99 protein-coding genes and 15 pseudogenes are annotated in these 100,347 nt (G+C 62.0%); 50 read left to right on the top strand and 64 right to left on the bottom strand.

The features are described from left to right. Window positions 1–463 precede the first annotated feature (463 nt). The 3 genes and pseudogenes from AC07XB_RS26380 to AC07XB_RS26370 all read left to right on the top strand — a co-directional run. A pseudogene (locus tag AC07XB_RS26380) lies at window positions 464–1,189 on the top strand (helix-turn-helix transcriptional regulator); the annotation flags it as partial. Window positions 1,190–1,303: 114 nt separating this feature from the next. After that, window positions 1,304–1,543, top strand: a pseudogene (locus tag AC07XB_RS26375) (LuxR C-terminal-related transcriptional regulator); the annotation flags it as partial. Window positions 1,544–2,003: 460 nt separating this feature from the next. Beyond that, window positions 2,004–2,714: a GGDEF domain-containing protein gene (locus tag AC07XB_RS26370; protein ID WP_494752808.1), complete on the top strand. Its 711-nt coding sequence runs from the start codon at window positions 2,004–2,006 to the stop codon at window positions 2,712–2,714. 688 nt (window positions 2,715–3,402) lie between these two features. Here AC07XB_RS26370 and AC07XB_RS26365 read toward each other — a convergent pair. Beyond that, on the bottom strand, window positions 3,403–4,296 hold the full coding sequence (locus AC07XB_RS26365) for a LysR substrate-binding domain-containing protein (RefSeq protein ID WP_492830880.1): 894 nt from the start codon (window positions 4,294–4,296) through the stop codon (window positions 3,403–3,405). 178 nt (window positions 4,297–4,474) lie between these two features. Between AC07XB_RS26365 and AC07XB_RS26360 the strand changes: the two genes are divergently transcribed. The 7 genes from AC07XB_RS26360 (at window position 4,475) to AC07XB_RS26330 (ending at window position 11,298) form a co-directional block, all read left to right on the top strand. After that, window positions 4,475–5,326, top strand: a complete 852-nt coding sequence (locus AC07XB_RS26360) for an ABC transporter permease (protein WP_492830881.1) — start codon at window positions 4,475–4,477, stop codon at window positions 5,324–5,326. A gap of 8 nt (window positions 5,327–5,334) precedes the next feature. Continuing rightward, window positions 5,335–6,372, top strand: coding sequence for an ABC transporter ATP-binding protein (locus tag AC07XB_RS26355; RefSeq protein ID WP_492830882.1), 1,038 nt, complete (start codon window positions 5,335–5,337; stop codon window positions 6,370–6,372). A gap of 35 nt (window positions 6,373–6,407) precedes the next feature. Continuing rightward, window positions 6,408–7,514, top strand: a complete 1,107-nt coding sequence (locus AC07XB_RS26350; RefSeq protein WP_492830883.1) for an extracellular solute-binding protein — start codon at window positions 6,408–6,410, stop codon at window positions 7,512–7,514. Window positions 7,515–7,523: 9 nt separating this feature from the next. Further along, window positions 7,524–8,348: an ABC transporter permease gene (locus tag AC07XB_RS26345; RefSeq protein ID WP_492830884.1), complete on the top strand. Its 825-nt coding sequence runs from the start codon at window positions 7,524–7,526 to the stop codon at window positions 8,346–8,348. Window positions 8,349–8,388: 40 nt separating this feature from the next. Then, on the top strand, window positions 8,389–8,916 hold the full coding sequence (locus tag AC07XB_RS26340) for a TIGR00725 family protein (RefSeq protein ID WP_492830945.1): 528 nt from the start codon (window positions 8,389–8,391) through the stop codon (window positions 8,914–8,916). 204 nt (window positions 8,917–9,120) lie between these two features. After that, on the top strand, window positions 9,121–10,170 hold the full coding sequence (locus AC07XB_RS26335) for a porin (protein WP_492830885.1): 1,050 nt from the start codon (window positions 9,121–9,123) through the stop codon (window positions 10,168–10,170). 423 nt (window positions 10,171–10,593) lie between these two features. Continuing rightward, window positions 10,594–11,298: a response regulator gene (locus tag AC07XB_RS26330; RefSeq protein WP_492830886.1), complete on the top strand. Its 705-nt coding sequence runs from the start codon at window positions 10,594–10,596 to the stop codon at window positions 11,296–11,298. Here AC07XB_RS26330 and AC07XB_RS26325 read toward each other — a convergent pair. The 3 genes from AC07XB_RS26325 to AC07XB_RS26315 all read right to left on the bottom strand — a co-directional run bounded on the left by AC07XB_RS26325 (window position 11,295) and on the right by AC07XB_RS26315 (window position 14,584). Next, window positions 11,295–12,266, bottom strand: a complete 972-nt coding sequence (locus tag AC07XB_RS26325) for an AraC family transcriptional regulator (protein ID WP_492830887.1) — start codon at window positions 12,264–12,266, stop codon at window positions 11,295–11,297. The genes AC07XB_RS26330 and AC07XB_RS26325 overlap by 4 nt on opposite strands. A gap of 233 nt (window positions 12,267–12,499) precedes the next feature. Continuing rightward, on the bottom strand, window positions 12,500–13,486 hold the full coding sequence (locus AC07XB_RS26320; RefSeq protein WP_492830888.1) for a Bug family tripartite tricarboxylate transporter substrate binding protein: 987 nt from the start codon (window positions 13,484–13,486) through the stop codon (window positions 12,500–12,502). 27 nt (window positions 13,487–13,513) lie between these two features. Beyond that, window positions 13,514–14,584, bottom strand: coding sequence for an alpha/beta hydrolase (locus AC07XB_RS26315; RefSeq protein ID WP_493688113.1), 1,071 nt, complete (start codon window positions 14,582–14,584; stop codon window positions 13,514–13,516). On the opposite strand from AC07XB_RS26315, the gene AC07XB_RS26310 reads away from it, so the two are divergent. Both AC07XB_RS26310 and AC07XB_RS26305 read left to right on the top strand, forming a co-directional pair. After that, on the top strand, window positions 14,561–15,496 hold the full coding sequence (locus tag AC07XB_RS26310) for a LysR family transcriptional regulator (RefSeq protein ID WP_492830890.1): 936 nt from the start codon (window positions 14,561–14,563) through the stop codon (window positions 15,494–15,496). The genes AC07XB_RS26315 and AC07XB_RS26310 overlap by 24 nt on opposite strands. A gap of 552 nt (window positions 15,497–16,048) precedes the next feature. Further along, window positions 16,049–18,292 (top strand): PhoX family protein, encoded by a 2,244-nt coding sequence (locus AC07XB_RS26305; RefSeq protein ID WP_492830891.1) that lies wholly within the window; start codon window positions 16,049–16,051, stop codon window positions 18,290–18,292. Between the two features lie 123 nt (window positions 18,293–18,415). Here AC07XB_RS26305 and AC07XB_RS26300 read toward each other — a convergent pair whose 3' ends face one another. Continuing rightward, a complete protein-coding gene (locus AC07XB_RS26300; protein ID WP_493688114.1) occupies window positions 18,416–19,843 on the bottom strand; it encodes an FAD-binding oxidoreductase in 1,428 nt (475 codons plus the stop codon). A 91-nt stretch (window positions 19,844–19,934) separates the two neighbouring features. On the opposite strand from AC07XB_RS26300, the gene AC07XB_RS26295 reads away from it, so the two are divergent. Beyond that, window positions 19,935–20,843, top strand: a complete 909-nt coding sequence (locus AC07XB_RS26295) for a LysR substrate-binding domain-containing protein (RefSeq protein WP_492830893.1) — start codon at window positions 19,935–19,937, stop codon at window positions 20,841–20,843. A gap of 463 nt (window positions 20,844–21,306) precedes the next feature. Here AC07XB_RS26295 and AC07XB_RS26290 read toward each other — a convergent pair whose 3' ends face one another. Together AC07XB_RS26290 and AC07XB_RS26285 are read right to left on the bottom strand one after the other, a co-directional pair. After that, entirely contained in the window at window positions 21,307–21,456 is a 150-nt protein-coding gene (locus AC07XB_RS26290; protein ID WP_492830894.1) for a hypothetical protein, read from the bottom strand. Between the two features lie 301 nt (window positions 21,457–21,757). Further along, window positions 21,758–21,928 (bottom strand): hypothetical protein, encoded by a 171-nt coding sequence (locus AC07XB_RS26285; RefSeq protein WP_492830895.1) that lies wholly within the window; start codon window positions 21,926–21,928, stop codon window positions 21,758–21,760. A 256-nt stretch (window positions 21,929–22,184) separates the two neighbouring features. Between AC07XB_RS26285 and AC07XB_RS26280 the strand changes: the two genes are divergently transcribed. Continuing rightward, window positions 22,185–22,718, top strand: coding sequence for a methylated-DNA--[protein]-cysteine S-methyltransferase (locus AC07XB_RS26280; RefSeq protein ID WP_492830896.1), 534 nt, complete (start codon window positions 22,185–22,187; stop codon window positions 22,716–22,718). A gap of 252 nt (window positions 22,719–22,970) precedes the next feature. On the opposite strand, the gene AC07XB_RS26275 is transcribed toward AC07XB_RS26280, so the two are convergent. The 4 genes from AC07XB_RS26275 to ada are packed head-to-tail and all read right to left on the bottom strand — an operon-like array spanning window position 22,971 to window position 25,666. Then, on the bottom strand, window positions 22,971–23,714 hold the full coding sequence (locus AC07XB_RS26275; protein ID WP_492830897.1) for a 2OG-Fe(II) oxygenase: 744 nt from the start codon (window positions 23,712–23,714) through the stop codon (window positions 22,971–22,973). Next, window positions 23,711–24,019 carry an Ada metal-binding domain-containing protein gene (locus AC07XB_RS26270; protein WP_492830898.1) on the bottom strand — a complete coding sequence of 103 codons (309 nt, stop codon included), beginning with the start codon at window positions 24,017–24,019 and terminating at the stop codon, window positions 23,711–23,713. The genes AC07XB_RS26275 and AC07XB_RS26270 overlap by 4 nt, the downstream gene beginning before the upstream one ends. A 19-nt stretch (window positions 24,020–24,038) precedes the next feature. After that, entirely contained in the window at window positions 24,039–24,743 is a 705-nt protein-coding gene (locus tag AC07XB_RS26265; protein ID WP_492830899.1) for a 2OG-Fe(II) oxygenase, read from the bottom strand. 14 nt (window positions 24,744–24,757) lie between these two features. Beyond that, window positions 24,758–25,666 carry a bifunctional DNA-binding transcriptional regulator/O6-methylguanine-DNA methyltransferase Ada gene (gene ada, locus AC07XB_RS26260; protein WP_492830900.1) on the bottom strand — a complete coding sequence of 303 codons (909 nt, stop codon included), beginning with the start codon at window positions 25,664–25,666 and terminating at the stop codon, window positions 24,758–24,760. Here ada and AC07XB_RS26255 point away from each other — a divergent pair. Further along, a pseudogene (locus AC07XB_RS26255) lies at window positions 25,647–26,369 on the top strand (DUF3363 domain-containing protein); the annotation flags it as partial. The gene ada and the pseudogene AC07XB_RS26255 overlap by 20 nt on opposite strands. A 28-nt stretch (window positions 26,370–26,397) precedes the next feature. Further along, a pseudogene (locus AC07XB_RS26250) lies at window positions 26,398–26,636 on the top strand (LysR family transcriptional regulator); the annotation flags it as partial. A 124-nt stretch (window positions 26,637–26,760) separates the two neighbouring features. Here the strand turns inward: AC07XB_RS26250 and AC07XB_RS26245 are convergent. Continuing rightward, complete coding sequence (locus AC07XB_RS26245) at window positions 26,761–27,567, bottom strand: hypothetical protein (protein WP_492830901.1); 807 nt, start codon at window positions 27,565–27,567, stop codon at window positions 26,761–26,763. 188 nt (window positions 27,568–27,755) lie between these two features. Here AC07XB_RS26245 and AC07XB_RS26240 point away from each other — a divergent pair, with 188 nt between their 5' ends. From AC07XB_RS26240 to AC07XB_RS26215, 6 genes and pseudogenes are all read left to right on the top strand, one after another. Then, a complete protein-coding gene (locus AC07XB_RS26240; protein WP_492830902.1) occupies window positions 27,756–28,340 on the top strand; it encodes a TetR/AcrR family transcriptional regulator in 585 nt (194 codons plus the stop codon). 109 nt (window positions 28,341–28,449) lie between these two features. Next, entirely contained in the window at window positions 28,450–29,313 is an 864-nt protein-coding gene (locus tag AC07XB_RS26235) for an NAD(P)-dependent oxidoreductase (protein WP_492830903.1), read from the top strand. Window positions 29,314–29,334: 21 nt separating this feature from the next. Beyond that, a complete protein-coding gene (locus tag AC07XB_RS26230; RefSeq protein ID WP_492830904.1) occupies window positions 29,335–30,552 on the top strand; it encodes an MFS transporter in 1,218 nt (405 codons plus the stop codon). Between the two features lie 12 nt (window positions 30,553–30,564). Further along, a pseudogene (locus tag AC07XB_RS26225) lies at window positions 30,565–31,433 on the top strand (EamA family transporter). A 42-nt stretch (window positions 31,434–31,475) separates the two neighbouring features. Beyond that, window positions 31,476–32,093 carry a nitroreductase family protein gene (locus AC07XB_RS26220; RefSeq protein WP_492830905.1) on the top strand — a complete coding sequence of 206 codons (618 nt, stop codon included), beginning with the start codon at window positions 31,476–31,478 and terminating at the stop codon, window positions 32,091–32,093. Window positions 32,094–32,102: 9 nt separating this feature from the next. Then, window positions 32,103–32,195: pseudogene (locus AC07XB_RS26215) on the top strand (LysR family transcriptional regulator); the annotation flags it as partial. Window positions 32,196–32,323: 128 nt separating this feature from the next. On the opposite strand, the gene AC07XB_RS26210 reads toward AC07XB_RS26215, so the two are convergent. After that, on the bottom strand, window positions 32,324–33,235 hold the full coding sequence (locus AC07XB_RS26210; RefSeq protein WP_492830906.1) for a LysR family transcriptional regulator: 912 nt from the start codon (window positions 33,233–33,235) through the stop codon (window positions 32,324–32,326). 111 nt (window positions 33,236–33,346) lie between these two features. On the opposite strand from AC07XB_RS26210, the gene AC07XB_RS26205 reads away from it, so the two are divergent. From AC07XB_RS26205 to AC07XB_RS26180, 6 genes and pseudogenes are all read left to right on the top strand, one after another. Next, entirely contained in the window at window positions 33,347–34,708 is a 1,362-nt protein-coding gene (locus AC07XB_RS26205) for an SGNH/GDSL hydrolase family protein (RefSeq protein ID WP_492830907.1), read from the top strand. A 3-nt stretch (window positions 34,709–34,711) separates the two neighbouring features. Further along, window positions 34,712–35,830, top strand: a complete 1,119-nt coding sequence (locus AC07XB_RS26200) for an alkene reductase (protein ID WP_492830908.1) — start codon at window positions 34,712–34,714, stop codon at window positions 35,828–35,830. Next, entirely contained in the window at window positions 35,827–37,014 is a 1,188-nt protein-coding gene (locus AC07XB_RS26195) for an MFS transporter (RefSeq protein ID WP_492830909.1), read from the top strand. Before AC07XB_RS26200 ends, AC07XB_RS26195 begins: the two co-directional genes overlap by 4 nt. A gap of 15 nt (window positions 37,015–37,029) precedes the next feature. Then, window positions 37,030–37,956 (top strand): LysR family transcriptional regulator, encoded by a 927-nt coding sequence (locus AC07XB_RS26190; protein WP_492830910.1) that lies wholly within the window; start codon window positions 37,030–37,032, stop codon window positions 37,954–37,956. 10 nt (window positions 37,957–37,966) lie between these two features. Further along, window positions 37,967–38,515 (top strand): annotated as a pseudogene (locus AC07XB_RS26185) (P-loop NTPase family protein); the annotation flags it as partial. 4 nt (window positions 38,516–38,519) lie between these two features. Beyond that, a pseudogene (locus AC07XB_RS26180) lies at window positions 38,520–39,302 on the top strand (transposase); the annotation flags it as partial. Between the two features lie 581 nt (window positions 39,303–39,883). Here the strand turns inward: AC07XB_RS26180 and AC07XB_RS26175 are convergent. Further along, the gene (locus AC07XB_RS26175) at window positions 39,884–40,456 is read right to left on the bottom strand and encodes a gamma-glutamylcyclotransferase (protein ID WP_492830911.1); all 573 of its coding nucleotides are present in this window, start codon (window positions 40,454–40,456) and stop codon (window positions 39,884–39,886) included. Window positions 40,457–41,008: 552 nt separating this feature from the next. On the opposite strand from AC07XB_RS26175, the gene AC07XB_RS26170 reads away from it, so the two are divergent. From AC07XB_RS26170 to AC07XB_RS26150, 5 genes are all read left to right on the top strand, one after another. Further along, window positions 41,009–41,299 carry a hypothetical protein gene (locus tag AC07XB_RS26170; protein ID WP_493688115.1) on the top strand — a complete coding sequence of 97 codons (291 nt, stop codon included), beginning with the start codon at window positions 41,009–41,011 and terminating at the stop codon, window positions 41,297–41,299. A gap of 19 nt (window positions 41,300–41,318) precedes the next feature. Next, window positions 41,319–41,783, top strand: coding sequence for a hypothetical protein (locus AC07XB_RS26165; protein ID WP_492830913.1), 465 nt, complete (start codon window positions 41,319–41,321; stop codon window positions 41,781–41,783). A 21-nt stretch (window positions 41,784–41,804) separates the two neighbouring features. Next, window positions 41,805–42,221: a hypothetical protein gene (locus AC07XB_RS26160; RefSeq protein WP_492830914.1), complete on the top strand. Its 417-nt coding sequence runs from the start codon at window positions 41,805–41,807 to the stop codon at window positions 42,219–42,221. A 344-nt stretch (window positions 42,222–42,565) separates the two neighbouring features. Beyond that, window positions 42,566–42,994, top strand: coding sequence for a hypothetical protein (locus tag AC07XB_RS26155; protein ID WP_492830915.1), 429 nt, complete (start codon window positions 42,566–42,568; stop codon window positions 42,992–42,994). 46 nt (window positions 42,995–43,040) lie between these two features. Next, entirely contained in the window at window positions 43,041–43,199 is a 159-nt protein-coding gene (locus tag AC07XB_RS26150; RefSeq protein WP_492830951.1) for a hypothetical protein, read from the top strand. On the opposite strand, the pseudogene AC07XB_RS26145 reads toward AC07XB_RS26150, so the two are convergent. The 7 genes and pseudogenes from AC07XB_RS26145 to AC07XB_RS26115 all read right to left on the bottom strand — a co-directional run. After that, window positions 43,194–43,436 (bottom strand): annotated as a pseudogene (locus AC07XB_RS26145) (helix-turn-helix domain-containing protein); the annotation flags it as partial. The gene AC07XB_RS26150 and the pseudogene AC07XB_RS26145 sit on opposite strands and share 6 nt — an antisense overlap. Before the next feature lie 124 nt (window positions 43,437–43,560). Continuing rightward, window positions 43,561–44,004 carry a type II 3-dehydroquinate dehydratase gene (aroQ, locus tag AC07XB_RS26140; protein ID WP_492830916.1) on the bottom strand — a complete coding sequence of 148 codons (444 nt, stop codon included), beginning with the start codon at window positions 44,002–44,004 and terminating at the stop codon, window positions 43,561–43,563. Between the two features lie 19 nt (window positions 44,005–44,023). Beyond that, window positions 44,024–44,857, bottom strand: coding sequence for a shikimate dehydrogenase (aroE, locus tag AC07XB_RS26135; RefSeq protein ID WP_492830946.1), 834 nt, complete (start codon window positions 44,855–44,857; stop codon window positions 44,024–44,026). A gap of 7 nt (window positions 44,858–44,864) precedes the next feature. Beyond that, on the bottom strand, window positions 44,865–46,076 hold the full coding sequence (locus AC07XB_RS26130; RefSeq protein ID WP_492830917.1) for a CaiB/BaiF CoA transferase family protein: 1,212 nt from the start codon (window positions 46,074–46,076) through the stop codon (window positions 44,865–44,867). Further along, window positions 46,076–46,534 (bottom strand): MaoC family dehydratase, encoded by a 459-nt coding sequence (locus AC07XB_RS26125; RefSeq protein WP_183031192.1) that lies wholly within the window; start codon window positions 46,532–46,534, stop codon window positions 46,076–46,078. The genes AC07XB_RS26130 and AC07XB_RS26125 overlap by 1 nt, the downstream gene beginning before the upstream one ends. Before the next feature lies 1 nt (window position 46,535). Further along, window positions 46,536–46,940, bottom strand: coding sequence for a VOC family protein (locus tag AC07XB_RS26120; RefSeq protein ID WP_492830918.1), 405 nt, complete (start codon window positions 46,938–46,940; stop codon window positions 46,536–46,538). A 1-nt stretch (window position 46,941) separates the two neighbouring features. Then, window positions 46,942–47,889, bottom strand: a complete 948-nt coding sequence (locus tag AC07XB_RS26115) for a ketopantoate reductase family protein (protein WP_492830919.1) — start codon at window positions 47,887–47,889, stop codon at window positions 46,942–46,944. A gap of 168 nt (window positions 47,890–48,057) precedes the next feature. Between AC07XB_RS26115 and AC07XB_RS26110 the strand changes: the two genes are divergently transcribed. Then, entirely contained in the window at window positions 48,058–49,065 is a 1,008-nt protein-coding gene (locus AC07XB_RS26110; RefSeq protein WP_492830947.1) for a LysR family transcriptional regulator, read from the top strand. A 517-nt stretch (window positions 49,066–49,582) separates the two neighbouring features. Here the strand turns inward: AC07XB_RS26110 and AC07XB_RS26105 are convergent. From AC07XB_RS26105 to AC07XB_RS26030, 16 genes and pseudogenes are all read right to left on the bottom strand, one after another. Further along, window positions 49,583–49,732: pseudogene (locus AC07XB_RS26105) on the bottom strand (transposase domain-containing protein); the annotation flags it as partial. A 131-nt stretch (window positions 49,733–49,863) separates the two neighbouring features. Continuing rightward, window positions 49,864–51,138 carry a thioredoxin family protein gene (locus tag AC07XB_RS26100; RefSeq protein ID WP_492830920.1) on the bottom strand — a complete coding sequence of 425 codons (1,275 nt, stop codon included), beginning with the start codon at window positions 51,136–51,138 and terminating at the stop codon, window positions 49,864–49,866. Between the two features lie 87 nt (window positions 51,139–51,225). Then, on the bottom strand, window positions 51,226–51,531 hold the full coding sequence (locus tag AC07XB_RS26095) for a DUF2274 domain-containing protein (RefSeq protein ID WP_492830921.1): 306 nt from the start codon (window positions 51,529–51,531) through the stop codon (window positions 51,226–51,228). After that, complete coding sequence (locus AC07XB_RS26090; protein ID WP_492830922.1) at window positions 51,528–52,832, bottom strand: TraB/TrbI/VirB10 family type IV secretion system protein; 1,305 nt, start codon at window positions 52,830–52,832, stop codon at window positions 51,528–51,530. Before AC07XB_RS26090 ends, AC07XB_RS26095 begins: the two co-directional genes overlap by 4 nt. 2 nt (window positions 52,833–52,834) lie before the next feature. Further along, window positions 52,835–53,827, bottom strand: coding sequence for a P-type conjugative transfer protein TrbG (trbG, locus tag AC07XB_RS26085; protein ID WP_492830923.1), 993 nt, complete (start codon window positions 53,825–53,827; stop codon window positions 52,835–52,837). After that, a complete protein-coding gene (gene trbF, locus AC07XB_RS26080) occupies window positions 53,824–54,528 on the bottom strand; it encodes a conjugal transfer protein TrbF (protein ID WP_492830924.1) in 705 nt (234 codons plus the stop codon). Before trbF ends, trbG begins: the two co-directional genes overlap by 4 nt. Window positions 54,529–54,540: 12 nt before the next feature. Further along, window positions 54,541–55,923 (bottom strand): P-type conjugative transfer protein TrbL, encoded by a 1,383-nt coding sequence (trbL, locus tag AC07XB_RS26075; RefSeq protein ID WP_492830925.1) that lies wholly within the window; start codon window positions 55,921–55,923, stop codon window positions 54,541–54,543. A 21-nt stretch (window positions 55,924–55,944) separates the two neighbouring features. After that, the gene (trbJ, locus tag AC07XB_RS26070; protein WP_492830926.1) at window positions 55,945–56,682 is read right to left on the bottom strand and encodes a P-type conjugative transfer protein TrbJ; all 738 of its coding nucleotides are present in this window, start codon (window positions 56,680–56,682) and stop codon (window positions 55,945–55,947) included. Then, the gene (trbE, locus tag AC07XB_RS26065) at window positions 56,679–59,129 is read right to left on the bottom strand and encodes a conjugal transfer protein TrbE (protein ID WP_492830927.1); all 2,451 of its coding nucleotides are present in this window, start codon (window positions 59,127–59,129) and stop codon (window positions 56,679–56,681) included. The genes trbJ and trbE overlap by 4 nt, the downstream gene beginning before the upstream one ends. Before the next feature lie 16 nt (window positions 59,130–59,145). Further along, complete coding sequence (locus tag AC07XB_RS26060) at window positions 59,146–59,415, bottom strand: VirB3 family type IV secretion system protein (protein WP_492830928.1); 270 nt, start codon at window positions 59,413–59,415, stop codon at window positions 59,146–59,148. Next, window positions 59,412–59,789, bottom strand: a complete 378-nt coding sequence (locus AC07XB_RS26055) for a TrbC/VirB2 family type IV secretion system protein (RefSeq protein WP_492830929.1) — start codon at window positions 59,787–59,789, stop codon at window positions 59,412–59,414. The genes AC07XB_RS26060 and AC07XB_RS26055 overlap by 4 nt, the downstream gene beginning before the upstream one ends. Next, window positions 59,786–60,826: a P-type conjugative transfer ATPase TrbB gene (gene trbB / locus AC07XB_RS26050; RefSeq protein ID WP_492830930.1), complete on the bottom strand. Its 1,041-nt coding sequence runs from the start codon at window positions 60,824–60,826 to the stop codon at window positions 59,786–59,788. Before trbB ends, AC07XB_RS26055 begins: the two co-directional genes overlap by 4 nt. Further along, window positions 60,823–61,287, bottom strand: a complete 465-nt coding sequence (locus AC07XB_RS26045) for a CopG family transcriptional regulator (protein ID WP_492830931.1) — start codon at window positions 61,285–61,287, stop codon at window positions 60,823–60,825. The genes trbB and AC07XB_RS26045 overlap by 4 nt, the downstream gene beginning before the upstream one ends. Next, complete coding sequence (locus tag AC07XB_RS26040; protein WP_492830948.1) at window positions 61,284–63,284, bottom strand: conjugal transfer protein TraG; 2,001 nt, start codon at window positions 63,282–63,284, stop codon at window positions 61,284–61,286. Before AC07XB_RS26040 ends, AC07XB_RS26045 begins: the two co-directional genes overlap by 4 nt. 230 nt (window positions 63,285–63,514) lie before the next feature. Next, the gene (locus AC07XB_RS26035; RefSeq protein ID WP_492830932.1) at window positions 63,515–63,763 is read right to left on the bottom strand and encodes an EexN family lipoprotein; all 249 of its coding nucleotides are present in this window, start codon (window positions 63,761–63,763) and stop codon (window positions 63,515–63,517) included. Next, window positions 63,760–64,725 carry a LysR family transcriptional regulator gene (locus AC07XB_RS26030; RefSeq protein ID WP_492830933.1) on the bottom strand — a complete coding sequence of 322 codons (966 nt, stop codon included), beginning with the start codon at window positions 64,723–64,725 and terminating at the stop codon, window positions 63,760–63,762. Before AC07XB_RS26030 ends, AC07XB_RS26035 begins: the two co-directional genes overlap by 4 nt. Here AC07XB_RS26030 and AC07XB_RS26025 point away from each other — a divergent pair. The 6 genes from AC07XB_RS26025 (at window position 64,724) to AC07XB_RS26000 (ending at window position 68,904) form a co-directional block, all read left to right on the top strand. Beyond that, on the top strand, window positions 64,724–65,017 hold the full coding sequence (locus AC07XB_RS26025) for a hypothetical protein (protein ID WP_492830934.1): 294 nt from the start codon (window positions 64,724–64,726) through the stop codon (window positions 65,015–65,017). The two genes, AC07XB_RS26030 and AC07XB_RS26025, sit on opposite strands and share 2 nt — an antisense overlap. 302 nt (window positions 65,018–65,319) lie before the next feature. Next, complete coding sequence (locus tag AC07XB_RS26020) at window positions 65,320–65,724, top strand: hypothetical protein (RefSeq protein ID WP_492830935.1); 405 nt, start codon at window positions 65,320–65,322, stop codon at window positions 65,722–65,724. Between the two features lie 332 nt (window positions 65,725–66,056). Next, complete coding sequence (locus tag AC07XB_RS26015; protein ID WP_492830936.1) at window positions 66,057–66,830, top strand: phytanoyl-CoA dioxygenase family protein; 774 nt, start codon at window positions 66,057–66,059, stop codon at window positions 66,828–66,830. Between the two features lie 5 nt (window positions 66,831–66,835). Beyond that, window positions 66,836–67,243, top strand: coding sequence for an NUDIX hydrolase (locus tag AC07XB_RS26010; RefSeq protein WP_492830937.1), 408 nt, complete (start codon window positions 66,836–66,838; stop codon window positions 67,241–67,243). A 60-nt stretch (window positions 67,244–67,303) separates the two neighbouring features. Continuing rightward, window positions 67,304–68,065 (top strand): class I SAM-dependent methyltransferase, encoded by a 762-nt coding sequence (locus AC07XB_RS26005; RefSeq protein ID WP_492830938.1) that lies wholly within the window; start codon window positions 67,304–67,306, stop codon window positions 68,063–68,065. Continuing rightward, entirely contained in the window at window positions 68,062–68,904 is an 843-nt protein-coding gene (locus tag AC07XB_RS26000) for a hypothetical protein (RefSeq protein WP_492830939.1), read from the top strand. Before AC07XB_RS26005 ends, AC07XB_RS26000 begins: the two co-directional genes overlap by 4 nt. Before the next feature lie 484 nt (window positions 68,905–69,388). Here AC07XB_RS26000 and AC07XB_RS25995 read toward each other — a convergent pair whose 3' ends face one another. From AC07XB_RS25995 to AC07XB_RS25950, 10 genes and pseudogenes are all read right to left on the bottom strand, one after another. Next, window positions 69,389–70,696: a thioredoxin family protein gene (locus tag AC07XB_RS25995; protein ID WP_492830940.1), complete on the bottom strand. Its 1,308-nt coding sequence runs from the start codon at window positions 70,694–70,696 to the stop codon at window positions 69,389–69,391. Window positions 70,697–71,612: 916 nt separating this feature from the next. After that, window positions 71,613–73,558, bottom strand: a pseudogene (locus AC07XB_RS25990) (DUF3363 domain-containing protein). A gap of 427 nt (window positions 73,559–73,985) precedes the next feature. Beyond that, the gene (locus AC07XB_RS25985; protein ID WP_492830941.1) at window positions 73,986–74,573 is read right to left on the bottom strand and encodes a S26 family signal peptidase; all 588 of its coding nucleotides are present in this window, start codon (window positions 74,571–74,573) and stop codon (window positions 73,986–73,988) included. Next, window positions 74,570–75,106: a DUF2840 domain-containing protein gene (locus AC07XB_RS25980; RefSeq protein ID WP_492830942.1), complete on the bottom strand. Its 537-nt coding sequence runs from the start codon at window positions 75,104–75,106 to the stop codon at window positions 74,570–74,572. Before AC07XB_RS25980 ends, AC07XB_RS25985 begins: the two co-directional genes overlap by 4 nt. After that, on the bottom strand, window positions 75,103–75,363 hold the full coding sequence (locus AC07XB_RS25975) for a chromosome partitioning protein ParB (RefSeq protein ID WP_492830943.1): 261 nt from the start codon (window positions 75,361–75,363) through the stop codon (window positions 75,103–75,105). Before AC07XB_RS25975 ends, AC07XB_RS25980 begins: the two co-directional genes overlap by 4 nt. Beyond that, a complete protein-coding gene (gene parA, locus AC07XB_RS25970; protein ID WP_492830949.1) occupies window positions 75,351–75,989 on the bottom strand; it encodes a ParA family partition ATPase in 639 nt (212 codons plus the stop codon). Before parA ends, AC07XB_RS25975 begins: the two co-directional genes overlap by 13 nt. A gap of 265 nt (window positions 75,990–76,254) precedes the next feature. Next, the gene (locus AC07XB_RS25965; protein ID WP_492830944.1) at window positions 76,255–77,088 is read right to left on the bottom strand and encodes a replication initiator protein A; all 834 of its coding nucleotides are present in this window, start codon (window positions 77,086–77,088) and stop codon (window positions 76,255–76,257) included. 26 nt (window positions 77,089–77,114) lie between these two features. Then, window positions 77,115–77,396, bottom strand: coding sequence for a helix-turn-helix transcriptional regulator (locus AC07XB_RS25960; RefSeq protein WP_492830950.1), 282 nt, complete (start codon window positions 77,394–77,396; stop codon window positions 77,115–77,117). 125 nt (window positions 77,397–77,521) lie between these two features. Continuing rightward, window positions 77,522–78,277, bottom strand: coding sequence for a DUF2285 domain-containing protein (locus AC07XB_RS25955; RefSeq protein ID WP_493688118.1), 756 nt, complete (start codon window positions 78,275–78,277; stop codon window positions 77,522–77,524). 455 nt (window positions 78,278–78,732) lie between these two features. Further along, window positions 78,733–78,909 (bottom strand): hypothetical protein, encoded by a 177-nt coding sequence (locus AC07XB_RS25950; RefSeq protein ID WP_492832902.1) that lies wholly within the window; start codon window positions 78,907–78,909, stop codon window positions 78,733–78,735. Window positions 78,910–79,055: 146 nt separating this feature from the next. On the opposite strand from AC07XB_RS25950, the gene AC07XB_RS25945 reads away from it, so the two are divergent. Next, window positions 79,056–79,277, top strand: a complete 222-nt coding sequence (locus AC07XB_RS25945) for a hypothetical protein (protein ID WP_492832908.1) — start codon at window positions 79,056–79,058, stop codon at window positions 79,275–79,277. Beyond that, entirely contained in the window at window positions 79,183–79,485 is a 303-nt protein-coding gene (locus AC07XB_RS25940; RefSeq protein ID WP_492832906.1) for a DUF6988 family protein, read from the top strand. Before AC07XB_RS25945 ends, AC07XB_RS25940 begins: the two co-directional genes overlap by 95 nt. Here AC07XB_RS25940 and AC07XB_RS25935 read toward each other — a convergent pair. After that, window positions 79,369–79,652: pseudogene (locus tag AC07XB_RS25935) on the bottom strand (ISL3 family transposase); the annotation flags it as partial. The gene AC07XB_RS25940 and the pseudogene AC07XB_RS25935 overlap by 117 nt on opposite strands. Here AC07XB_RS25935 and AC07XB_RS25930 point away from each other — a divergent pair. Beyond that, complete coding sequence (locus AC07XB_RS25930; protein WP_492832900.1) at window positions 79,651–80,082, top strand: hypothetical protein; 432 nt, start codon at window positions 79,651–79,653, stop codon at window positions 80,080–80,082. The pseudogene AC07XB_RS25935 and the gene AC07XB_RS25930 overlap by 2 nt on opposite strands. Window positions 80,083–80,127: 45 nt before the next feature. Here the strand turns inward: AC07XB_RS25930 and AC07XB_RS25925 are convergent, their stop codons facing one another. The 4 genes from AC07XB_RS25925 to AC07XB_RS25910 are packed head-to-tail and all read right to left on the bottom strand — an operon-like array spanning window position 80,128 to window position 85,067. Beyond that, on the bottom strand, window positions 80,128–81,117 hold the full coding sequence (locus AC07XB_RS25925; protein WP_492832898.1) for a Bug family tripartite tricarboxylate transporter substrate binding protein: 990 nt from the start codon (window positions 81,115–81,117) through the stop codon (window positions 80,128–80,130). Window positions 81,118–81,154: 37 nt separating this feature from the next. Continuing rightward, window positions 81,155–82,762, bottom strand: coding sequence for a sulfatase family protein (locus AC07XB_RS25920; RefSeq protein ID WP_492832896.1), 1,608 nt, complete (start codon window positions 82,760–82,762; stop codon window positions 81,155–81,157). Between the two features lie 7 nt (window positions 82,763–82,769). Next, window positions 82,770–83,546: an SDR family NAD(P)-dependent oxidoreductase gene (locus tag AC07XB_RS25915; protein WP_492832894.1), complete on the bottom strand. Its 777-nt coding sequence runs from the start codon at window positions 83,544–83,546 to the stop codon at window positions 82,770–82,772. Window positions 83,547–83,564: 18 nt separating this feature from the next. Next, complete coding sequence (locus AC07XB_RS25910) at window positions 83,565–85,067, bottom strand: aldehyde dehydrogenase (protein WP_492832892.1); 1,503 nt, start codon at window positions 85,065–85,067, stop codon at window positions 83,565–83,567. Between the two features lie 152 nt (window positions 85,068–85,219). On the opposite strand from AC07XB_RS25910, the gene AC07XB_RS25905 reads away from it, so the two are divergent. From AC07XB_RS25905 to AC07XB_RS25895, 3 genes are all read left to right on the top strand, one after another. After that, complete coding sequence (locus tag AC07XB_RS25905) at window positions 85,220–86,179, top strand: LysR family transcriptional regulator (RefSeq protein ID WP_492832890.1); 960 nt, start codon at window positions 85,220–85,222, stop codon at window positions 86,177–86,179. A 438-nt stretch (window positions 86,180–86,617) separates the two neighbouring features. Beyond that, window positions 86,618–87,607 (top strand): Bug family tripartite tricarboxylate transporter substrate binding protein, encoded by a 990-nt coding sequence (locus AC07XB_RS25900; protein ID WP_492832888.1) that lies wholly within the window; start codon window positions 86,618–86,620, stop codon window positions 87,605–87,607. A 380-nt stretch (window positions 87,608–87,987) separates the two neighbouring features. After that, the gene (locus AC07XB_RS25895; RefSeq protein ID WP_492832886.1) at window positions 87,988–89,046 is read left to right on the top strand and encodes a porin; all 1,059 of its coding nucleotides are present in this window, start codon (window positions 87,988–87,990) and stop codon (window positions 89,044–89,046) included. 111 nt (window positions 89,047–89,157) lie between these two features. Here the strand turns inward: AC07XB_RS25895 and AC07XB_RS25890 are convergent. Continuing rightward, window positions 89,158–89,280 (bottom strand): annotated as a pseudogene (locus tag AC07XB_RS25890) (transposase domain-containing protein); the annotation flags it as partial. A gap of 178 nt (window positions 89,281–89,458) precedes the next feature. After that, entirely contained in the window at window positions 89,459–90,214 is a 756-nt protein-coding gene (locus tag AC07XB_RS25885; RefSeq protein WP_492832884.1) for a DNA -binding domain-containing protein, read from the bottom strand. Between the two features lie 32 nt (window positions 90,215–90,246). Between AC07XB_RS25885 and AC07XB_RS25880 the strand changes: the two genes are divergently transcribed. Continuing rightward, window positions 90,247–90,462, top strand: coding sequence for a hypothetical protein (locus AC07XB_RS25880; protein ID WP_492832882.1), 216 nt, complete (start codon window positions 90,247–90,249; stop codon window positions 90,460–90,462). Between the two features lie 188 nt (window positions 90,463–90,650). Here the strand turns inward: AC07XB_RS25880 and AC07XB_RS25875 are convergent, their stop codons facing one another. The 4 genes from AC07XB_RS25875 to AC07XB_RS25860 form a co-directional block, all read right to left on the bottom strand. Next, window positions 90,651–90,827: a hypothetical protein gene (locus AC07XB_RS25875; protein ID WP_492832880.1), complete on the bottom strand. Its 177-nt coding sequence runs from the start codon at window positions 90,825–90,827 to the stop codon at window positions 90,651–90,653. 284 nt (window positions 90,828–91,111) lie between these two features. Then, window positions 91,112–91,240 (bottom strand): hypothetical protein, encoded by a 129-nt coding sequence (locus tag AC07XB_RS25870; RefSeq protein WP_492832878.1) that lies wholly within the window; start codon window positions 91,238–91,240, stop codon window positions 91,112–91,114. Between the two features lie 121 nt (window positions 91,241–91,361). Beyond that, entirely contained in the window at window positions 91,362–92,708 is a 1,347-nt protein-coding gene (locus AC07XB_RS25865; protein WP_492832876.1) for an MFS transporter, read from the bottom strand. Between the two features lie 389 nt (window positions 92,709–93,097). Further along, complete coding sequence (locus tag AC07XB_RS25860) at window positions 93,098–93,448, bottom strand: DUF2958 domain-containing protein (protein ID WP_492832874.1); 351 nt, start codon at window positions 93,446–93,448, stop codon at window positions 93,098–93,100. 351 nt (window positions 93,449–93,799) lie between these two features. Here AC07XB_RS25860 and AC07XB_RS25855 point away from each other — a divergent pair, with 351 nt between their 5' ends. After that, window positions 93,800–94,114 carry a helix-turn-helix domain-containing protein gene (locus tag AC07XB_RS25855; RefSeq protein WP_492832872.1) on the top strand — a complete coding sequence of 105 codons (315 nt, stop codon included), beginning with the start codon at window positions 93,800–93,802 and terminating at the stop codon, window positions 94,112–94,114. Here the strand turns inward: AC07XB_RS25855 and AC07XB_RS25850 are convergent. Then, window positions 94,092–94,532, bottom strand: a complete 441-nt coding sequence (locus tag AC07XB_RS25850; protein WP_492832870.1) for a DUF2958 domain-containing protein — start codon at window positions 94,530–94,532, stop codon at window positions 94,092–94,094. The genes AC07XB_RS25855 and AC07XB_RS25850 overlap by 23 nt on opposite strands. Between AC07XB_RS25850 and AC07XB_RS25845 the strand changes: the two genes are divergently transcribed. Together AC07XB_RS25845 and AC07XB_RS25840 are read left to right on the top strand one after the other, a co-directional pair. After that, on the top strand, window positions 94,531–95,031 hold the full coding sequence (locus AC07XB_RS25845; protein WP_492832868.1) for a helix-turn-helix domain-containing protein: 501 nt from the start codon (window positions 94,531–94,533) through the stop codon (window positions 95,029–95,031). The two genes, AC07XB_RS25850 and AC07XB_RS25845, sit on opposite strands and share 2 nt — an antisense overlap. 344 nt (window positions 95,032–95,375) lie before the next feature. Then, complete coding sequence (locus AC07XB_RS25840) at window positions 95,376–95,558, top strand: XRE family transcriptional regulator (RefSeq protein ID WP_492832866.1); 183 nt, start codon at window positions 95,376–95,378, stop codon at window positions 95,556–95,558. Window positions 95,559–95,631: 73 nt separating this feature from the next. Here the strand turns inward: AC07XB_RS25840 and AC07XB_RS25835 are convergent, their stop codons facing one another. The 5 genes and pseudogenes from AC07XB_RS25835 to AC07XB_RS25815 all read right to left on the bottom strand — a co-directional run. After that, entirely contained in the window at window positions 95,632–95,943 is a 312-nt protein-coding gene (locus AC07XB_RS25835) for a DUF736 domain-containing protein (protein WP_492832864.1), read from the bottom strand. A 1,048-nt stretch (window positions 95,944–96,991) separates the two neighbouring features. Further along, window positions 96,992–97,120: pseudogene (locus AC07XB_RS25830) on the bottom strand (transposase domain-containing protein); the annotation flags it as partial. 172 nt (window positions 97,121–97,292) lie between these two features. Next, entirely contained in the window at window positions 97,293–98,048 is a 756-nt protein-coding gene (locus AC07XB_RS25825) for a DUF2285 domain-containing protein (protein WP_493688121.1), read from the bottom strand. A 185-nt stretch (window positions 98,049–98,233) separates the two neighbouring features. Beyond that, window positions 98,234–99,181 carry a helix-turn-helix domain-containing protein gene (locus tag AC07XB_RS25820; protein WP_493688122.1) on the bottom strand — a complete coding sequence of 316 codons (948 nt, stop codon included), beginning with the start codon at window positions 99,179–99,181 and terminating at the stop codon, window positions 98,234–98,236. 398 nt (window positions 99,182–99,579) lie between these two features. Then, a pseudogene (locus AC07XB_RS25815) lies at window positions 99,580–100,347 on the bottom strand (GABA permease); the annotation flags it as partial.

Here is a 100,347-nt window from a genome sequence, read left to right as displayed (position 1 = left end):
TAACCGTCTCGGCATGGATCTCTGCTCTCTCCGTCATCTTTGCTCGCCAATCGCTCGTGCTGCTGAGGCGAGTCGCAAAGGCACTGCGCATACTTGGACGATGCGCTTGATTCTCATCATTCCTTCCCCCTCTTCCTGAAACAGGATCCTGCAGGACTCTGCTTAAGACAAGCCATATGTTGTAAATTAAAGACATTCACATTGTATCTTGATTGTCCAAATAAGGGACGCAGAGGCCCCGGTCAACGAAACGTCGGAGCTTCCGCTAAAGGCCGCAAAAGGCTCAATATCCGATCCTCAGGAGCCTATTTACTCACTCCATTCGGAAAATGAGAAGCAATAACGCAGACAAATGCGGCATTCTGAAATTCGATTTATGCCCAGCCAACCACAGACATTCTGACGTGAGTCGTACAGGCCCTCAGCTCGATTCTTCTCCAGGGAGAGGCTCGCATGTAGACTGATGGCGACGTCAATGCCGACGCAAATTTGCGGTGAAGATCGCGATGCGACGTTGGCACGCAAGTCGCGTTTTGGGGAAATGCCGGCGGAGAGGTTGCATGCCGGAACAACAAACGGGAGAGGAGCTGTGACGTGGTGGCTTAGGGACATTCTTACGGCATTGCCACCGCTTTCGGTTTCTCAGATCCAGGAGCTCCATACAACGATCCATGCGATGCAGGCAGAAGGCAGCCGCCAGCAGCCCAGCGAGAGCACCCAACATGATCGTGGCGTGTGGCAGCAAGATTCTGGTCGCGCAGACCATGGCGTATCCGGCCTCACGTTCACGTGCGTCGAACGTTTGGAGACGGTCCGCATCTTTCACCCCGTCGCGCTGCCGCGCCTTGCGCCACGTCTCGGGACGCCTCGCGCCATCGTTGCCCAAACGACTGCCCAAGACGTTGCCTCGGCTGCGGGCGATACTGCCGCTTTCCATCGCGGCGCCAGCACCTCCCCTGCTGCGGCGCGGCCTGACTGCGAGACGTATAGCGCGCCTATCCCTCCAGCACAGCATCACGCTCCCATCACGGCCGACGTGCAACGCCTCACTGAACGCCAGCAGATCGTGCTCGACCTGGTGCTGGAAGGGTTGCCCAATAAGCTCATTGCTCGCCGCCTGGGATTGACAGTGAACACCATCAAGGAACATGTCTCCGCCATTCTGGCGCACCTAGGCGCGCGCACGCGCTCACAGCTTTTATCGAAGACAAAGCCATTCCGTGCAAGCGATGGCGGCCCATCTATCTGCCCAATGAGCCACATGCAAGATCAGCCCGCCGATCCAATGCAAAGCAGCAACACCATCGAACCGAAGGCCCTCGGCCTCACAGGCCGCCAAGGTACTGTGCTGCTCCAGCTGCTCGACGGATTTTCCAACAAGGTTATCGCGCGGCATCTCGGCTTATCGGAAAACACTGTCAAATAACATGTTTCTACCATTCTTTGGCAGCTTGGCGTACGCTCGCGACTACAAGTCATATCCCAAATTCGACAGCTCGGCGTAGCTCCGCCGACCTCGACCGATCACCCTAATATCATTTAAACGCACTCAATAACGAATTAACGCATCATTTCTTATCACCCCCTTCGTGAGCGGGGTAAAACCCCGCTGATCCGCCCCGCGCACTCTATTGCCTGGCAATTCATCCCTTCCCAACCGCGGCTTTCGGCGGAGTACGCTCTGGTCGTTGCATCCATGCACATCAAGATTGATCTGGCCACGACCCTCCTGCTTCACGACACATCGTTATTGGCGAACGCATTTGACATCCTGAACACGCGCCGGAAAGCCGAGGAGGTTGGCCATGTTTGCCATTGCGTCCAGTGCATTGGCAGTTGGCGCCACTCTGTCCTCCCTGGGTGAGCACGCCGCACAGCCTCCATGGCTGTGGGCGCATCTTGGTCTTCTGCTCGGCACCGCGGGCTACGTGCTGGTCTGTGGCGGCATGCGCTGCGTGAGTGGGCAGCGCAGAATCCATCGCTAGCTGATGTTCTCCGTTCCCATGGCATGGTTCATTGTCGGGATCATGACGCAGTTTCCACTCATCGACACCCTGCGATCCAGCGCGTACCATCTCACTGCCGTCTACTTCCTCACCGCCTCAGCCGTCGAGCTCTGGAGAGATCGGCGCAGTGATCCGCTCCCCTCGCAACTACCCCTGATTGTCTGCCTGGCAAGCAGTGCGGCAATCTCCGCGGCTCGCCTCATCGTCATCGTCGGCGACATCGCCACCTCGTTCGACGTGGCCACCGCCCTCCTCCTGCAGATCTTTTCCAATTTCCTGATCGCACTCCTCGTGATACCCCTGGTCAATGAACGCACCGAGGCAACGCTCCGGCTCGCTGCGCAGACCGACAGCCTGACCGGTGTCGGCAATCGGCGGGGGTTCCTCTCCCGCCAGCCGACCAAGGTACTCCCTGGCAGGGCTGTCGCCGTCCTCGACCTCGATCACTTCAAACTGATCAACGACCGTTTCGGCCATCCCGTGGGGGACCAGGTGTTGGCCGCCTTCGCCAGAACCGTCCATGGTAGCCTGTGCGCGAGTGATGCCTTCGCCCGATTCGGTGGCGAGGAGTTTGCGCTCTATCTGCCCAACGTCAGCGCGGACAAGGCTGTGGAGATTGCGGAGCGGTCGCGAAAACGCGTCGAGGCCATCGCCATCGAGACAGCCAACACGCAGGTCCGAGTCACAGTGAGCATCGGTGTCGTATAGGTCGATGCCGACGGCAAGACCTGGGACCAGTGAATTCAAGCGGCGGATAGTGCCTGCTATGCAGCTAGGCAAGCAGGCCGGATCGGGTCTCGCGGCACATTGGCGGCTCGGTTCACCGGTTGCGGCGCGAGGCCGCAAACCGAGCTTGGGACTATGCCGCGCAACCGTCGCCTTCGGGATCTCTGGAAACTGTCCCCTTCAGCCTGGCGTTGTCTGCGCGATAGGCTCGCTTCCGGGGCGCGCAGTTGGCCGTGATCGCCTCGATATCGACAACCGTCCTGCGGCCGGCATTGGACACGCCTCGCGAGATCACGCGTTTGACCGCGCGATCCGCAGCGTCGACTGCGTCGTGCACCGCGCGGGCATTCCCTGGATCCAGCAGGAGCGTTGCCTGCAGCGCGCGGGCGAGCTGCAGTGCAGCAAGACGCCGCGGCACCGAAACGCGTTGCCCGGCACTCCGGCATCAACATCATCGCGGATTCCGTTGCCGTCTGCATCCAGACCGTGTAGCTTTGCTCCGGCAACGCCAGCCCCGATAGGGGCTGCCATGGCAGCCGCCGCTACGATAGGTTGCCAGGTTCGGCTTTATTGCCTCCGCTGCCATGTCTTTCGTTCCGACCTCGCCACGGCAAACTACCCGTAATCGTAAATTCCCCGCATCCTCGCATACCCCCCCGGCACGCGCTGGTCAGCACCCGGCCGCCTGAGATAGCAACCAATCACGAAAGCGTTTCAAGTGCGGCCGCGTTTCGATACGTTCAGGGAAATAGCAAAGGTAGTGCCCATGTTCCACATCAATGGGCGCCGCTAGCGGCTCGATCAGCGTCCCGGCCGCCAGGTTGTCGCTTACCAGCAATGCGGGGATAAGCGCCAGCCCGAGGCCCGCCTGCGCTGCCTGGATCAAGACAGAGTATTGCTCGAAGCGTGGTCCCGCCAGCGCGCACATGTTCCGCACGCCATAGTGTTCGGCCCACTGACACCACACGTCCTCCGCCTGTCCATGCAGGAGACGGGGCAGACGTGCCGCATCCTGTGGCTGGCGCAGGAGATGCCGGTCCCGGAAGTCCGGCGCGCACACTACCACGAAGGTCCGTCCGTCGATGTAGTCGCTGACCACCCCCTCCCATTCGCCGTTTCCGTAGCGGATCGCCGCGTCCAGATCCAGCGGAAACGGATCGCCGTGCGCAAGGTGGCGACAGAAGCTGATGGTGACACCGGGCGTAGCGGCGAGAAAAGCAGGCAGGCGAGGAATCAAGCACTTCGTGGTAAAGGTCGGCACGCTTGCGATTGTCAGCAGATCGCTCTCCACCCGGGCCGCGAATAGTTCGAGTGATGCGCCGCCGATATCGCGCATTGGCTCGGCGATGCGCGCGAGGTACAGATTGCCGGAACGCGTGAGCGCGAGATGGCGGCCATCGCGAACGAAAAGCTGAACGCCCAGATAGGTCTCGAGATTAGCCATCTGCCGGCTGACCGCGCTGGGTGTGAGGCCTAGCTCACGTGCCGCCCGCGAGAAGCTCAGGTGCTTTGCTGAACTCGTGAAGGCAAGCAATTCGATCATGCTGGGATAAAGGTGTTTCATCTGTCTCTTCTGTCGAGATGTTCCAAATGCGCATAGACGCGTGCGCCATTTGTACGTCTTCTTCATGACCACGTCATGTCGTATTGGAACAATGCGTCAACTTCCAAATCTCGTGCCGCAGTCGATCAGGTGCCGTGCCCGCCGCGCCTGTTGCGGTTCTTCCATAAAGGAATGCTCCATGCATACTCCCGCCGCGCCGGCCATGCGGTCCGACGTTCCGCCTCGGCTCGATCGGGCTGGAAACGTATCCGTGTGGCGCCGTTCGCTCTTTCTCGTCTTCGCGCTCTTCTCAATTTATCTATGCTTGCCGATCGCGCTATTGCTGATCGGGGCCGTGGGAGAGATCTGGACCAACACCCTGCTGCCGAGCGGCATCACCGGCCGCTGGTTCATGGAGCTGGCCGCGGACACCAATTTCCGGCAAGCTTTTGGCGTGAGCCTGATCGTTGCGCTGGCCTGCTGCTGCGCCAACGCCGCCGTCGGACTGCCGCTCGCGTATGCGCTGCATCATCGCTCGTTGGCCGGTCGTGGCACGGCAACGCGGCTCATCACGCTGCTGCCGGTGGCGGTTCCCGGGCTGACGCTCGGTTTCGGCTACATCCTCGTATTCAGCAGCGACACGCTGCCCTGGCTCGGCACGCTGCCGCTGCTGATTGCGGCTCACGCGGTGCTGACGCTGCCATATCTGGTGCAGACGCTACTCAGCGATCTACGCCACCTCGATCTCGCCCGCCTTGAAGCCTGCGCGGCAACGCTGGGCGCAACGCCGGTGAAGCAGTTCTTCACGGTCGTTCTGCCCAATCTCAGGCATAGCCTCTTCTCGGGGCTGGTCATGGTCTCCGCGCTGTCGATCGGCGAGTTCCAGGTCTCCAACCTGATCGCCGGCTTTCGCTACCGCAACTATCCCGTGGTGCTGCTACAGGCCTTTTATGGCGCCACGGGCATGGCGTGCGCCGCCACCGTCGTACTGCTCGGCCTGGCGATCATGGCGACGCTGATATCGGTCAATACGGTTCAACGATTGAAATAGAGGTAACCATGAGTCTCGAATTCGCCAACGTGAGTTTTGCATACGCCGGCGCTCAGCGTGGCCTTGATGCCGTCACGCTGTCCGTCGCGCAAGGGGAGCTGCTAGCCGTGATGGGTCGAAGCGGTTCCGGTAAGTCGACCCTTCTGCGCCTGACCGCAGGGCTGCTGAATGGCTATCGCGGGCGCATTGCCATCAATGGCAATGATGTGCGGGGCGTTCCGATCTGGCGCCGCGAGGTCGGCATGGTGTTTCAGCAGTACGCCATCTTCCCGCACCTGAGTGTGGTCGACAACGTGGCCTACGGCCTGCGCATGCGCGGCATCGAGGCTGCCGTGGGCCGTGCGCGCGCGCTCCAGATGCTGGAGCGCGTCGGTCTGGCCGAACATGCCGACAGGCCTCCAACCTCGCTGTCGGGCGGGCAGCAGCAGCGCGTGGCGCTTGCCCGCGCGCTGGTCTTCGAACCACAGGTCTTGCTGCTGGACGAACCGCTTGCCGCGCTCGACGCGGGCATCCGCCAGCAACTGCGCGACCAGATCCGCGCCTTGCAGCGGGCCTGCAATGCGACCACGCTGCTGGTCACCCATGATCAGGACGAGGCCTTGAGCATCGCCGACCGCGTGGCGGTGGTTGATGATGGCCGCGTCCTGCAAGTGGACACGCCGCAGCGCCTGTACGAGCGGCCGGCTTCGGCGCAGGTGGCGCGCTTCGTCGGGCATTCCAGCGTGATGCCGGGGCGCGTCGTCGCGTCGGGCTCCGTGGATGTCTCCTTTGCCGTGCTGTTTGCCGATACCGGCGCTTTCCGTTCGGGCGACGAAGTCGACGTGCTGGTCCGCCCCGAGCATGTGCAACCGGATCCACCCGAAGGCACGCTGAACCGCTTGAGCGGCGATCGGGGCGAAGTGCGCTACTTCGGCGCGACATGCCGCTACGACTTCCTGCCCCATGCCGCATCGCAACCGTTGTTATGCGAAGGGCGACGGCTTGCCACGCATCGCATCGCCATCGCGCCGGAGCACCTGCGCGTACTGCCGGTGTCGCCCGCGTGATCCCTTTGACTCACCCTGCTTGCTGGAGTATCACAATGCTTACCATTGAAAACCACCGACCCCTGTCACGAATCCTCCAGGCTGTTGGACGTGCTTGCGCGCTGGCGACGCTGATCGCCGCGCCAGCCGTCCAAGCCGCCCCCGCGGAGGCGCTCTATCCGGGCGAGGAGGCGCTCTATGCGAAGGCCGCCGATGAAGGGCTGGTCGTATCCTTCGATACCGGGCCGGAGTGGGCCAACTGGAAGTCGCTCTTCGCCGAGTTCAAGAAGCGCTATCCCAAGGTCGAGCTGACCTACAACGACATCGGCTCGGCGGCCACCGTGGTGGCGCTAGACAAGGCCCGGCGCCGACCGCAGGCAGACACGGCGTATTACTTTGCCGCCTCCGCGCTCGACGCCGTGAACAAGGATGTCGTCGCGCCGTTCAAGCCGCACAATTTCGACAAGCTACCGCCCGTGTTCCGCGAACAGGAGGGCCGCTGGTTCACCGTGCATTCCTTGAACATCGCGTTCCTGGTCAACAAGAAGCTGGTGAAGGAGGTGCCGCGCGGATGGGCCGATCTACTCAAACCGGAGTACCGCAATGCGGTGGTGTATCTGGATCCGCGCTCGACCGGTCAGGGGCAGGTTGCCGTATTCGCCGCCGCCTATGCTTTCGGCGGCAATGTCGATAACCCGAAGCCCGGCGCCGACTTCTTCGGCAAGCTGCGCGAGGCGGGCAACGTGATGCGCATTGAAGGCACCACGCCCTACGCGAAGTTCGTCAAGGGCGAGATCCCGATCCTGATCGGATATGAGAACGACGGCCTCAAGGCCAAGCATGCCGACGGCATGGGCGACGCCGTCGAAGTGGTGATTCCCAAGGAAGCGAGCGTCTCGGCGCCGTATGCGATCAGCTTGGTAAAAAACGGGCCTAACCCGAATGCAGCCAAGCTCTGGCTGAATCTGATCATGAGCCATGTCGGCCAGACCTTGTTCGCGCAGGGATATGTCCGTCCAGCCGTACCCGGTGTACCACTCCCGGCCGATATCCGCGCGAAGATGCCCGATGCGCCGCAAGTGCATCCGCTCGACGTGGTGAAGGCTGCGGCGAAGAAGGCCGAGGTGGACCGCTTGTGGGCACAAGCGGCCCTCGCCAAGTAAGGTGAAGCGATGCATGCTTCTTCCATGAACGGCGGCCTCATACGCCGCTTTGGCGCGGTCCCCGCCGCCTTGCTGCTGGTGCTCTTCTTCCTCCTGCCGCTCGCCGCGCTGGTAGCGTCGAGCGGCACGGCCGGCGGCGCCGGCCTCATGGCGCTGCTGCAGGACCCGCTCGTCGCCAGTGCGTTCGGCAACTCGCTGCTGCTGGCGCTGGCAGCGGGCACCGTATCGGTCGCGGTGGGCTTGCCGCTGGCGGCGATGCTGGCAGGGCAGCCGCCGGCGCGGCGCCGCTGGCTGCTGGCATTGCTCGGCGTGCCGCTGGCCTTCTCCGGGCTGGTGATCGCCTATGGCTTCATCCTCGCCTTCGGACGCGCCGGCTTCGTGACGAACGTACTGGCGCTTGCGGGTGCCGATCCGGCCGCGGTCGGCACACTGATCTATACGACGGCAGGGCTGGTGGCGGCCTATGCCTATTACCTGATTCCGCGCGTCGCGCTCATGCTGTACCCGGCGATTGCCAATCTGGACCGGCGCCCGATCGAAGCCGCGCTCACCCTCGGCGCATCGCCGCAACGCGCCTTGATCGATATCGCGCTGCGGGAGCTTTGGCCATCGATCACTGCTGCCTGGTGCCTCGTTACCGCCATTGCTCTCGGCACCTATGGCACGGCACTCGCGCTGGCCGGAACGCAAATCAATATTCTGCCGTTGCTGATCTATCTGAAGCTCTCCGACGGACAGACCGACTTCCCGCAGGCCGCCGCCCTGTCGCTGCTGCTGACGGCGCTGTGCACCTGTGTGCTTGCACTTGGAGAATGCCTTGTCCGCCGACGCTAGTACCGAATTGACCGGCGCTGCCCTCCTGGCGCTGGAGCGCATGGCCAACCGGCAGACCGGGCCGGCGCGGCACACCATGCCGGTTGGCGTGATCGGGCCGCGTGAGGCCACGGCGCAGCAGCTCGATGCCGCGCGAGTCCTCGGATACGCGCTGGCCAAGAGTGGCATGCCGCTGCTCTGTGGCGGCAAGGGGGGGGTGATGGAGGCCGCTGCCCGCGGGTGTGTGGAAGCAGGCGGCATCGCCATCGGATTGCTGCCGGAGGACGATGCCACGGCCGCCAATGCGTTTCTCACCGTAGCCTTGCCGACGGGTATGGGTATCACGCGAAACGCCTTGATCGCGCGTGCATCCCTGTGCCTGGTCGCGGTCGGGGGCGGCCTCGGCACGCTGTCCGAGATCGCGCTTGGCCTGCAGTGGGGCAAGCGGGTCTTCACCATGCTCGACGCGCCGCGGGTGCACGGCGCGGAGCGATTCGACGACATCGGCTCCCTGCTTGTCTGCCTTGGGGACTACCTCGCCCCGGTACCTTTGACGGCCCCGTCCAAGATGGATTCCGGCGCTCGGTGAAACGTCGCGACCGGCCGACCTTACGCGAGGGGAAGGCATCTTCCGCCTGACTCCAGGCACTTAACAGTTTGCTTTTGAACCGACAGCCAGGTTCGAAAAAATCGGTGTGTTTATCAGAGCTGGGAAATGGAATTTCCATTACCCATGGCCAGACGCACGCCTTTGATTTGTGTTTTTCACATATTCTTGAGACGGAGGAAAATCTTGAACTACAAATTAGTAGCACTATTTGTAACGGGTAGCGTGACGGCAATACCGGCAATAGCGCAATCCAATCTCACGCTGTACGGGCTTCTCGATAATACGATTCGCTATACCACCAACGAGAACGCCGCTGGCGACAGCAAACTGCAAATGGGCGATGGCGTGCTGACGGGCAGTCGCTGGGGCATTCACGGCAGCGAAACCATCGGTAGCGGCACCAAGGCCCTCTTTGTCCTTGAATCCGGATTTGCCCCGGATACCGGGGTGAGCCAGCAAGGCGGCCGACTGTTCGGCCGCAAGGCCTACATCGGCTTGCAGGGCGACTTCGGCGCCGTCACCCTGGGCCGGCAGTTCACGGTCATCCACGAGGTCATGGCAAGCTACGACGCCATGGCGCTGGCCAGTCTCGCTATTGTAGGCTTCCAGGGTGGGCCGTATACAGGTGGCGTGCGCCAAGACAACATGCTCAAGTACACCGGGACCTTCGGCGGCCTGAGCGTAGCCGCGCAGCATGCCTTCGGCGAAGTTGCCGGCAGCATCGCCAAATCATCTTCCGACGGCGCCAGCCTGAGCTACGCGGCAGGCCCCTTCATGATCGCCGGCGGCTACCAGGTCATGCGGGATATCACCTCCTACTATGGCGTGGCGGTGCCGAACAGCAACCAGAAGGTTTGGACCGTCGGTGGCGCTTACAGCGCCGGCCCCGCCACGCTTTACCTCGGCTACACTAATAGCAAGGTCGGCACAGCGGACTATCGCAACAACGCGATCTATACCGGCATTAAGTATGCCTTTACGCCTGCCTGGTCGTTCATCGCCATGGGCACGTATGACCGCCTCAAGCATGGCGCAGATGCGGGCAACCGCTTCACCGGTGCCCTAATGCTCGACTACACGTTGAGCAAGCGTACCGATGTATATCTGGAAGCCGACTACACCACGCTCTCCGACGCGTGGCGCACCTTGGGTGGACAAACAGCTTTCGCCACCCCAATGTACGGCCACGGCAGCCGCCTTGGCGTCACTGCAGGCTTGCGGCATAAATTCTGACCGCTTTGCCCGCCGGAGCCCCTCTAGAACTTCGGCGGTTCCTGCGCCTTCCGTTCTCGCCCGATTGTGCAAGCGCGTTTCCAGCCTGGTCGGCATCGACGCGCGGCACGTAACATCCGATGACGTGGTGGCAGGATATGGCGACTTGCTTACTCGGCGCCGCCAGCCTGAGGAGCCTCGGCGCGTCCGCAACGCACACACCGGACCTCTTCCCCGAACCCGACATATAAGGGCACCCGGACAGGCTCTCGATATCTCAAACACGCATATATCATGAAGATGACGCAGAAATCATCGTCGATGCTTCCTCTGCATGGACTACCCAGATATGGTCGTCTGGTATGCGTTTCGTAACGCTAATTCCCCGCGATCCCTATCACTACTAGGACTCAATCCGGGCTCTCGCAAGAACCTTTCGGCGCCATGCGAATCCTGCTTGTAGAAGACAATGTTAGGCTCGCCAACGCCCTGGCCGAAGCCTTGACCCAGGCCGGCTTCGCTGTCGACTGCATGCATGACGGCCGCTCTGCCGATCAGCTGCTGTCTACCGAGGACTACGCGCTCGTCATTCTTGACCTTGGCCTACCCAAGCTCAGCGGACTGGAAGTGTTGCGCCGCCTGCGACACCGCCGCAACGCGCTGCCGGTTATGATCCTGACCGCGCGAGACTCGGTCGAAGACCGTGTGAAGGGACTCAGTCTGGGAGCTGACGACTATCTCGCCAAACCGTTTGACTTGTCGGAACTGGAAGCGCGCGCCCGCGCCCTCATTCGTCGCAGCTACGGTCATGTGAGCCCGCGGTTGCGCTGCGGCTCTCTCGGCTATGATAGCCTCAGCCGCGTTTTCACTCTCGATGGATCACCGGTGGCGCTGACCCCGCGCGAGCGCGCCGTGCTCGAAGTGCTGATCCTGCGCGACGGCCGCGCTGTCAACAAGGAGGCGTTGTCCGAAAAGATCTTCGGCATCGACGAGTCGGTCAACCCCGATGCCATAGAGATCCACGTGCACCGCCTGCGCAAGAAGCTGGAGGGAAAAGGCGTTGCCATCGTCACTGTGCGCGGCCTGGGCTACCTGCTCGAACCGTCGGAGCAGCCCGGCCCCTGCCGTGTGACACGATACAAAGACTAGCGTCTGGCAAAGCGACGCGTCTCCGAGGGAAGCACGCCGAATGCTTCGCGATAGGTCTTGGCAAACAGACCAAGGTGCTTGAAACCCCAGCGCACCGCCACTTCGGCGACGGACGTATGATCGCATTGAAGGAGTTCGTTACGCACCCCTTCCAGGCGCACTCGCTTCAAATACGCCATCGGCGTGGTCCCCTTGAACGTCGCAAATCCCGTCTGCAGTGCGCGTACGCTGACGCGGGCGGCACTCGAAATATCCTCAACGGATATGCTCTCCCGCGCGTGGGCATGAATGAACTCGACCGCCGATCTTATGTGCCGTGGCGATGGCCCCGGTCTCTTGATGTGCAGCCTGTCGGAGTAGTTGTGCGGCAAGGCCTCCAGGAAGGTCCCCACCGCGACGTCGCGCACGCTGGTTGCCGTGGCCATCGCAGTCAACCCGGAGCTGCCAGCGTCGAAGCACGATTGCATCAGCTCCATCACTGCACGGCCCAGTCTCACCCCATCCGACTCCGGCGAGACCTCTGCCTGGAACATCAAAGAGCGCGTCACCGGTGCGTCTAGCAAGGACGAAAGTCGCTGCGTGATATCGTCCGCCGCGACCAGCAGCAAGTCGTAGCTGCCTGCCTGCCATTGCCATTGGCTAACCTGCACCGCATCCAGAACTGCGCAAGCGCCGGCGGCCCAGTCGCGATCCTGTTGTCCTATCCGGGCCCGGAGGCTGCCTTCATGCAGAAGAACAAGCGCATAGCCATCGAACTGCCTGTCAAATCGGAATGTAACGCCCGTTGTCGTCTGGATTCGATGCGTCACCGCCCCCCCGGCGAGACTCGTCGCAAGACGCACGTCGAGGTGATCGCCCCTCCCCGAGTCGATCGCGACGTTGCCCCAGATAGGTCGAAGACGCGCCGCAAATTCGTCAGCGTCGTTCGCAATGAACATCTCCGCAAATGTCTCTGGCTTTTCATGCATAACTTTCTGCCAAATGGTTGCTCATCCGGGTCAATCGCAGCTGCGCTTGCACATAGGATCGATGAGTCCTCTGGCCGGCGCTTACGTGGCTGGTCGCAGCTTCGGCGCCAACTTTTCCGCCGGCTACCACAACCAACAAAGTGAATGAAACCCAAAACGCTGGATTGGATGGCCATCGGTAACCAGGGACCCAATCACCATGCCGCATGGCGCTTCCATCTGCCCACGCCCAGCTAACGCTCCTTGATTCCGCTTCTCTCATATGCCTCTCTGAGCTTTCGCTCTTCCGCAGCCACATACTGCGAAAACTGCTCAGGCGTAGCCGACGCGGCGATCTCAACCCCCATCTGCGTATACCTCTCGACAAGCTCCGGACGCCTGAGCGCAACAGCGACGCTAGCATTTAGCTTGTCGACAACGGGAGCTGGCGTTCCCTTCGGTGCAAAGATGCCCGTCCACAGGTTAAAGTCGAGCGCTTGAAGTGCAGGTATCTCGGCCGCCGCCGGAATATTCCTGTTACCCGCATCCCTCTGACGACTCAGGATGGCAAACGCCTTCACCTTGCCGCCCGCGATATGAGGCAACACGGCCGGCAGTCCAACGACGCCCAGATCGAGGTGGCCGCCGATCACGTCGGCGACCACCTGTGTTGCGCTCTTGTATGGTATGAACGGCATGTTGACGCCCGTTTTGAGCTTCAGCGTTTCCATTGCCAAATGCTGCAAGGAACCGGCTCCCGAAGTGCCATAGCGCAACGTCCCTGGCTGGCTTCGAGCGAGGCCGATCAACTCAGCCAGCGTATTCGCGGTGAGCCCAGGCCGTCCTATGATCACGATGCCACTCGTGCCGACCTTGGCGACTGCTTGCAGATCTCCCGCCTTGTACTTCACGGTCGGATTGGATGACGGCGCTAGCGCGACATCCGACGTCACCCCCATCAGAAGCGTGTATCCATCGGGCACCGCATCCACGACTCGCCTGACGCCCAGCGTGCCACCTGCACCAGCAATGTTCTCCACCACTACAGGCTGCTCAACAAGCTTCCCAAGCTCGGTGGCAAGCACGCGCGCCATTGCATCCAGAGAGCCTCCGGCACCATAGGAAACCACCAACTTGATCGTCCTGGATGGATAGGCGTCCTCAGCGAATCCGTTCTGTACCGCGAGCAGCGTCAAGGTACATGCCGCGGCAACTTGGGCAAACCGGCTTTTGTGGATCATGGTCTTTACTTAGATATCATGCGTGATTCAAACGGATTGCTTCCTGAGCCACTCGAGCAGCAGGTCGGCTATGGCATCGCTATTGCGATCGAGCATCGGGAAATGCGAGTTACCGCGATACCCCGCCAGCGGCAGAGTCAGGGTCTCGAAGCAATTGCCTGGCAATCGATTTCCATGGGCCACATAGTTGTCCGCCAACGCGCGGTAGCCCTGCCAGACAGGATCTGGTTGCCGGAAATGATCGCCCCACACGATCAGATGAGGCGGAAGACACCCCCCACGCGGCTCCGGCATGCCACCGGGTTCAATGGCGATGACGGCACGTACGATGTCGGGGTACCTCTGTGCTATCGCAACCGCGAAACCCGCACCCTGACTGTGTGCCACCACAATGCAGGGACCGGTCCTCTCCACCAAGGCACTGTATGCGCTCAGGGTCATGTCCTCGTGATCGGCCCAACGTGGCACCCACTGCTTGGCAAACTCGTCAAAAAAATCCGTCGGGAATTGCTGCCCCGGATACACCTGCCGATGCGCAGGATCGCTTTGGTACCCACCGGGAGGACCGATGCGAAACATCCGCCAGGCCTCCTCCTTGCTTCGGAACATCGGCGGCTCTGCATAGATTTGGGGATACATTGCCCAGGACGACCGCCCCCGCTCCACGGCGTCCGAAACGAGTACGTCATAGCCCGCGCTCAGGAAACGCCAGAGCCAGCCGCACCGCCCGTCCGGCGTGCTTTCCCAGTTACTTCCCGTCATGCCGCCGCCATGCCAAAGCAGAACCGGCAGCGGCGAACGGGGCAAGACAAGACGAAACGCCTGCACGTACATCTGACCTGCGACATGGTCACCATTCGGGTCAACATGGCGAGGCTCACCTCCGAGCACCATCCGTCGGCATTGCACAGGGAGCCCCTCCAGCCTGTGATTGCTACCGCCGACAAAGTAGCTGCCGATGGAACGAAGGGTCACGCAAGACGATGTCATACCCGGACCCGAGGTTGTGGTGGCGCCATCTTCCTGATCGGCCATAATGTAGTCAATTGCAAAATAATCGATGATTATTGCCTCATGAGAATCAATTACGACCTGCACGACCTGCGCGCATTGCACGAGTTGGCCCGCTTGGGAAGCTTCAATCGTGCAGCCGATGCCCTTTCCATCACACCCTCTGCGCTGAGCAGGCGGGTAGCGAAACTGGAAGCGGCCTTAGGGGGGCGGTTGGTTGAAAGAACCACACGAAGCATGACTCTGACGCCCTTGGGGGAGTTACTGCTGGAACGAGTGCGACCCTTACTTGAGTCGCTAGAGGAGAGCTTGCAGGAAGTTTTTCGGATCGCCCGGGGCCTAGCCGGGAAGGTCACAGTCGGGTGCATGGCGTCCGTGGCCCACTCCCTGTTCTCCGCCGCGGTCATGGAGTTTCACAGACACGCCCCGGATGTGCAGGTATGCCTGCGGGACGACGCCGGGTCACGTGTCAGGTCTATGGTGCTGGGGAGGGAGGTGGAATTTGGCATCACCACGCTGTGGGAACCCAACGGCGACCTCGTCACGCAACCAGTTGCCACAGATTCCTTCATGCTGGTATTGCCGGAGAATCATCCACTGGCGCGGCGCGCGACCTTGCGGTGGGACGAGTTGCCGGGGCATCGCGTGCTCGCATTCAAGCCAACAAGCTCTACCCGGCAGGAGGTCGATCCCATTCTTCACAAGGCTGGAATTGCGCTGCCCTGGTTTAATGAAGTCGATCATTTGTCCTCCATGATGGGATATCTAGATCATGGACACTTCATCGCCGTCCTGCCGGGCCTGCTCGCGTCTCAACTGAAAGGGCTGACTGCAATCTCGCTGACGGCACCGCGCATCGAGCGCGAGCTATTCCTCGTGCGTCGCCGCGATATGACTCTGAGCATGCCCGCACAGATGCTGTGGGACATTCTAGCTGCCGTCATCGGACGGGCCTCGCGCCGTAGCCGAAAGCCGCAAAAAAAGACGACGAGCGCCTGACGCCAACGACACGCAAAGGCAACCACCGATCATTTACGACCCTGTGATCTGACGATGTTGAGCGTTGGATGGCCCGCATCGGCTGGATTTTTATTTTCCCGATCGAGGATTGTCAACTGCTCGGCAGTTCATATCCATTTCGCGCCGACAGTATATCGATAGCGCGCATTTATCCCATCTATAGCGAAATTAAAATCCGGTCTTATTTCCTATACTAGATTCGTGCCAGCCCCCGTCTCGGTCGACACTCCATTGAATCGCCGATCCCAGGACGGCTTATTTTATTCGCCTCGTCATCCGGATGTCAAATGCAACATGTCGCCCTCGGTCCGCAGAACCGGCTCCTCAATGCCGCGCACATGCGAATATTACGCGCTATATGTAAATAAAACGCATAAATTTTCTCCTACCTCGATACATTTCTGTTTTTAACAAAAAACGGCAGTCAGAAATCCACCGTTACCTCATTGAATATACATTCGATAATAAAAATGCCATATCAAACGGTTAGCGTTGGAAGTTAAGCCAATCCAGTCTTGGAGATCCCCTCATATGAGCAGCAAGTCCAACGCTACCGGAGCGCCTTGCTCCCTTGACGAAGACGAAGTCATCAATCATTCATCCAACACCCACATCCGCGACGTGGTAGCTGCGCGAATGAGCCGTCGCAACATACTGAAGGGGGGGATTGCCGTCACTGCGTCAACTCTGCTGGGTGGTCTCAGTCTGGGCGCGTGCGGTAGCAGTGACGATGCCGTTGCTAGTACTGGTGGTGGCAGCGGTACCGGTGGCGGCACTGGTGGTACCGGTGGCGGCATTGCCCCCCTCGCCTTCAACTTCGACGCCGTTCCTAAGAACAAGAACGACTTAGTCACTATCGCCCCCGGCTATCAGGTCAGCGTCCTCCACGCCCTTGGCGATCCTCTCCATTCAAGCGATACGGCTTGGGCCGATGACGGATCAGAGACGTCAGAGTCCTACAACCGGCGGATCGGCGACGGTCACGATGGCATGCACTATTTCGGCCTCTCCGACGCAGGAGCCTGGCAAGCCGATCGCTCCGAGCGCGGTCTGCTGTGCGTGAACCACGAGTACGTAGTGGCGCCATATTGTTTGCATCCCACCGGCCGTACCGCGGGCAGCGCTCGCGTCGCTTCCGAGGTGGACAAGGAGATCGCAGCCCATGGGGTAAGCATCTGCGAGATCAAGCGTGCAAGCAACATGGACGTGTCCATGGTGCGGGGTTCCATCTATAACCGTCGTGTCACTTCCGCCACGCCGATGGACTTCGCGGGTCCGGCCAAGGGCTCCAACCTGGTCAAGACTAAGCACTCTCCCGATGGAACCTCAACCCGCGGTACCAACAATAACTGTGCAAACGGCTATACCCCCTGGGGCACCTACCTGACCTGCGAAGAGAACTACCTCAATGTGATCGGCCGTGCCGCCGGTGATGATGCCGCCCGCAGTGCCAAGGAAATCACCTCCCTCAACCGATACGGCTTGCCCCAGAATCGCAAGAGCCCCTATCTGTGGGACACGGCTGGCGGCGGCGACGACTACGCTCGCTGGAACTCCGCCGTGACCGGCGCCAGCGCTAATGTCGATTTCCGGAACACGATCAACAATTTTGGCTGGATCGTCGAAATCGACCCCTTCAGTCCGAGTTCCAATCCGGTCAAGCGTACCGCCCTCGGTCGCTTTAACCACGAAGGTTGCTGGCCCTGCAATCCGGTCGCTGGCAAGCCGGTGGTCTTCTATATGGGCGATGACGCCCGCAATGAGTACATCTACAAGTTCGTTTCCAGGGCGAACTGGGATCCGGCCGACGTGGGCAAGGGACTGACTGCGGGCGCCAAATACATGGACCAAGGCACCCTCTATGTCGCCAAGTTTAATGCCGACGGCAGCGGCAACTGGCTGGAGCTCACTTTTGGCAAGAATGGGATCGACAGCAGCAATACCGCATACCCCTTTGCCGATCAAGCTGATGTCGTGATCCACGCTCGCTTGGCCGCTGACAAGCTCGGCGCCACCAAGATGGACCGCCCCGAATGGGGTGCGGTCCATCCCCTGAACGGCGAGGTCTACATGACGCTCACCAACAATAGCAACCGCGTCTCTTCGACCGCTACTCCGACAGGCAGTCAACTCAAGCCCGATGCAGCAAATCCACGCTACTACGAGGATCTGAAGAACGGCACGACCTCGCAGAAGGGCAACCCCAACGGTCACATCATCCGCTGGCGCGAGGCAGGAAGCGACCCTGCCGCCACGACGTTTGCATGGGATATTTACCTGTTCGGCGCTGAAGCCGGCGCCGCTGCAGACGTGAACCTGTCGAAGCTGTCTGACGTCAACGACTTCTCCAGTCCCGACGGCCTGTGGTTCGACAGCCGTGGCATCCTGTGGATCGAGACCGACGACAGCGCCTACACGGACGTCACCAACTGTATGTTGCTGGCCGCTATTCCCGGCAAGGTCGGCGATGGCGGCGCGGTCACCGCCGCCGGCGGCACTTCTACCTTCAAGGGTGCCAACGCCACTAGCGCCACCGTGCGTCGCTTCTTGGTCGGTCCGAAGGACTGCGAAATCACTGGGCTCGCGATGACGCCGGATCGCAAGACGCTATTCTTCAACGTCCAGCATCCTGGCGAAGATACTCCAGCTGACTACACCGCCAAAACATACGGTAGCAACTGGCCGGCCAGCCAGACGGACGGCACCGCCAAGAAGCGGCCCCGCTCAGCGACGGTTGTTGTGACGAAAACCAATGGCGGCGAAATCGCAATCTAGTTGAGTCACATCCTTGCTCGCCTCTGGCCCAAGCCTTGATGGCTCGGGCGTCTCTTTTTTTTCGCCCCGCAGGGGGCATACATTGGGGAGACGCCCCACGTCCTATTTAGACCTTACGATCCACTAGACCGAGGGCCTGATGTTCTGATTTAGGCGAAAGAAGTTGGCCGGGTCGTACCTGGATTTGAGCGCGGCGAGGCGCACATAGTTTTCACCATAGGCGGCGCGCACGCGGTCCTCGCCCTCGTCGCCGAGGTTGTTCGCATAGACGCCTCCGGTCGAAAAGGGCTTGACGGCGCTCCACACGTCGCGCGCCCAGCGGATCGCGGCATCTTCCTCGGCCGAAGTATCCCAGATCGAGATGGGGAAGCAGTCGTAGCGCGCATCGCGATTCGCATAGGGCGTTGCCGACGCAGGAACGCGGGCAATGGCGCCGCCGACGTGTTGGAACACCAGCAGCGAGGAAACCGAGGGCGCACGCGCATAGGATTCGAGAACGGTGTCGATGGCGGCGTCGGTGAGCGTGTGCAGATACTGCGCCTTCCAGTAGTAGCGGCGTCCGCGCGGAAAGAGGCTGTCGCCGCCAGACTGGATCTGAAGGTAGGGAACCGGGGCCAGCTTGCTCTCGACCGGGGCCCCGTGCTCCAGGAGTGGACGGATGACGCGCTCGCCGATCTCGTTCGCGCCGCAGTAGCAGGCCGAAATATTGAAGAAGCGCTCGCCCGACGGGGCCGTGACGAGGGCGGCGTCCGCACTGACTTCGTCCGGAGCCCGAGCGCAGAAATCATCGTAGAACCGCATCGCATCGCGCGCGCGGTCGTAGGGGTATAGTACCGAACCCACCAGCAGTGCCGGCCCGACCGGGTGGAGCTGGTATTCGAACGCGGTGACAATGCCGAAGTTGCCGCCGCCGCCGCGCAATCCCCAGAACAGATCCTCATTCTCGACGGCGCTGGCTTTCACGAGCCTGCCATCCGCCAGCACGACATCGGCGGCCAGAAGATTGTCACAGGCCAGTCCGTGTTTGCGCCCGAGCTTGCCAAATCCGCCGCCCAAGGTCAGACCGGCAATGCCCGTGTCGCCATTGACGCCCATCGTAGTGGCCAGTCCATGATCCTGTGTGGCGGCATCGAACTCGGCCAGGCTCAGGCCGGCTTCGGCACGGGCCACGCGCCGCGCCGGGTCGACGGCAATGTGCCTCATGCGAGACAGATCGATCACAATCCCATCGTCGCAAACCGACAAGCCCGCCACATTGTGCCCGCCGCTGCGGACCGCCACGAGATGGTTGCCCGATCGGGCGAACATCACCGCTTCGATGACGTCGGCCGTGCTGGCGCAGTACACGACCATGGCTGGCCGCTTGTCCACCGCGCCGTTCCAGACCTTGCGCGCTTCCTCGTAGCCGGGATCGTCCGGGAGGACCACATCTCCGTCGAGTTTTCGCCGTAAAGTGTCGAGAACTGATGCCGGCCGATCGGTCCCGAGGCGCTTGCCCAGTTGCCCAGTGTCCATATTTACCCCTAATTTTTTCAATTTGATCGGGGTCAATCCCATCCGACCGAGAACATCCTGTCACGCGCCCTTTCCCATGGCAAAATCAAAGAACTCAGCTTCAGGTGAGGAAAATTCATCTACGCCCATGAGAAAGCTGCCCCCTCTGCGATCGCTGCAGGCCTTTGAGGCTGCCGCCAGGCTTGGCAGTTTCAAGGCAGCGGCCGCCGAACTCCACGTGACGCCCACGGCCATCAGCCATCAGATTCGGGGGCTGGAAGAGACGTGTGGGCACCGCCTGTTCCAGCGCCACCCGCGGCCTCTGGTGCTCACGGGCGCGGGTGCGAGGCTGTATCCGGCGTTGCGCGATGGTTTCGATGCCCTCGTGAGCGCGGTGGCCGGGATGGCGGAGTCCAGCGCGCCTGCTCCGCTGCGCGTCACGAGCCCCAATGCGTTCGCGAGCCGATGGCTGGTCCCGCATCTGCCGCAGTGGCGGGAGCAATACCCAGACATCGCGCTTGAGATCATCGGAACGGACGCGATCCTGGACCTTCGATCGGGTGACGCCGATGTGGCGATCCGCTATGCCCGGACCATGCCAACAGGATTCGTCGTGCGGGAGATCTGTCGGGACACGTTTTTCCCGGTCTGCAGCCCGGCGCTACTGGCTAAGGATGGACACGCCATCAAGCGCGCCTCGGATTTGCTGCGCTTCCCCCTGATCCACTTCGACTGGATGACCCGGGATCCGCACGCCCCCACATGGCGGCGATGGTTTGCGACCGCGGGCCTGATCGATCCGAGCTTGAAGGCGGCCGATAAAACATGGGCGCTGAGTTTCCGGGAGGAATTGCACGCCATCGACGCCGTCGTCGCGGCGCAGGGGATCGCGATCTGCAGCGACGTCGTGGTGGGCCATGAGCTCAGATCCGGGGCACTGGTCAAGGCGCATCCGCTGTCGCTGCCAGGTTATGGCTTTTACCTGGTCGCCATGGCCCAGAACGTGCGGCAAGCGGACATTGAGGCTTTTGCGACTTGGATGGGAGCAATGGACTGAGCGGAGCCTGCATTCCTCCTGCCATTTCTGCCATTGCCACTCAATCGTTAATAGGTCGCCTAAATCCGCATGGTGAAAGGGAATGGCTGTGAGCGACATGGCGCCTTACCGTCGCTTTTACCGTCAGCATCGCACATCTTTTGCTGGCGCGGGAGATGGAGCGATTTGCGGGGCAGCAACTCTTGCAACACCATCGTCAACCAGTGCGTAGGATACAGAAAAGACGCCCTCCCCGCTCCAGGTTGCCTGAGCCGCTTATGGTAGCGTTCTGCACTCGTGTACCGCATAGCGATAGCGATTTGTGAAGGTCAGAAGCGCTAACGCAGCGAAGGTCGGCGTTAGGATCGAAGCCACACCAGGCAATGGACCCTGAACCACGATCCACAAGTTGATGGCGCCGAACGCGATTGCCCTATCAGCCTTGCCCAATGGGTCTTCGCATCGATGACCGGTGCCCACCCACTCACTGCATACCCCCCGCGAGTTCGCGCGCGATTGCCAGCGACAAGACCAATGCCACCTGCAGCGCAGTGAATGGGCTGACAAACGCCGAAGGGGCATAGAGCGCAATGTCGGAAGCAATGTCCCCCGCCTCGTTGAGGAAGCCGCCCATCCGGCTTTTCTGCCCGAAGCAGACGGCGAGCGTTCCATCAAGCGATGGCTAGGACGGTGCGCGCCACCAGCCATAACGGCACCAGCGCGTGCATGCAAAACAGGCTTTCCTGGAGCAAGCGCTAGGCACGCCCCCAGCGCGACGGAAACTATGACCGACAGGATGGTGATCTGATTGGCCGTCACGCCTTAGCGAACGAGAACGCTTGCCACAGGCATGAGCGCGCGCCGCGGCCATGGCTTGAGCAAAGAAAGCGACGTTGCGGCCACCCACGGCACGCGCGGCAAAGCCTCTTTCTTTGTCACTCATCGCCGCCTCTGCCCGCCGACAGTTGGCCAAGTTCGCGCTGCAATGCTCGCTTCGCCTCCTGGCGGAGCTCATGTGGTGTCTTCTGGTGGCTTCCAGCGTGGCGAAAACGCACGATGGCAACGAGCGGATTTCGCGCCTTGCGCGGCTTCACCGCGATTTTCATGATCTTTCCACTGGACATTGCGACCCCATGCGTATCTCGATGGGGTGAATCTAGATAGGACGTGAGTACCTGGCACTCCGATCCTTGCGCTCGAAGCATTCAGGGTGATCGCAGGATTCAAGCGCAAGAAACGGAGCGCCTTGTCCGAGGCAAACACATAACGTTTCGTTCAATGCGAGGCACGCCACTTCGCAGCGGTGGTTTCACGAAAGCACTTGATCCCTTTTTCCATGCAGCCATGCCCGGACAGCGCACCATGAACGACGGAATCAGATTTGGCATCCGAGAAACCTCTGTGGGCAACGCCTTGATTGCCATCAATGGCCGAGGCGTCTGCGGCATTTACCTCGGAGAGGATGCGACGAAGCTGATGGACGAACTGCGGGACGACTTCCCAGTGGCCGACCTTGAACCCATTGAGGAAGGACAGCAGAACATCATGGCGCGAGTCCTCGCCTGCATTCAGAACCCGCTCGAACAGTCTGATTTGCCGCTCGACATTCGAGGGGGAGACTTTGAGCAAATGATCTGGGCCTCGCTCAGGTTGTGTCCGCCAGGCAAGACCCTCACCCCTGCCGCCATTGCGCAGTTGATCGGCGCGTCGTCGGCAGCGGCCACGAACGTGGAGCAAGTCTGCCGTCGCAATAAATTGGCAATTGCTGTCCCATGTCATCGCGTTGTCGCGACGGACGGTGCTCTCTCCATCTGCCGATGGGGTGAGAGCATTCAGCGAGCCCTGCTTGCCAGAGAACAGGTTTCGCGGTTTCTCAGCAAGACCGTCGGCCAGTAGACCCCAGACTTCGCGAGGGGCCCTATTCAATCAGACTACTGCCTCGTCTGGTGCAGATAACGGTGAATGAAAGTCACCGCCGTCGCGCCTTCTCCAACCGCCGTGACCGCGCGCTTGACCGAGCCCACGCGCACGTCCCCTGCGGCGAACGATCCCGCCATGCTGGTCTCAAGGAAGAAAGGGGCTCGCTTGAGCGGCCACAACTCACCCGCGCCGGGATGCGCAGCGTGTTATCGAGAGAAGTTCAGCAGTTCATTTGGCATCGTGAAAGATGACGCCCAGCGTGTGCCGATTCCCTTTGTGCAGCCGGCTGACCCCGTGGCGCAGGTTCGCTCGGTAGAAGCCGCGTGCGGAGCGCACGGGCCGGTAGTTGACGGCGAGCACCACGGCATCACCCTGACGCAACGGCACCACATCTGCTCGGCCGGGTCTCTTCGGGTTGCTCTCCGTCAGCAGCAGCTCGCCGCCCTCGAAATCGCGCCCCGGCTCGTCGAGCAGGAAGATGGCCTGAAACGGGAAGACGTGATCGCCGTACAGGTCTTGGTGCAGACAGCAATAGTCGCCCGCTTGATACCGCAGCAACAGCGGCGTCGGCCGCTGCTGGCCTGCGGTATGGCAGACTGCCCGGAACTCGTCATGCGTCGCCGGGAAGCGCCCCGCGATCCGCATGGCCTCGTGCCATCGGTTGGCGATGGGTGCTAGGTGAGGATAGAGCGACTGGCGGAGCCGTCCGACCATATCGGGCAGCGGATAGCGGAAATACTTGTACTCGCCACGGCCGAAAGCGTAGCGCTCCATCACGATGCAGCTGCGAAAGCGCTCTTCCTCGAAAAAGCCGCCCGCAAGTTCTTCGCATTGATCAGGCGTCAGCAGTGAAGGCAATACGGCGAAGCCGTCACGCCCCAGATCGTCTTCGACGGCGCGCCAGTTCACGGCGACAATCCGGGTCTCTGGCAAGGTGTCCGCGTCTGCGGACATCGACAATAACGCGCTCATGAGCGTGTCTCCTTGTGTGTGCCGCCGGATTCCTTGGCCGGTTGGGTTTTTTTCCAGATTGCGTACTCCTGCGGCATACAGACGGCGCACGGCCGGTAGCCGGCGGCGATGGCTGTGGCCTCGTCGGCAAAGAAAACGCGGTGCTTCACATAACCTCCGCGGGCAATCGCCTGCAGCGCGGCACGGCAATCCATGCGGCCGTACAGCATGCCGCCGCGATGACCTCCGAAGGTGCCAGGGTCGGGGCTTGCGTAAGGCTTGCCATCCAGCCCCAACAGGGTGAATGTCTTGCTCGATGTCGGCATGGGTGGCTCCTTGGCGGCATCACAGCGCATCGTGGAACGAAAGTTCCAGGCCAATGCGCTCGCCCTCGCGCACGCGGCTGATGGCGTGCTTGAGGTTGACCCGGTAGTAGCCTTTTGTGCCTTTGAAGGGACGTTCCGCCGTGGTGATGATGGCCACATCGCCCAGCTTGAGCGGCAACACCATAGGGCGCGACTGCATGCGCGGGCGTTGCTCCGTCATCACGAACTCACCTCCTTGGAAGTCGGTGCCGGGCTCGGACAGCAGCGCGACGATCTGCAGGGGAAACACCTGCTCGTCGTCGTTGCGCTGGTGCAGCGATACATGGTCTTCAAGGCCAAGCCGGCTCAGATGAGATTGCGTCCGTGTCTGGCCTGCTTTCTGGTTGTGCCGCAGGAAATCCCCCAGCTCCGCCGGATAGCGGTGGGCTACGCCCAGAGTTTCGTTCCAACTATTGGCGATGGCCACCAGGCGGCGATAAAACGCCGTGCGCCATTGCTCCAGCGGCGCCGGCATACCGGCTCCAAAGTAAAACAACTCGCCGCGCCCTAGATCGCCGGATTCCAAAGTCACGCGGCGGGTGCTAGACGCCGTGCTCTGTTGCGCCAGACCGCGCGCCACGTCAGCGCCCAGCAGGCCAGGCAGCACGGCATAGCCTTCGGTATCGAGCTGTAGGCAGATGTCCACCCAATTCAGGCGATCGAGCGTCGCGTCGAGTGCGGTCATGAGAAATCTCCCCATCAATCCTTGGCTTCCCGGCGCAGCAGCTCGCGTTTGCGATCCACGCCCCAGCGGTAGCCGGCCAAGTCGCCATCGCGCCGCACGACGCGGTGGCAGGGAATGGCTACGGCAATGTGGTTCGTGGCGCAGGCTTGCGCCACGGCGCGCACTGCCTTGGGGGAGCCGATGCGTTCGGCAATCTCGGAGTAGCTCACGGTCGTTCCGGGCGGAATCTCGCGCAGCACGCGCCAGACGCGCTCCTGGAAGGCCGTGCCTTGCACGTCCAGTGGCAAGTGCAGGCCCATCGAAGGCGCCTCGACAAAGCCCACCATCTGGGCGACCAACTGCTCGAACTCGCCGTCGCAGCCGATGATTTCGGCCTTGGGAAATTGGTCTTGCAAATCGCGCACCAACTGGTCGGGGTCATCGCCCAGCAGGATGGCGCAGATGCCACGCTGGCTTTGCGCTACCAGAATGGCGCCTAGCGAGCACTGCCCCACGGCGAAGCGAATGACCGCACCGGCACCGCCTGCCCGATAGTCCCGTGCGCGCATACCCAGCAATTGCTCGGAGGCTTCGTAGAACCGGCTGTTTGAGTTGAAGCCCGCGCCATAAATGGCGTCGGTGATCGAGGCGTCGGGGCTGCTCAACTCCTCGCGCAATTTGCGAGCACGGTAGGCCGAGCTGTACGCCTTGGGCGTCAAGCCCGTTTCGGCCTTAAACAGACGATGGAAGTGGAACGGGCTCATGCCCACTTCTGTTGCCAACTCGTCAAGCTGGGGTGGGGTCTCCGACGCTTCGATCAAGCGACAGGCGCGCGCCACCAATGCGGCGCGTTCGGCCGCCGCACGGGTCTGGTCGCCGTGGGCGCGGCGGCTGTCGCGGTAGCCCGCCGTATCGGCGGCCTCGACCAATGGGCTGTACCGCACCGACCATCACCTGGCGATGGAACAAGGTCAGGCCAAGGAAGGTCGCGATCCGCAGGAAGTGGTAGCCGCCCATGTCCGCCGCCTCGAAGCCCTGCGCCGGGCGAGCATCGTGGAGCGCGTGGCCGAGGGTTTATGGAAGGTGCCCGCTGACCTGCCCGAGCGTGGCCGCCAGTACGACGCACAGCGCCTGGGCGGCGTGGCCGTGGAGCTGAAATCGCACCTGCCCATCCAGCGGCAGGCGCGCGTGATCGGGGCCACCTGGCTGGACCAGCAGTTGATCGGTGGCGGCTCAGGTCTGGGTGATCTGGGCTTTGGCAGCGAGGTCAAGGACGCGCTCCAGAAGCGCGCCGACTTCCTGACCGAACAGGGCTTGGCCGAACGGCGCGGACAGCGTGTGATCCTGGCGCGCAATCTGCTGAGTACCCTGCGCAGCCGGGAACTGGCGCAGGCCGCCAAGGACATTGCCGCTGAAACGGGCTTGGAGCATCGCCCGGTGGCCAACGGGAAGCGCGTGGCGGGCATCTACCGGCGCAGCGTCATGCTCGCCAGCGGGCGCTACGCGATGCTCGATGACGGCATGGGCTTCTCGCTGGTGCCCTGGAAGCCGGTGATCGAGCAACGGCTGGGGCAGCAGATCGCGGCGACGGTGCGTAGCTCGGGAGTGTCATGGGAGATTGGACGAATAAGAGGGCTGTCGGTCTAGCGGTGAATGGGCTTCCGATTCGCTACCGAAAGGGACCGAGCGACTGCACATGGAGCAGTCGCCGCTGTCGCGAGCGATTAGAGAATTGGAAGAGGAACTGCGCTGGCACGTGGTTCCTGGAACACGTGCGCCGCGTGGTCGCTGCTTTGGAATACGCTCGCGGCAGCGTGAAAGCAGCGGCAAACGGTTTTCATGACCATTTGTGGGTAGCCATTGTCCAATGGCATCTCGCCATCGCGTTTGCCTGCCTTGCTAGCACTGTGCCGACACCGGACTCAACGTCCATGAAAGCGAGCCTGAGCCTCTCGTCGAGTTAATCGGACTCGACCGACTGATCTTGTCGTCGCATACCGGCGGCTGGTCAACGTGAGCTGGTGTGTTTACCTTGAACTCATCGTGCCAAAAAAATTTGCCTCCCGAAGATGACTGCCATCGTGATCGACATCGAAGTCACCATGGCAACCCCCAACGCAGCATGTGCAGGCAAGTGCTCGATTGCATTTGCCAGTACCGCGCAGAATCCGGCAAGGCTTGCCGTCCCAAGTAGAGCGGAATGGAGCATGGCGACGACGCTCACTACGCCAATCCTCTGGTGAACTGTCACTGCTACGACGGTGTAGCCGATTGGAAAGGCGAGAAGTACTCCGGCCACTGTCGATCCCAGTAGCTGACTTGCACTCGTCACAATGGCAACCAGTGTGCCGGCAAGAATGCCCCGCGCGGCGAGTAGGCCAAGTCCCGCGCTCCCCCTTGTTGAGGCCTCAGGCATGACGAACCGTCGGCCGATAGCCCAACAAATCCCAGTCGCCACAATGAACATGAAGACGCCGGGTATCGGCTGTGCTGGCAGAAGCTGAAGCAAGAGCGCAGCCAACAGCCAAGCACCTATGGCACATGCCAAACACACCCACGGCGGATTCCTTCCTGCCATGACGATGTAGGACAGCAGGAAGAGTTGCGTTGCACACAACGATAGCAATGCATTCGACGCGGCCTGCGCGACAAACGAGGCAGGGGCCTGCATCGCCAGGAAATAGAACCCTGGTCCGAGAATGACCGGAAGCCCCGCCAACGCCCCACCGACGATCGGACCGAAAGCACTTACTGCCCAGGAAACGGCCATCACGACAAATGCTGTAGCGAGCATTCTTGAGGCCAGTGCTTCCATGGGTATGTCGAAGAGAAAAGTGTTCAGCATCGTCGTGCCTTGTATCCAGGAGGTCGCAAGCTGGCGATGCGGTGCTTGTCCGCCCCGATGTGAGGCGTGGGTGTTTCCATGCACCAGCGTCTTCTACAGTTCGACGATGAGCGATCCGATTGTTCTTGACGCGCCAGAAGTAGCATCGTACATTATCTGGAACGATCATTCCAATTGGTTGAATTGCCATGCGCACCAAAGAGTTCGAACCTGACGAGATTGCCGATGCCGCCATGAAAGTTTTCTGGCAGCGTGGCTACGCTGCGACCTCGATTCAGGATCTGGTCGACGGCACTGGCCTGTCCCGCAGCAGCCTGTACAGCACATTCGAAAACAAGCAAGGGCTCTATCAGCAGGCGCTGCGCCGCTACCAAACCGTGACCCAGGCCAATGTGGAATTGCTGGCCAGCCCCGAGTCTTCTCCCAAGGCATTGATCCGGCAATTGCTGATGCGGATCATTGAGGACGAGCTGGACGACCCGCTGCGGCGCGGTTGCTTGGTCGCCAATGCCACACTGGAATTGGCGGGCCAGGATGATGCCGTTGCGGAACTGGTGGCGCACAACTTCCAACGTCTGCAAAAGGCATTGGAGAAGCTGATCCAGCGTGGGCAGCAATCGGGGGAACTGGCCGCCGTCAAAAGTCCACGGGCGCTGGCCCGGTTCTTCGTCAATACCATGCAGGGGCTGCGGGTGTTGGGCAAAGGCAGTCCCGCGCAGCAGCGGCGTCAATGCCTGTTGGACGTGATCGACGTGGCCCTCGACACGCTGTAGCCATTTACCTGCCCGTCGTCCCGGCGCACCGCGCAAGGGATGCCGGGTTTTTATTTGATCTATATTGGAATGATCGTTCCCGTAATTTTTAACTGTCAAAGGAGTTCTCATGAGTACGAATCGAAATGTCACCATCGCCGTCCTAGGCACCGGCCTGATTGGCGCGCCCGTTGCACGCAACTTGCACAAGCAGGGATTCACGGTGCATGCCTGGAATCGCACCGCAGCCAAGGCCCAGGCGCTGGTGGCAGACGGCGTTAAGGCGTTCGGCAGCCCTGCCGAAGCGGTGCGCGGGGCTGACGTCATCGTGACCGTGCTCAATGACGGCCCCAGCGTCGAGGCGGCCATGCAGGCGGCGGCACCGGCTCTGGCCAAGGGCTCGGTCTGGGTGCAATTGAGCACGGTGGGCATTGAGGGCATCGACACCCTGGCTACGTTGGCCAAACAGCATGGACTGGTGTTTTATGACGCTCCAGTGCAGGGCACCCGCCAGCCGGCCGAGTTGGCCCAACTGATCATCCTGGCATCCGGCCCCGTCGAGCAACGCTCAGTCGTGCAGCCCGTCTTCGATGCCATCGGCAAGCGCACGCTGTGGGTATCAGAGCAGATCGGCGCCAGCAGCCGCCTGAAACTCGCGCTCAACAACTGGGCTTTCGCGCTGACCCACGGACTGGCCGAGAGCCTGGCCATTGCCAAGGGGCTGGGCGTCGATCCCGCGCTGGTGGTGGATGTGGTCAGTGGCGGGCCGATGGACAGCGGCTATTTCCAAGCCAAGGCTGCCGCCATTCTCGCGGAGAACTACGCCGCCAGCTTTTCCATCACCAACGCGGTGAAGGACGCCCGGCTGGTGGTCGATGCCGCCGCTCAAGCCAGCGTGCAAGTGGATGCGGCGCAAGCGGGTCTTCGGCGTTTCGAGCGGGCGCTGAGAGCCGGTCACGGGGACAAGGATATGGCCGCGTCCTACCTCGCCTGAGTTGTTGGGAGCGACGACAGCATGAATATCAAGCATCACCAAAGCGCTCTGCAAGCGCCAGTAGAAAGCGCCGATAGGCTACCCCTTGGCAGGCTGCTGGCGTTCACGATGGCGGGCTTTCTTGCCATCATGACCGAGACCATGCCGGCCGGCTTGTTACCGCAGATCGGACAAGGGCTGGGTGTTTCCGAAGCCTTCGCGGGCCAACTGGTGACACTGTATGCGCTTGGGTCGGTCCTGGCTGCCATCCCGGTCGTCGCCATCACCCGCAGTTGGAACCGCAGGCCGTTGTTACTGCTGGCAATCGGCGGCCTCTTGGTGTTCAACACCATCACAGCGTTATCCACCCATTACGGGCTTACTTTGGTGGCGCGTTTCATTGCAGGCATGGCGGCCGGCGTGGTGTGGGGATTGCTGGCCGGTTACGCAAGGCGCCTGGTGGCTCCGCATCTACAGGGGCGCGCTTTGGCGGTGGCCGGTGTCGGCCAGCCCATTGCCTTGTCCATCGGAATTCCGCTGGGCGCGTGGCTGGGCACCTTGTTCGACTGGCGCGACGTGTTCTGGATCATGTCGGCACTGTCGCTGTTGCTCTTGGCATGGGTGCGGCTGGCGGTGCCGGATTTCGCGGGCCAATCGGCCAGGCAACGCATACCGATACAGAGCATCTTCATGATGCCTGGCGTTCGCCCGGTACTGCTGGCGCTATTCGCCTGGATACTGGCGCACAACATCCTCTACACATACATCGCCCCCTTCCTGGTATCGGTTGGGCTGGGTCATCGGGTCGATGCTGTGCTCCTTCTGTTCGGCGTGTCGTCAATCATGGGGATCTGGATCACCGGGTTGCTGGTAGATCGCTGGCTGCGCGCGCTGACGCTGCTGAGCCTGGCGATATTCACCGTAGCTGCGCTGGTGCTTGGCTTCTCCAGTGCTTCACCGTGGGGCGTCTTGCTCGGAATAGCGACATGGGGGCTGACCTTCGGCGGTGCGCCGACATTGCTGCAAACCGCGCTGGCAGATATGGCGGGCGATGGTGCCGACGTGGCGCAATCCATGCTGGTGACGATCTTCAATCTCGCCGTAGCAGGCGGCAGTGTGCTGGGTGGCGTGCTGCTTGAGCGCGTGGGCCCTCCATCCTTCCCCTGGACGATGGCGGCACTGGCGTTGGTGGGGCTGGTCGTTGTCTGGTCGGCGAATCGGTATGGCTTCCCGTCGCGTCGGCATGTCATCGCATCTTGATCGCGTGTAGCCATGAGCAGAAGCATGACAAATACCTGGCGCGATGTGACGTTGACAGCGCTCGCGCCAGCGATCTGGGGTCAACTTATTTGGTGACTTCGGAATGGCTGCCTCCAGATCGGCCTTTCACAGCAGCACTTTTACGCGTGCTGCCGGCGGGCGTACTGCTGATTTTTACTACCCGACATTTACCAGTGCAGGCCAACCGCTGGCGTCTTTGTGTGCTGGCGGCCTTGAACATCGGCGTATTCCAAGCATTGTTGTTTGTTGCCGCCTATCGACTTCCGGGTGGACTCGCGGCGGTGCTGGGAGCCATCCAGCCCTTGCTGGTGATGTTGCTTGCCTGGGGCGTGGACCGACACATGCCTACACCTTACTCCGTAGGCGCATGCATGCTTGGTGTAGCAGGTATGGCCGTCTTGCTGTTGTCGCCGCAAACCGTCTGGGAGCCGGTCGGTATCGCTGCAGCCATCGTGGGAGCCATGTGCATGGCAGCAGGGACTTATTTCGGGCGCAGGTGGCGCTTAGATATGCCGGTGCTGGCACTCACAGGATGGCAGTTGCTGATCGGCGGGGTCATGCTCGCGCCAATGGCATGGCTGGTTGACGCGCCTCTCACGAAGCTCACCGTGCTGCAAGTGTCTGCTTACGCCTACCTATCACTGGCCGGCGCGCTGCTGGCCTATGCCTTGTGGTTCCGTGGCATCGACCGCCTGCCGTCGGTGGCCGTGGCCTCATTGGGCCTGCTCAGTCCTTTGACGGCAGTGCTCCTGGGCTGGGTGGTGCTTGACCAAGCCATGACCGGAGCAGCCATGGTCGGGCTGGTTCTCGTGCTGATCAGCGTACTTGCCGTGCAGTGGCTGGCAGCCAGAGGGCGCTAGGCAGCGCCTTTCTTCTTTCAATTTTTTCCATTGGACTATGACATGACGAATCCTATCCAGAACATTCTTGAATCTCGTACATCAATTAATCAATTTCAGCCGAATCGCCCCTTGGGTGATGACGTGATTGCGAATTTGGTCAGTCAAGCGACCAAAGCGCCATCGGCCTACAACATGCAGAACTGGCGATTCATCGCCGTACAGTCCGAGGACGCCAAAGAACGTCTGAAAGCGGCTGCTTTTGGACAGCAAAAAGTCGTGGATGCTTCTGTCGCATTCATCATCTGCGGCACGCTGGCAGCGCATACGCAGTTGGCTGTAGCTTTGAGGCCCAGTGTGGATGCAAACATCATGGAACAGCACATGGTCGATGGATGGGTAGCACAGGCAAACGCATCTCATACGAACAATCCGATCTTGCAACGTGACGAGGCAATTCGCTCGGCATCCCTTGCCTCCATGACGCTCATGCTGGCAGCCCAGGCAATGGGCTTGGGTTCGTGCGCCATGAGCGGATTTGATGCCACGAAAGTCATTCTGGAGTTTGGACTTTGTGCCAACGAATTGCCGGTGATGATTGTCGCTGTCGGCTATCCAGAAGCAGGAAACTGGCCGCAGAAGCCACGTAAAGCACTATCGGAAGTCTTGTTCGTAGTGTGAGCCGTCGCCATGGAATTTCGGCATCTACGCTGCTTCCTGGCCGTGGCCGAAGAACTCCACTTCGCCCACGCAGCCGAAAGGCTGCGCATCCGGCCATTGTCGCCTCTCTGGTCAGTCGCCAAAAGGCGTGCCACCCTTCTGCGGTGCATACACCACCAGCCGCAGATACCGGTCTCGCTGCAACTCTGGGGAATTGTTATGAAGACGATCGTGAGTGTCGCTGCACGGGCTCAATGCCTGTCGAGATCGACTTTTTCGGCAAGGAAATCCAGGAATGCGCGCACGCGCAGCGGCAGGTAGCCTCCTTGACCGACATAGACGGCATGCACTTCTTCGATGTCGCCCGGATTGCAGTCTTCGAGTACCGGCTGCAACCGACCGGCGGCAATGTCCTCGCGAACCTGGAAGGCTGCCAGACGCGCCAAGCCCAGCCCGGCCAGCGCCAGGTGATGCAAAGCCTCGCCGTCGCTGGCCTGCGCGTTGCCGGTCACCGGGTGCACGATGTCTTCTCCGGTGTGTCGCAGTGGCCAGCCGGGCTGCGCCCGTGCATAGTTCGCGCCCAGGCAGTTGTGGGGCAGCAGCTCCTGCGGTGTGGTTGGCGTGCCGTGGCGGGCCAGATAGCTGGGCGCACCAACGATCACCATGCGCGTGGCGCCCAACTTGCGCGCCACCAGGTTCGAGCTTTTCAGCGGGCCGGCACGCACAGCCACATCGGTGCGCTGCTCCAGGATGTCGATGACTTCATCGGTCAGCACGATGTCCAGTGTCACGTCGGGATGGCGCGCCAGGAATTGCGGCGCCAACGGCAGCAGGAAATGGTGTCCGAAGGGTACGTTGGCATTGACCCGCAGCCGACCGCGCGGCGCGGTGTGCGTGCTGGCGCAGCGCTCGGCCTCGTCCAGGTCGGCCAGGATGCGCACACCGCGCTCGTAGAACGCACAGCCCTCGGGCGTGAGCTGAAACTGCCGGGTGGAGCGGTTCACCAGCCGCGTGCCCAGGCGCTGCTCCAGGCGCGCCACCAGCTTGCTGACCGCCGAGGGCGTCATGCCGCAGGCGCGGGCAGCAGCGGAGAAGCCGCCCAATTCGATCACGCGAGCGAACACCTCCAGTTCGCCGGATCGGTTGACTTCCAAACGGGCCATGCATGCCTCCTTGGTGAGTTCAATTCACAAATGATGTTCTTGCGGCCAGTCTATCCCAATTTGTTCTTTGAATTCATGATCGGTTCTTAGACGAACTTTGAATTCACTGATATGAAAAAACTGACTGAATCACTTCCAAGCACCAAGGCCACCGCGATGCTGGCCTTGGTGCTCACGACAAGCGCCATACCCGCCGCGCCCGCGTTGGCGGCGGGTGCATCTCCCACACCAGCCTGGGTGGCAACCTGGCAGGCCAGTCCGCAGCCGGTATGGGGCGCGGACTTTCTGTTTCCGACCAACGTTCCTCCCGAACTGCGCGACCAGACCGTGCGCCAGGTGGCGCGCGTCAGCCTGGGGGGATCGCGCCTGCGTATCGTGTTGTCCAACGTCTACGGCAAACAGCCGCTCACCGTGGGCAAGGCCACGGTGGCACGGCCCCGCCAAGGCAGCGGGGACGGTGCGGTGGCCGACGGCAGCCTGCATACCGTGACCTTTGGCGGCCAGGAGGTAGCAACGATTCTGCCCGGCGCATCCCTGGTCAGCGACCCGGTGACACTGCCTGTGCCCGCGCTATCGCCAGTGGCCGTGAGCCTGTATCTACCGAGTGCCACGCCGATCAACACCTTCCACTGGGATGGCCGCCAGACGGGCTGGATTGTTTCTGGCGATCAAACCCAGGCATCCACGTTGCGGATGACGGATCGTGCCAAACAGAGCACCACGGCCCGCCCATTGCTGACCGGGATTCAGGTCGAAACCGCACAAGCGGCGCGGGCCGTGGCGGTGATCGGCGACTCCATCACTGACGGCGCCACGGCCAGTTTGGACAAGGACAGCCGCTGGCCGGACTTCCTGGCCGCGCGCCTGGCCTCGCATGGCGTGGCCGTCGTGAATGCCGGCATCTCGGGCGCTCGCCTGCTGTCCGACGGCATGGGCGTCAACGCGCTGGCGCGGCTGGAACGCGACGTACTAACCCAACCAGGCGTAAAGAGCGTCATCGTGATGCTCGGCATCAATGACATTGCCTGGCCAGGTACCGCCTTTGCGAAGAATGACGACCGGCCCACGCTGGAGTCCCTGACGGCGGGTTACCGCCAGTTGATTGCGCAGGCGCACAGCCGGGGCATCCGAGTGGTCGGCGCCACGCTCACGCCATTCGAGGGTGCCTTGCCCGACACCCCGCTTGCCGACTACTACCAACCCGGCAAGGACGCGCTGCGCCAGCAGGTGAACGAGTGGATACGCCACGGCGGGGCATTCGATGACGTCATCGACTTCGATGCGGTTCTGCGCGATTTCGCACACCCGACGCGCATGGCCGCGCGCTTCGACTCGGGCGACCGGCTTCATCCCGGAGACGAAGGCAACCGGGCCATGGCCGACGCCGTCCATCTCGACGCCTTGCTGCCAGGCATTGGCGCAACGCCCGTGCCTGCCGCAACACCGGCCGCCATTTCGCCACAGGAGCCTTGAGCCATGTTGTTCACACCCTATCGCCTGGGCGATCTTGAACTGCCCAACCGTATCGTTATGCCGCCCATGACCCGCTCGCGTGCAGCCAGCGGCAACGTCCCCACCGCACTGATGGCCGAGTATTACGCCCAGCGCGCCTGCGCCGGGCTGATCGTGACCGAGGGCACCCAGATCAGCCAGCAAGGCCAAGGGTATGCCTGGACGCCGGGCATCCACAGCGCCGAACAGGTGCTCGGCTGGCGCGGCGTCACCGATGCCGTGCATGCGGCGGGCGGGCGCATCTTCGCGCAGCTGTGGCATGTGGGCCGGGTGTCGCATGTGTCGATGCAGCCGGACGGCATGGCGCCAGTGTCGTCGTCGCCACTGGTGGCCGAAGGGGTGAAGGTTTTCATCGATCCCGAAGACAAGGGGCCGCAGGCGGGCGTGGGCGGCATGGTGCAGCACTCGGCGCCGCGCGCCTTGTCCGAAGCGGAGATCGCGCAGGTGGTGCAGGACTTCGCCACAGCCGCGCGCCATGCGCTCGACGCCGGTTTTGATGGGGTTGAATTGCATGGTGCCAACGGGTATCTGATCAACCAGTTCATCGACTCGCAAGCCAACACGCGCACCGATGGCTACGGCGGCTCGTTGTCCAACCGGCTGCGCTTTCTGCGCGAAGTCACGCAGGCCGTGGTGGCCGTCGTTGGGCGCGAGCGCGTTGGCGTGCGGCTGGCACCGCTAACCACGCTACAGGGCGCAGTGGATGACACGCCGCAGGCCACTTACCTGGGCGTGGCCAAGGTGCTCGGCGATATTGGCGTGGCCTATATCCACATCGCTGAAGCCGATTGGGAGGATGCGCCCGATATGCCCGCCGCCTTCAAAGAAGCCTTGCGGCTGGTGTACGGTGGCACGCTGATCTATGCCGGCAAGTACACAGCCGGGCGTGCCGAAGCCGCGCTGCGCAACGGCTGGGCCGACCTGATCGGCTTCGGCAGGCCCTTCGTCGCCAACCCCGATTTGCCCAAGCGCCTGCGCCAGGGCCTGCCATTGAACGAGCCTGATGCCAGCCGTTTCTTCGGTGGCGGGGCTGAGGGGTACACCGATTACTCACTCGCAACAACGAAAGAAGGCGCGCGATGACCCAGCGCCACCCTCCCGGCATCTGGGCGCTGGCGATCACGGCGTTTGCCATCGGCGTGGCTGAGTTCATCGTGGTCGGCGTGCTGCCCGCGATCGCCGCTGATCTGAACGTGCCACTGTCGCGGGCGGGTGGGCTGGTCGGGCGATATGCACTGGCTCTGGCCATCGGAACGCCTCTGGTGGTGCTGGGATCGGCGCGACTGCAGAGCAAGCCTGTGCTGCTGGGACTGGTCGCGACATTCCTGTTCGGCAATCTGGTGTCGGCGTTTTCAAACTGCTATGAGATGCTGCTGGCAGGACGCATCGTGACAGCGATCGCACACGGCAGCTTCTTCGCCGTTGGAGCGACCGTGGCCGCGCGACTGGTTCCCGAAGGGCAAGCTAGCCGAGCCATCGCGCTGATGTTTGCTGGGCTGACGGTGGCGATAGTGATCGGCGTGCCGCTGGGCAGCCTGATCGGTAACGGCCTGGGTTGGCGGCTGCCGTTCTTTGCGGTCGCACTGCTGGCGGCATTGGGCTGGCTCGCCACGGCGTACTGGCTACCCGCCTTGCCTGCACAAGAGGCAGGGCGAGCCGCCATGCAACTGGCAGCACTGGCTTGCCCTGAAATCCTGGCGATGATGAGCATCACCAGTCTGGGTTTCGGTGCCAGCTTCGCGGCCTTCACGTTCATCACGCCCATCTTGACCGACATTTCCGGTTTTTCGATTCGCACGGCCAGTGCGCTGCTGGTGGTATTTGGTCCTGCGACTCTCGTTGGCAATCTCGCGGGTGGTCGTTGGGCAGCACACCTCGGCTGGGCTTTGACACTGCGCTGGATGCTGGCCGGGCTGTCGCTGACACTCATCTTGCTCGCATTGCTGATGCCCTATCGGCTGCCGATGGTGGCACTGCTGTTCGTCTGGGGATTCCTCGCCTTTGGTACGTCTCCCGGCTTTCAGGCTGGCATGCTGGAGACAGCCGAACGCTGGACACCCCGCGCGGTGGGTTTCGCTTCGGCACTGAACATCTCCGCTTTCAATCTCGGCATCACACTGGGAGAAACGCTGGGCAGCGCCTTGGTGGCCCGAAACGACATGACGCTCACGCCTTGGGTAGGCGTCGGCTTGGCATTGGTCGTGCAATGGCCCTTGCTGTGGCTAATGGCCCGGGTGAGGATCGCTTCGCCAGCGCGAGCAACATAGGCATAGGGGGCCGAGATGGAGCTTCGACACCTGCGCTGTTTCCTGGCTGTCGCCGAAGAACTCCATTTCGCCCGTGCGGCCGAGAAGCTGCACATCGAGCAGTCGCCGCTGTCTCGCGCCATCAAGGAGTTGGAAGAAGAACTGGGCGTGGTGCTGTTTGCCCGCACCACGCCCAGTACGCGGTTTACCCGTGCGGGAAAGCTGTTTCTGGAGCACGTGCCGCGCGTGTTCGCCGCTTTGCAGCAAGCCCGCGACAGCGTAAAGGCTGCGGCCAACGGCTTCCACTGCCAGTTGCGCATCGCGCTGTCCGATGGCATCACACCCTCGCGCCTGCCCAACCTGTTGGCGCTGTGCCGCCGGGAGGAACCCGAGGTCGAAATGCGCTTCTTCGAGGTTCTCCTGTCGCAGCAGATCAAGGGGCTGCATGACGATCTATACGACATTGGATTTGCTCAGTCGGATGAGGTCGGCGATGGCATTGTGGCGATTCCTGTTTGGAGCGATCCACTCATGGTCGCCGTGCCGGCCCGGCATCCGCTACTCAAGCACAAACGTATTCCTCTGGAAGAACTGCTGCGCTATCCGTTGGCACTATGCGATCCGCAGGCATGCGAGGGCCATGCGCGGCATGGTGGACACGCATTTCGCGGAGATTTTTGGCATGTCCGCGTTGCTGTCGATCATCGCCGCCGGCGCGTCGATGCCGGCGTGGGTTCGGGCGATCAGTACAACTCGGCGGCCTACTACCGGCAGTCGGTGCAGCAGGCGGCCGCTCAGACCTCGCAGCAGGTGCTTGCGCCGTACATCAACATTCCGCCGACCGTCACGGTGCCGGCCGGCTCGCGCGTGCGCATCTACGTGAACAAAGACCTCGATTTCACGCCGATCTACAAGGCCGAAATCGACGCCTCGAAACGCGACGGCGTGACGTTCATTCAGTGAGGGCCGGCCCATGTCGCAAATCGCGTCCTTTCGCGCCAAGCTCTCCTTGCTGGCTGACTACCTCGACGACAAGCAAGTCACCGAGATTCAGATTAACAAGCCGGAGGAACTATGGTTGCGAAGAAAAGACGATTATTACGCTGAGCGAATCGAAGTGCCGGGGCTGACATCCCAACTGCTCTCGTCACTGGCCGAAGTCACGGCATCTTTCAAGAGTCTGGAAGTCGACCGAGATAGCCCGATTCTTTCGGCTGAGATTCCGGTGAATCTCGATGACAGCATTCCCGACTTTGAGCGTGGAACGTACCGCACGGAAATGGTCCTGCCGCCCGTCGTGCCAGAGCACACCATCGCGGTGACGATTCGTAAGCAATTGCTGGTTCGGATGAGCCTGCCGAAATACAAGGAGCAGGGCGCGTTTCGATTCGTGAATGGCGACGTGACCGACGAGCCGTATTCCGATGCGCGGTTGCTGGAGCTGTATCGCGCGAAGGAATGGGACGAGTTTCTGCGCGGCGCAGTGTTGGCACACAAGAACATCGTCATATCAGCCGGTACGTAGCCACCTATTGCGTGGCATCGATCGATTCTTCGATCTTCGCGATCTTCGCCAACACCTCGCGCCTTACTACAGCCACACCGGGCGCCCCTCGATTGATCCCGAGCTGATGGTTCGCATGCTCATCGTGGGCTACTGCTTTGGCATTCGGTCAGAGCGCCGCCTCTGCGAAGAGATTCATCTGAACCTGGCTTATCGCTGGTTCTGCCGGCTTGGTCTCGAAGATCCAATTCCCGATCACTCAACGTTCTCCAAGAATCGCCATGGCCGCTTCCGCGAAAGCGGCGCGCTGCGTCACGTGTTCGAGACGGTCCTTCGCCGTTGTATGGCGGAAGGGCTGGTTCAAGGCGAAGGCTTTGCTGTCGATGCGAGCATCATCAAGGCAGACGCAAATCGCTCCCGAGGCGTGGCGGGAACGGAGGTCATCGATTGGAACCAAGGCGAAGGCCCTAGCCGCGCCGTTCGCGAATACCTTGCTGCGCTGGATGAGGTCAATCAAATCAAGGACGACGCAGCGCCCGAGGCAGAGCCTACGATCTCACCGAAGAGCATCTCGTTGACTGATCCGGCATCGCGCTGGACCGCGGCACCCGGTGGCCCTGCGTTCTTTGCTTACTCAACCAACTACCTGATCGACCTGCACGCGGGAATCATCCTGGACGTCGAGGCCACCCCCGCGCATCGGACCGCAGAGGTGGAGTCAACGAAGACGATGATCAACAGAGTCGAAGAACGCTTTGCTCTTAAACCGCAGCGTCTTGCCGGCGATACCGCCTATGGGACCGCGGCACCCAATCGGCCGGATGGCCGTCATGCGCCTGACCCGCACGATAATGGCTGGCCATGGCGCCGACACATTTGGCCAACTGCTCGCGGCGCCTGGCATCCAGACTGGCATCCGTTCCCGGCGCCAGACACGGCTCGAGCATGTCAGCCAGGGCTCCCAGACGCGTCCCGAGGGCGCCCCATGCTGCGGTGTCCTCCGGCGCCGTCGAACGAGGCGGCGGTGTCATGGCGTAAGCGCGCTGAGCTGCGGCGACAGCCTTGCGCAAATACAGGGTCGAAAAACTGGCGCCGAAGCGAGCGGGAGGAACGCCTTGCTCCACGCGCTCCTCCCCGGGCGCACCGATCTTGGCCGGGCCGGCCGCAGCCCCTCTTTGGCCTGGGCCTGGGCCAGCGCCCGGAAGGCCAGGGGCTTTCCGTAGAACCGCCTTTCAGAAAAGCCTCTTTCTGGTCTTGCCGAGCGGGGCCGGCGGCGTCAGCGATGGAAGCCCGACAGGGTGAGACTCGCGCAGCGAGGCTCGATACGTAGCACGAGAGCGCGGCCGACCGATTTATCGGTCGGCGACGCACCAACTCACTTGAGCATCAGGCCGCCGCCAAAAGGCGGTCATCTGCGTGTGCCACCTTCACCAACGAAGTCAAACGCTCCAACTTGGTGTCGCGGATGTCATTGGCACGCAGGCTGTCGTGAGTTCTGAAAAGATAGTCAGCAGAGCTTCCAAGTCCACCGGATGCCGTCGCCAGTCGATGCACCACCATGTCTTCGCCCAGATCACCCGCGTATTGCGGATCATCGGTGTCGATGGTGAAGGCAATCGCCCAGCCGAAGGAATCCCCTTCGAGACTCTTCACCTCGACCCAGCGCGGTACATAGGCGCCGCATACCATCTCCCTTCGCCACAACAGGCGCAGTTCGCGCTCAACATCGCCTTCCGCGAGCCTGTAAGCCGCTCCGTGGCAAGAGCCACCTCGATCCAGCGCAAGCATCAGTCCCGGACGATCAGCAGTGGCGCGCAATGCGGTGATGGAAAGGCAGAACGATCGATGCCAGCCATCGATCCTGGCAATGCGTCTTTCCACGGAATTGATCGCTGAATTCCAGATCAGTGAGCCGTAGCCGAAGACCCAGACATCGCCCGACGGACGAATGGCCAGCATCTCCCGGAGCGAGGCGATGCGGTCGGCCTCGGTAAGAATTTCAGATCGGGCGAGTCGATGGCGGCGAGTGCTTCGATATTGCCTTGCTCAAGGATTCGCCGGGTCAGTATGGGCGATGGATTGCATCCTTCGCGGTGTGCGGCCCGTGGCAGCGAAATAGTGCTAGCGCTCATGATTACCTCGTAGATTTTTGTGGCCGTGCGCATGGGCTGTGGCATGCGTTTGGCGCCACTCTGCCGATGAGGTCTCGCTGGGCAACTCCGATTCTTGCGACGAAAAACGAATGTGTTTTTGTGGCACAGGCTGAGCACATTGCAGATTGAGCAAGCGCGGTGAACGGCTTACCTGATTCCACGTGGGCGCGCGTCGCCGCCGCGTGCTACATCTTTTGTCGAAATTCAGATCGCTCCGCGCGGGCTAGATATTTCGAGCGCAAGAAACAGAGAGCGCCGTCGAAGGCGGATCACTACGCTTCATTCCAAGCAAGACATGGAACGTCTCGCTTCCATGAGTCCGGCGCGTCGCCGGCCCTGGCTTCACAAGGAGCCCGCCATGTCCATCCGTTTGATCCAGCCTGGCGTCTACGCTGACCTCGGCGACGTTTGGCTGCGTGACCAACTCGCCCGCCTTACGCAAAAGCATGCGCAGTTCGGAGGGCACTACCGGATCGACGCCGATGCGCTGCTGGCACGATTGGCACGCATCGCAAGAGAGGCAAAGGTGGCGGCGTTCGCCGCATCGAAGATTTCGGCCGGCGACCGCATCCGGCGGGCAACGGTTGAAGCCATCGAATATTGTGCGCGCCTGGACAGTCATACCGCCGCAGCCGCCATCGTGCGCTGAGCACCACATGAGATCGCTGTTGGACTCGAACCTGCACGATCTGGCCATGCTCGCCATTCCCAGCGAGTTCTTGCCCGTTCAACGGCTCGGTACGCCTCCGCATGGCGAGTGGATGGCGGTGCTCCACGACAGCACAGAGATTGTCGTCGCTGACGAGGAAGGCGAGCCCAGTCCACGCGGGATCGAGAAGGCCATCTCCATCGTGCAAAGCCGCGCCTACCTGGGGGCGCGTGCGCGCCAACTCCTCGTGCCGCTCGGCAAGGAGGATGGCGAGTGGCGGCTGGTCGCCATCGATTTCGGCGTCGAAGCGCAGCAGCCCGATTGCGAGTTCCTGATGTGTTCTTCCTTTCAGGCGTCGAAGTCCGATCTTGCCGACACGAGCCCGTATGTCGAAGTCGGCGTCGCGCTGCCGGTGCGCTTGACCGTCAGCGCGGGGTATAGCCCGATGTTCGTTCTGATGATCCAGACGACCGCAGGGTTCTAAGGATGATGTGGCGAAGGTCGGATGATCTTGCCGGATATGAAGCGCAAGAAACAGAGTTCTGAATGCGCACCTGTTGCCCAGACTGGAGGCTTTTCATGCTGGATAACCATGCAGGTTGCTGAGTACCCAGCATGCATGGCGGATATCGAGTGGCACGGTCGCTGCCCAACAGCGCGCCAGGACGGGCGTAAGCCATGGCGGCTGCACAATCCGACGCCACTGCCGATACTCGCCCGCTGTCGACAATTCACTGAGCAGAACGTCCAGGCCACCAAGTGGCATCCCATCGTCGCCGAGCACCGTTCTGAGCATGCATGCAATGGTTTGACGCCCTTCCGTCGATTGACCAGCGAGAATGCGTTCAAGAAGAACGCTAGCGAGACGCTGGTTCGGGCAGCGAAGGTCGTCAACGCCCAGCAAAAGGCGCTGCGCGACTAGCCAGGCAATCGCGGTATCGCCGACGGAGATCGGCAAAGCGTCTCCGATCAACTGCATCAGCGCACCCCGAGAACAGCGCGCATCCCGGGTGGCAAGCTGGCGAATTGCCGCAGCGGCGAGCACTAGGTCCGCTCCGGCCGCTCGCGCGGAACTTGCCAATGCGCTCGCACGTCGCCCATCCTACTCCGAGGATGAAACAGAATTGCCACGGGTAGAGCGCCTGCTCCGCTGCTTGTTCGAGACGCAGATCCAGCCGTTCGTCTCCCGGACGATCGCCGACTCGGTCGTCGGCGCGACGAACGGCGCCAAGCGTGGTTTCGGGGGACGCGCGCAAGCCGTCCGCGATGACCTGGACCGCGCGCTTCGCGTCAAGCTGGATGGTGCCCGGAAAGCAACCCTTGTCCTCGGAAATCGGGTACGCGCTCAGCCTTCAGGTGGCGCGCCAATTGCATGATCGCGGCTGGCGGGTCCAGCGGTTGGCTGATCCGGTGGCCGAAGGCGAGGCGAGCACCGTCTACGACATTGACGTCAAACGCGTGCTGCGAAGCCTTTGGGACGACCAGCTCGCGATGATGCAAGATCCGACCGGTTTCTCTGGCTACATCTTGGCTTGCAAGACAGACTTACACCAGCGGGACGCTCTCTCGAAGCTGGGGACTGCCGTGGTCCGCGCAGAAAAGGCCAGGCAAGCTGTCTCCGATGGAAAGATCGCAGAAGCACTCGACTGGTGGCAACTGGTCTATGGCGATGTGTTTCCAAGCTACTATTACTGACTGCCATAGAAATTCATGGGCGTGAATCCATGGGAAGGATAACCAGATGTCTCGCTCAGATCCAATTCGCAAGCGCTACTACGATGCAATTGAACTGGCCGACCGGTCTTCCGACGAGCTCTTTTATGTCGGCGCGGCGCTGTCGATCGTTTCATTGTTGGTGGAAAAGCAGTCGCATCCGGTCGCCTATGACTTGGTGCTGTAGTAGCGCCTTGCGCAATCCGGCGAGTTGCTCCGGTTCCAGTCTGCCCGGACGGCCTCGACCTGGCACGGCCCGTAGCGCATCGATTCCGCTTTCATCGAGCAAGCCCTTCCACGTGTACACGGTCTGTCAGGCTACCCCCACGGCCAACGCCACCTCTGCCGGACGCTTGCCCGCCAACAACATCCGGCCAGCCAGCAAGCGCTTCTTCGTCGCATCGTCCAACGGCTTCTTCTTCATGCCACCCATCTCCAACCGTTCCATTAAAGAGATAACGCGCCAGCATAGAATCGGCTGTCATGTTTTACGGAAATATCAATAATGCCGATTCTGCCTTTTGCCGCGCCACCAGTTGCGGACCCTTTCATTCTCGATCAATATCTGCAGCTACCGCCCGCAATGCGAGGAGGTAGCTCTGCATACCGAAGCCGCAGATCTGCCCCCGAACAATTTCCGCGAACACGGAGTGGTGACGGAATTGCTCTCGGGCGTGGATGTTGGACATGTGCAATTCGACGACCGGGCAGGTGAGTATAGCCAGCGCATCGCGAATCCCGTAGCTGTAGTGTGTCCAGGCGCCGGCATTGATCAGAACGGCGTCTTGGCCTTCTTCGAATGCACGATGGATGCGTTCGCACATCGCCGCTTCGCTGTTCGTCTGGAAGGACTCCACCTGTACACCCAGCTCGCTGCCCAGAGCCTGCAACTGTCTATTGATCTCCTCCAGCGTGATCGTCCCATATTGCGACGGATCTCGCTTGCCGAACATGTTGTGATTGATGCCGTGGAGCATCAGGACCTTTCTCATTTGTGTCTCCGCTGCGGGTTCAATCGAGTGGCACCGTGAGGCGGTCGATGACGGCACGTGTCGCAGGGCACACGCCACGCCACCAGGCGAAGGCTTCCGCCGCCTGCTCCACCAGCATGCCGACGCCGTCCGCGACACACACCACGCCAGCATGGCGTGCGAGCCGCAGGAAGGGCGTCAGCCGCTTGCCATAGGCAAGTTCATATGCCGTGCCCTGCGGGCTGAAGACGCCTGGGGGCACGGGCGGCAGGTCGCCAGTGAGACTGGCCGACGTGGCGTTGACCACAAGGTCGAAGCGTCCCATCGCCTCGAGATCGCCATAGCCGCAGACGAACAGCGGACCGCGCCCGCCAGCTTGCGCGACCAGTGCCTGGCCCTTGGCGATGTCTCTGTTAGCGATGACCAGTTCAGCGGGCCGCGCTGCGAGGAAGGGCAGCAAGGCGCCACGCACCGCTCCACCCGCACCGAGCACCAGCACGCGCTTGCCGGCCATCGACAAGCCCAGATTGACTTCGATATCGCGCACCAGTCCGAGCCCATCGAAGTTCTCGGCCACAATCCGCCCATCTTCAAATCGCAGGGCATTGGCGGCGCCGGCGAGTTTGGCGCGCTCACTCTGTTCATCCGCCATAGCGAACGCCTTCAGCTTGAACGGCGCTGTCACGTTCATCCCCTTGCCGCCCGCGGCGGCGAAAGCGCGCACTGTCACGGCAAAGGCGTCCTGCGGCTCCAGGGGACCCTCGATGGCCGTATAAGACAAGTCCTGCCGCGTCTCCCGCGCAAAGAGACCGTGGATCAAAGGAGATTTCGTGTGTCCGATCGGGTTGCCGATCACTGCGTACTGGTCAGTCATCATGGCCTCACTTTGAATACAGAACGCCATCGGTCTGCATGGCGTCGATCTCGGCCGGGTCGAAGCCCAGCGACTGCGCCACTTCCGCGTTGTGCTGACCGAGGTCCGGCGCTACCTCGCGGATGGTCGTGTCGCAATCCGAGAAGCGAAACGGCAAGTTGGGCAAACGCAGCATCCCATAGCGCGGGTGATGCTGTTCGACCACCATGCCCCGCGCGATGATCTGTGGATCGGCGAGCACTTCGTCGATGCGCTGCACCTTGGCGCAAGGCACGTCGATGCCATCCAACAGTTCCAGCACCTGCGCGACCGGTCGGCCGGCAACCCATGGATTCACAACCGACAGGATCTCCACGCGATGAGTATTGCGCCCTGTCAGGTCGTGGAAACGCGTGTCGGCGCCGTAGCCAGTAGGCCCTCCGTGCGCTTCAACCAGCGCGGCGAAGCGTTTCCAGGCGTCGTCCACCTGCGCCGCGATCACCAGGTCACCATCGGCGGCACGGAACACGCCATATAGCGTCGACGTGGGCATGTCGTGACCCGTCTGCTCAGGCAGCACACCTTGCATCGTGTAGCACTGCACGGCGTACTCGTGCATCGACACCAGCGTGTCGTACAGCGCCATGTCGATGTGCTGTCCGCGCCCACTCTTCACGCGACCGAGCAGTGCGGCGTTGATGGCCGCCACCGCGTGAATACCCGTGTACATGTCGCCCAGTGAGATACGCATGAGCGGCGGTGGCTCGCCGGGCTCGCCGATCATCTGCATGATGCCGCTCTTCGCTTCGGCAATCAGGCCGAAGCCTGCGCGGTGCGCATCCGGCCCGGTATGGCCGTAAGCCGAAATCGAGCAGTAGACGAGGCGCGGATTGCGCGCCGACAACTCGGCATAGCCCAGCCCCAGCTTGTCCAGCGCGCCCGGCCGGTAGTTCTCGACGAACACGTCCGCCGAATCGCACAAGCGCTGTATGAAGTCCTTACCGCGGGGATCCTTCATGTTCACGCTGATGCCGCGCTTGCCCATGTTGAGCTGCAGGAAGTAGCCGCTTTGCTGGTCGTCGAGCACGGTCGCATGCTGGCGCCCTGCGTCGCCGCTGCCTGGGCGTTCGACCTTGATGACTTCGGCGCCGAGCGCCGCGAGGCAGCGCCCTACGTACGGGCCGGCCAGGAAGTGGCTGTAGTCGACGACGCGAATACCTTCGAGAGGACGGTCCTGCATCACATTGCTCCCGGCCGGCGCGGCACCATCAGGCGATGCTCGCCACGCTGGACGACCTTGCCGTCCTGATTGACCAGCTCGGACGGCAGTACGACGATGCCCCAGTCTGGTCGGCTCTTGCTCGCCCGCATGGCACCCACGCGGAATTTCACTTGCAGCACGTCATTGACCTTGATTGGCAAGAGGAAGTCCCATGTCCAGCCCAGCGACATGCCCGGCAGGAAGCGGTAGTCGCTCTGCGTCTTGAGGCCATCGGCGATCGACAACCCGAACAGGCCGTGCGCCACGATTGAGCCAAAGTGGCTGGCATTGGCATACTCTTCGTCGACGTGTACCGGCGTGTGGTCACCCGTGAGGTCGGCGTAGGCCAGAATGCGCTCTTTGGTGACTGTGTAAGTGGCGCTCACGCACTCGTCGCCTTCGCGGGCGTCGTCCCAATATTTTTCAATGATCGTCATGTCACGTCTCTGCACGTGGGTTGATCGCTAGCGCCTGCGCGACGCATGCGGCGGGCCTGGCCTGAATCAGTTCGACCGCGAGGCCGTCGGGCAGGCGCAGCCAGTTGCGGCCTTGCGGCATCTCGGTGACGTCGAAGCGTTTGGCTGCCGCCAGCGCGGCCTCCAAGTCCTCGCACATCACGCCCAGGTGAGCGAGGCGGCCTTCCGGGCCCTCGAATTCGGGGCTGGCGATGAACTGCACGCCGCCTAGCGTCCAGTACTGCCGCGGCTGTTCCGGCATGCCGTCCACCTCGCGCAGGGTCATGCCCAGCACGTCGTGAAAAAAACGGATATGCCAGTGGATGTCCTTCACCCAGACGGCGACATGCTCCACATAGGCTTTGGTTGCGACTCTCCTGTCAGTCATGTCATTGGCTCCCCGCGGCCGGCTGCTGCGGCAGGCCGCGCTCGATGCCCTTGATGCAGGCCACCAGCGCCTCGTTGACAGGCGTGGGCACGCCGCAGCGCGCGCCGGCTCGCACAACTGCCCCGTTGATGAAATCGATCTCGGTGGCGGAGCCCTTTTCCAGGCTCTGCAGCATGGACGCCTTGAAGTCCGGCGGCAGGCCATCGGCCGCCATCGTCCAGGCATCGCGCGGCTCGGCGATCGAGAGCCTGACCTGATTGGCGCCCGCCACGGCCATGGCCTCCGCAACCGCCGCCACGGCGCAGGCCTCCACCTCGGGCACGGCGTAGAGGCTGCCGTAGGGCAGGCCGGTGATGCCACTGAGCGCGCCAGTGGCCACGTTGATCAGCAGCTTGTCCCACATGGTGCCGACGATGTTGTCGCTGACCTCCGTACGCAGGCCGGCGCGCTCGAACTCGGCCGCGATGGCCAGTGCGCGATCGCTCAGCGTGCCGTCGAGTTCGCCGATGATGGTCAGCTTGCCCTGGGTGCCGGCAATGATGCGGCCGGGGCCAAGGAACACGCCGCCAACATAGGTCTTGCCGGCCAACACGTGTTCGCGGCCTACCGCATGCGCCAGGACATCTTCATGGCCCATGCCGTTCTGCAGCGACATGACCACGGTCTGCCCGCCGACGACGGGCATTGCCGAAGCGATCGCTTCGGCGGTATGGAAGGATTTAACGAGCACGATCATCAGGTCGGCCGGCGCAAGGCCGGCGCAACAGGTGGCGGCTTTCACCCGGACGCCATGTTCCGAGTCGCCGTCCCGCATGATCAGGCCATCGTGGTTGATGGCATCGACATGCGCCTGGAATCGATCGATCAGCGTGACATCCGAGCCGGCCTTGGCCAGTGTTCCGCCGATCGCACAACCGAGTGCGCCGGCTCCGAGGACATAAATCTTCACCTTGTCTCCTTACGCCGCGTCGAAGGGATGCGGTCATGGGTGAACGATATGGACCGCGAGCGAATCGGTAAATACAATGGCGACAATAGTGTTCATTGCGAAATGCAATATGAATGAGTCACCCGTGCCATGCATGTATCGCGTGCAGCACATATCCATGCGCCGCCCATGCCCAACCTGCAGCACACCCCCAACCCAGATGACGAGTTGATCGAGCCGCGCATGCTTCGCCTGCTGGATTTGCTCTACCGTACCCGCAGCGTGACGCAGTCGGCGGCGGCGTTGGGGCAAAGCCAGTCCACGGTCAGCATCTGGCTTGGCAAGCTGCGCCGCCAGCTCAACGATCCTTTGTTCGTGCGCACGCCCACTGGCATGCAACCAACGCCGCGCGCCGACGCGCTGATCGAGATGGCGCGCAATGCGCTGGAATCCCTGCGCCTATTGACTACGTGCGACGTAAGCTTCGACCCCGCCACAGCGGAACGCACGTTCCGAATCTGCATGACCGACGCCAGCCACATCACGCTGCTGCCGCCGCTGCTGGCCCACTTGCGCGCGCTCGCCCCAAACGTGCGGCTGGTGGCGGCGCGGATCGATGGCGAGACGGCGGCGGCGCTACAGTCCGGCGAAGCCGACCTGGCGCTTGGGCTGATGCCCTGGCTGGATGCGGGCTTCTACCAGCAGACCTTGTTTCCACAGGACTGGGTGTGCCTGGTCAACGCGCGCCACCCGCGCGTTGGGGAGGCGCTCTCGTTGCAAAGCTATCGCGAGGAAGGACACATCGGCATCGTTGGCGGCACTGGCGCGCAACTGCTGGAAAGCGCACTGGAGGCCCAGCAGATCCGGCGCCGCATCATGCTGGAGCTGCCAGGCTTCCTCGGCCTGGCGGCGATTGCCTCATCGACCGACCTGATTGCCACAGTGCCGCGGCACATCGGCGAGACGCTTGCGGTCATGTCCGAACTGTCGGTCCTGCGTTGCCCCGTGGAGATTCCGTCGTTCACGGTCAAGCAGCATTGGCATGCGCGCTATCACCATGATCCCGCCAACCGCTGGCTGCGCGGAATCTGTGAGACCCTATTCCAGGGACGTCAGATCAAACGCGGTGAGCCGATAGGCAGGGCGAAAGCGGTACCGGAAAAGCGTGCGGGAAGACGTCCAGGAGAACGTCCATAGGGGAGTCGAAGCTCAGCGCGAGTTCCGTAGGGCCATGCAGTCCGATATCGCGACGACCTCGATGTACGGTCGATTTGCAAGGAGGCAGATGAACGGCACCCGAGCAGTTTCCACTGCGGGTAGCCCACGGCCGGTGGGCCCAAAGTCGGCCGTCCATCTCGGGCATCCGTATTGACCCGACGAGCCGTCATCCAGCTTCTGCTCGCGGAACGGTCGGAGAGGGATGGCTAGCTGTCACCCAAATCAAGGTCGCGATCGTCGCTTCGTCTGCCGAGGAAGCGACGATCGCGGACCTCGCGCCTTCGATGACCACTCCTGAGTGTTCACCAAACATTTGGCGAGCAGTGATCGGATGTCGCTTATCGGCCAATGTCGAGGATCGGTGGAGCAGAGCCGTAGACCGGCATCTGGACGCCATATCTTCTAATTCGCCGCTTGGGCAACTGCGATGGAACGAGTTGCCGGGGCATCGCGTGCTCGCATTCAAGCCAACAAGCTCCACCCGGCAGGAGGGCCGCAGGATTTCACCGATGGCGCTAGCGCTCTGGGTCGGCAGTCTGGTCAGCACGTCCGTCAGGTACGCGCGCGGATCCAGTCCGTTCAACTGTGCCGAGCGCACCAAGCTCATGACCGCCGCCGCCCGTTGTCCTGCTCGTAATGAGCCCGCGATGCCCTTCGGTGAGGTTGCCGGCCTGTTGCCGGCCCGCAGCCCGCGGCGGCGATCGCCTCGAGCGACGGGCCGTCCGAACACGCGAAGGCGGTGCAGTCGCCCGCCATCACGTGCACGCCGACAGCCGATTACTTCGCGGCTACGACCAATAGCGATAGCAGAACGGCCGCAACATGTGCGCAGATCGCGGTGATAGTTGCCTGTTCAAACTTGCACCACGCGTCATAGCGCGCCCAGAGCTCTGGCTGCGCGGCGCGGCGTTCGCGCTCTCGGAGACCCAGGCGGTCGGACAGTTCCGCGTACCACTCATCGCGGGCAGCGCCCTCATCCTTCGGCCGCTCGCCCAGTGCCTCCCGAGCTTGCTCAAAATCTTCATCAAGCATGCCTGTGACGCGCGCCGCTTCCGCCTCGCTCCAATCCGGATACTGCCGATAGTCCTTTACCGCATACTCGATCACTAACGGCAGCACGCCCCTTGCCATGCCTTCATCCATCAACGATACAGCCAATCCCTCGAGTTCCACGCTCTTGCGCGAATCCAGGCCAGACCCCGTCAAGAGCACTATCTCGCGTTGCAGGGCTCCCCAGTCTGCCAATGCAACGCGTTCGCCGACGTGCTCGCGCTGATGCCGCATCTTGATCTGCATACTGGGAATGCTCGCAACACCGTTGGCGAAGTATTGCGTGATTTCCCATGGCGATGTGTATAACAGGTGGTACAGCGCCTTGGCTGCGACTGTCCCCAGATCGGCCCCAACCGGCATGGCGTCGACGATCTCAAGTGTCTGTGCCGGGGCAACCTTCTCGTCGGTATGGGATTGAATCCAGTACAGCGTGTCAAGCAGGTCGCCCAATGCCGCCGGTACGCCCACAATCGCTTCAAATTGCTCCTCCTCTCCGGAGAGGCGTGCCGACGGTAGGTATTCCTCTTCCTCAGTACATTCGCGCAGGCGGGCGAGTCCGGCTGCCTTGACAGTCGCGTCGCCACCGAAACTGTTCCAGTTCTTTTCTAGACGAACCGTTTGGGACGGCGCATCCAGGTTTTCGACAGATGCGCGTTCCAGCGTTGGCACTGTCAAGCCCAGTTCGCGAAACCATCTTTCCATCATCAGTCGCAGCCGCATCGTCGATGGACCGATCAGGCGGTCGTATTCCTTGCCACCAGAATAGAAAACCAGCGTCGGAATGCCACGCACGCCAAAATGCTCCCAGCCGTCCGGCGCCTCATCGATATTCAGTTTGAACACCTTCAATCGTCCCGCATAATCGGCCGCGAGTGTCTCCAAATGGGGAGTCAGTGCCAGACACGGCCCGCACCACGGCGCCCAGAAATCCACCAGAACGGGAGTATCGCCCTGCACGTCGCGGTCGAACGTGGACTGCGTCGTTTCGCTAATCGTCATGCTTTCCTCACTTCGGTTGGGATTGTGTCAAATCGATGGACATGCATAGCGCCGCCAGAGCACTCAATGTCAGCGACCTCCCCTGTGTCAGCCGGGTATAGAGCATTGGTTCAGTAGATCCCGCCCCTGCCCTTGCTGGCCTGTCGACATGCCGGCGCGAGCAGAAGTCTGGTGGACGCCGCTACCTCGCCGGAATGCCCTATCCCGTGTCATGAACACTTCCAGCATGTATGGGATCAGCGCGATCGCGTCCACCGCCTCGCCATAGGTTTGTGCATGCAGCGCTGCGTATCGATCCAGGTCAGCCTTGAGGCTGGCCGGGCATGAGAAGGTCAGCTTGACGCTCTCGGTCTTGGGCAGCGGCCCGAGCCGCAGCTTGCGTGGCGAGTTCATCGTGAAGTCTCCCGATTGAAGAACAACGGCTGGTACGGCCGCAGCATCAGATCCCGGTTGACGATGATGCGCACCGGCAGGCCGGGCCGCTCCGTCAACGTAGGCTGGATGTTGAGGTTGCGCCGGGCCATCTCCTGCCCGACCTGGCCCACGCTGTCCTGCAGGCTGCTCCGCCCGGCGATGATGACGCGATCGCTGTTCTGGCGGTTCTCCGGCGCGGCCAGTTCGGCGCCGACGCCCAGCAGGGTCGTCAGCGCCGCGCCGGCAAGAATGCGGTCCCAATGCCAATCGATGCCATCCTCCAGGCCGGCATAACCGGCCGGATCGATGCCAGGCAGCTTGTCCAGCGTCAGTGAGGATGTGTCCGGCAGGATGATCCGGTTCCACACCGCCTGTACCCGGCGCTGTCCATAGCTCACTTGGCTGTTGTAGCGTCCGAGGATGCGTGAACCCTGCGGGATCAGCAGATAGCGGCCGGTCGCGGTGTCGTAGACCGGCTCCGTCACCGTGGCAATCACGTCGCCCGGCAGGTCGGACTTGATGCCCGTCACCAGCGCCGCGGCAATCACGGTCCCGGCCATCACCTGATACGGCGAGGTCGGCAGCTGCAGACTGGCAGAAATGCGAGTTTCCGTGGAATCTGCTTTGCCGGGTTTCAGGAAGGCCTCCTTCTGGTCTTGGCGGTTCTGCACGGCCGTCGGGTCGGCAGGCTGGGCCGCCGTGGAGGCGGGCCCAGCGGCCAGTGGGTCGAAGCCGGCCAGGCCGGACGCCGAGCTTGCCGCCGCAACCTGCGCCAGCGCGGCCGCCGTGCGCTGGTTGCCCGACCGGAAGAACACCGGCGATGCCGCCGCCGCTTCCGACTCCTTGCGCAGCGCGTCGCGCTCCACCGCCGCCGGGTCCTGGCCGGGCGGCGAGTAGCGGGCCACCGCCGGCTGCTGCGACTTGACAATGGCCGGCCCCAGGTCGCCCGGTAGCGGTGGCCCCAGCTCCGGTATCTGCGTTGGCGAGACCGGCTGCAGTTTGGCGTAGTCGGCGGGGAGCTGGTCAAGTCCTTCCGAGCGTGTGACACGATCAATGTTGTAGAGCTCGGCCGGCCGGCTGTCGTTGCGTGGCTGCTTCGGTTGCAGCGACCACATCGTTGCGGCCATGACCGCGACCGCCAGCCCGCCGGCGAGGATGGCGAGCGTTCGTCGGTTGAGGCGCGTTACCGGACGCGGCTGCGCCCGCAACGCCACGCTCTCCGGCGCGATCTTCGGGGCGACCTCTGGCGCGGGCAACCCGGCGGTGTCGTCCTGGCTCATGGTCAGTTCCCCCGCACGACATCGTCCGTACGCTCGATCCGCACGACGTCTGCCTTGTCACCCCCCAGGCGTAGTTCGGCCGCGCCGAACAGCCGATCCACGATGTAGTACGGCGAACGGAAACGGTAATTGACCAGTTGCCCGTCGCCCTGCGCGCCGATCACGAACAGCGGCGGCAGTTCGCCTTGGACAATGCCGGCCGGAAACTGGATATATACCTTCTCCCCATCGTCGAAGGCGCGTAGCGGCTTCCACGGCGGATTGCTGCCGCTGATCGCATAGCGGAAGCGGATCTTCTCCAGCGAGAGGCCTGTATCGACCGGCGCGGTCGCCTGTGCGGCTTGGGCCTGGCGCTGCAAGGCCAGCATCCGGTCTTTGGGGTAGTCCCAGGACGCCGATGCCATCCATGCCTTCTCGGTCGAAGTCAGTTCGATCAGGTAGGTGCGCCGGCTAGTGGTGATAACCAGATTGGTCTTCAAGCCGGAGCGAATGGGCTTGACCAATACGTTGACGCGCAGGGTGTCGCCGACGCCGCTGGATGTCTCGCCAACGATCCAGCGTACGGTATCGCCGGCGGCGACCGTCACCAACTCCTCGCCGGGCTGGAGCGAAATGACGGTAACGCGTCCTGGCGCCGCATAGACCTGGTACAGCGCGCCATCGGTGAACGGCCAGACCTGGATCGCATTGACGTAACCCTCGCGCGTCGGGGCAACGCGCGCCTCGACGTTGGCCTGTGACACGCGCACGGTCTCGTCGGTGGGATCCGCTGCGGGCGTTGCCTCGCCCAGCTCGGGCAGCGGTTTCATCTGCCCCGGCATCGGCAGCACCTTCGGCATCTCCACCACTTCCACCGGCTTGGGCGGCTCGGGCAGCCGCTGGGCCCACACCGGCTCATCGAGCGAGACTGCCGGCGGCGGTTTGCCCTGTGTGGCGCAGCCCGACAAGGCTACGAGAGGCAGCACGAAAGCGTAAATACGGAAAGACAGATTCATGGTTTGGCTCCTTCGGACGCATCCAGCTCGCGACTCCACGACAGCCCATTGACGTAGATGCCCAGCGGGTTCTTGCGCAGCCGCTGTTCGGTGCGCGGCGCTTGCAGGACGGTGGAAATCACAGCGTTCCAGCGCTCCGTGCCAGCCGGCGCGCCATTGACGAAACGCTGTTCCGTCCAGCGCACATGGAAAGACGTGTCGCTGGCACGCACGACGCTGGTAATCTGTACCGTCACGGACTCCTTGCCGACCTGAGCGAACGGATCCTTGGTGCGCGCGTACTCGTTGAGCACCGCCGCGCCGCGGTCGGTGCTGTAGTCGTAGGCATCGAGCCAGTTCTGTCGCACAACGATGGGATCGATGGACAGCGAGCGGACCAGCGTGACGAAGTGCGCCAGGTGATAAGCGATCTGCGCATCTTTTGGCTGGTAGGGCGTGGCGGCTTCGCCGACCGCGCGCACCTGCCCGGTCTTGTCCACCTCCACCACGTAGGGCGTCACGATGGACTGCCCCGAACGCCAGACCAAGCCGCCAGCCATCAGCAAGGCGAGCACCAGGCAGCCAAAGGCCATCAGCCGCCAGTTCTTTGCCTGCACGCGGGCCGAACCAATGCGCTCGTCCCAGACCTGGGCTGCGGCCTGATACGGGGTGGCAGGCTGCGGCGTGTGGGTATAGCGCGCCTGCGGTCGTTTGAATCGCATGGCTCGTTCTCCTTATGAATCGGAATCGCGCAAGCTTGGGCCGCTGCCCGAACCACCACCGTCGCCGCCGCGCAGTGTGTGGGCTGCGGACGTGGCAGCGGTCGCGAGCTGTTGGCGGCGATGCAGGCGTTTGGCCCAGGCGGGTTGCTGCTGATTAGGGGCGCTGGCCGTGGCTTCGCCCGCGGTGGCCGAGCCTTGTGCGGCAGCAGCGGCCGCGGGGCTACCGACGGACCCCGGCCCCGCTGAACTCGAACTGAAGGCCGCTGCTGCACGCTCCCTGAGCGCTCGGGCCCCAGCGACCGCCTTCTGGCCGATCTCCTGCGCGCCGCTCCTGGCGACGTTGCCCAGGCCAGACAAGGCACCCTTCCCGCCACCGCCAGCAGCGGCGGAGCCAGCCTGGAACGCCGACCGCGCGCTGCTGGCCGTCGAGGCGGCAGCACGGGCGCCGCTAGCGGCCATCTTCGCCGCAGCCGGGGCCATGCGCGCCCCGGCCGCGACCGCACTGCCCACGCCGGTGGCGGTGGCTCCGACCGCGACAGCGGTTCCCGCCGCGCCTAGCGCCGCGCCGGCCATCGCACCCGCGCCCAATTGCGGCGCCCCGGACACCAAGCCGGTGGCAATACCCGGCCCAAAGATCCCGAGCGCCAGCAAGGCAAGCGAGGCGAGCACGATGACCAGCGCGTGGTCGATGGAAGGCCCGTCGGGCGCGACCCGGAATTCCCCGAATAGCCCCGTGCCGATGCCGACAATGACGGCCAGCACGAGTACCTTGACGCCGCAGGACACCACGTTGCCAAGCACCTTTTCGGCGAGGAATGCGGTCTTGTTCCAGAGCGCGAACGGCACCAGCACGAAACCGGCGAGCGTGGTTAGCTTGAACTCGATCAGCGTGATGAATAGCTGTACCGCGAGCACGAAGAAGCTGACGATGACAGCAAGCCACGCCAAAAACAGCACGACGATGGACGTGATGTTGACGAACACTTCCGGGAAGCCGGCCAGCTTGCTGATCTGCTCGAGAATGGGCGCGCCGGCGTCAATGCCAGTCTTGGCGAGCCGTCCGGGCTGTAGGAAGGTCTCCATGCTGAGCGAGCCGGTCGCGGTCAGGCCTAACCCCGCGAATGAGCGGAACACGATGCATGCCAACCAGTTGAAGTTGCCAATGATGTAGGCGAACGCGCCCACGTAGAGCACCTTGCGGATGAGCTTGGCCATCACGTCCTCGCCCTGGCCGGCGGCGTGGCCCAGTGCCCAGTACAGGCCGGCGATCGTCATGTCGATGGTCACCAGCGTGGCGGTCAGGAACGCGACTTCACCACGCAACAGGCCAAAGCCTGAGTCGATGTAGGCGGAGAACGTGGTGAGGAAGCGGTCGATGATGACGACGTCATTCATGGTCGCTCCGAGTGGCACCCGTCATTGCTTGTAGAAGTTCACGGGCTGCGGCGTGTACGCCGTGCCGGTGCCGAGGAAGCGCCGCGTCACCTCGCGGCCGCGTTCGACGGCGGCGGCCTGCCGCGCCAGCTCCAGCGCCACCGCGCGGCCTTGCGTGAGCTGGAGCTGCTGCGACTGCATGAACTGCTTCGTCTGCATAGCCAGAAGCTGATTTGTCGCCTGGGCGGCCTGCAAAGCGCCGGTCGCCGATTGGCTTTGTGCGACCAAGTCGGCCAGAACACTTTCGTCGCGCGTGAGGTTTTGGGACACCTGGGCCTGCAATCGCATGGCCGTCTGCAAACCATTGCGCGTGTTTTGCCCGCGCTGGCGTCCGTCCTCGTACATCTGGTTACCGCTCACAGTCGCGGCGTACTGCGCGGGGTACAGGCGTGCGAATTGCTGATCCAGGCTCTGGATGTCGTAGGCTAGCCCCTGAGCTTGGGCGATCAGGCGTTGTGAGTCGCTAAGCGTCGAGCGCAGCCTGCTAATCACATTGAACGGCAGACTCGCCAGATTGCGCCGCTGGTTGGCGAGCATTTGTGCCTCGTTCTGGAGCTGTTTGATCTGGTTGTTGATGACTTCCAGGCTTCGCACGGCAGTCAGCGTGTTTTGCACGTAGTTCGATGGATCAAAGACGGTGATGGCAGCCGCCGGTCGGGCGAGCATGAGCGAGCCAGCCAGCGCGGTGGCGATCGTCGCGAGGAACACACGAATCTTCATGGCAGGTTCTCCTGTCTGTGGGAAGTGAGGAAGGACGCAGCCGACGGCGCAGAAGGCAGCAGGTCGGCCGCCCAATCGAGGCCGCGATGACGCAACCAGGCACCGGCAAAGCCCGACACCCCGGCGTCGCGCAGCACACCATCGATGGCATGCTGGTTCTCGGGTGTCGAAGCGCCCGCGAACGTGAGCGCGACCAGCCCCAGGTCGAGGTCGAACAGGCGATTGCCTGCACGGGACTGGTAGTAGTAGTCGCGCTTTGGCTGCGCAGTCGCGACCATCTCGATTTGTCGGCTGTTGAGGCCGAAGCCCTCGTAGATCGTGCGAATCTGCGGCTCGGTGGCCTGCGGGTTCGGCAGGAAGATCCGGCTCGCACAACTCTCAATGATCGCGGGCGCAATGGTCGAATTCTCGATGTCGGCGAGCGACTGCGTCGCGAAGATCACGCCGACGTTCTTCTTGCGCAGCGTCTTGAGCCACTGGCGGATGCGTGCGGCGAACATCGGGTCGTCGAGGAACAGCCAGGACTCGTCAAGGATCAGCAGCGTCGGCGCACCGTCGAAATACCCCTCCAGCCGCGCGAACAGATAGCCCAGCACGGCCAGCACCGCGGCGCGGCTAGGCATCAACTCTTCCATCTCGAAGCACTGCACGTCGGCGCTGCCCAGCCGATCGTGATCGGCATCGAGCAGCTTACCGTGAGCACCACCCAGCACGTAGGGTGCGAGCGCCTGACGCAGCGCGTTGGATTGCAGCAGCACCGACAGGCCCGTGAGCGTGCGCTGTTCGACCGGTGCGCCGGCGAGACTGCCGAGCGCCGACCAAATCGCAACTTTTTCATCGGGGCCAACAGCGACACCTTCCTGCAGCAGCCGGCCTTCGACCCATTCGGTGGCCCAAGTGCGATGAGCCTCCCGGTCAATGCGCGCGAGCGGCTGGAACGCGATCGCGCCATCGGCGCCCAAGTCATAGTGCTCGCCGCCCAGCCCCAATACCGTCGCCCGCATGGATCGTCCCATGTCGAACACGAAGACGCGCGAACCGGGATAGCGGCGGAACTGCATCGCCAGCGTGGCGAGCAGCACCGACTTGCCCATGCCGGTGGGGCCTACAACCAGCGTATGGCCCACGTCGCCGAGGTGCGTCACCAGCCGGAACGGCGTCGCGCCATCCGTGCGCGTAACAATCAGCGGCGGCCCATCGAGGTGGGCGTTCTTCTCCGGCCCGGCCCAGACTGCCGACAACGGCATCAGATGGGCCAGGTTCAGCGTCGAGACGATCGGCTGGCGCACGTTGGCGTAGGCGTTGCCCGGCACCGATGACAGCCATGCCTCCACGGCGTTCAGCGTTTCCGGAACGGTGACGAAGCCGCGGCCTTGGATGGCCCGCTCCACCATGCGCAGCTTCTCGTCAGCCGCGTCCGGGTCAGCGTCGAGCACCGTCACGGTCGCGGTGACGTATCCGAACGAGACTTGATCGCTGCCCAGTTCCTGCAAGGCAGCGTCCGCGTCGGCGGACTTGTTGCTGGCATCGGTGTCGACCAGCAGACTTTCTTGCTGGAAGATGGTCTCGCGAAGCAGCGCCAGGACATTCTTGCGCTTAGCGAACCACTGCCGGCGCAGGCGGCGCAACTCCTGTTCGGCCTCGGCCTTGTCCATGTACAGGAAGCGCGTGCTCCAGCGGTACGCGAAGCCCAACCGGTTGAGATCGTCCAGGATTCCTGGCCAAGTCGAGGTCGGGAACCCGCGCACCGTCACCACGCGCAGATGCTGATCGCCCAGCACGGGCGTCAGGCCTCCGACCAACGGTGCGTCGGCCAGCAGTGCATCGAGATGGAACGGTACCTCCGGGACGCCAATGCGGTAACGCCGGGGCGAGACGGTCGCGTGCAGGTAGGTCAGCGTTTCACCGTCATCGAGCCAGGCGATTTCCGGCATCACCCCGTCGATCAGGTCGTTGATGCGGTCGGTCTCGGCGACAAACGCGCTCAGCCGCTCGCGCCAGTCCACGCCGGTGGCTTTCCGGTTCTCGTAGAGCAACGTCGCCGCGCGCGCGCGGGATTCCTCTGGCGGCAGGTATTGCAGCGTGAGGTGATAATTGCTTTCAAAGTGGTTGCCCGATTCCTCGAACGCGGCGCGGCGTTCCTCATCGACCAGCCAGGAGAGTGGTTCGGGGAAGTCCGAGCGCGGATAATCCGCCGCCGGCCTGCGCTCGGCTTCGACGAACAGCACCCAGCCCGAACCCAGCCGGCGCAGCGCGTTGTTGAGCCGCGCCGTCGTGGCGATCAACTCGGCCTGCGTCGCGCTGTCCAGATCTGGCCCGCGAAAGCGTGCCGTTCGCTGGAACGAACCATCCTTGTTCAGCACCACACCGGGCGCGACCATACCGGCCCATGGCAGCCAGTCGGCCAGCAGGGCCGGTCGTTGGCAGTATTCGACAAGGTTCAGCATCGCCGCGCCCTCCTCGTCACACGTCCAACAGCGGCTTGTGCTTGATGTGCCGCGCGAACACCTGCATGAACTGCGCATCCATGCGCGCGCCCCATACCGCAAGCGCGTGGCCGACGATCCACAGCACGATGCCGGGAATCCACAACTGCAGGCCCAGGCCCACGGCGGCGGCCAGCGTGCCATTGGCAATCGCCACGGTCCTGGGCGCGCCGCCCAGCAAGATCGGCTCGCTCAGAGAGCGATGCAGCGGCACCTCGAAGCCCGGCAGATCGTCGCCCATGCTCATACGAGGGCTCCCCCAGAGAAGCTGAAGAACGACAGGAAGAACGAGGACGCCGCGAAGGCGATGGACAGGCCGAAAACGATCTGCAACAGCTTGCGGAAGCCGCCCGACGTGTCGCCGAAGGCCAGCGCCAGGCCGGTGGCAATGATAATGATGACCGCGATGATGCGCGCGACCGGCCCCTGGATGGAGTCGAGAATCGATTGCAGCGGCCTTTCCCAGGGCATCGAGGAGCCGGCCGCCTTCGCCGTGCCCGCCGTCATCAGGATGACGGCGGCCAGCAGCAGGCCGTGATGGGTCGGCCCGGCCAAGCGCCGCAGGCGTGCGAGGCGTGAAACCGGACTTACGGAAGAGCGAAAAGCACGGGCGTGCGTCATGACAGTTCTCCGGGGTGATCGGCCGACGGAAAAGCAGCGTCGGAAGAAGGCTGCAGCAGTTTTGGCAGCGGCGCTTCCAATGCATTCGCCAGGTGATATCCGGCGGCGTCGAAGCCGACGATGTGGACGATGTTCTCGATACGGCGCCGCTGGCCACGGCCGGCAATGTGGATGACGACATTGACCGCCTCGGCGATCAGCGCACGTGGCGGGTTCAGGGCGACTTCGAGAATCAGCTGCTCAAGGCGCAGCAGTGCGCCCTGTGCGGATCCGGCATGGATGGTGGCGATCCCGCCCGGGTGGCCGGTTCCCCATACCTTGATGAGGTCCAGCGCCTCGCCGCCGCGCACCTCGCCCACGATCACGCGATCGGGGCGAAGCCGCATCGAGGAGCGCACCAACTCGGTCATGGAAACTACCCCGGCGCGTGTGCGCAGCGGCACGTGGTCGCGCGCCGCGCATTGCAGCTCCACCGTGTCTTCGAGCACCAGCACGCGGTCGCCAGTGGCGGCGATCTCTGCGAGCAAGGCGTTGGCGAGCGTGGTCTTGCCGGTACTGGTGCCGCCAGCGATCAGGATGTTCTGCCGCTCACGGACCGCGCCTCGCAGGAATTCTGCCTGCGCGGCATTCATCATCCCGTCAGCAACATAGCGTTCCAGCGGGATGACGCCCGCGGCGCGCTTGCGCAAGGCGAACGCCGGTCCTGGCGCGGCCGGCGGCAGGATGCCCTCGAAGCGTTCGCCAGTCTCCGGCAGCTCGGCGGTCAAAAGCGGCTGGCCCCGATGAACTTCCGCGCCGACATGCGCGGCCACCACGCGGATGATGCGTTCACCCTCCCCTTCGGAGAGGGTCGCGCCCAATGGCGCGCGCCCGCTGGACAGCCGATCGACCCACAGCGTGCCGTCGGGATTGAGCAAGATCTCAACCACGTCCGGGTCTTCCAGCGCGGCGGCAATCAAAGGCCCCAACGCGGTGCGCAGCATGCGGATGCGCCGGTCCAGAGAGGCAGTCACAAAGGGATGCTGTTGCGCGCTCATAATGCCCGCTCCTGGGCCTCGTTCAGCGCCGCCACCTCGTCGCGTCGTGCCGTGTCCGGGTGCAGATCCTCCACCGTATCGCGCACCAGACTGTGCCCGCGCTGTAGTTGCCGGCCAAGCTGTTCGACGAACTGCTCAAAGCGTGCCTTGCCCTGCGCGCGGGCGGCCTGCTGATGCGCTTCGGGAACGGGCGTGCTCACGGTCAGGTAGTAGCGGACATAGAGCGCCAACGTTTCGATCAGGATGTTCTGGTCACGCTCCAGCTTCTCGAACTGCCGAGACAATCGGTCCAGTCGCTTGGCCACAGCGACCTCATGCTGCTCGCCGGCATCCCGCGACAGCCACGATGCCAGCGCAGCGGCGACGATGGATGACTTCGACAAGCCCTTCTTGATAGACAATTCGTCCAGGCGTTTGGCATGTTCCGGGGGAATGAACAGATTCAGGCGGTATTGGCTCATAGGTCGATTCCGTCGTTGGGGTCCAGGCTGGCAAGCCGTGCTGCGTGTCGCGTAGCCAGATCGAAGGCACCTGTAAGGGGTAGCGGCACGTCGTCATCCAGCAGTGCCAGGTCGTTGCCCGATATCCGTCGCTCCGGGCTGTAGAACGGCGCCTCTGACAACTCCGACTGTCGACGCGGGCCACCCTCCTCAGCAATGACGGCATCGCTGGTTGCTGCCCCCATGTCGGCCGACACAATCGATACGGCGGGGATCGCTAAACGGCTCCAGTCGTCGGGCCGAGCCGGTGGCGCGTCGGCGTAGCGGCCTGTCGCGGGCGTTGGCGGTGGCAGCACCCGCCCCTTGAAATTGGCATCGGTGTAGTAGCGCAGCTTCTTCGCCTTGATCGGCGGGCAGCCCCCTACCATCACCACAGCATCGTCCGGCGGAAGCTGCATCACCTCGCCGGGCGTCAGTAGCGGTCGGGCCATCTCCTGCCGCGACACCATCAGATGCCCGAGCCACGGCGCAAGCCGGTGGCCGGCATAATTGCGCTGCGCGCGCAGTTCGGTGGCCGTGCCCAGCGTCTCGGAAATGCGCTTGGCCGTGCGCTCGTCGTTAGTGGCGAACGTCACCCGGACGTGGCAGTTATCGAGGATCGAATGGTTCTGACCGTAGGCTTTGTCGATCTGGTTGAGCGATTGGGCGATCAGGAAACTGCGAATACCGTAGCCGGCCATGAAGGCAAGCGCCGTCTCAAAAAAGTCGAGCCGACCCAGCGCCGGAAACTCGTCAAGCATCAGCAACAGCCGGTGACGGCGCGTGATGCCGTCGCTGCCGTCGAGCGACTCGGTGAGCCGTCGCCCGATCTGGTTGAGGATCAGCCGCACCAGCGGCTTGGTACGGCTGATGTCTGATGGTGGCACCACCAGGTACAGCGATACCGGATGTTGGGCAGCAATCAAGTCGGCGATGCGCCAGTCGCAACGCGAGGTAACTTCGGCCACGGTGGGGTCGCGGTACAAGCCCAGGAAGCTCATCGCGGTGGACAGGACGCCCGAGCGTTCGTTGTCACTCTTGTTCAGCACCTCGCGTGCGGCGGAAGCGACAACCGGATGCGGTACATCGCCCAGATGTGGCGTCGTCATCATCCGATGCAGCGTCAGCTCGAAGGGCGACCCGGGATCGGACAGGAAACCAGCGACACCGCGCAGTGTCTTGTCTTCACCTGCGTAGAGCACATGCAGGATGGCCCCAACCAGCAGTGCGTGACTGGTCTTCTCCCAGTGGTTGCGGCGCTCCAGCGCGCCTTCGGGATCAACGAGGATGTCCGCGATGTTCTGCACGTCGCGCACTTCATGCGTGCCACGCCGGACTTCGAGCAGCGGGTTGTAAGCCGCGGACTTCGGATCGGTCGGGTTGAACAGAAGGCAATGCGAAAAGCGAGAGCGCCAGCCGGCGGTGAGGCTCCAGTTTTCGCCCTTGATGTCATGAATCACGGCTGACGCGGGCCAGCTTAGGAGTGTTGGCACCACCAAGCCGACACCCTTGCCGGAGCGCGTTGGCGCGAAAGCCAAGACGTGCTCTGGCCCTTCCTGGCGCAGGTACCGGTCGTCATGCAGACCAAGAAAGACGCCCGCGGGCTCGGTGAGTCCCGCCTTACGGATATCGATGGCCGTCGCCCAGCGTGCGGAACCGTAGGTGGTCACCAATCCCGATTGCCGTGACCGCCATACCGACATGCCGATAGCAACCAACGCCGCCAGCAGGCCGCTGCCGCTTGCAATCGCACCGCCGGTGTCGAACACGGGCGCCGCGTAAGCGTCGTAGAAGAACCACCACTCGAACAGACGCCACGGGTGGTAGACCGGCGTATCGACGAGATCAAACCAGGGCGCACCAAGGCGTACTTGATAGCCCAGGGCGGCGGCCGTCCATTGTGTGGCCGTCCACACGCCGACGATCACGATGCCGAGCACAACGGCAATCTGGCCAAGCAGCACGCCTTGACCTTGGATCTTTGCCTCCGCCCTCTCCTGCACAGACACCTCGCGAAATCCGCACAACATCGTGCGCCAAGCACGAGGTTGGGGTCTCATCAAGGGCCGGTCAAAGACCGTTATCGAAACAAAGGTCGAGGGAAATGCAAGGATTCCTGCCGGAGACAACTCTGCCGTATCGCCGCAAGCGATAACGCGTTGCGACCTACCTGCAAAGAATCACGGGAATCGTGACGACGTGCCGATGATCAGAACCTCGGCGTATGCTTCGGGGGCGTATAGGGCGTGTTGCCGTCGCCAAGGAAGCGCCGATTCATTGCCTCGGCCACCCGGTTACACAGCGCATCGCCGAGCTTGGCGCGATCCAGCCTGCACTGCCCGCGCAGTTCCTCCAGTCGCTTGGGATTGGCAACCAACGACTCCACCGTCTCTGGCGGTTCTGCGCGGCCGCATGCCGCCAGGATCAGGACGAACAATGCCGACGTGATTTTCTTCATGGTGCAACGTCCTCCTCGACGTCATATTGAGAATCGTGACAGGTTTCGCTACAGGCGCGCGACTCGATGGCGCTTGCCCGTTCGATGAAGCGGGTTAAGGTCACTGACAGTTCCGTATCGCGGCGCAGAAGATAGGTGGTGACTACGGGAACCCGCCCCGCCAGCGGGCGCGCTACCACACCCGCTCCCCTGCTCGCGAGGGCATGCGATGCACCCGTAAGCCCTAAAGCAAGGCCTGCCGACACCAGCGTCATCATTAACTCAAATGACGACACACGGTCCACGACCAGCGGTTCTTGATCTACCCGTCGCAGCAAACGGTCAACCAGCCGAGCATGGCCCTCGCACGCTTGCGGGTCGCAAAGCACCAAGGGATAGCGCAGCAGTTCTTCAAGCGGGATCTGTGGATAGGCAAGCAGTGGATGCCGTAGCGGCAACGCTACCACCAGAGGCTCGCGCCAAAGTGGATGCGCGATGATGCCGTCGCCAACATCGTTGGTTAGGGAGAATCCGACATCGTATAGACCATTGTTCAGACCCTCAATCTGCTTTGACAACGGCACCTCGAATAGTCGGACCTCGACCGCCGGCTCATCCTCCCGCCACAACGCAAGCAACGCCGGTAGACGCGATCGGGCGCTACAGTCTGACAGGACGATGCGCAATTGATCGTGAAAACCGTTTGCGACTGCTCGGACACTGTCGCGCGCACGCCCCACCGCAGCGAAGATGGCCGGTAGGTTCTCCAAGAGCACCTCACCAGCGCGAGTCAGGCGCGTACTACGGGTGGTCCTCTCGAAAAGCAACACCCCCAGGTCTTCTTCCAGCTCTCTGATGGTACGAGATAGCGGCGACTGCTCCATGTGCAATCGTTCTGCCGCTCTCGTGAAATGGAGTTCTTCGGCAACGGCCAGAAAGCAGCGCAAATGGCGCAACTCCGTCCTGAATGACCTGCTAGACATGCGCACTCCCAAGCAAGACACCCCGATGAAAGCGGTTCGCCTGTTGCTGATAGTACCGATTCTTCTGCATGAGACACTCCTAGCAAATGAGCGAAAACTGCTGCCAGATCTGCGTCCTGAATCCAGCGACGCAGTTGCTGATTCTGTCTTCGCCGAGCATGCATTGCGAAGGCGCTCCAAATACACGTTAGATGACGTAAGCCAACAAACGATACAGATGGCAGACCTTATCGACGTTTTCATGCCGATAGCATCAACCCGACCAATAGAGAAACCGATCATCCCCACATGAAATGGCTTCAAGATGAGGCATTAAAAATTCTTATCTCGTGTGAAACAAGTCAAGAATCGACTTGATTTAGATCGAATCGGGATTAAACCTCGCGACCCACTGCGAGATCATCCATCAGTCCGCCGATTTAGAGCCGGCGGTCAGTGCATCCCGCATGTGCGATCGCTGATGGGCGATGCGCGGAGCGCCGCCACGAAAAGGCCGCGTGGAGCCGATCGGCATCGCGATGACGCATCCATGAATCGCTGCTAGGCAGCGAGCCCAAGATCCGCCGCGAGACTGGGCAGTACACGAATTCCAACATGACGATACTCGCCCGCCCACGCCACACGTCCTCAGTTGCCGCTATTCTGGCCGCAGTTCTTGTGGTGCCTGCCACAGTCTTTGCATTCAGCGTTACTGGGGCGCACGGTCGCTCGACGTTCAATGCAGTCAAACATTGGGCGGCAGACATGGATTACGGTGTCATCTGGGAGCCACGAACGATTGGGGGTGTGGTGGATTTCTCTGCGCCCCAACGCTACGTGCACGAGGACTTCCATATTGCGGTCCAGGCACTGGTCAGCGGCGAGGTATATGGACGACGCAACGAGTATTGCATCCCACCTTCCGTATACCAGGCCCAGGCCGTGATTGACGACCAACTGCGACTGGTTTACGTATTCGGACGCCCCACTGGAAAGCGCTGCGTGTTCCCCTATCCATAGCGCTTTCAGAGGGGACGGAATCGCCCACACGTGGTGACTACTCTCCCGCCGGATCGCTCTCATCCCATAGGCGTTCCAGACCAATCCTAAAGACATTCAGACGGAACGGGAATGAATTTCTCTCGAACTCAATCATCAACCGCTCAGTCCATTGGTTAGGAGAGATTGAATCGGGCTTCAGAGGGAATACTTGTCGAAAATAGAGGCGCATTGACCGACAGTTCAGGCTGCGAGCATTCCGCGGAAGGCCGCGTTTCAGACTCCGTCCACTGAGCAGAACCAATGAAGGCTCGATGAAACGAGTGATTCCCACGGTTAGTAGGATGACAAGTATGAACCCAGAACACATTTACGAATTCGATCTCAATGGATATGTCATCATTCCTGCGGCCATCACGCAGCCCCATCTGCTGCGCCTGCAGGAGTACTGGTCAAGGCATCTCATCGCGCATTTTCTGCATGATGTTAACTTCGACTGGGGCGAGGAATGGCGCGCACTGATTGACCTCGAGGCGGTCTATCGCTTCCTCGATATCATTTACCGATCAAGATTCCGCCTCGACCATATGTTCTGCGTCGACGAGCGATTTATCAGTAGTGGTGGTAATCTGCACCATGAGGCTGATATGTTCGATGAGGGGATATATTACTGGGTACGGAATCACCGTATCCACAGCGGGCTTGTCGCGGTCCAATATGCCGTTTCGGATATCAGCGGGACGGAGAATCACTTCTGCTGCATCCCAGGTTCGCATCGCGCTAACTTTCCGGTTCCGGACCGCTACCGGAGCCTCGCAAACAACCCCCTATTGCGGCACGTCTTCCTGCAAGCTGGGGATGCCATGATTTTCTCCGAAGCGCTTGTTCACGGAACCTGCAAGGTAGTCGACTCAGGGCGACGACACTCGGTGTTTGCGCGCTATATGAACAGTCATTCCTATTTCAGGAGGCCTCCCGCGCATCAGGAGATTACGGCGTTGCCGGCCACGCCCAACCATTCCGTCGCAGGCACACAGTTCTTTTCCCCGGATCGCCTTACACCGCGGCAGCGGCAACTGGTTGCTGTGCCCGCCTACGCAAGAAGCCACCCGGCCATACGGAGCTAGCACGAATGGAACCCGTGAGCGCAAAAGCGATTATGTTTGGACCGAGAGGGGTTCTGTTCGTCAAGAATCCGCGCAACGAATTGGAGTTGCCGGGCGGACGTCCCGAGGCGGGAGAAGGGCTCGAGCGTGCACTGGTACGCGAGGTAAAGGAAGAGTGCGGCCTGAATGTCACCTCGACCGTCTATCTCGGCAGCAGATCCTGCGAGATCATTCCGGACAGACGTGTGTTGCTTGTGTTCTTTCTATGCGAATACGCCGGGCAAGCCCTGACGTTGAGTGAAGAACATACGGCCTATGAATGGATAGACATCGCGGCTGAAAAGCCGGCGATTCTCCCGTCTTACTACTGGGATTTCTGCCAAGATTTTGCCTTGTCTCGCAAGAAACATTCGCATGTCGGAGGTCTGTCGTAGGAGGCTGTACCGACGTACCCGCTTCATACTGGTGAGTCAGATCGACAGCGCCTTCAAATCATGTCATCGATCTACGATCCGGCCACGAGGGATTTCTTGGGTCGGTATCTCCCAGATCAGGGACGCGTCTTGGATGTCGGCTCTGGTCACGGACAGATTGCATGCTGGATGGCCAGCAGTAGTCCGCAGTCTACGGTGCTGGGTATCGATAACAACCCGAATCAAGTCGACATGGCTTGGTCTACCGCTCGGCGGCTGGCGTTGACCAATGTCGCTTTTCGCCTCGGGGATGTCACTCAACTCACCAACGTCGTTCAGCCGGAAGGGGCGTTTGACCTCATCACCTGCCGATTCACGCTGCTGCATATCCAAAAACGCGCGAATGCCATCCGGACGTTCCTTAAACAGCTCGCCCCAGGGGGAACCATGGCCATCGAGGAGCCATCGCTGGCAAGTCTGTTCTCAGTGCCGGCGGTATCGGCATTCGCGGAGGCGAATGCCATCATGATGGCCTACGCCTGGAGAAATCGTGTCACCTATGACTGCATCGAGGACCTTTGGGCGATCGTCACCAATCTGGATGTCAATATCAAGGAAGCCAGATTCAGCCAGCCTACTGTCTGGAAGAAGGAACACAAGGAAGTCGTCTACTTGTCCTTCCAACAGTTCCGGCCTCAGCTCGTCGAGCAAGGACTCATTGCAGAGAAACACGCGGAGGCTGTTGCTCAAGCGCTCACCCAGGAATTTATGGATGACGCCGTGATATCCGGCGGGCTACGCACGTTGCAACTAGCCATTTCCATACGAGGAGAAGAACAATGATGCAGGCGACGCTCTCTCAAGTATCACAAGGCATCTATGAGCACATTCCGACCGAGGACGTAGTGGGCTATCTCCTGCGCGAGCGCTCAATGCTAGCTTGGGCGATTGATGGCGCCTCCCCTGTCACCGCTGCGCCATTCAAGACTTACGAAGACGTCACTGATGCCGGATGGTTCGCACGACGGCTCAGCCAGTTGCTGGAGAAGCAATTTCAAGACGTTCCCTTCAGCAAGGCGCAACTGTGCAACAGTCTGCAGGTCCTCCAGGACGAATACCGCCGCGACGGAGGCGAAGCCCAGCCGATTTGGGGCTGGCCTGTTGCCGCCGCCACGTTCGTGGAGATTGACCGAACGAGAGAACCTGTAAGTATGTCCGTCTATCGCTATGCGGATTGCTTCGTGGAAGTCTTGCAAGGTCCGGTTCCTGGCGCGGACCACTCGCCTCGGCCGCCACATTCGCCGCCAAGCTATGATCGCTGGAAGCCGTACTCTGGATTCCGGGGTCACAAGCTAGTGAATCTATGGCAACGTCGGCTCCAACAGCAGAAAGGCGAGCGCAGTACCGCGCTTACCCTGAACCCGGCCAGTGCGATGAACGCTGTGGAGGAGGAACGAAAGATCACGACACCAGCTCATATCGTTCTGGGCAGCGACGGCCTATCTCGCGTTTGGGATACCTACCAATTGATGACCAGTGAGCAGGCCATGCATCTGGTCGCACAACACGGGCTATCTTCGCTCTTGCACGCGCTCAGGAATTTCGAGGCATCGAGCCTCACCGGCGGCGCTGACCTCAAGAGACGGGATGATGCAAGCGGAATTCACATTTTTCTTCCGTAGCACCGTCTTGCCATGCCTCTCGGTTTCTATTTGGCGCTTGCACGCTTCTCGATCCGGGGACTTCGATTTTGCCTCGCTGGCGGCCAAGCTTTCCATTACGGCGACGCGCATAAGGACGTGAAAGCGATTTCTTTAGTGCCCGTTGACTTGCAAGGATGCGCTGATGGACGTGATCCCCATAGCTTTCGCGCATGAAGCGCGGCATGCCGCGCTGTCTCGGCCCGGAACATCCTGAGACAGAGAACTGAGGCGGGGTCCGATAGGGGGCCACCTTCATAAGGTGGCCTGCCCTTCGCGCTCATCTTCTCCTAATGACAATCGCAATGGTGTGGCTTACGCCGATTCCCACGGGGCTCCTCGTGTAGAGACCGCGGGGGCAAAGTACGTTGCCGTCATGCGCATGCGTGTACCGTTGGTGCCCAGCCTAGCGTGACCGCAGCGAGTCGACGCTGACGTTCACCACCGCTGGAAACGCACAGTTCTTCTACATGTCACTCCCCTCCTGGCGATGCGCCGGCGACTCCCCGGTCGTGCGCAGGAGCGATAGCAAAACGGCTCCAGCATGCACGCCAATCGATGCCATAGTTTCCTGCCTAAAGATGCACCAGGCGTCATAGCGCTCCCACAGGACTGGGTGTTCCTTGCGGCGTTCTACTTCGCGTGCATGAAGGCCTTCGGACAGCTGCAATATCCACTCATCTCTAGCCGCCTCGCCGTTCTTCGGCGGGCCGCCCAGTGCTTCTCGCGTTTTTTCGTAGTCTACATCGCCCATGGCTGCCACTTGCGTCGCTTCCGCCTCGCTCCAATCCGGGTATTGCCGATAGTCATGGACCGCATACTCAGTCACTAACGGCAACACGTGTCTTACCATGTCGGCATCGAGTAGCGATACCGCGAGGTGCTCCAATTCTTCGCTCTCACTGGAACTCAGACCAGACCCAGTCGACATGACGGCCTCACGTTGCAGGGCTTCCCAGTCTGACTCCATCACGCTCGCGCCAGCGTGCTGGCGCTGATGCAGCATCTCGATTTTCCTGTTGAGCGTACGCGCAATATCGTTTTGGCGGTACTGCGATATAGCCCATGGGGAAAGGTATAGCAGGTCGTACAGCACCTTGGCTGTCACTGTACCGAGGTTGGCCCGAACAGGCATGGCGTCGACGATCTCAAGTGTCTGCGCGCGCGCCGTCTTCTCATCGTTCTGAGATTGGAGCCAGTACAGCATGTCAAGTAGGTCTCCCAACGCCATTGGTACCCCTACAATCGCTTCGAACTGCGCCTCATCGCCTGCCAGTTGTCTCGATGGTTGGTATGCCTCCTCTTGAGAACAGTCCCTCAGGCGAGCAATGCCAGCTTCCTTGACAGCGACGTCACCGCCGAAGCTATTCCACTTCTCTTCTGGGGCATCGGCCCGGAGCGCGGCATGCCGTGTTTCGAGAGATGTGCGCTGTAGCGCAGGTACCGCCAGTCCAAGCTCCCCCAACCATTTCTCCACCATGAGCTGCAACCGCATTGTCGACGGACCGACGAGGCGGCCGTATTCCTTGCCCGCAGAGTAAAACACCAGCGTCGGGATCGCACGCACGCCAAAGTGCTGCCACCCTCCGGGCGCCTCATCGACATTCAGCTTGAGCACCTTCAATCGTCCCGCATAGTTGGCCGCGAGCGTCTCCAGATGGGGCGCTAGTGCTAGACACGGCGCGCACCACGGTGCCCAGAAGTCCACCAGAACGGGAGTATCACCCTCAATGTCCTGATGGAACGTTGCCTGCGTCGTTTCGAGTATCGTCATGCTTACCTCACTTCGGTTGGTATTGCATCAAATCGATGGAGCGACCTTGCCCAGGAACGCTCACTGATCTTCAGCGCTCTAGCCCCGGACGACCAATGCCGCTGGCCCATCGTTGGGTCACTGCTTTCTTCGCATCCGTAAGCAGAACCCAGCGCACAATTTTGTCTTCGCTCATCACTCATTGCCAGCGTACGCGGGGGACGAGGAAAGATGAAATAGAGCGAGAAGAAGTGCGAAGACGATCAATTGACCGCAATTTTCTCGGCTTTCGCAAAAACTGGTTTAAAAAGGAGAACTGCTTCGACACCAGGACCAGCGCATAAGGCGATTGGATTTCAGATTGAAATCCGAGTTATTCAGACTCAATGGGAATAAACCTGCCGTGGAACTTGCGCGCGATCATTTCTCTCTCCTTGACGCGGCCGACGCCCCATCGCGCTTCTTAGGAGCGATGGCTCTTCATCTCTAGCAGGGAAGGGATGTGAGACCGTCGACATACGGGATGTCTTCGAGGCGATCGGCATCCGCAAACATGGTGAGGCTACCGTCGGCCTATTACTAACTGGTAGCTTTGTCAGGGTCATGCGACACCACAGAGCGATGTGGCCTCATCGTCAGCTCCGCGGACATACAGTTCAACGAACAGCAGATTCTGCGCCACCGCTGCGGGCTGGTCGTTTAAGGATCCAGTCCCGCGAGACGCTGGGCGTGGCCCTTGTCGATCCGCCTGCTGATATATCACTGGCCTGGCTCGTTCTGTCCCTCTGACCAAACGGGGCTGTGCGAGTCTTGCTAGACAACGCGCGGAGCTTCCAGTTCCTCGGAATCTTGACGTAAGACGGCCGCGAGATCTTGGACTGAACCATGGGTGGGATCGCTACAGTGCGATCACCCCACCATTCGCATGGCTGCCCTGCTAACCTATCGATGGCCCCCGTTGCCTCGCTAGCTCCCAGGACACGCTACCTCCGCGCATCGTCACTGAAAGCTGCTGCCCCGCCGCTGTTCGATCACCGGCTTCCACGGCACGAGGCTGAACGTTTTGCCGTCGTCGAGCATGGCGTAGCGCCCGCTCGCGAGCTGCACACTGCGTCGGTAGATGCCCGCCATGCGCTGCCCGTCGGGCACCCGCCGATGCTCCAGACCGGTTTCAGCGGCGATGTCCTGCGCGGCCGTGGCCAACTCCCTGCCACGCAACGTCGCCAGGAGATTGCGCACCAAAATCACACGCTGCCCACGCCGCTCGGCCAGCTGCTGCTCAACCAGGAACTCTGCACGCTGTCTCAGCGCTGCCTTGACCTCCTCGCCGAAGCCTACGTCGCCCAGCCCCTCGCCGCCACCGATCAACTGCTGGTCGAGCCAAGTGGCACCGATCACACGGGCCTGTCGCTCGATGGGCAGGTGCGATCTCAGCTCCACCACCACGCCGCCGCCCAGGCGCTCCGCGTCGTACTGGCGGCCACGCTCGACCAAGTCGCCGGGCACGTGCCAGACGCCTTCTGCCACGCGCTCCACGATGTCGGCGCGGCGCAAGGCTTCGAGCCAGCGCACGTGCGCGGCAACCAGTTCGTGCGGGTCGCGCTCAGCGGTAGCGCGACGCTGGGCGATGACAAGGTGATGGCTAGTGCGGTACACCCCGTCGACCGCGAGTGCAGCGATGGTCCGGTCGGCCGCGCGCACCCCGGCCAAACCGTTCACTTCCACGATGGCGCCGACCGGGTAGCTCTCCAGCTCTGACCGCGGTGGCAATGCGACGTAGTGCGCCTTGCCGTCGATCCCGTCGACAATTAGGTAGGCCTTGTCGTACAACTCATCGGCCAGCCCCTTGTCGGCCACCCGACCGATGATGGTGCGGCCGCCCTCGGCGGGCTGAAACACGGCCAGGTCACGCTGCTTGCCGCTCATGGCGCACTGCATGGTGCGGATAATATCGCCTTGCTCGCCCATCGCCCGCAGCGTTGGCTCGGCCTCGGCATGGATCGCCCACACGCCGGACTGCTGCTCGGTCGCAAGACCCATGCGCTGCAAGCGCTGCAGACGCCCAATCAGCATTTGCCGATGCCGTTGCAGCCGGGGGGCGCCCAGCGTCTCCGGCTGCACCACACCATCCACCGCCTCGCGCTGCAAACGACGGTCCAGCCCTGTCCACCGCTCCTGGTCGACTTCCCGCAGTATGGCGCGCTGGATCTCCAGTTCGGTGCGCGGTCCTAGCCATTCCGTTGCCAGCTCCGATGCGCGCATGCGCATCCCCTCGGCGAGGTAATCCCGGGAGATGATCAGGTCCTTCCCAACGTCGTCCTTGCCGCGTAGGACGATGTGCGTATGCGGGTTGTCGGTGTTCCAGTGATCCACGGCTACCCACTCGAGCCGGGTACCCAAGTCGTCCTCCATGCGCCCCATCAGGTGCCGGGTATAGGTCCGCAAGCCGTCGAGCAGTTCGGCGTCCTCCGGCGACACGATGAATCGGAATTGGTGCCGGTCGCCCTCGCTGCGCTCCTTGAATGCATCGAGGTCCGCGGCGTCGGTTGTCGGGCCATAGGCTCGTCCCGCGCCACCGTGGCGATCGACGCCTTCTCGCTCGATGTAGCGCAGATGCACGGCGGTCGTGCGTGGCCCAGCGTTCGCCAGATTGACCAGGCGTGTCTTGATCGTCACGCGCCGGGCATTGGGGGTCAGCGAGCCACCCGCGAAGCGCGCCGCGACGTGGCCGCGCCCCAACCGGGCGCCCGGCCGTTGGCCGGCCTTGCCGAGCTTAGCGCCAGCCTTGTTGGTCTGGCACAGCACCTTGTTGACGAAGGCGTCGCCGCGCCGTTTTGGCGCGCCAGGCCGTATCTGGAAACGATCGTAGTCGTGTTTCCTCATGCGTCGCTTCCGTCCAAAGCCAGCGTAGCCAGACGGGTGAAGCACGCCGCTTCATCAATGCCGTTACGGCATTGCGCACTTTCACGACACACGGCTACCCCCTGGCGCGTGCCGCGCCACCTCCACGTGCAGACTGCCTCTTGGCGAGCCAGCGTGCCGCGACCTTTTATCTTGCCTTCCGCCTTTGCCCTGCGCTGTCGCACCGGGCGTCGTCGGCCCGGCGGCGCTGCGCTGCTCGCAGCCAGACTGACCGCGAACGCGGCCATGGTCACAGGTCGGCCGTGTTCAACGCAAGAGGCCTGCACGTCGGATCGCCGCGCCGGAGGCGGCGCGACGTGCGGCACGAGTGCGTCCGCGCTACAGGTTGGACGACACGGGGACGACGACCCGCCGGATAGCACGACAAAGCACCGCGAGGCGGCGGACATCATCGATCTGCCTCCTGCCAAACGAGATGCGCGACGCCGATCACGGCGGATGCGGCAATCGGCCCGAAATACCGGCTGTCAAATGACGCCGGATCGGTCGTGCTCAACAGGAACAACTCGCCTGAAGCCAAACGCCGGCACTGCTGCCAGGCTGGCAACGGCCGGCCCATGCGGTCAGCAAACAGCGCGGCGGCCACGGGCACGCCGTCGATACGTACGCTGCGCTCGACAATGCAGACTTGCTGCGGCGCCACCGCACCCACGCGCTTGAGCAGGGGAACGTCCGCCGGCAGGTAGTCACGCTGCGCAGCCAGTGCGGCCGCTTCGCCCGGCAACCGGGCCAGCACAATGCTGCCCACATGCACGGAACCTTGCAGCAAGGTGCCCCGATTGCCGGTCGGATCGACGTGATACCAACCAACCGCGACGCTGTCGGACGGGTTGTAGGTCAGGCGCGGCAGTGGCGACACGAAAGACGCCCAGACCAGCGCAGCGAGGCCGAGAATAGAGAAGCCTGCCAGCACGACGCGAGCGCGCAGGCGCGAGCGAGGATGCGGCGCTGTGCCGGCAGTGGCAGCCGCCGTCATAATAGTGACCCTCCCGCCAACCAGGCGGCGTGCCGCTCGGCGGTATACACCGGCAGCGGCAGGCGCGCGCTGAGCCGATTGCCCAACGTGCGCCAGTACGCAGGCGACACGGCGGCCGGGGCGATGCCCAACGCCTCGATGGCGTCGATCCGTTCCAGTACGGCGCGCACGGCCGATTCGCCCTCGGCGTGCAGCAGCAGTCGGGCCCCGGGCAGCACACCGGGGATCCGCTGCGCTACTTCCAGCGGCGTACAAGCCTGCATCACCATGAGTTGCCAGCGCACCACCGTGCCAAAGTCGTTAGCTTGCCAGCGGATGCGGCAGAACACCGCACCTGGCAAGAACACCGCGACGCGACGCCGGCGGTCGAGGTGGATGGTGTGCGCCGGCTCGCCAAAGCGCAGGTAGATGTCGATGCGCTGCTCAACGTAGGCGAGCGAGACGCGGGTCAGCGGCGCGGTGCGGTCCTTACTGGCGAGCACCGCAAGCCGTGGGAGCGGCGTAGCCGCAGCCGCCGATGGTTGTGTGTTCATTGGGGTGACTCCGGGAATTCGCGTTCCAGCAGCGCGCGCAACAGTTCGGTCACGGTCACGCCTTGCGTGAACGCCGACACTTTGATGCGTGCGCGCATCGCCGGTGTGATATCGAGCGTCAGGCGTGCGGTGTACACGTCGCCCTTCTGGAGGACGTCTGCACCCCCCTGACGAACCCACGCCTCAGCCTGCGGGTTCGCCGGCGGACGCGCGCCGATGGCGATGCGTTTGCCACGGGTGATCGTCATGTCGGCCATAGCAGCAGTTCATCGACCAGCGCGGTGACTTCGCGCGCGGCGGCACTGTCGGGTGCCGTCTCGCGGGCGAGTCGACCCGCGGCCACACTGTCAGCGAACACGATGCGTTGATGCACTTCCGAGCGCAGCGCGGGTAGCGGTTGCTCGGCCAACGCATGGCGTGCTTCGCGGCCGATGACGGTGGCGCTGACGCGGCGGTTGATGACGAAGGCAGCGCGTAGCGCCGGCCGGAAAACCTGCGCCTCACGGATCAACGCGACCATTTCCGCAGACGCCCACAGGTCGTAGGGGCTGGGCTGTACCGGAACCAGCACACGCTCGGCGGCCAATAGTGCCGAGCGCGCCAAGGCGGCGATGCGTGGCGGGCCGTCGATGACGACGTGGTCGCAGCGTCTGGCCAACTCCGGTGCTTCCTGATGCAGCGTTTCACGGGCGAGGCCCACGGCACCGAACAGGCGCGGCAAGCCCTGCTGGCTTCGCCGTTGCGTCCAGTCCAGTGCCGATCCCTGTGGGTCGGCATCGAGCAGAACCACGTGCCGGCCGCGTAGCGCCAACTCGCCAGCGATGTGCGCGGCGAGCGTGGTCTTACCCACGCCGCCCTTCTGGTTAAGTAAGGCGACGATCATGGCCTCATCCCCCATACTGAAAAACTGGCCTTCGCGGCTTTTGCAAAGCGGTGCTTCCCGTGCCGTTCGATCGTTGTCCATCGGCGCGACGCGCTCCTACTACTAGTTAGTCTTTTCAAGTTAGATAAGTTAACGGGGCCGAAAACCCGCGCCGTTATTGGATTTGCGGCCGTTTCGTACTCCTGATAGCACGATAGGCGTACTCCCGATAGCACGATACCCGGTACTCCTGATAGCACGAGGCTGTTCACAAGTTGTCCCTGAGTTATCCCCGTGCCGCGGGAGGCACGGGCCGGAAGGTCAGCAACTCGGTGGCATCGGCCGGCACCCGCTTGATGCCGAGGACGTAGCCAGGCAAGGGTTGCCGCGCCACCAGTGCGCGCAGGTCGTAGGCGAAATCCGAGAAGCGCGCGGCGCTGCCCGATTTCCGGAACAGCTGTCGGAAGTCGAATTGCCAGCCGTCCGGCTGCTTGCCGCCGTGCTTGCGCACCACGCGGTACAGCCACCGCTCGATGCCGCCAGTGAGCCGGAAGTACGCCGGGTCGATGGTCAGCACCAGGGCAGCGTCGACCACGCCGGCATAGAACCAGTCCGGCAGGATCAGCTCGATGCCCAGCGGCGTGCCGCGGGCATCGGCCAGTTCCTTCCACTCGTTGATCCACGAAAAGCGATGCAGGCGCCGCCCGCTCGTCTCGCGAATCGAGGTTGCCACGGTGGTCGATTGGAGCCGGTCGAACGCGGCTTTGAGGCGCTGGTAATCGCGCAGCGACACCCCGCGCCCGGTGAATCGAAGGATCTCGTACGGCGTGGCGCGCATCAGCCGCGATGGGCGAAGCCCCGCGTCGCGCGCCTCTACGATCTGACTGGCCGCCCAGATCAATACGTCGGCATCCCAGATCGTGGCGATGCCATGTTCCTGCGTGCCCTCCACGCGGATGACGATGTTCCCGCTGCGGAAGTCGATTGGCACCGTACGCCGCGACTTCGCCAACGAGAAGAACGGGTACGCCATCAAGTCCTGCGCGTCGCGCGGCGCCATCTCGCCCGGCAAGGCGCGGAAGAGGTCGAGCTGTTCCCGCTCCGGCGATCGGCTGGACATGGCAAAGGCCACCGGCGAACCAGCGATCAGCGCGCACGGCCGTCCGCCGCATGACGTTCGGCGTATTCGGGATCGGAGGTGGCCTCGTAACTGCGCTGGTCGGCCCAGGTATCGAGATCGGCCACGGCGTACATGACGCGCCGGCCGAACTTCCGGAACTTCGGCCCCCCGCCGATCACGCGTTGCTTCTCGAGCGTGCGCGGCGACAACCGCAGGTAGTCGGCGGCTTCGTCGTTGGTCAGGTAGCGTTGGGGTTGCGGCGTCGTAGCGACGGCAGCGGCTGCAGGCCGCAAGGGAGCGGGACGCATCGGATGATCCTCCATCAATTCAGATCGTCGGCCGCACAACGCGACCGAATGGAGACCAGTCTGAGGAGAGAGATGCGGAGCGCAGAGGGTCGTTTTGCAGCGAAGGTAAGATGACCCTATGGAGGTCACTCGAGCTGCACCAGGCGACGGTAACCGCCGTGCATCAACGATCGGCCGCGGCGTACCAGGCGGCGCACGCTCGAACGCAGGCCGCTGTCGGCGTGCCAATCACTTGCCACAGCATCGGCACCGAACAGCCCCTTCCCGACCTCGCGCAGGGACGCGCCTGCCTGGGTCGCGTCGAGCGCTTGCAAGGTGCGCATTTCCTGCAATGCGGAGGGTGCCGGCCGGGGCCGGGCAGTGACAGTCGGGGAAGCTTCGGCAACCTCCGCCAACTTGTCCCACTCGGCCACGTGCGTGCGGTTGCGCGCGCTGAGCGCGGCGCCGGCGCGGACGGCATAGAGATAGGCCATGCCATCCTCCAGGCCTGGCGTCAACGCCAGCCGTACGCAGTTGCCGGGCCAGCGAGCCGTCAGTATTAGGCGTTTGCCGTCGTGAACCAGATGCTTCTGGCCGGGAATGCGCCAAAATGCGAAGGCGCTGGGGTTAGGCGGTGGGTCGGCATCCGGGTAGAGTTGAAGCACCGCGTCATGGTCAGGGAACCAGGCTGGATGCGCATCGCGCGCATCCAGAGACGGATCTTCCAACAGGCGCAGGCCCCAGCGATGTGCGGTCTCCGGTCGATGCCGACGGCGCAGCCAATCGCGCCGGTAGTCGGGATGGCGGCGCAGGTACTCCCAAGCCAACGCGGGCCCGTCCAGGTGCAGGACGTAGAGATACGCTGCGGTCGGATACCAAGAATCAGCGCTTCGATCGGCCATGACACAACCTTCTGTCGAACAGGAATGTCGCCGTGGACATCGAGCGCAAGAACTAATGCATCACGGCATCATTGACTGCGAAGCCTTGCCCAGATCGTCCGAATGCGACCGCCACGCAGTGCGGGAATCGCGCGCGGCACAAAACACCCTGCCGCGAGCCGCGCAGGGCATCATGTCTCTTTGGATCAAGGCCACACCGTCTTGGCGCAAGAATCTCGATCTAGACCGCCGTCGCCTTGATTCAGACTGAGATAGTTACAATGCGCCGCATGGCTTCCGTCTGGAAGGGCCGCCGTATTGACGACCATGAATTGGGGCTACGAGGCAAGATCAGCCGTGGGGGAACCAGCGAGGTGCGCAGTGCGCGGCCCTTTCTTCATCATGAGCCATGCCTACGGCGATTCGGCAGAGGCGGCTGAGAGCGGCCCCGGCAAGCATGAGCTTGATATTGCGTACTACAGGCGAATGCCGCCAGACGTTGGCGTGGCGAATAGCGCGGGTTCCTTGCCGAGCGGAAACCCGATCACGTACAGGACGTTTGCTGGCATTGGCGTGCCGTCGGGGTCGGATCCCCACTTCACCAGCACGTTGCGCTCGGCATAGCAGAGCGAAACGCCAAGCGTCTTGAGCATATCAATGTAGCTTGCATCGCATTGTAACCTCACACTTCTGGGTTTCGGTGTAGACATCGGCGCGATTCCGATAGTCCCAGACATATTCCATCAGCGCAGTGAAGCTCTCGTCCGCTTCGCGGCCCATCTCGAAAGACAGTTCTGACATGTCCATCGTCGATGATCTGCGCCAGCTTGGCCAACGGCTTACCTGTGGTCAGCAGAATCGCCGCGAACGTGACGTGCTCCTGGTCGAACTGTTCCTGCACAGCCTTGAGTTCATCTTCGGATGGGATGCCCACCTCGGCCGTGAGCCTGATGCGACTGCAGTTCGAGGCCCTGACCCGGGCGATGTGGCTGCTCTACACAGCCAGCGACATGGCGATTAACAAGCTGCGGCAGTGTCCAGTTTGCGCTGGAATCGCCGTCCAGATTGCCGTGGAATCAATGTCCAGTTTGCCGTGGAATGGGTGTCCAGTTTGGCGCGGAATACGCATTCACGCCATAGTCACGACAATCGACGCGCCGCATGGTATAGAGCAGGAATACTGCAAAACCCCAGACGGGAATAAACTCGAAGCGGCGCTCCGTGAGTGAGTCGTAACTCCGCGCGCAGGCTGATTGCTGCATGAGCAGACCGGCTTCGAACCCTTGCGCGGCCGAACGTCGATCTCGATGGACTGGGTTGCCTCGCACAGCCGCGCACCTTCATATACAAAGCCGGGAAAATGATGACAGGCGTTAAGCAAACGAGTCAGCAACATGGTTAGCAAGCTCAAAACCGGCGAGGGCAAAGCTGCCATTGTCACCGAACAGCAAACGCTCACCCAGTACATTCCAGACCTGCATAACTGGCCGGCTTCGTGGCGAGTCGATGACGAAGATATCTCGACTGGAGAGGAAATCGTAGCAATACTCACGCCATTCCTTGAGTATCTCCCAACCTTGGGATACGAACGCAAGACATTGCTTCGGCACCGCGATCACATCTGGATGCTCGGCGGCGAAATGATCCGACGACGCCATGAAGATCCGGATCTCCTTACCCTCCCTGTTGCAACCCTCCTGGACAAGCTCATCGAGGAGGACGGCGGCCCTCTCATCTGGCCAGCCATCTCCGAGACCGAACAAAATTCCTTTGATGCAACCTGTCGCAAGCTTTATCAGTACCTGAATCGGGATTCACTCGGCTAGCCGCGCATCCTCTTTCACCCACAGTTTCCGCCGACGAGCCAGGAATTAGGACTCTGGTGTAATATTTAGATCACGTGCAGTATCACTCATCCATGCCACCTCCTCCGCTACGAGCGTGCGGAAAGCCTGCACTGATTTACTGGTCGTCGCGGTAATGCCAAGCTGCAGAAGTCGGTCCCTGACAGATGGTTCCATGGCCGCTTTGCGGATTTCGTCGAAGAGTCGCTCGACAATGGGTTCCGGCGTACCCGCACGCACGGCATATCCCCCCCAGAACTGCAGGGGCGGGACATTCACGCCAGCTTCCGCAATCGTCGGGACATCTAGCATCTCAGCGATGCGCTTCGCGTCTACGACGGCAAGTACCCGCAGTTGGCCCTTCGGGGCGAAAGTGAACGCAAAACTTGCCGCGGTCAGAACGAAATCCACCTCACCGCCGATCACCCCCTTGATCATCTCCGGCCCCGATTTGTACGGAATGTTCTTGGCGACGAATCCACCTGCCCGCCCAATTTGAACAGCCTTCAAATGCTCAGTGCTGCCCACTCCTGGGGAGGCATAGCTGAGCCCACCAGGATTCGCCTTGGCAAAGCGGAACATGTCGGCTGCATTTTTGAAGCGGGAATTCCCTGGGACTAGCAGAACCATCGGCATGGTCGTGGTTTGCGTCACCGGGATTAATTGACGGTTGAGGTCGAACCGCTTGTGCACGGCCTGAACAGACGCCACGCTGTTGTAAACGTAGATGAGGGTGTGACCGTCCGCCGGTGATTGCAGCACCGACTGCATGCCAATCACAAAGAGCCCCCCTGGGCGGTTGTCGACGATAACAGGTTGCTTCAGCGACTTCTCCAGTTCTACAGCCAGCGGTCGACTGCTTGCATCGGCAGCTCCGCCCGCCGCAACGGGCAGCACCATACGCAGCGGCCCTTTCGGAAATGTTGAACTCCACGAATATCCAGGCAAGGCGGCACCTGCGACCAGGGCGGTCGCCCTCTTTAACATTCTCCTGCGCTCGTTGTTGAGGTGATTCATCCGTTGTCTCCTGATTATTGTCTTGAACAAGTGTGAGTCAGGCTCGTCCGAGCGGGAACGGTGAGCGATCGTCCGCCATCATGAGCTCACGGGCCAGCGTTTCGCACATACGTGCCCGGATGCCCGTATAGTCGGGATCGTCAGCGAGGTTGACCAGCTCATGAGGATCGTTCTCTAAATCGTATAGCTCGATCCAGCCCGGTTGATCGTAGATTGTGAGTCGATGGGTCGCCGTTACCACGGTCCGCGCCCGTACCGGGACTTGCAGGCCAAATGTCGGCGCGTGCCCATCTTCCTCGATCAGGACAGCGGTCCTTGTCTGAGCACTTTTGTCTTCGATCACGGGGGTAAGATCGTGACCCTGGATCCCGTAGTAAGGCGCGATTCCTGCCCGCGACAGCACCGTCGTGGAGATATCGACGGTACTGGCGAGTGCCGGCGACGGGACGCCGCGCCCGGCGATACCGACGATTTCGGGCTCTGCCCAGATGAAGGGGACCCGAATCAAGCTCTGGTAATGGAGCGCGGACTTCAGCAGTAGTCCGCGGTCGCCCATGAAATCGCCGTGGTCGCTGGTAAAAATCACGATAGTGTTCTTGTCCAGGCCGAGCGCTGCGAGTTTGGCAAGAACCCGCCCCACAACGTCGTCGATCATGGAGATCATCCCATACGTGAGAGCGAGGGCCTCCTTCGCTTCACGCTCGGTGGCGGCAAAGCCCACGGTGGAACTGATTCTCCCCCGCCCCTCTGCCCGTTCGCGGTGCAACGCTGCGACCGGTGCGAACGCTCCCCCGCTATCCAGGTAAAAGGACTTCGGCAAAACAATGTCATCCGGGTTGTACATATCCCAGTACTTTCCCGGCGGCGTGAATGGATGGTGAGGATCGGCGAATGAGCAGTGCAGGAAAAACGGCTGATTGCGCTCGCTAGCTTGGCAAAGGAAGTCCTCGGCACGGTCGCCCACCCACGCGCTGGGATATTGATGCTCCGGTACGCGGGTGCGCCATGCCTGCGGCGCGGTGTAGCGACGATCGGGGTATGCGTTCCCCGCGCCCCTGATCTGGTTGATATCGCCAACTTGCGACTGCAACCAACGCGCATAGTCGCCCTCGACCAAATCCCCATGCATCGTCGCCAGGTCGACCTGCTCAAAACCATAATATGGCGTGCGCACGCGGTGCGACGGATCCTCTCGCCACTTTCTCAGCAGCTCCATGTCGTAGGGACCATCGGACCATCGGTCCTTTACGGCATCCGATAACTGAAGGGGGGGTGGTTGCTTACCGTCAGGGAGAGGATCTCGGGGCGCTTCCGGAGGCAGGTCCGTCATGTTCTGCAGGTGGCACTTTCCCACGAGCCCGGTGAAGTAGCCTGACTCTCGTAGTACCTCCACGAACGTTGTCGCATTCCGGGCCAGTGGGATGCCGTTGCAGCGCGTCCCGTGCAGAGAAGGCATGCGCCCCGTGATGAGTGATGCGCGGTTGGCCATGCACACGCCAGTCGCCACGTAAAAGCGGTCGAACCGTCGTCCTCGATCAGCCAGCCCGTCGATATGAGGTGTGCGGACTTGGCCGTTGCCGTAGCAGCCCACGTGATCGGCACGGTGCTGATCGGTGGTGATGAGCAGAAAGTTTGGGTGCATCATGATGACTTCAACGGAACAGCAAACCACCGGTGACGTGCAACGTCTGTCCAGTCATCCATTGGCTGTCATCGCTCATTAAGAAAGCCGCCACGCCGACCATATCTCCGGTGTCTGCCAGGCGCTTCAGCGCCTGGCCACTCATGATTCCGTCCAACTGCGCCTGAGTGAAGGTTTCGCGCGGGACCTCAGTCGTGGTGAATCCCGGTGATAGCGTATTAACTCGGATGTTGTCGGCACCGAGTTCCCGCGCCATGGCGTGGGTCATCCCATAAACCGCCGATTTGCTGACGACGTAATGGAGATACCCGGTCTTACCCATCCAAACAGCATCCGATCCGATATTGACCACGCTGGCCTGCCCAGCGGCGCGAAAAGCCGGAAGCAATGCGCTCACAACAAGCCAGGGACCCCGGACGTTCACTGCCATGACCCGGTCCCACTGTGCCGGGTCGATGTCCCAGAAGGACGACAGCTTGATGGTCGAGAAAATTGCCGCGTTGTTGATGAGGCCATGAATGCGCGGATGAGACTCCTGCAGAGATTCGGCGAAGCGCCGGGTGGACACGGGATCAGCCACATCGACCGCATGGCCCTCCGTATCCAGACCGAGCTGCGTCAGCTCGGAGGCGGCCCTGGCTACAGCGTCGGCCTGGATGTCGGCGAGGATTACCTTCGCCCCCTCCTCAGCCAGCCGCTTTGCATAGGCCTTACCGATGCCTTGCCCGGCTCCGGTGACAACCAGTGTTCGTCCCGCCAATCGGCCGTTATTCGTTGCGTCGTTCATTCTCGTCTCCTGTGAGCGTCATGCCATGCGGAAAGGGTCGCGCGTCGCGCCGCTGAGCTCGACCCAGACCGATTTCGACTCGGTGAAGTCGAGAATGGACTCGACGCCGTTCTCGCGGCCTAGACCGCTGGCACCGAAGCCTCCAAAGGGTACGCTTGGGGAAACCGCGCGGTATGAGTTGATCCATACGGTGCCCGCGCGCATCCGGTCAGCAACGCGGTGTGCGCGCTGAATATTGAGAGTCCATACTGAACCCGCCAGGCCATACTCGGTGTCGTTTGCCAAGGCAAGCGCTTCTTCCTCGGTATCGAAGGGAATCACGCATAGCACTGGGCCGAAGATCTCCTCCTTGACGACGCGCATGCTGGCATCCACGCCCGTCAAGATGGTGGGTTGGACAAACCAACTCTTCTGCCCTTCCGGCACGCCTCCGGTCAGGAGCGTCGCCCCCTCGTCCTTAGCACTGCGGAGGTAGTCGCAGATCCGTTGGAACTGCGGGAGGTTCGAGATTGGCCCGAGTTCGGTCGCCTCGTCCTGCGGGTCACCCAACTTGATCGTCCTCGCGCGCTCCGCGATTCGTGACACGAGATCATCAATAATGCTGCGATGCGCGATCAGACGCGATCCGGCCATGCAGGTCTGGCCGCCAGCGGCATAGATGCCAGCGATCACGCCGTTTGCTGCAGCGGCGATATCGGCATCCTCGAAAACGACCTGCGGCGACTTTCCGCCAAGTTCAAGAACCACACCGTTAAGCTGGCCGGCCGCGGCTTGCGCAACAGCGCGCCCCGTCGCCGTGGAGCCGGTGAAGACCACTTTATTAACGCCGGGGTGGCCGGCCAGGTGGGCGCCGAGACGGCGCTCAAGGCCTGTCACGACGTTAAACACGCCAGGAGGAAAACCCGCGTCTTCGACCAGTTGCGCGAATGCCAGTGTGGACGCCGGCGCGTGCTCGGACGGCTTGATCACGAAGGTACATCCAGCCGCCAGCGCCGGCGCCAATTTGAATACCATTAGCATCAACGGCGCATTCCAGGGAGTAATCGCTGCGACGACACCGACGGGCTCGCGCCGAGTGTAGACAAAGAAATTGTTCTTGTCGGTCGGAATGGTTCGGCCCTCGATTTTGTCGGCAAGGCCCGCGTAATAGTTGAACCACTCGGGGAGGTAGCGCAACTGGAAGATCATTTCCCGGTACAGCTTGCCGGAGTCACGCACCTCCATCCGTGCGAGCGTTTCAGAGCGTTCATGGATCAGTTCGCCGAGTCTGCGCATCAGCTTGGAGCGCTCAAATCCGCTCATCTTGCCCCAAGGCCCTTCGAGCGCGCGGCGTGCAGCCGACACAGCCATGTCGATATCCCGTGTATCGGCGTCCGGAACTGTCGCCCATGGTTCGCGGTTGTAAGGGTCAACGGTGTTGAACCACTTTCCGGACTGTGCCTCGACATATTTACCATCGATGTACAGGTGGAAGGAGTGGAGATTGCCAGTTGGCGATTTGTCAGTTTGTGTTGTGCTCACGAGGTCTCCGATTTTGTTTGATTGACGATACGCACAGCTGGCGAGCTGGCGTTGCTGGGAGCCAGTCTAGGGAAAGGGTATGAAGAAATCGAATGAAAAAACGTTGCCTGCCTATTACCATCGGTGATACCTTCTGACTCACCGAGTGCACCATGAATGCCACATCACTACAACGACGCTTCCGCCTCCCCCAGCTCAGATTGCTCGTGGCCATTGCCGAGCATGGATCTGTGGCTAAGGCATCGCATGCCCTCCACATCACTCAACCGGCCGCAACGAAAGCGTTGAAGCAACTCGAGGAAGCTGTGGGTGATTTGCTCGTCGCCCGGGGAAGCGGAGGAAGTGCACTTACCCCTATAGGGGAACTTCTGTGTAAAAGAGCCCGGGTCGTACTTTCCGAGTTGAGGGATGCCGAGGAGGAACTCGGACTCTGGCATTCCGGAGGCGCTGGGCATGTCATCATCGGCGCGCTGCCTGTCGCGACCCCAATGCTCATACCAGAAGCATTGCGAGAGGTGGCCATTGTCGCGCCGCGAATTACGGTCACAGTCATCGAGGGCAGCTCGGACACGATGGCCCGCGAATTGCAAGCCGGGAACATCGACATGCTCGTGGGACGCTTCTGGCCTGGAGAGGATCCTGAACTTCGAACCTATGCACTCTACGAATCCACTTTCCGATTGAATGTGCGAGCCGGCCACCCCCTCGAAAAGCATGGGGCCCTGCAGCTACGTGACGTTGTGGAGTTCCCTTGGGTGCTGCCACCTCCCGGCGCTCATACCCGTGCTGCCCTCGAAGACATGTTCCGCAACGCCGGACTGGCTGTCCCGGCGCACCCGGTCGAAACCACCTCTTATCTCGTGATCCGCTCCCTGATCCTCAATACGGATGCTGTAGCACCGCTTCCCATTGAAGTCCTGCATACGGACGTAGACCAAGGAATCGTGAGTTTTCTGCCGATCAAACTGGAATTGCGAGTGCCCTCGGTTGGCGTGGTGCAGAATGCACGGCGTACGCAATCCCCCGCTGCCTCGACCGTCATGGAGCAAATTCGTAAGGTTGCTCAGCGTGCGCAGTGCATCTATTCGCTCGACCGGAAGCAAGACAGCTAAGCGCTCGGTTCCGTCGGCTTCAGGCCACGCCAAATAGCAAATCCGCAGTTCTCACCGTCAGATTCCCCCCATCTGGTCGTCGGAAGCTCCCTCGCCGGAGCCATTGCCACGCGCACACAGCCAGCACATCAGCATTCTCGAACCCCAGCTAGCGACACCCCCCGAACTGCGCCATGCCGCCCACCGTATCACCTTTGTTTATAGCGACTGCCCGTTATTTCAATGGTCAGCTCGTTGCTTGCCTCGTAAACTCGCGTCCATCCTAGACCCGTGTGCGAGAACGGTCGGCGAAATGGACAGTCGCCGCATCCGACCGACGCGGTCGCCAAGTCAATCACATCGCTACTCGCCGCGCCACTTTCCGGCGAAGTTGTGGGTACGCCGCGCAAAGCAACGTAAGGCAGGGCAACATACCCTACTGCCAAAGACGGAGACATCATGAAGGCACGTTTTCAAACCGCGAAGTTCTGTTCTGCCCTGATGATGGCTGTGGGACTAAACTTGGCCGCGAACACCCCTGCGGTCGCCGCGGTGTTCCCGAGCAAGCCCATCACCCTGATCTCGCCCACGGTACCAGGTGGCGCCATGGACAGTGTCGCGCGGCTGCTTGCACAGCATCTCGGCCCACAGCTCGGCCAGCCCATTGTGGTCGAATCGAAGCCCGGCGCGGGCGGAACGCTCGGTATTGCACTGGCAGCACGAGCACCATCCGACGGACACACGCTAGTGATCGTGGCGGACTCTTATCTCACCGTAGCACCACGTCTGATGCCCGGCGTGGCTCTTCAGCCGCTTAAGGACCTCGTACCGGTAATCGAGTTGGGCTCGTCGCCCATGGTCTTGGTCGCGAACCCCGCGCTGAGGGTGAAATCGATTGCAGAGTACATCGAGAAAATAAAGGCACATCCAGGCAAGATTACCTATGCGTCGGCCGGCGCGGGCTCGCCTCACCATCTCGCGATGGCGATGCTCGAGCAGCAGCTTCGGGTGAGGCTCAACCATATCCCCTACAAAGGCGGCGCGCAGGCCCTCGCCGATGTGGTCGCCGGCCATGCCGACAGCATGTTTATCGTCATGAGCACGGCCGAGCCTTACTTGCGCAGCGGAAAGCTTGTTGCGCTAGGTATCTCGAGTCCGAAGCCTTTGGCCGACTATCCCTCCATCCCGGTTATTGCGAACCAGGTACCGGGTTATGAGAGCGCATTATGGTTCGCGATATTCGCCCCGCGCGGCACACCGACAGAGATCATTGCGCGCCTAAACCAGGAGATAGGAAAAGTCCTCACGGAGCGCGACGTAGTGCGGGGCATGAAGACCGTCGGTATTCAACCCTCCGGCGGCAGCGCTACCTCTCTGGAGCAAAAGCTCAAGCGCGACGACGAACGAATGGCCCGCCTTCTTCCGCAGATCGGACTCAAGCCCGAATAGTGAGGCAGTGCCAGCGTAGACACAGAACGCCTGGAGTCGGGACGTCATCATAAGAATAATCGGCTGCCGAACGCTTGGCGACCCTTGGCCGTCTAACACCCGCCCCAGTCTCACTAGCCACACCTGACCGGCCCTTAATGCCCATCCAGCGCTAAATCAGCAACGCACCACCCTGACGTATCGAGTGGCTAGATAGCGCGCGTCCTGCTGCTCCAGGGGCGCTGCGTCGCGATGGGTATATGTACCACCCCGAAGTCCAATAAGTTCGCCATGGCCATTAGGGCCTTGGCTCGGATGGCGTTCGCGCGGAAATCGGACGGAAGCCATGAATCACGTCGGCAGTGACGATGAGCCGGCCATAACAACATCGAGGAGATGACATGAACAAGACTTTCAGGAAACTGATAGTTAGTGCGATTGGAGGGTTGGGCGGAGCCAACGTGGCGGTGGCTCAAAGCAGCGTCACGCTGTACGGCGTCGTAGATACTGGCATCGAGTACGTCAGCCATGCCGGCGCAAATGGCACCGGTTCGGCTTACCGTGTCGCCTCGGGCAACTCCGCTGGGTCACGCTGGGGCTTGCGCGGTAAGGAGGGTCTTGGTGCCGACCTCGACGCCATCTTTGTCTTGGAAAGTGGCTTCAATTCTGATACTGGTACCTCCGCCCAAGGCGGGCGGCCGTTCGGTCGCCAGGCGCTAGTCGGTATCTCTGGCACTTGGGGGCGGCTCACTCTTGGCCGACAGCAAAACTCGCTTTTCGACTTGTTCCTTCCTTTCGACCCACTTCGATACGCCTCATACTCACTACTGTCCCAGGATGCGCAATTCGTGGGACGTGCCGATAACACGGTCAAGTACACAGCCGATATTGGCAACCTCACTGTCACGGGCATGTACAGTGCCGGCTATGACTCCACAATCGCCAATGGCGGCGAGGTTCCTGGAGCGCCGCGCGTCGGCCAGGAGATCGGCGCTGGCGCGTCATACACTATTGGCAAGCTGGGAATGGCAGCAGCCTATGATCAACGCCGAGGAACAGCATCAGACAGTGTGGGAAATATCGAACGACGCTACTCCGCCGGGCTGCTCTACTCCTTGGGGCGGTTTGAGGTCATAGGCGGCTATCGTTATCTACAAGGGGGCCTAACTGCGTCCAAGATGCGTTCCAATCTTTATTGGTTCGGTGGCTCCTACGCGCTGACCCCCGCATTTACTGTGCGCGCGGCGGTTTACCGCACCGACCAGCGCGCGTCGGCCAACGACGCCACCAGCTTCGCGTTGCAGGCAATGTATAGACTGTCCAAGCGCACGGACCTATACCTGGATGCCTCATACATGAAGAACTCGGGAAACTCAAACTTTGGCGTTGGAAGTTTCACGACGAGCGCGGCAGGCGTCGGACAAACCGGTGTGGTGGCGGGCGTCAAGCACGTCTTCTGAGACCCTCCAACGCGCGCCAGGCGCCCTTCGATAGCTGGTACCTGTAGAGCGAGAGCGGCCTTGGGCCCCGCGGATTGCGCGTAAGCGCCCGGTGAACCCGCATTGACAGGACTACAGGGTTGAGGTGACAGGTGTCCAGCGATGCGGCAGAAGCTCGGCCATGTCACCAATCTTCTGGGTAGGCAAGCGCGTGAGCACGTCCTTCAGATAGGCATACGGATCGTGCTCGTTGGGCTCGGCATCGTAGCGACGGCAGCGGCGGCAGGCCGCGAGGGAGCGCGACGCATCGGAGGATCCTCCATCGATCAAGATCGTTGACCGCACAACGCGACCGGATGGAGACCAGTCTGAAGAAAGGGGGGCTGAGCGCGGAGGGTCGTTTTGCAGCGAATGTAAGATGACCCTATGGAGGTCACTCGAGCTGCGCCAGGCGACGGTAGCCGCCGTGCATCAACGATCGGCCGCGGCGTACCAGGCGGCGCCTGCTCGAACGCAGGCCGCTGTCGGCGTGCCAGTCACTTGCCACAGCATCGGCACCGAACAGCCCCTCCCCGACCTCGCGCAGGGACGCGCCGGCCTGGGTCGCGTCGAGCGCTTGCAAGGTGCGCATTTCCAGCAATGCGGAGGGTGCCGGCCGGGGCCGGGCAGTGACAGTCGGGGAAGCTTCGGTAACCTCCGCCAACTTGTCCCACTCGGCCACGACCGTGCGGTAGCGCGCGCTGAGTGCGGCGCCGGGCCGGACGGCATAGACAACGGCCATGCCATCCTCCAGCCCGGGCGCCAGCGCCAGCCGTACGCAGCTGTCGGACCGGCGAGCCATCAGTATCAGACGTTTGCCGTCATGAATCAGATGCTTTTGGCCGGGAATGCGCCAAAACTGGAAGGCGCTGGCATTGGGCGATGGGTGGGCATCCGGGTAGAGTTGGAGCACCGCGTCATGGTCAGGGTACCAGGCCGGATGCGCGTCGCGCGCATCCAGAGATGGGTCTTCCAACAAGCGAAGGCCCCAGCGATGCGCTGCCTCCGGCCGGCGCCGACGGCGCAACCAGTCACGCCGGTAGTCGGGATGGCGGCGCAGGTACTCCCAAGCCGATCCGGGCCCGTCCAGGTGCAGAACGTAGAGATACGCTGCGGTCGGAAGCCAAGAATCAGCACTTCGATCGGCCATGACGCAACCTTCTGTCGAACAGGAACGTCGCGATGGACATCGAGCACAAGAAAATACATCACAAAGTCTTTGACTCCAACGCCTTGTCCAGATCGTCCGAATGCGACCGCCGCGCAGCGCGGAAATCGCGCGCGGCACAGCGAATCCTGCCGCAAGCCGCGCAGGACATCATGTCTCTTTGGCTCAAGGCCGCGCCGTCTTGGCGCAAGAATCTCGATCTAGACCGCGGCCGTCTTGAATCAGACTGAAATAGGCACAATTAGCTGCAATGGCCTGTGTCTGGATTCCCCGCCGCATCGGGACCTTGGATCCAGTTCAGTGGGGGATCGAACCATCGAGGTGCGCAGCGCCTCTCTCCCCTCTCTGGTGCCATTTCGACTGCGAATCGCAGGGCGGATTAGAGCGGCGCTGGCAAGCGTGGACCCGATCCATCAACCTACAGACGGATATCAACGGAAGTTGGTGTCGCGAATAGCGCGGGTTCCTTGCCGAGCGGAAACCCGATCACGTACAGGACGTTTGCTGGCATTGGCGTGCCGTCGGGGTCGGATCCCCACTTCACCTGCACGTTGCGCTCGGCATAGCAGAGCGAAACGCCAAGCGTCTTGAGCATATCGATGTAGCTTGCATCGCATTGTAACCTCACACTTCTGGGTTTCGGTGTAGACATCGGCGCGATTCCGATAGTCCCAGACATATTCCATCAGCGCAGTGAAGCTCTCGTCCGCTTCGCGGCCCATCTCGAAAGACAGTTCCGACATGTCCATCGTCGATGATCTGCGCCAGCTTGGCCAACTGCTTACCTGTGGTCAGCAGAATCGCCGCGAACGTGACGTGCGCCTGGTCGAACTGTTCCTGCACAGCCTTGAGTTCATCTTCGGATGGGATGGCGAATGGCTAGTTGAGCGCGTCGATGTCCGCGAAATCGAACGCCCAGGCAAGGGCGCAGCGGGTTTCGAAGCAGGCGGGCGAACCTCGCTCGACGCGCTGATTGGTTCGCACGTCGAGCCCGGCGATGGCGGCCAACTGCTCCTGAGACCAGCGCCGCGCATCGGAGAACACCTTGATGCAAACCGCCAGCTCGGCCGGCCGTCAGTAGGCGCCCTTCTTGCGTGCATTCAGTCGCGTTCATTTCGTCACCCCATCGTCATCGACCGACGTGGCCACCCGCGCTGGCCGCGCCATTGTGCATGGCATGACCGCACTTGGCTGTTGGCCAGAGCGCAAGCGAGAACCCGACAGCTGCCAGTACTGCCACGTAGTGCGCCGGCGCCATGGTCTCGCGCTGTAGCCAGAGCGTGAGGACAATCGGCGTGAGGCCACCAAAGACTGCGTACGACACGTTGTAGGCAAACGAGAGACCCGTGAAGCGCACCGGTGCGGGAAAGGCGCGCACTGCTGCAATCGGCACGGTGGCAATGGTGCCAACGAACAGGCCCAGCAGCCCGTAATGCCAGAACAGCGTGGCAGGCGTGCCGGGCAGGCTGCCGTAGAAGAGGTAGGCGCTCACGAACAGTCCGCCCCAGCCGAGCAGCATGACGGCACGCGTGCCGATGCGGTCGCACGCCCAACCGACGATCACGCAGCCGATGGTCAGCATGAGGGTGGCGAAAGCATTGGTCTCGAGCGCGAGCGCGGCGGGAATATGGTGGACCCTCTGCAGGTACGCCGGTGTGTACAGCACTACCACGACGATGGAAGTGGAAAGTACCCAGGTCAGCAGGGCGACGAACAGACTGGCCGAGCGGTGATCGCGCAGCACGGTGCGGATCGGCAGTTCGCGTGCCAGGTTGCTGCGGCTAGCCAACTCGCGAAATACGGGTGTCTCGTGCAGAAACCGGCGCAGGTACACCGACACCAGTCCGAACACGCCGCCCAGGACGAAGGGGATGCGCCAGGCGAAATCGCCTACCTGCTCAGGCGAGTAATGGCGATTGATGGCAACGGCGACGAGCGAACCCAGCAGGATGCCGCCAGTGATGCCAGAGGTCAGCGTGCCGATGCCGAAACCGTAATGCCGGCACGGCACGTGTTCGCCGACAAACACCCAGGCACCGGGCATCTCGCCACCGATGGCCGCGCCCTGCAGCAGGCGCATCGCCAACAGCAGCAGCGGCGCCGCCACGCCGATACTGGCGTAGGTGGGCAGCAGGCCGATAATCAGCGTGGGCGCGGCCATCAGCAGGATCGAGAGCGTGAACATGCGCTTGCGGCCTAGCCGGTCACCAAAGTGTGCAATCACGATGCCGCCCAGCGGGCGCGCCAGGTAGCCGGCGGCGAAGATACCGAACGTCTGCAGCTGCCGCAGCCAATCTGGCATGTTGGGCGGGAAGAATAGCGCTCCGATCACCGTGGCGAAGAAGACGTAGATCACGAAGTCGTAGAATTCGAGCGTGCCGCCGAGGGCAGCCAGGGCCAAGGTCTTGTAGTCGCGAGCACCCAGCGAGCGTGCGTGTACGGGCAGGACGCCGTCGGGTGCGTTCAGGGGATTCACATGCGGTTCCTGTTGTGGATTCACGTTCGGTCCTCGTCAAGTAGTGATCAAATGGACTTCGGTTAGGGCTCGCCCTCTGAGACCAAGACCCCATCGGTTGCCCGGCAGCGATGCCGCCCTGCCTGTATGGAAACGACCAGCGCTGCGAGGAAATCAAGCCGTATCGCAGACGGGGCGCTTCTCGCAGTTGCGCCACTAGTTCCCCAACGAGATCTCGCCGATGAGGCGTCAGGCTTTGGACCTTCCGGGCAGAGCCCGCGCCTCAGGTCCCGCTTGTCGGTCTTTCCATGTTTCCCTGCTGTGAGCGGCAGGGGCAGCCCCTGCCGCAACCAATGAGGCGCCGCAGGAGCCTCTCGGATGGGCCCACAGGCGTGGACTAGCTGATTCGGTCAGTCGGGGATCGAACCGTCGACCTGCGCCAGCTGCGCATACGCCGATAGCGGTCGCGTTGGCCGGAAGTACAGGTCGCGAAGAATCGGCCTTTTGAGCGGCCCAACGATGGATGCCAGGTCGGACAGCCTTACATGGCCCAGTTCGGGCATGCCGATACCCACGTCGCACAGACCGTAGGCGGTGTCACCATCGGCCGGATCGAGCGCGGCCAGTAGCCAGGCCGCATGCGCATCCGGGGTAAACAATCGCACCACGGGCAGCGGGTCGCCAGCGTGGCCGGCTGCGTATGCGTGGCCGTTTGCAAGTAGCTGCTCGCGTTGTTCGGCGGTGATAAGGGGTTGGATCATGGTCGTTGCCTCCTAGAAGGTTCACTCCACGGCAGAGCGAGTCGATGTGGGTCGCACGTCCAAAGCCCGGACCGTCCACACTCCGCCCCCCGTCTGGGCGGCCGGGTTGATGGCTAGCGACGTGCGCCAGCGCAGCGTGAATGGCGGGGGCCGCGGATGGGCTTTGCCGGAGCCCCCTAGGGCGTCAAGCCGCACCCAAATGTCCATGCATATGCACCGGGTTGCACGTTCTGTCGCATTCAATCAGTAGACGTGGCTTGAAGCGTGCGTTGCAATTGTAGAGTAAACACGTCAATAAATGGTGTGTTTAAAGCGTCGTTAGTCAGACTACTCATAGGCATTCTTTGGCCTATGAAAGGAAAGAGTCAGCACAAACGGAATCCGGTCGCGACGCTCCTCGGTCAGAGGCTAAAGGCTTGTCGTATCGAGGCGGGAAAATCTCAGGAAACCTTGGCGTTCGAAGCGCTGGTGGACCGCACGTACATTTCCGCGATGGAGCGCGGCGTCGCGAATCCCTCAGTCGAGACCTTGGCCAACATTTGCTACTGCCTCGGCATTACACTCGCCGAACTGTTCGAGCCACTGACAATTTCCCTGAAGCCGACAGGTACGCGCCGCGCAAACACGGCAGAACCCGAGGAGATCAAGCGTCAGAGACTGCGCTAAACCGGCCCATCTCCGGGAGTGGACGTCTGCTGTTGCGGCAATTACATCGAGCACCGTCTCGCACGACGCCAGATTCGACTCCGCGGGCGGGGTAAGTTGCATGACACGGCCGTCTGCAGCGATTCAGGCCGACATAATTTTGTCGCGCGTTTGCAGATGGAAAGCCATGGTGTGCTTCGCAAGCGCGCCGCTCCTGTGAAAACTGTGATGCCAGCGGTCGTTCCGACACCTGGTTTTCCAGGACACGCTCGCCTATGGCCTGCTGGCGCGGGCTCGCCGGGAGCTTGAGCCAAGCACGCACGTCCTGCGTGAACAGCCGCACCACGGGCAGCGTGTCGATTCTCTGACCGGCAGCATGCGCCTCGCCATTGGAGAGCAGTTGCGTGCGTTGTTCCGTGGTGATATGGGGTGGGATCATGGTCGAAGCCTCCATAAAGGTTCAATTCACGGAGGAGCGAGGCGATGCTGGGCAGTCGTCCATTGCCGCCCTGCCGCAATCAAACGAAGCCCCACACCGATCGGTCATCCTTAAGAATTCAAATACTACCAAATCGGTAGTATACGCACCAGACCAACGCCGGACGATTCCTGTCTTCACCAATCAGAAGGCAGAAATGTCAGTACTCGCGAAACGACTTAAGGAGGCGCGGCAGCGTGCCGGGTTATCGCAAGAGAAGCTGGGGATTGAATCCGGGCTGGACCCTATGTCTGCCAGCACGCGAATGAATCGGTACGAACTCGGGAAAAGAACGCCTGATTGGCTGCTTGTTGAGAGGATAGCCGCCGTCCTGAAAGTGCCTACGTCCTACTTCTATGCTTCAGCGGACGACGAAGCCGAGTTGCTGCTTGTATTTCACAGGCTTTCAAAGAAGCATCGAGCCGCCGTAGTAGCGTTTGCAGGCGGAAATGCGCCATAAAAGTCACATTTATCCCACCCTCCCTTGACATCGGCAGGGTTGCCGCTGCTCTAAGCCCATGTCAGCACTGTTGCAACAGACTGAACAAATGCAAGCGTTCGCCAACGCGTGCTGATATTGCCCGACGATAGCCTCCAGCGTGTCTTGATCGTGCCTAACGCCGACATCCCAATGCCAAGGTCAATGAGGGCCAAGCCGTATCGCCAGGGGCCCGATCGAGTGCAGCCAGCAACGAACCGAGAAGAGCACTATAGATTCACTCTAAATGGCGTCGACGGTCCTCTCGGTCTTCGAGGGGTACTATTGGTGTCGGCAAAACACTCATCGGCGACAGCAATACGCACATGCGCGGCCTGAAAAGCCCGACCATGCACAAGCTGACCGAGCTATGCGAGGTCATGCAAGTGCATCCGCTCACGCTGCTGACACTGGCCTATGCCGCCGACAGCGCGCGCAAGGCCGACCAGCTTCTGGCGCAGGTGCGCCAGGAACTGGCGACCATCTTGAAAGAGCGCGACGCGCCGTAGGCGTGCGCGCGATGCTGCGGCTAGCAGCAACTGCCGCCCCGCCGCCATGGGCGGGGCGTTTTTGGGGTGGCGGTTATGCCGTCGGCTTGCTGCGCGACCAGATCAGGTTATGCGTACCATCATCTTCCTCGATCAGCCGGGCGTAGATCGTCGCCGGAAACGAAGGATCATCGAGGGTCACGGACAGGTAGGGCCGCTCGGACTGGCTGACTTTCTTCCACGCCGCGCCGAGGTCATAGCCGCCAGCGGCCTGGATGCGGAAGTCGGGGGCGTTCTCGCTCGCCTTGTCGTTGGGGATGAACCGGACCTTGACGTTGAGCGTCAGGGTGCGAACCGTGCCGGTGAAGCCGTCGTTCTGCGCGGTGAAATTGCCGATGTTAGCCATGATACGTTCTCCTTTCGGGTTACCCAAGGTCGCGCCCATCGCGTCCTTGTTGTGATCCGATCCGCGGGGGCCGGTCTGGCTGCACCGCTTGCGGCCAAGACGCAGTGAAGGACCTGGAGGCGCGAACAATTTGCTGCGCGAGGAAGCCGTGCAGCGGCGGGGAAATTGTTTGGGCTGGAAGGTTGCGGCCATAAAGACCGAGGCGCAGCCGCGCCCCTGCCAGGATGCACAACAGCCAAAGGACGCATGGGCCGACCCTCTCCGAAAGGAGCCGTGGCCGACTCGGCATCCCCGCATGACAGCTGCACCGGATTGCGCCCCAACGCAGGTCAGGACCACGCCCTCAACGACAAGCGAGAACGCCCCTGCCGCAGCTTGCGGCGACGTCTTTGAGGCATGGGCGCGAAAGCTCCATAGAGGCCGGTCGGCGTATCCGTGAATCGCCTTTCGTGACGTGGTGGGCGACGATTTGCCAGCATCGAGGACGGCACGCTTTCGCACAACCTGTAGCAGCAATCCAGGGCGTAGCTCCACGCCCAGCCCATTGCGGCGGGGCGCCATCGAAACCTTGCCCGCCTCAGTGGGGCACCGATCGCCGTACCACGCGCAAGGCACTTGCACGCAGCCACGTCGCCGCCCGGCCGAAGGCGACGACGTGGCGATTTTGCTGTGGAGGTTGCTTCTGCCTGCGCGCACTCCTTCGGCGCCGCGTCGAACCCGTAGAATTTTTACTCCTGATTCAAATTCGGTTAATTGAGCCCGCCCTTCTTCGGTGCCAGCAGGATGACAGCATGCGGCGCCCAGCCACGACATACAGCACGAGGCCATCCAGTCAGTTGGACACTACGTATCCGGCGATGGACTCAGCCTCCCGGAGAAGGACGGCAATGGCCACGCTCATTGCCGCAGCGCCAGGTGCCGTGAGTCGGGCCGGGGCGCGAGTGACCGCAGTGGCGATTGGCGGTCGAAATGGCACCAGAGAGGAGCGAGAGCGGCCTTGGGCCCCGCGGATTGCGCGTAAGCGCCCGGTGAACCCGCATTGACAGGACTACAGGGTTGAGGTGACAGGTGTCCAGCGATGCGGCAGAAGCTCGGCCATGTCACCAATCCTCTGGGTGGGCAAGCGCGTGAGCACGTCCTTCAGATAGGCATACGGATCGTGCTCGTTGGGCTCAGCATCGTAGCGACGGCAGCGGCGGCAGGCCGCGAGGGAGCGGGACGCATCGGATGATCCTCCATCAATTCAGATCGTCGGCCGCACAACGCGACCGAATGGAGACCAGTCTGAGGAGAGAGATGCGGAGCGCAGAGGGTCGTTTTGCAGCGAAGGTAAGATGACCCTATGGAGGTCACTCGAGCTGCACCAGGCGACGGTAACCGCCGTGCATCAACGATCGGCCGCGGCGTACCAGGCGGCGCACGCTCGAACGCAGGCCGCTGTCGGCGTGCCAATCACTTGCCACAGCATCGGCACCGAACAGCCCCTTCCCGACCTCGCGCAGGGACGCGCCTGCCTGGGTCGCGTCGAGCGCTTGCAAGGTGCGCATTTCCAGCAATGCGGAGGGTGCCGGCCGGGGCCGGGCAGTGACAGTCGGGGAAGCTTCGGCAACCTCCGCCAACTTGTCCCACTCGGCCACGTGCGTGCGGTTGCGCGCGCTGAGCGCGGCGCCGGCGCGGACGGCATAGAGATAGGCCATGCCATCCTCCAGGCCTGGCGTCAACGCCAGCCGTACGCAGTTGCCGGGCCAGCGAGCCGTCAGTATTAGGCGTTTGCCGTCGTGAACTAGATGCTTCTGGCCGGGAATGCGCCAAAATGCGAAGGCGCTGGGGTTAGGCGGTGGGTCGGCATCCGGGTAGAGTTGAAGCACCGCGTCATGGTCAGGGAACCAGGCTGGATGCGCATCGCGCGCATCCAGAGACGGATCTTCCAACAGGCGAAGGCCCCAGCGATGTGCGGTCTCCGGTCGATGCCGACGGCGCAGCCAATCGCGCCGGTAGTCGGGATGGCGGCGCAGGTACTCCCAAGCCAACGCGGGCCCGTCCAGGTGCAGGACGTAGAGATACGCTGCGGTCGGATACCAAGAATCAGCGCTTCGATCGGCCATGACACAACCTTCTGTCGAACAGGAATGTCGCCGTGGACATCGAGCGCAAGAACTAATGCATCACGGCATCATTGACTGCGAAGCCTTGCCCAGATCGTCCGAATGCGACCGCCGCGCAGCGCGGAAATCGCGCGCGGCACAGCGAATCCTGCCGCAAGCCGCGCAGGACATCATGTCTCTTTGGCTCAAGGCCGCGCCGTCTTGGCGCAATACTGTCGATCTAGACCGCGGCCGTCTTGAATCAGACTGAAATAGGCACAATTAGCTGCAATGGCCCTGTGTCTGGATTCCCCGCCGCATCGGGACCTTGGATCCAGTTCAGTGGGGGATCGAACCATCGAGGTGCGCAGCGCCTCTCTCCCTTCTCTGGTGCCATTTCGACTGCGAATCGCAGGGCGGATTAGAGCGGCGCTGGCAAGCGTGGATCCCGATCCATCAACCCACAGACGGATATCAACGGAAGTTGGTGTCGCAAATAGCTTGGGTTCCTTGCCGAGCGGAAACCCGATCACGTACAGGACGTTAGCTGGCATTGGCCTGTCCGGGTCCGAGCCCCCCTTCAGCAGCACGTTGCGCTCGGCATAGCAGAGCGAAACGCCAAGCGTCTTGAGAACATCGATGTTGGCTTGCATCGTGTCAGCCGCCTCGCGCTTCTGCGCTTCGGTATAGGCGTCCAGGACATCGCGGTAGTTGCGGAAATATTCCATCAGTGCGGCGAAGCGTTTGTCCGCTTCGGCGCCCATCTCGAAGGCCAGCTCCGGCACGTCCATCGTGCTGGTCTGCGCCAGCTCGGCCAACTGCTTACCCGTGGTCAGCCGAATCGCCGCGAAGGTGACGTGCTCAAGGTCGAACTGTTCCTGCGCAGCCTTGAGTTCGTCTTCGGGTGGAATCGCGAATGGCTTGCTGAGCGCATCGATATCCAGGAAATCGAACGCGCTGGCCAGCGCCCGGCAGGTGTCGGCGTCGGCCGGCCAGCCTCGCTCGACGCGCTGGACGGTTCGCACGTTGAGCCCGGCGATCACGGCCAACTGCTCCTGAGTCCATTGCCGGGCATCGCGGAACACCTTGATGCAGACAGCCAGCTCGGCGGGGGTCAGCAGGCGTACTGGTGGCGTGTTTTCCGTCGCATTCATTTCGTTGCTCCTTCGTTATCGACTGACGTGGCCAGCCGTGCTGGCCACGTCATTGTGCACCTGGCGAGGGGCCAGAACGCAAGCAGGAATCCGACAGCGGCCAGGACTGCCACATAGTGAACGGGCGCCATGGTGTTGTAGTCGCAAGCGCTCAGTGTGCGTGCCAGAACCGGCAAGACGCCGCCCGGTACGCTCAGGGGATTCACATGAGATTCCTGTTGTGGATTCAAGTTCAGGTCTCTTTTCATAGTGGTATGTACACCGTCGGTCAGAGCCCGGCTTCGTGCGGGTCTTGTGGGCCCGCCACAGCGGGCGAACCGATTCCCTCAGTCGACTTTCGAGCCATTGACCGGTGCCAGGCTGGTGTACTCACGACCGCGTGGGCCGAACGTGCCGGTTCACGGGCTGTCATCCATCGCCAGTGCTTGCCCGTCTGCGCTTCGGTTACGCGAATTTAGCCAGGCACCAGCCAGCACACCCGCAAGCAGCGTCGCTGTCGCGAGAAGTTCCATGCGATGGGCGGGATGCCAGACCATCGCCGCGAGGACACCGAGAATCACCACGACGACCGACCACGTCAACCACGGGTAGCCCCACATACGCAGCGGCAGCCCTGCCGCGCGTCGTTCCAGTACAGCGCGCATGCGCAGCTGCGATACTGCGATCACGAGGTAGACCAGAAGCGCCACGGCGCCAGAGGTAGCCAGCAGGAACGCGAAGACGCGTTCTGGCATAAGGTAGTTCGCCAGCACGCACACGAAAGCGAATGCGGTGGACACCAGTACCGCGGCGCGCGGTGTGCCACACGCGGCAGTCCGGCTTAAGCCGCTCGGGGCATCGCCCCGCGTCGACAGCGAGAACAGCATGCGCGAGGCGGTGTAGAGCGCCGAGTTCAGGCAGCTCATTACCGCTGTCAGAACGATGACGTCGACGATCGCCTTGGCGTGCGGCACGCCGAGGATCTCCAGCGCGCGCTGGTACGCCCCATGGGTGACGAGCAGCGGGTCATTCCACGGCACCAGTGCAACAACAATGAAGATCGAGCCCAGGTAGAACAGCGAAATGCGCCACACCACCGAGCGCGTCGCGCGCACGATTTGCCGGGCCGGGTGTTCCGCTTCGGCCGCCGCAATGGTGACGATCTCCGCCCCCATGAATGCGAACAT

The sequence above is a fragment of the Cupriavidus sp. GW821-FHT02F09 genome (assembly GCF_059421605.1).
Note: the sequence above shows the minus strand (reverse complement) of the source record. Positions and strands in the feature narration are given on the sequence as shown.

Bases quoted from the DNA above. Each gene is read 5' to 3' on its own strand.
- AC07XB_RS26370 (WP_494752808.1), top strand. From the start codon at position 2,004: ATGGCATGGTTCATTGTCGGGATCATGACGCAGTTTCCACTCATCGAC.
- AC07XB_RS26365 (WP_492830880.1), bottom strand. From the start codon at position 4,296: ATGAAACACCTTTATCCCAGCATGATCGAATTGCTTGCCTTCACGAGT.
- AC07XB_RS26360 (WP_492830881.1), top strand. From the start codon at position 4,475: ATGCATACTCCCGCCGCGCCGGCCATGCGGTCCGACGTTCCGCCTCGG.
- AC07XB_RS26355 (WP_492830882.1), top strand. From the start codon at position 5,335: ATGAGTCTCGAATTCGCCAACGTGAGTTTTGCATACGCCGGCGCTCAG.
- AC07XB_RS26350 (WP_492830883.1), top strand. From the start codon at position 6,408: ATGCTTACCATTGAAAACCACCGACCCCTGTCACGAATCCTCCAGGCT.
- AC07XB_RS26345 (WP_492830884.1), top strand. From the start codon at position 7,524: ATGCATGCTTCTTCCATGAACGGCGGCCTCATACGCCGCTTTGGCGCG.
- AC07XB_RS26340 (WP_492830945.1), top strand. From the start codon at position 8,389: ATGGCCAACCGGCAGACCGGGCCGGCGCGGCACACCATGCCGGTTGGC.
- AC07XB_RS26330 (WP_492830886.1), top strand. From the start codon at position 10,594: ATGCGAATCCTGCTTGTAGAAGACAATGTTAGGCTCGCCAACGCCCTG.
- AC07XB_RS26325 (WP_492830887.1), bottom strand. From the start codon at position 12,266: ATGCATGAAAAGCCAGAGACATTTGCGGAGATGTTCATTGCGAACGAC.
- AC07XB_RS26320 (WP_492830888.1), bottom strand. From the start codon at position 13,486: ATGATCCACAAAAGCCGGTTTGCCCAAGTTGCCGCGGCATGTACCTTG.
- AC07XB_RS26310 (WP_492830890.1), top strand. From the start codon at position 14,561: ATGAGAATCAATTACGACCTGCACGACCTGCGCGCATTGCACGAGTTG.
- AC07XB_RS26305 (WP_492830891.1), top strand. From the start codon at position 16,049: ATGAGCAGCAAGTCCAACGCTACCGGAGCGCCTTGCTCCCTTGACGAA.
- AC07XB_RS26295 (WP_492830893.1), top strand. From the start codon at position 19,935: ATGAGAAAGCTGCCCCCTCTGCGATCGCTGCAGGCCTTTGAGGCTGCC.
- AC07XB_RS26290 (WP_492830894.1), bottom strand. From the start codon at position 21,456: ATGGGCGGCTTCCTCAACGAGGCGGGGGACATTGCTTCCGACATTGCG.
- AC07XB_RS26285 (WP_492830895.1), bottom strand. From the start codon at position 21,928: ATGAAAATCGCGGTGAAGCCGCGCAAGGCGCGAAATCCGCTCGTTGCC.
- AC07XB_RS26280 (WP_492830896.1), top strand. From the start codon at position 22,185: ATGAACGACGGAATCAGATTTGGCATCCGAGAAACCTCTGTGGGCAAC.
- AC07XB_RS26275 (WP_492830897.1), bottom strand. From the start codon at position 23,714: ATGAGCGCGTTATTGTCGATGTCCGCAGACGCGGACACCTTGCCAGAG.
- AC07XB_RS26270 (WP_492830898.1), bottom strand. From the start codon at position 24,019: ATGCCGACATCGAGCAAGACATTCACCCTGTTGGGGCTGGATGGCAAG.
- AC07XB_RS26265 (WP_492830899.1), bottom strand. From the start codon at position 24,743: ATGACCGCACTCGACGCGACGCTCGATCGCCTGAATTGGGTGGACATC.
- AC07XB_RS26245 (WP_492830901.1), bottom strand. From the start codon at position 27,567: ATGCTGAACACTTTTCTCTTCGACATACCCATGGAAGCACTGGCCTCA.
- AC07XB_RS26240 (WP_492830902.1), top strand. From the start codon at position 27,756: ATGCGCACCAAAGAGTTCGAACCTGACGAGATTGCCGATGCCGCCATG.
- AC07XB_RS26235 (WP_492830903.1), top strand. From the start codon at position 28,450: ATGAGTACGAATCGAAATGTCACCATCGCCGTCCTAGGCACCGGCCTG.
- AC07XB_RS26230 (WP_492830904.1), top strand. From the start codon at position 29,335: ATGAATATCAAGCATCACCAAAGCGCTCTGCAAGCGCCAGTAGAAAGC.
- AC07XB_RS26220 (WP_492830905.1), top strand. From the start codon at position 31,476: ATGACGAATCCTATCCAGAACATTCTTGAATCTCGTACATCAATTAAT.
- AC07XB_RS26210 (WP_492830906.1), bottom strand. From the start codon at position 33,235: ATGGCCCGTTTGGAAGTCAACCGATCCGGCGAACTGGAGGTGTTCGCT.
- AC07XB_RS26205 (WP_492830907.1), top strand. From the start codon at position 33,347: ATGAAAAAACTGACTGAATCACTTCCAAGCACCAAGGCCACCGCGATG.
- AC07XB_RS26200 (WP_492830908.1), top strand. From the start codon at position 34,712: ATGTTGTTCACACCCTATCGCCTGGGCGATCTTGAACTGCCCAACCGT.
- AC07XB_RS26195 (WP_492830909.1), top strand. From the start codon at position 35,827: ATGACCCAGCGCCACCCTCCCGGCATCTGGGCGCTGGCGATCACGGCG.
- AC07XB_RS26190 (WP_492830910.1), top strand. From the start codon at position 37,030: ATGGAGCTTCGACACCTGCGCTGTTTCCTGGCTGTCGCCGAAGAACTC.
- AC07XB_RS26175 (WP_492830911.1), bottom strand. From the start codon at position 40,456: ATGCTGGCCATTCGTCCGTCGGGCGATGTCTGGGTCTTCGGCTACGGC.
- AC07XB_RS26170 (WP_493688115.1), top strand. From the start codon at position 41,009: ATGTCCATCCGTTTGATCCAGCCTGGCGTCTACGCTGACCTCGGCGAC.
- AC07XB_RS26160 (WP_492830914.1), top strand. From the start codon at position 41,805: ATGATCTTGCCGGATATGAAGCGCAAGAAACAGAGTTCTGAATGCGCA.
- AC07XB_RS26155 (WP_492830915.1), top strand. From the start codon at position 42,566: ATGACCTGGACCGCGCGCTTCGCGTCAAGCTGGATGGTGCCCGGAAAG.
- AC07XB_RS26150 (WP_492830951.1), top strand. From the start codon at position 43,041: ATGTCTCGCTCAGATCCAATTCGCAAGCGCTACTACGATGCAATTGAA.
- aroQ (WP_492830916.1), bottom strand. From the start codon at position 44,004: ATGAGAAAGGTCCTGATGCTCCACGGCATCAATCACAACATGTTCGGC.
- aroE (WP_492830946.1), bottom strand. From the start codon at position 44,857: ATGACTGACCAGTACGCAGTGATCGGCAACCCGATCGGACACACGAAA.
- AC07XB_RS26130 (WP_492830917.1), bottom strand. From the start codon at position 46,076: ATGCAGGACCGTCCTCTCGAAGGTATTCGCGTCGTCGACTACAGCCAC.
- AC07XB_RS26125 (WP_183031192.1), bottom strand. From the start codon at position 46,534: ATGACGATCATTGAAAAATATTGGGACGACGCCCGCGAAGGCGACGAG.
- AC07XB_RS26120 (WP_492830918.1), bottom strand. From the start codon at position 46,940: ATGACTGACAGGAGAGTCGCAACCAAAGCCTATGTGGAGCATGTCGCC.
- AC07XB_RS26110 (WP_492830947.1), top strand. From the start codon at position 48,058: ATGCCCAACCTGCAGCACACCCCCAACCCAGATGACGAGTTGATCGAG.
- AC07XB_RS26100 (WP_492830920.1), bottom strand. From the start codon at position 51,138: ATGACGATTAGCGAAACGACGCAGTCCACGTTCGACCGCGACGTGCAG.
- AC07XB_RS26095 (WP_492830921.1), bottom strand. From the start codon at position 51,531: ATGAACTCGCCACGCAAGCTGCGGCTCGGGCCGCTGCCCAAGACCGAG.
- AC07XB_RS26090 (WP_492830922.1), bottom strand. From the start codon at position 52,832: ATGAGCCAGGACGACACCGCCGGGTTGCCCGCGCCAGAGGTCGCCCCG.
- trbG (WP_492830923.1), bottom strand. From the start codon at position 53,827: ATGAATCTGTCTTTCCGTATTTACGCTTTCGTGCTGCCTCTCGTAGCC.
- trbF (WP_492830924.1), bottom strand. From the start codon at position 54,528: ATGCGATTCAAACGACCGCAGGCGCGCTATACCCACACGCCGCAGCCT.
- trbL (WP_492830925.1), bottom strand. From the start codon at position 55,923: ATGAATGACGTCGTCATCATCGACCGCTTCCTCACCACGTTCTCCGCC.
- trbJ (WP_492830926.1), bottom strand. From the start codon at position 56,682: ATGAAGATTCGTGTGTTCCTCGCGACGATCGCCACCGCGCTGGCTGGC.
- trbE (WP_492830927.1), bottom strand. From the start codon at position 59,129: ATGCTGAACCTTGTCGAATACTGCCAACGACCGGCCCTGCTGGCCGAC.
- AC07XB_RS26060 (WP_492830928.1), bottom strand. From the start codon at position 59,415: ATGAGCATGGGCGACGATCTGCCGGGCTTCGAGGTGCCGCTGCATCGC.
- AC07XB_RS26055 (WP_492830929.1), bottom strand. From the start codon at position 59,789: ATGACGCACGCCCGTGCTTTTCGCTCTTCCGTAAGTCCGGTTTCACGC.
- trbB (WP_492830930.1), bottom strand. From the start codon at position 60,826: ATGAGCGCGCAACAGCATCCCTTTGTGACTGCCTCTCTGGACCGGCGC.
- AC07XB_RS26045 (WP_492830931.1), bottom strand. From the start codon at position 61,287: ATGAGCCAATACCGCCTGAATCTGTTCATTCCCCCGGAACATGCCAAA.
- AC07XB_RS26035 (WP_492830932.1), bottom strand. From the start codon at position 63,763: ATGAAGAAAATCACGTCGGCATTGTTCGTCCTGATCCTGGCGGCATGC.
- AC07XB_RS26025 (WP_492830934.1), top strand. From the start codon at position 64,724: ATGCGCACTCCCAAGCAAGACACCCCGATGAAAGCGGTTCGCCTGTTG.
- AC07XB_RS26030 (WP_492830933.1), bottom strand. From the start codon at position 64,725: ATGTCTAGCAGGTCATTCAGGACGGAGTTGCGCCATTTGCGCTGCTTT.
- AC07XB_RS26020 (WP_492830935.1), top strand. From the start codon at position 65,320: ATGACGATACTCGCCCGCCCACGCCACACGTCCTCAGTTGCCGCTATT.
- AC07XB_RS26015 (WP_492830936.1), top strand. From the start codon at position 66,057: ATGAACCCAGAACACATTTACGAATTCGATCTCAATGGATATGTCATC.
- AC07XB_RS26010 (WP_492830937.1), top strand. From the start codon at position 66,836: ATGGAACCCGTGAGCGCAAAAGCGATTATGTTTGGACCGAGAGGGGTT.
- AC07XB_RS26005 (WP_492830938.1), top strand. From the start codon at position 67,304: ATGTCATCGATCTACGATCCGGCCACGAGGGATTTCTTGGGTCGGTAT.
- AC07XB_RS26000 (WP_492830939.1), top strand. From the start codon at position 68,062: ATGATGCAGGCGACGCTCTCTCAAGTATCACAAGGCATCTATGAGCAC.
- AC07XB_RS25995 (WP_492830940.1), bottom strand. From the start codon at position 70,696: ATGACGATACTCGAAACGACGCAGGCAACGTTCCATCAGGACATTGAG.
- AC07XB_RS25985 (WP_492830941.1), bottom strand. From the start codon at position 74,573: ATGACGGCGGCTGCCACTGCCGGCACAGCGCCGCATCCTCGCTCGCGC.
- AC07XB_RS25980 (WP_492830942.1), bottom strand. From the start codon at position 75,106: ATGAACACACAACCATCGGCGGCTGCGGCTACGCCGCTCCCACGGCTT.
- AC07XB_RS25975 (WP_492830943.1), bottom strand. From the start codon at position 75,363: ATGGCCGACATGACGATCACCCGTGGCAAACGCATCGCCATCGGCGCG.
- parA (WP_492830949.1), bottom strand. From the start codon at position 75,989: ATGATCGTCGCCTTACTTAACCAGAAGGGCGGCGTGGGTAAGACCACG.
- AC07XB_RS25965 (WP_492830944.1), bottom strand. From the start codon at position 77,088: ATGTCCAGCCGATCGCCGGAGCGGGAACAGCTCGACCTCTTCCGCGCC.
- AC07XB_RS25960 (WP_492830950.1), bottom strand. From the start codon at position 77,396: ATGCGTCCCGCTCCCTTGCGGCCTGCAGCCGCTGCCGTCGCTACGACG.
- AC07XB_RS25955 (WP_493688118.1), bottom strand. From the start codon at position 78,277: ATGGCCGATCGAAGCGCTGATTCTTGGTATCCGACCGCAGCGTATCTC.
- AC07XB_RS25950 (WP_492832902.1), bottom strand. From the start codon at position 78,909: ATGCTCAAGACGCTTGGCGTTTCGCTCTGCTATGCCGAGCGCAACGTG.
- AC07XB_RS25945 (WP_492832908.1), top strand. From the start codon at position 79,056: ATGTCCATCGTCGATGATCTGCGCCAGCTTGGCCAACGGCTTACCTGT.
- AC07XB_RS25940 (WP_492832906.1), top strand. From the start codon at position 79,183: ATGCCCACCTCGGCCGTGAGCCTGATGCGACTGCAGTTCGAGGCCCTG.
- AC07XB_RS25930 (WP_492832900.1), top strand. From the start codon at position 79,651: ATGGTTAGCAAGCTCAAAACCGGCGAGGGCAAAGCTGCCATTGTCACC.
- AC07XB_RS25925 (WP_492832898.1), bottom strand. From the start codon at position 81,117: ATGAATCACCTCAACAACGAGCGCAGGAGAATGTTAAAGAGGGCGACC.
- AC07XB_RS25920 (WP_492832896.1), bottom strand. From the start codon at position 82,762: ATGATGCACCCAAACTTTCTGCTCATCACCACCGATCAGCACCGTGCC.
- AC07XB_RS25915 (WP_492832894.1), bottom strand. From the start codon at position 83,546: ATGAACGACGCAACGAATAACGGCCGATTGGCGGGACGAACACTGGTT.
- AC07XB_RS25905 (WP_492832890.1), top strand. From the start codon at position 85,220: ATGAATGCCACATCACTACAACGACGCTTCCGCCTCCCCCAGCTCAGA.
- AC07XB_RS25900 (WP_492832888.1), top strand. From the start codon at position 86,618: ATGAAGGCACGTTTTCAAACCGCGAAGTTCTGTTCTGCCCTGATGATG.
- AC07XB_RS25895 (WP_492832886.1), top strand. From the start codon at position 87,988: ATGAACAAGACTTTCAGGAAACTGATAGTTAGTGCGATTGGAGGGTTG.
- AC07XB_RS25885 (WP_492832884.1), bottom strand. From the start codon at position 90,214: ATGGCCGATCGAAGTGCTGATTCTTGGCTTCCGACCGCAGCGTATCTC.
- AC07XB_RS25880 (WP_492832882.1), top strand. From the start codon at position 90,247: ATGGACATCGAGCACAAGAAAATACATCACAAAGTCTTTGACTCCAAC.
- AC07XB_RS25875 (WP_492832880.1), bottom strand. From the start codon at position 90,827: ATGCTCAAGACGCTTGGCGTTTCGCTCTGCTATGCCGAGCGCAACGTG.
- AC07XB_RS25860 (WP_492832874.1), bottom strand. From the start codon at position 93,448: ATGATCCAACCCCTTATCACCGCCGAACAACGCGAGCAGCTACTTGCA.
- AC07XB_RS25855 (WP_492832872.1), top strand. From the start codon at position 93,800: ATGAAAGGAAAGAGTCAGCACAAACGGAATCCGGTCGCGACGCTCCTC.
- AC07XB_RS25845 (WP_492832868.1), top strand. From the start codon at position 94,531: ATGGTCGAAGCCTCCATAAAGGTTCAATTCACGGAGGAGCGAGGCGAT.
- AC07XB_RS25850 (WP_492832870.1), bottom strand. From the start codon at position 94,532: ATGATCCCACCCCATATCACCACGGAACAACGCACGCAACTGCTCTCC.
- AC07XB_RS25840 (WP_492832866.1), top strand. From the start codon at position 95,376: ATGCGCGGCCTGAAAAGCCCGACCATGCACAAGCTGACCGAGCTATGC.
- AC07XB_RS25835 (WP_492832864.1), bottom strand. From the start codon at position 95,943: ATGGCTAACATCGGCAATTTCACCGCGCAGAACGACGGCTTCACCGGC.
- AC07XB_RS25825 (WP_493688121.1), bottom strand. From the start codon at position 98,048: ATGGCCGATCGAAGCGCTGATTCTTGGTATCCGACCGCAGCGTATCTC.
- AC07XB_RS25820 (WP_493688122.1), bottom strand. From the start codon at position 99,181: ATGAATGCGACGGAAAACACGCCACCAGTACGCCTGCTGACCCCCGCC.